This is a genomic window from Pseudomonas sp. HC1(2025) (assembly GCF_058742075.1).
Genome location: NZ_CP196017.1, coordinates 1,724,637 through 1,838,664, shown reverse-complemented (window position 1 = coordinate 1,838,664; position 114,028 = coordinate 1,724,637). Strand labels below are relative to the sequence as shown.

Genomic DNA, 114,028 nt, shown 5'->3' with positions numbered 1-114,028 from the left:
CCTTTTCGAACCAGCTCAACGGCAGCACCACGCCCAGCTCCCCGGCCAGCGCGGCGAAGCGCTTGAGCACCGCGCTATGGCGGTACTCCTCAGCCAAGGCCAGGTGTTTGTGTTGCTGTTCGATGCAGAAATACGGCGTGGCAAACAGTTCTTGCAGCAGAATGACCTGGGCGCCCTGGCTGGCCGCTTCACGCACCAGCCGTTCGGCTTGATCAAGGTTGTGCGGCAAATCCCAGGTGCAGGGCATCTGGGTGGTGGCGATGGTCAGCAAGGTCATGGCATCAGCCCTCCACCGGCCAGGCCGGCTGCTGCTGGGTGATGCAATGCACGCCGCCGCCGCCATGGGCCAGGTGGTTGATACGCACCGGTACCACCACGCGATCCGGGAATGCCTGGGCCAGTACCTCGGCAGCCACCTGGTCGGCCGCAATGCCATAGGCCGGCATGATGATCGCGCCGTTGGCGATGTAAAAGTTGGTGTAGGACGCGCAAAACACCTCGGCGTCGGCATCTACCGCCTCGCTGGCCTCAAAGAGTTCGATCAACTCGAACCGGCGGCCCTTGGCATCGGTGGCCAACTCCAGGGCGCGGCGGTTTGCCCGTGCCACCTCGGCGTACACCGAACCCTGGTCGTGGGTGGCGTCCACCAGCAACACGCCGGGGCGGGCAAAGGCGCACACACCATCGACATGGCCGTCGGTCATATCCCCGGTGACGTAATCCGGATCGCCCGGCAGCCAGATGGTTTTTGTCACCCCCAGCCAGCGCGCAAAGAACGCCTCCATCTCGGCCTTGCCCATGCCCGGGTTGCGATTGGGGTTGAGCAACACCGACTCGGTGGTAATCAACGTGCCCTCACCGTCCACATGAATCGCCCCGCCTTCATTGCTCAACGGTGTGCCAAAGCATGGCAGGCCCAAGTGGTTGAGGGTGCGCCGGGCCAGGCTTTCGTCCAGGTCGTGGGCCGACTTGCCGCCCCACGCGTTAAAACGCCAGCTCACACCGGCCAGGCCCAATTGCGGGTGGCCAATAAAGCTGGGGCCGGAGTCGCGGCACCAACTGTCGTTGACCGCCAGCGCGATCAGTTCGATGTTGGGGCCGCACAGGGCTTTGGCCGTGTCGAGTGCACAAGGGTCAACCACCAGCTTCACCGGCTCGAACCGCGCGATGGCATTGGCGACCCGCGCAAAATCCGCCTGCACTTGGGCCAGGGTCACGCGCCATCCCGCCTCCCAGAGTGCCTGGTTATGGGGCCAGACCATCCAGGTCGCGGCATGCCTGGCCCATTCCGCCGGCATCCTCCAGCCGCTGTGTGGCATCTCGTTCTGCAGCATGACAACCCCCTTCTGAGTTAAGCCTTTGTGTTCACCGAAAACGACGTACACGCTATGGGGATCCATGCTACGTTTGGCCAAACCGCCAAACAAACGATGGATTTTGCAGGCAAATGATTAGAGAAACTTATCAGCATGCTTAAACACTGGCCGCCCCTGGGGGCACTGCGCGGCTTCGAAGCGGCGGCGCGGCTGGGCAGTTTTCACAAGGCTGCCAACGAACTGCACCTGACCCAATCGGCCATCAGCCAACAGATCCGCAGCCTCGAAGCGTACCTGGAACAGCCGCTGTTCTTTCGCAACGGGCGCAGCGTCGCCCTGACTGATGCCGGCCATGATTTCCTCAGCACCACCCAGGCCCTGTTGCAACAGTTGTCAGTGGGCGTACGCCGGCTGGGGCAGTACCGCAAGGCCAATCAACTGGTGCTCAACACCACGCCCGCCTTTGCCCGCCACTGGCTGTTGCCGCGCCTGGCCGACTTCCGCCGACACCACCCGGACGTGGATTTGTGGCTGTTCAGCACCGACGAAGTACCCGACATGGCCACCCAGACCATCGACCTCGCCGTGCGCGACGACATCAGCGCCCAGGCCGAGTGCAGCTTCAAAGTGCTGCACACCGACCGCCTGTATCCCGCCGCGCACCCCAGCGTACTGGCCCTGCCCCACGAGCAACGCACGACCCTGCATGGCGAGCGGGAAATGGACTGGAGCCATTGGGCGGTGGAAGCCGGGATCGACGTGGGCCAGCAGGACCAGGGCCTGAACTTCTCCGACCCCGGCCTGCTGCTGGACGCAGCCTGCGGTGGCCTGGGCATCGCACTGGTCAGCCAGTTACTGAGCCAGCACGCGCGGGACAACGGCCTGCTGCAACCTTTGGTCGACGCGACCATTCGCGGCCCCAACTGGGCCTTGCTGACCCACCGCGACAGCGAAAACGACCCACTGGCGCGCAGCTTCAGCCAGTGGTTGCTGGACAACCTGGCGCAAGGTGCCCCCACATGAGTCAAGGACTGGAAGACATCCTGGCCGAGCGGCTGGCCGTGATTTTTTGCGGGATCAATCCGGGCCTGCTGGCGGCCGCCCAGGGCCATCATTTTGCCGGACGCAGCAACCGCTTCTGGCGCACCTTGCACCTGGCCGGGTTTACCCCACATCAAGTTCGGCCCGAGGATGATCGGACAATCTTGCAGTACCACTGCGGGCTGACGACCGTCGTGGAACGGCCAACGGCGCGGGCCGATCAACTGTCCCAGGATGAATTCAAGGCGGCGGCCGAGGGCTTTGAAAACAAAATCCGCCAGTATGCACCGCGCTATGTGGCGTTCCTGGGCAAGGCGGGTTATTGCGCGCTATCGGGGCAGCGCGAGGTCGCGTGGGGGCTGCAACCGCGGACGTTGGGGGATGCTGCGGTGTGGGTGCTGCCCAATCCCAGCGGGCGGAATCTGGCGTTTACGTTGGAGCAGTTGGTGGCAGCGTATGGGCGGCTCTGTTTGGCAGCATTCCCCGAGACGGGCAAGTAGCGTCAGGGACCAAATCGCGAGCAAAAAAAAGCCTGCATCGCTGCAGGCTTTTCTCTATCTGGCTCCACGACCTGGACTCGAACCAGGGACCCAATGATTAACAGTCATTTGCTCTACCAACTGAGCTATCGCGGAATGCGGCGTATCTTACTGATTGAAAAGGATAAGTCAAATATTTAATGCATTTGTACGTACGCGATTCCAGCGAATCTGGCAAATTTGGGGAGATTCAACTTTCAGCAGCCTCACTCACAACCTACAAAAAAGCAGGAACCCTCCGACTGGATCATCAAAGCGCTTGAGCTGAATATTTCGCCGGTGTCGCCGAAACTCTTTACCATCCCAGCCAACATTAACCCACCAAGACCTACCCATTCGACAAGGAGTCGGACTACGTGAAAAAACTGCATGACCATCCCTTTTTCAAACCGCGCCCCCCCACCACTCCCCTGACACCGGAAACACCCAAGCTATCTTCAGGCACGCTGCTCTCACTGGCAGCCGTGGTGATCTCGATTGCCGCCGCGTCGATTTCCTTCTGGCAACTGGACCTGATGCGTGAGCACAACCGACTGTCCGTACGGCCCTACCTGATGATCACTCCGCATTTAACGGCACAAAAAAGCGGCCTGTACCTGTCCAATGAAGGGATTGGGCCGGGCATCATCACTGCGTTCAGCATTCGCGTTGGCGATGAACACTTCGATGGGCTGGGGGACAGTCGCTGGCCCGCTGTGCTGGAGAAAGCGCGCTTGAATCCTGAATGTTTCGCCAAAGGCTGGCCCACCAAAGGCTCAGCCGTAAGGCCGGGAAACGACATCGTGATTCTGGAGCCGACTAAAAGCACCCAGTTCGGCCCCTTGTGCCTGCTGCAAATGAGCCTGTTCCTACAAAGGAATGACGTATTTGTGCAGATGGACTACGAGTCACTCTACAAGGAGCCCTTCACCTTTTCTGCGCCCTTGAAAATGAATGAAGCCATGGATATGGGCGCGTTGAGCAAAATATTTCAGTAGCAACCCAACGCGCGCCCATCACGGCAACTGCTCAATAACCCCGTTACTCTTCAGTTGCCCCAACTGCTCACCAGACAACCCCAACCGCCCCGCCAACACCTCATCCGTATGCTGCCCCAGCATCGGCGCTGGTCGCACGTACTCCACTGGCGTGCCAGACATCTTGATCGGGCTGCCAACCATGGCGAAGTCGGGGTTTTGCGGATGGGGGATCTTCACCATCAAGCCACGGGCAATCACCTGCGGCTCTTCCAGGGATTGCGCGATGTTGTTGATCGCACCCACCGGCACTTTCGAGGCATGGATGCAACTGACCCACTCATCTGCCGTGCGGCCAAGGAAGTGCGCCGACAGCAGCTCGACGATTTCGGCCCGATGGGCGACACGGTCGGCATTGCGCCGAAAACGCGGGTCGTCCGGCAGGTGTGGCAGACCGATGCTGTGGCATAAGGCGATAAATTGGCTGTCGTTGCCACAGGCGATGATGAAGTCGCGGTCGGCGGCGCGAAACACCTGGTACGGCACGATATTGGCGTGGGCATTGCCAAAGCGCTGGGGCACTTTGCCGGAGGCCAGGTAGTTCATGCTCTGGTTGGCCAGGGTTGCCACTTGCACATCCAGCAGGGCCATATCGATGTGCTGGCCGACGCCGGTGCGTTCGCGGCTGAGCAGCGCGGCCTGGATCGCCACGGTGGAATACAGCCCGGTCATCAGGTCAGAAAATGCCACGCCGACTTTTTGCGGGCCGCCGCCCGGCAAGTCGTCGCGCTCACCGGTAATACTCATCAGGCCGCCAATGCCCTGGATGATGAAGTCGTAGCCGGGCTCTTGCGCACGCGGGCCGGTCTGGCCGAAGCCGGTGATGGAGCAATACACCAGGCGCGGGTTGATCTGGGCCAGTGTCGCGTAGTCCAGGCCGTAGCGCGCCAGGGAGCCGGCCTTGTAGTTTTCGATCAGCACATCGGAGCTGGCCGCCAGCGCCCGTACCAGTTCCTGGCCTTCGGTACTGGCCAGGTCGATGGCCACCGACAGCTTGCCGCGGTTGGTGGACTGGTAATACGACGCCTGCCCGGACGACTCGCCGGTGTCGGTCTTCATCCATGGTGGCCCCCAGCCCCGAGTGTCATCGCCGCTCTGCGGGCGCTCGATCTTGATCACTTCCGCGCCGAAGTCCGCCAACACCTGGCCACACCATGGGCCGGCCAACACCCGGCTCAAATCCAGTACACGCAAACCTGTTAATGCACCCATTGTTTTTATTCCTGAAAGTCTGTGTCAGCCGATTGCCGGCTCTGGATGGCGCAAGGAAATCCCCAGCAACGCACGGCGTCTCAGCCAGGGGCTGGGGCGGTAGCGTGGGTCGTGGGTGATCTCGCACAGGCGCTGCAAAATCGTCAAAATCCTGCGGGGCCCGAGGGCGTCGCCCCAAGCCAGCGGGCCATGGGGGTAACCGAGGCCCAGGTGTACCGCCTGATCGATATCCTCGACGCTGGCGATGCGCTGCTGCGCAATGTCGCAGGCCAGGTTGACCACCATCGCCAAGGTACGCTGAGCCACAAAGCCAACACTGTCGCCAATCACCGTCACTCCCACGCCATCCCTGGCGAGCAAGGCGTGGGCAGCGTCACGCATCGGCGCGGCAGTCAGCGGGTTTTGCATCAGGGTGCGATGGCGCGACAGGTCGGGCAGAAGGTCAATGCACAAGGTGCGCGCCGGATCGGTGTGGAACCACTCGCAGGTGGCGGTCGCGTCGCGGCCGTAAGGTGCCAGCAGGCACAACGCAGCGGGCGACGGCTGCGCGCCCGTCTCCAATTGCGCGCCGAGGTTGATCAGCAAGGTGCTGAGGCGTTCGTGGTCTTCGGGGTTTTCCGTGGCGATCCACACCGCTGGCAGCGTGGTAACAGTCGGCACCGGCTGCGGCTGTGGGCCGTCGATCCTCTGGCCATTTTCGTAGCGGTAGAAACCCTGGCCGGTCTTGCGCCCCAGGCGCCCACCCACCAGCATCTGCCGGGTCAGGGCCGAGGGTTTGTAGCGCGGCTCCTGGTAGAACTGGTTGTAGATTGATTCCATGACAGGGTGGGAAACGTCCAGGCCGGTGAGATCCAGCAGCTCCAGCGGCCCCATGCGAAAACCCGCACCGTCGCGCAGGATGCGGTCGATATCGCCCCCCTCGGCAATGCCTTCGTCCAGCATCTTCAAGGCTTCGGTGCCGTAGGCACGGCCGGCGTGGTTGACGATAAAACCTGGAGTGTCCTTGGCCCGCACACCACGATGGCCGGTGCGCGCGACAAATCCCAGCAAGGCCTCGCCGACGGCTGGCGCGGTGGCCAGGCCGTCGATGACTTCCACCACGCGCATCAGCGGCACCGGGTTGAAAAAGTGCAGGCCGGCGACTCGCCCAGGATGCTGGCAACCCGCGGCAATCGCCGTGACCGACAGCGATGAGGTGTTGCTGGCGAGGATGCACCCCGGCGTCACGATGGCCTCCAACTGGTGCAGCAGGCCACGCTTGGCATCGAGGTTTTCGACAATGGCCTCAACCACCAGGTCGCAATCGTGCAAGGCGTCAAGGCTGGTGGCCACGTGCAGGTTGTGCAACGCGTTGTCCATGGCCGCCTGGGTGAGCTTGCCCTTGCCGACCAGCTTGGCGAAGGTCGCGTCGAGGCTGTCGCGAGCCGCCTGCGCCGCGCCATCGCGGGCGTCGAACAAGCGCACGCGCACGCCGGCCTGGGCGGCAATCTGCGCGATGCCGGCGCCCATGACGCCAGTGCCCACCAGGCCCATGATGTTGATCGAATCGGCCATGGTTATTCCCCGAGGTAGTTGGGTGTGCGTTTCTCGAAGAACGCCGCGGCGCCCTCCTTCTGATCCGCGGAATCGAACAGCAATTGGAACGCCTTGCGCTCCAGTACCAGGGCGCTTTCCAGCGGCAGGTCGGCGCCCGCAAGCATCACTTCCTTGATCTGCTCCACTGCCAGCGGCGGCAGCGCGGCGATCTGCGCCGCCAGCTCCAGGGCTCGTGGCAAGGTCTGGTCGTCGGCCACCACCTCACTGAGCATGCCCATGGCCAGGGCTTCGGGGGCCTTGACCATGCAGCCAGTCAGGGCAATACGCATGGCCTGGAATTTTCCCACCGCACGCACCAGGCGTTGTGTGCCGCCGGCACCCGGCATCAGGCCGAGCTTGACCTCAGGTTGGGCAAAACGCGCCGATTCGCCGGCCACGATCATGTCGCAATGCATCGCCAACTCGCAGCCACCGCCCAGGGCAAAGCCGTTGACCGCAGCGATCACCGGTTTCGGGCAACGGCTGATCGCTTCCCACAGGTACTCGGTGTGTCGGCGATACATCTCGATAGGACTGGCGCTGGCGAACTCCTTGATGTCGGCGCCCGCCACAAAAAACTGCTCGCCACCGGTCAGCACAATGACGCGCACATCCCGGCGCCGGGCCAAGGCACGAAAGTGCCCGGCCAGTTCCTCACGCACCTGGGCGTTAAGGGCATTTTTGACGTCGGGGCGATGGATGCGCACCACGGCAACGCCATTGTCCTGGACGTCGAGGTAGACCACGGGTTGATCAGGATTAGCCACATGTACTCCTGCTGCAATGTTCTTGTTAGTGCGATCAACGTTAGTTTCGCTATGCGAAATAACATTCCGTATTTAGCCATGATCATAGGTATCGACCCGGCGGGTGTAAATGCAAAAACCGCAACGCCCAATGAAATCTCGGTTAACTCATTGTTTATTGAAGGTTAATTAGGAACGCACGGAGAAAACCAATCAGTTGCTTAGTTTCGCACTGCGGAATACAATTTTGTTTTGTTGATTTTATAAAAAAAGAGGGACTACCATGCGCCGCACACCAGAGGCACCTGCAGGCAGCAACGGGTTCGAACATCTGCGGGTGGATCCGATGAATAGCGAGGAGGAGGAAGACAAGGACCGCCAGTTCATCACGGCCCTGGCCCGTGGCCTGGAACTGCTGCGCTGCTTTACCCCCAGCGAAAGCGTGTTGGGTAACCAGGAACTGGCGCGCAAGACCGGCCTGCCCAAGCCGACGATTACCCGCATGACGCACACCCTGACCCGCTTGGGTTACCTCAAGCACCTGCCGCAGTCGGGCCGGTACCAGTTGGATGTGGGGGTGATGGCGTTTGGTTACGCGATGCTTTCCAACCTGTCGGTGCGGGCCGTGGCCCACCCGCTGATGGAAACCATGGCCAAGTACGCCCAGGCCGCCGTCGCAATGGCCACCCGGGACCGCCTGGACATGGTGTACCTGGACGTGGTCCAGGGCGAAGCGAACATGACCATGCGCCGCCAGGTCGGTACGCGCCTGCCGCTGCACTTGAGTTCGGCGGGCCGCGCTTGCCTGGCGGCGATGCCGGAAAACGAGCGTGAGTTCATGCTCGACCATATCCGCCAGCGCCATCTGGAGGATTGGCCGACGATTCGCAAAGGGCTGGAGCGCGCGTTCAGGGACTACACCGACTTCGGCTATTGCATGTCGATCGGGGAATGGCACCGCGATGTCAACGCCATCGCCGTGCCCATGCTGCACGCACAACATGGGCTGTTGACGTTCAACTGTGGCGGGCCGAGTTTCCACCTTTCCCGGGAAAAACTCGAAGACGACATCGGGCCGCGTCTCAAGCACATGGTCAACAACATCGAGGCCGCCGCCCGCTAGACAGATCGGTGCACGGCCTCGGCAGATCAAACAACAGGCCCGCCGAACGGGCCGCCGAGGAATGCACATGATCCGAGACCCGCAAACGCTGCATCTGCTGCTGGACTCCATTCGCCAGTTCGTCAATGAAGCGCTGATCCCACGGGAAAACGAAATCGCCGAGACCGATGAGATCCCGGCGGACATCGTCCAGCAATTCCAGGACATGGGCCTGTTCGGCCTGACCCTGCCCGAAGCCTATGGTGGCCTGGGCGTGACCATGGAAGAAGAAGTCTGCATCGCCTTCGAGCTGGGGCGCACCTCGCCGGCATTCCGTTCCTACTTCGGCACCAATAATGGCATCGGCTCCATCGGCATTCTGCTGGACGGCACCGAGGCGCAGAAACAGCACTACCTGCCCAAGCTGGCCAGTGGCGAGTTGCTCAGTTCGTTCTGCCTGACCGAACCGGACGCAGGCTCCGACGCCGCCTCGCTGAAGACCACCGCCGTGCGCGATGGCGAGCATTACCTGATCAATGGCACCAAGCGCTTTATCACCAATGCGCCCCATGCCGGGATTTTCACGGTGATGGCCCGCACCAACCCGGATATCAAGGGCTCGGGCGGGATCAGCGCGTTTATCGTCGAGCGCGATACGCCGGGTGTGTCCCTGGGCAAGCGCGACCACAAGATGGGCCAGAAAGGCGCCCATACCAGCGACGTGATTTTCGACAATGTGCGGGTCCCCGTCGGGCAACTGATCGGCGGCGTCGAAGGCGTAGGGTTCAAGACCGCGATGAAGGTGCTCGACAAGGGCCGCCTGCATATCGCAGCGGTCAGCGTCGGCGCCGCCGAGCGCATGCTCGACGATGCCCTGCACTACGCCATCGACCGCAAGCAATTCGGCCAGCCGATTGCCGAGTTCCAGTTGATCCAGGCGATGCTCGCCGACAGCAAGGCTGAAATCTATGCGGCCCGCTGCATGGTGCTGGACGCGGCGCGCAAGCGTGACGACGGCCTGAACATCGGCACCGAAGCCTCCTGCGCGAAGATGTTCGCCACCGAAATGTGCGGCCGGGTGGCAGACCGCTGTGTGCAGATCCATGGTGGCGCAGGTTATGTGAGCGAGTATGCGATCGAACGGTTCTATCGCGATGTACGGCTGTTCCGGCTGTATGAGGGTACGACCCAGATCCAGCAGTTGGTGATTGCACGCAACATGATTCGCGAGGCCCAGCACTAACCCCGCCTCTACGGTGGGAGCCGGCAAGCCGGCTCCTACAAGCCCCCATAAACCGTGCCCTACAACTACAACAAGGTATCGCTATGGAAGTCGCCGCATCGGCGGGTGCGTTGTCGCCCGCAAAAAACAACCTGTGGATCATTGTTTTCATTTTCTGCTTCCTCGGCCTCTTGATCGATGGCGCAGATTTGATGCTGCTGTCCTACAGTCTCAGCAGCCTGAAAGCCGAGTTCGGCCTGACCAGTGTCGAGGCCGGCAGCCTGGGCAGTTTCACCCTGGCCGGGATGGCGGTCGGCGGGATTTACGGCGGCTGGGCCTGTGACCGCTTTGGCCGGGTCAAGACCGTGGTGTGGAGCATCGTGCTGTTCTCGGTGGGCACCGCGATCCTTGGCCTGACCCACAGCTACTGGCAGTTTGCGGCCACCCGTTTCTTCGCCTCCCTCGGCCTGGGCGCGCTGTATGTCGCCTGCAACACCCTGATGGCCGAATACGTGCCGACCCGCTACCGCACCACCGTGCTTGGCACCTTGCAGGCCGGCTGGTCGGTGGGCTATATCGTCGCGACCTTGTTGGCCGGCTGGATCCTGCCGGACCACGGCTGGCGCTGGCTGTTCTACGTGGCGATCATCCCGGTGATCCTCGCCGTGCTGATGCAACGCCTGGTGCCGGAGCCCCAGGCCTGGCTCAACGCCCAGGCCGAACGCGCGCGGGAAAAAGCCGAAGGCACCCAGCGCGTCTCGGCGAAAAAGCCCGATGGCATGTTCAAGCTGATTTTCAGTGATCCCAAGGCCAGCCGCATGTTCCTGCTCTGGGCGCTGACCGCAGGCTTCCTGCAGTTTGGCTACTACGGGGTCAACAACTGGATGCCGTCCTACCTCGAAGGCGAGTTGGGGATGAACTTCAAGTCGATGACCAGCTACATGGTCGGCACCTACGCGGCAATGATTTTCGGCAAGATCCTCGCCGGCCTCGCGGCCGATCGCCTGGGGCGGCGCGTGGTGTTTGCCTTCGGCGCATTGGGGACGGCGGTGTTCCTGCCGGTGATCGTGCTGTACCAGAGCCCGGAGAATATCCTTTGGCTGCTGATTGTCTTCGGCTTCCTGTATGGCATTCCCTACGGCGTGAACGCGACCTACATGACCGAGAGTTTCGAGGCGAAATTCCGCGGCTCAGCCGTGGGCGGCGCCTACAACATCGGGAGGATCGGCGCGGCGGTCGCGCCGGCAGCCATTGGCTTCCTGGCGTCCCACGGCTCGATTGGCGTGGGCTTTTTGGTGATGGGCGCGGCGTACTTCATCTGCGGGGTGATCCCGGCGCTGTTCATCCGCGACAAGCAGTTTGACCCGCAAAAACAATAACCCCGCTGTCGGTGCCGGCTTGCCGGCGATAGCGGCGCGTCAGGCCAATACGCTATCGCCGGCAAGCCGGTTTCTCCAATGGGCACTCGCACCAATCCCCCTGGAAAACCTAGCCGTTTTGCCAGTTACTTAAACGTTTTGTTCAAACTATCGTGTACCCCACCAATTTTTGATGGCAGGGCCGGAAATGGAATTCATCGAACAGATCCGCCAGGGCTACGCCGCCTTTCGCGGCTACCAGACCTGGTACCGCGTGACCGGCAATCTCGACAGCGGCAAGACCCCACTGGTCGTCCTCCACGGCGGCCCCGGTGGCACCCATGACTACCTGGACGCCTTCAAGGACGTGGCCGCCAGTGGGCATGCGGTGATTCACTACGACCAACTGGGCAATGGCCACTCCACCCACCTGCCCCACCAGCCCGCCGGTTTCTGGACGGTTGAGCTGTTTCTCGAAGAGCTGGACAACCTGCTCGACCATCTGCGCATCAGCGACCATTACGCAATCCTTGGGCATGCCTGGGGCGGCAGGCTCGGCAGTGAACACGCGCTTCGCCAACCCCGGGGCCTGCGCGCCTTGATCGCCGCCAACCTGGCGGCCGGCTTCGATGACCAACCCTTGTGCCGGATCAACCCGTGGCCCGAAGAAGTGGCACGTACCTTCGCCCAGATGGCGGCCGATCCTACGGTTTACAACGCCCTGCACGGCCCGATCAGCATTGGCCGGCTGACGCAGATCCAAGTGCCAACCCTGATAATTTCCGGGCGGCATGACCAGGCCACACCGCTGGAATTCAAGGCGTTCCTCGATGAAATCGCCGATGTACGCGCAGCGCTGTTTGAAGACTCCAGCCATATGCCCCATGTGGAGGAGCGCCAGCCGTGCATGGGCACGGTGGTGAAGTTTTTGGATGAGGTGTGCTCACCAACGGTCTTCTAAACACCACCAATCAAATGTAGGAGCGATCCGACAAGCCCGCTCCCACATTCAGTTTTTTGCGGTGTTTTGGCTACACCTCGCTGGTTTCAGCCCGCCCCGCCACCGTCGCTTTCTGCAGTGATGCATCCACCAGCGGGATCTCCTTGCCCTCGGCATCAAACAATTTGCCCTTGCTGAAATAATCCCCGTCGCGCAGCGCCGCCACATCCTGGAAGCACAGGCTGCGCTCGGTGCCGGCGACGAACACCGACTGCTGGTCCGAGTTGCCGGCAGTGAAGTGGTTGAACGCCAGGTTCAGCAGGATCGCCATGATCGCCGAGGAACTGATCCCCGAGTGGAAGATGGTCGCGAACCAGCTGGGGAACTGATCGTAGAAGCTCGGCGCGGCGATGGGGATCATGCCGAAACCGATGGAGGTGGCGACGATGATCAGGTTCATGTTGTTACGGTAATCAACCTTGGACAGCGTGCGTATCCCACTGGCCGCCACGGTGCCAAACAACACGATCCCGGCGCCGCCCAGCACCGAGGTCGGTACTGCGGCAATCACCCGGCCCATGAAGGGCAGCAGGCCAAGGATCACCAGGAACAGGCCGCCCGTGGCCACCACATAACGACTCTTGACCCCGGTCACCGCCACCAGGCCGACGTTCTGGGCGAAGGCGCTTTGGGTGAACGAACCGAAGATCGGCGCGAACATGCTCGACAGCATGTCGGCACGCAGGCCATTGCCCAGGCGCTTGGAGTCAACCTTGGTGTCGATGATCTCGCCCACCGCCAGAATGTCCGCCGAGGTTTCCACCAGGGTCACCATGACCACGATGCACATGGACAGGATCGCCGCCACATGGAAGGTCGGCATGCCGAAATGGAACGGCGTAGGGAAGCCGATCATCGGGCCCTGGGTCACGGTAGAGAAGTCCGCCATGCCCAAAAACACCGCGATCAATGTGCCAAACACCATCGCCAGCAGGATCGACAAGCGCGAGATGGTGGCGCTGCCCACTTTGCTCAGCAACAGCACCAGCACCAGGGTGATGGCCGCCAGGCCGATGTTCGGCATGCTGCCAAAATCAGCGGCACGGCTGTTACCGCCCATGGCCCAGCGGGCGGCGACCGGCATCAGCGTCAGGCCGATGGTGGTAATCACGATCCCGGTCACCAGCGGCGGGAAGAACTTGGTAATTCGCGAGAATATCGGGGTAATCAGCAGCCCGATCAGCGACGCGGCCATCACCGCCCCCAGGATCGCCGGCACACCGCCTGCGCCATCGCTGCCGACAATCGCCACCATGGTCGCCACACCGGCAAACGACACCCCTTGCACCAAAGGCAACTGACAGCCAAAAAACGGCAGGCCCAGGGTTTGCAACAGCGTGGCCAGGCCACCGGCAAACAACGACGCGGCGATCAACAGGCCAATATCGGCGGGGGATAGCCCGGCCGCCTGGCCGACAATCAACGGCACGGCCACGATACCGCCGTACATGGTCAGTACATGCTGCAGGCCGTAAGCCATGTTGGCAGCGACGCCAAGATTCTCATCTTCTGGCCGTTGCGGTGACGCCTTCGGGATAGTCATGGTGAGGGGATCTCTGTTTTTGTTGTGCGCTCACTGTATGCAATAGAAAGATTGGATGTCCATAGAGCTGTATACAATCATTTCCACAAGATACCCGGCATCGACGTTACAAAAATCCATTCAGCCGCCCTGCCCCAAGGCTTGAAGCCGTGCCCACAAGGATCTGAAAAAAATGCTCAACCGCACGCTGCGCATCCACTCTGCGGCCATTTGCTACTTCGATATGGTCCGCCGCTGCCATTCGATCCGCGAAGCTGCGCGCCGGCTGAACGTGGCGTCGTCGGCGGTGAACCGGCAGATTCTCAAACTTGAAGACGAAGTCGGCGCGGCCCTGTTCGAACGCTTGCCCGGTGGGTTGCGCCTGACCGCTGCGGGGGAAATCCTGACCCGCCATGTCACCCTGGTGTTGCAGGATGTGGAACGGGTGCGCGGCGAACTGGAAGGCCTGAACCAGGTGCAGACCGGGCATGTGGAAATCGCCACGGTGGAAGGCGCGACAGTGGAGTTGCTGCCAGCCGTGCTCAAGCGCATGCGCCAGCGCTACCCGGCGGTGACCATCGGGGTGACCGTGCAGGGTTCACAATCGATTCCGGCGGCGGTGATCAACGGCCAGGCAGACCTGGGGCTGGCCTTTGCCCTGCCACGCAGTGCGGAAACCACACAGTTGTGTGTCGGGCATTTCCGCCTGGGTGCGTTGGTGGCACCGGGACATCCACTGGCCTCACACGCCAGCGTCAGCTACACCCTGTGCGCTGAACACGGGGTGATCCAGGCCAACAGCGAGCTGTCGATCCATCACCTGATTGCCCCGCTGCACAAACGTTCGCCGGCTGCGCACAAGCCGTTGCTGCAAAGCAACTCCATGGAACTGGCGCGGCAGTTGGCGCGCCAGCAATTGGGGGTGGCGTTCCAGACGCGGATCGGGATCGAGGCCGATTTGGCCAGGGGTGAGTTGCTACACATCCCCTTGAGCGACCAGGGCGGGATGTTCAGCGACCTGGGGCTGTATGCGCGCAAAGGTCGGGATTTGCCTACGGCGGTGGAGTCGATGGCCCACCTGATCAGCGAGGAAATCGCTTTGCGCGAACGCGAAGAATCACCCTGTACACCGCGTATTTCCTGACCTTCAGGCCAGCTTCAGTGCTGCCGATTCGGCAGCAGCCCAGTCGATATTCTGTTCTTTGAGCAGCACGGCGGTTGTGTCGATACTGCGCCCGGCGGCCCCTGCACGGCTGCCATGAGCCAAACGCCAAAGGAACTAAAACAATGAAAAAGGCACTGCACGGCGCAACCGTATTACTCACGCTCCTCGGCGGCGGGGAGGCTGTCGCGGTGGAATGGATGAACAACAGCGTAGGATTTCGCTACGGGCAACAGTTCACCAATCCGAACAACCCTGACGATTTCAGCAAGCGCATCTACAGCTTCACCCACGCCAGCGGCTACCAGTACGGCAGCAACTTCCTACATCTCGATGTATTCCTGTCCGACAGCCGCGATCCGCGCAAGGGCACCGATCACGGTGGCAGCGAGGTGTATGCGGTCTACCGGCACCAGTTGTATGCATCACGGGTATTCGACATGCCGCAGGGCACCGGGCTGATCAAGGATTACGCGCTGACCCTGGGGTTCGACGCCAACCGCAACAACAACCTGGCGTCGGCGAAAAAACGCGCCCTGGTGATCGGGCCGACCCTGAAGTTCAATACCGTCGGGGTGCTGGACCTGAGCCTGATGTACTACAAGGAAAACAACCATTCCGGCATCCCAGGCGCGAAAGATCCGAACCACACCTTCGACGACACCTACATGCTCAACCTGACCTGGATGCGCCCGTTCGAGCTCGGCAACCATGGCGCGAAGTTCCAGGGGTTCATCAACCATGTCGGCGACAAGGGCCACGACTACAACAGTCGCGACACCGCCGCAGAAACGCTGATGCGCACGGCACTGATGGTCGCCGTCCGGCCGGGCAAAAGCGTCAAGCCCAACCTATACCTGGGCGTGGGCTACGAATACTGGCATAACAAGTTTGGCGTGGACGGCGGCCGTGGCAGCCGCACCTCAACGCCAACCCTGAATATGGAAGTGACGTTTTAAGCTGCCGCCAACTGCGACTCGTCCGACTTGGGCCGCGCCAGCCAGTAACCCAACACCGCCAGCGGCGCGGTCGCCAGCATCACGATCACCGTGACCAGCAATGGCTGCTCCAGCAACGACGACACCAGCAGGCTGGCGACAAAGCACAAGCCCAGTTGCAGGGTGTTTTGCAGTGCCGCAGCCTTGCCGGAGTTTTCCGAAAACGGCATCAGCGCATTCGCCACTACAATCGGGTAGCTGGCGCCGTTGACCAGGGCCATCAAGCAGAACGGAATCAGCAAGGTGGTCAGCGTCGGCACCGTCAAGGTCGCTACCAAATACAGCGCCACCATGCTCACGCAATACGCCACCAGCAACCAGGGCAACAAGAGTTTGCCCTGGAACCGTTGCAAGGCGCTGCGGCAACTGTAGCCACCCACCAGAAACGCCAGGGTCGGCAGCACATAGCTCAGGCCGATGTCATTGGGGCTGTAGCCCATGCCACCGAGAATAAACGGCGAGGCCGTGAGCCAGGCGAAGAAGCTGGCGGAGCACGCGGCGAAGATCAGCACATTGCCGATGAACACCCGCGACTTGAACAGTTGCCCGTAGCTCAGCCGGGCTTTTTCGCCGTCGGCGGCCAGGCGTTTGGGCATGGATTTGAGAAACAGGGTCGGTAATAGCAGCAACAGCGAGATACCCAGCAACACGGCGAAGATCGCCTGCCAGCCCCAGTGATTCAATACCACCGCGCCCAACAGCGGCGCCAGCGCCGGTGACAGGGACATCAGCGGCATGATGCTGGCAAACACCCGGTGCGCCTTGTCAGCCGGGTACCGGTCAATCACCAGCGCCTGCCAACTGACTGCGGCGCTGCACACCCCAATCGACTGTACAAAACGCAAGGCCAGCAGTTGCGGCGCGGTCTCGACCCAGAACATCCCCAGGCAGCCGAGCACGAACAGACTCAGGCCGGCCAACAGGATCGGCTTGCGCCCCAGGCGATCAGACAGCGGGCCCCAGAGCAGTTGCCCCACGGCAAAACCGGCGAGGAAGATGCTCAAACTGGCCCCCACCGCACCGGGGGAAATCTGCAAGTGTTCGCCCATGGCGCCGAACGCGGGCAAGTACATATCCATGGCCAGATAGCCGAGCATGCTCAGCCCCGCTAGGTACCAGGTGAAACCAAAAGAGTTTTTCATTGAAGCCTTGTTAGTCCTGCCATCAAACAATTTGCTGACTGGCGCCTATTATGAGGCTGACAGTTGCGCTGTGAAGCGATAATAATTGAACACTCTTATCAATATTTTTGAAGGCAATGCCCATGTGGTCCGAATACTCCCTGGACGTGGTGGATGCCGTGGCCCGTCACGGCAGCTTTAGCGCCGCCGCCCAGGAACTGCACCGCGTACCCTCGGCCATCAGCTACACCGTACGGCAAATCGAAGAGTGGTTGGCGGTGCCGTTGTTTATCCGTCGCCACCGGGATGTGGAACTGACCCCCGCCGGCCGCCTGTTTATCGACGAGGCCCGTGGCGTGATGAAAACCATGCTGGGCACCCGCCGACTGTGCCAGCAAGTGGCCAATGGCTGGAGCGGCCAGCTGAAAGTGGCGGTGGATTCCATCGTCAAACAGCAACGCTGCCGGCAACTGGTGCTGGATTTCTATCGCCAGTTCCCGGAAGTGGAACTGCTGCTGGAGTACGAGGTGTACAACGGTGTGTGGGATGCCCTGGCAGACGAGCGCACCGATATTGTGATCGGCGCCACCAGCGCGGTGCCGGTGGCCAGCCACTTCACGTTTCGCGACATGGGCTTGTTGAACTGGCTGTGCGTGGTCAGCGCCCGGCATCCGCTGGCACAGGTCGAGGGTTTGCTCAGCGACGATCAATTGCGGCCCTTTGCGTCGCTGTGCATGACCGACACCTCACGCAACCTGCCCAAGCGCGACACCTGGACCCTGGATAACCAGCGACGCCTGGTGGTCCCCAACTGGGCCTCGGCCATGGATTGCCTGCAGGACGGGCTGTGCGTGGGCATGGTCCCGGCGCACCTGGTGCAGCCATTGATCGACAGCGGCGAACTGGCCGCCCTGGAACTGTCCCGGCCCTTCCCGGCCAGCCCGTCCTGCGTGGCCTGGGCCCAGGACAAACTGTCACCGGCCATGGCCTGGCTCCTGGACTACCTGGGGGATAGCCAGACCATGAACCAGGAGTGGCTCAACGGGCCCGTTTCACAGTAACCGAGCGATGCCCCGCACAATCATGGGCGGCTTGGGGTGAAGAGCTTGGCCACGCAGGCGCACCGATAGCCCGTCGCTGGCGGCCATGGTGCCCAGGGTGCGGCCGTGGAAGGCATGGGCATCGTGATGCTGCCCGACGCGCTGGTTGGCGCCGACCTGCAGGCCGGCCGGCTGGTGGCGCTACTGCCAGGCTATCAGTCACCCTCGCGCTCGATGCACCTCTTATATGCACAGGACCGCTATCGCCTGCCCAAGCTGCGGGCCTTCGTCGACTTTGCGATCGAACAATGGGCGCGCTAGAAACTCACTCCCAGGGCCTGTAGCTCACGACGGGTCTGCGCGGGTGATACGTGATGAATACCGTGCCAGCCCAGGGCGCTGGCGGCATGGGCGTTTTCGGCCACATCGTCGATAAACACCAGCTCCTCGGGCTGGATATCCGGCAGATGGGCGCACACCTGGTCGAGGCTGGCACGGTAGATCGCCGGGTCAGGCTTGATCAGCTTCACCTCGCCGGACACCACGATATTGCGAAAGTGTTTCAGGAAGGGATAGTTGGCGCGGGCGTAGGGGAAGGTTTCTGCGGACCAGTTGGTCAGGCCGAACAGCGGCACTTTGGCCTCATGCAAGTCTTCGAGAATCGCCACGCCGTCGGCGAGCGGGCCGCGCAGCATTTCATGCCAGCGGTCGTAGTAGGCCCGGATCAGCGCCTCATGTTGCGGGTGTTTGGCAATCAGGCTGTGGGTGCCTTCAGCCAGGGTGCGTCCAGCGTCCTGTTCGGTATTCCAGGCCTGGGTGCAGATGTTCTCGAGGAACCATTGGCGCTCCTCGTCACCGGTAATCAGTTTGCGGTACAGATGCTGCGGGCTCCAATCGAACAGGACACCGCCAAAGTCAAAAACTACTGCACGAATCGTCATGAAGATCCTCCGTTAGCCGAGTGTGATAACGGACGCAGTCTGGCACACCGAGGTCAAGAAGGGGCAAGCAAGGAAAGGTAGGACGGTTCCTAAATGTGAGCTTTTGTAGGAGCCGGCTTGCCGGCGAAAAACCCGAGAACGCCACGGGGCGCCAGGCACCCCGCGTAATCGTTGACGATTTTCGCCGGCAAGCCGGCTCCTACAAGGGGTTAAGCCTGGACCAGACCTTCGATCTTCACGGTCGGATTGACGTCAGCGTCGTAATCCACGCCATCAATCTCAAAACCGAACAGGCGCAGGAACTCTGCCTTGTAGCCGGCAAAATCGCTGATCTCGTTGACGTTGTCATCGGTCACCTGGTTCCACAGCGCCGCCACGGCGTCCTGGACTTTCGGTTCCAGCTCAGCCAGGTCGGCACGCAGGCGGCCATCGGCGTCAAGCTTCGGCTCGCTGCCGTACAGGCTGTCCTTGAACAGGCCGTAGACCTGCTCGATGCAACCTTCGTGGGTGCCCTGCTCTTTCATCACCTTGAACAGCAGCGACAGGTACAGCGGCATGATCGGGATCGCCGAACTGGCCTGAGTAACCACGGCCTTGAGCACCGAGACACGGGCATCGCCCTTGAGTGCGGCGAGGTTGTCGCGCAGGGTCAGGACTTTCTTGTCGAGGTCTTTCTTGGCCTCGCCGATGGAGCCATTCCAATAGATATCCTGGGTGAGCTTTTCGCCCAGGTAGGTGAACGCGGTGGTCTTGGCGCCTTCGGCCAGCACGTCGGCGTCACGCAGGGCGTCGATCCACAGCTGCCAGTCTTCGCCGCCCATCACTTTGACGGTGCCGTCGATTTCTTCCTGGGTCGCCGGCTCCAGCGTGGTGTCGACCACAACGCCCTTGTCGGTGTTGATCCCACGCAGGGTCACGGCCTTGCCGATCGGCTTGAGGGTGGAGTTGTGCACCACGCCCTGCGGGTCGGTACGGCGTGGCGCGGCCAGGCTGTAAACCACCAGGTCGATCTTGCCCAGGTCTTTCTTGATGGTTTCGATGGTCAGGCGCTTGATCTCGTCAGAGAACGCATCGCCATTGATGCTCTTGGCGTACAGGCCTTTTTGTGCAGCAAACTTGTGGAAAGCGGCGCTGTTGTACCAGCCGGCAGAGCTGAGCTTGCCTTCCTCGCCTTCTTTTTCGAAAAACACACCAAGGGTGTCGGCGCCACAACCAAAAGCGGCACTGATACGCGCAGCCAGGCCGTAACCGGTGGACGCACCGAGCACCAGGACTTTCTTCGGGCCGCCTTCGATGGCACCGTGCTGGGTCACGTAGTCGATCTGCTCTTTGACGTTCGCTTCGCAGCCAACAGGGTGAGCGGTCACACAGATAAAGCCACGAACCCGCGGTTTGATGATCATAAAATTTCTGCCTCTTCCAAGGTGCCGATGGCCAATGGTGGCCATTACGGCGTCAATCGTACTGGTCTATGACGTCCGAAAAACCGAAGCGTCACGATAGTCGCAATTCTTCTGTTCGCAAAATCCAATCCACACTGGCCAAAGGCACTATATTTTTCCGACAAGGGCGTGAATTCAGCAAATTCTGCGGCATGATGAGGCAGAGCGGAGTTTGCGTCCTGCCTGTAGGGCAGGGAAAATGCCCGTCCTGTGCGACCGTATTCGGCGCTCGTCATCCTCATGCCACTGGCTGTTCAGCGCCCGGTGGCTGCGCTTTCAGGGAATAAGAATGCCTCAACGCCAAGTCATCAATGCCTCCGTCAGCCCCAAGGGCAGTCTCGAAACGCTGTCGCAACGTGAAGTCCAGCAACTGAGCGAAGCCGGTTCCGGCAGCATCTATACGCTGTTTCGCCAGTGCGCCCTGGCAATTCTCAACACCGGCGCCCATATCGACAATGCCAAGACCATCCTCGACGCCTACAAGGACTTTGAAGTACGCATCCATCAACAGGATCGCGGCGTGCGCCTAGAACTGTTGAACGCGCCCGCCGACGCGTTCGTGGATGGCGAAATGATCGCCAGCACCCGGGAAATGCTGTTCAGCGCCCTGCGCGACATTGTCTACACCGAAAACGAGCTCGATAGCCAACGCATCGACCTGAGCACCTCCCAGGGCATCACCGACTACGTGTTCCACCTGTTGCGCAACGCGCGTACGCTGCGCCCCGGTGTCGAGCCGAAGATCGTGGTGTGCTGGGGCGGGCACTCGATCAATACCGAAGAATACAAATACACCAAGAAAGTCGGGCACGAACTGGGCCTGCGCAGCCTCGATGTGTGCACCGGTTGCGGCCCTGGCGTGATGAAAGGCCCGATGAAGGGCGCGACTATTTCCCACGCCAAGCAACGCATCACCGGCGGGCGCTACCTGGGCCTCACTGAGCCTGGCATCATCGCCGCCGAAGCGCCGAACCCGATCGTCAACGAACTGGTGATCCTGCCGGATATCGAAAAACGCCTGGAGGCCTTTGTGCGTGTCGGCCACGGCATCATTATCTTCCCGGGCGGCGCCGGTACGGCCGAAGAATTCCTGTACCTGCTGGGCATCCTCATGCACCCGGACAACCGTGACGTGCCCTTCCCGGTCATCCTCACCGGGCCAAAACAGGCAGCGCCGTACCTGCAACAGTTGCATGCGTTTGTCGGCGCGACCCTGGGTGAGGCGGCCCAGGCCCACTACCAGATCATCATTGATGACCCCGCCGAAGTCGCCCGGCAGATGACCGCGGGCCTCAAGTCCGTCAAACAGTTCCGCCGCGAGCGCAACGATGCCTTCCACTTCAACTGGCTGCTGAAGATCGACGAAGGCTTCCAGCGCCCGTTCGACCCGACCCACGCCAACATGGCCAGCCTGCAACTGAGCCATGCCCTGCCGCCCCATGAACTGGCGGCCAACCTGCGTCGGGCGTTCTCGGGGATTGTGGCGGGTAACGTCAAGGACAAGGGCATCCGCCTGATCGAACAGAACGGCCCGTACGAGATCCACGGCGACCCGAGCATCATGAAGCCGCTGGATGAACTGTTGAAGGCGTTTGTGGAGCAACACCGGATGAAACTGCCCGGTGGCGCGGCGTATGTGCCGTGCTATCGCGTGGTGCAGTAAGGCACATCGCCAGATCATAGGTTGGATTGCTTTAGGGCTGTCTGATGGGTGTCGAAGGTATGAAGGCGGACTAGGGTTTTACCTATTCAGACCAGCGACACCTACCATAGCGTCCAGGACCTCAAGGGCCTGATCCGCAAACCCGCCACGGCCGTCAGCATTGAACAGGTGAGCCAGGCAGTCGCCGCGCAGGGAGCAAAAGCGCGATGATTGGCCAAGATACCTTGGCGTTGCTGCAACGGACCTGCTTTGGTAAAACCTGTGTTCCACCGCCCTTATTAGAGACTGCCCAACGTGCGCACGCTTCTGCTCGCTGCCCTGCTCCTGACCCCCACCCTCGCCCTGGCAGAAACCATCGCCTGGCCGGACCTTCCAGAGACCTGTTTCGTCAGCGGCCGTTCTGCCACCAACGACGATGTCGACAATGGCTGTGCGGCGTTTCTGATCAATGTGAAAGGCAAGGCGGCAGGTACTCCCATCAAGCTGGATATCCCCCAATACGCCATGCACGTCGAAGCGGGTACAGGCAAGGAAACGCCGGTGATCATCATCCAGGCGGAAGAGAACGGTGAGATCAAGGCGGTTGGGTACAAGGAGCTAGGTACCGAACAATTGGGGGCGGCACTGCTCAAGGAAGTGCGGCTGCTGGGAACGAAAAAGCCGGGCTAAAGCCAGCCCAGTTGCGCTCCAATAAAGCTCCACAATCAAAAAACCCGCTGACCGTTACCGGTTCAGCGGGTTTTTAACTGGCGACTCAATCCTGTTTCAGGACCTCGTCAACCGCTTACAGCGCGATGTCAGCCGCCGGCTTGCTCGGCTCGGCCGCAGGCTTGGCAGCCTCGGTCGTCTGTGGGGCAGCCATTTGCGGAATGGCTGGCGGAGGCGTCAGTTGCAGAACCTTGGCAGTGTAGGCCCATTCTTGCGCAACGCGCTCAGGGCTGCCGTTCAGCTTGGTGCCATAGCTCGGCACGATCTGCTTCAGCTTTTCCTGCCAGGCCGGGGTAGCGACCTTGTCCTTGAACACTTTTTCCAGCACGGTCAGCATGATCGGCGCTGCAGTGGACGCACCTGGCGATGCACCCAACAGGCCGGCGATGGTGTTGTCGGCGGAGCTGACCACTTCGGTACCGAGTTTCAGGACGCCGCCCTGCTCTTCGTCACGCTTGATGATCTGCACACGCTGACCGGCTTGCCACAGGCGCCAGTCTTCTTTCTTGGCGTTCGGGAAGTACTCTTGCAGCGCCTTGAAGCGGTCGTCATCGGACTGCATCAGTTGGCCAGCGAGGTACTCGACCAGTGGGTATTCACGAATACCGACTTTGGTCATTGGCCAGATGTTGTGGGTGGTGGTGCTGGTCAGCAGGTCCAGGTACGAGCCTTCTTTGAGGAACTTGGTGGAGAAGGTCGCGAATGGGCCAAACAGGATCACGCGCTTGCCATCCAGCACGCGGGTGTCCAGGTGCGGTACCGACATCGGTGGCGCGCCAACCGAAGCTTTACCGTAGGCCTTGGCCAGGTGCTGCTCGGCAATCGTTGGGTTCTCGGTCACCAGGAACGAGCCACCCACCGGGAAGCCTGCGTATTCCTTGGCTTCAGGAATGCCCGACTTCTGCAACAAGTGCAGGGCACCGCCGCCCGCGCCGATGAATACGAACTTGGCGTCGGTCTCGGTCTTGCTGCCGTCTTTCAGGTTTTTGTAGCTGACACGCCACGAACCGTCGGCGTTCTTGGTGATGTCCTGCACTTCGCTCGACAGTTTCAGGTCGAACTTGGGCGTGGTCTGCAAGTGAGCGACGAACTGGCGGGTGATCTCGCCGAAGTTCACGTCAGTACCGATTGGTGTCCAGGTCGCGGCGATTTTCTGGTTCGGGTCACGCCCTTCCATCATCAGCGGAACCCACTTCTTGATCTGTACCGGATCTTCGGAGTATTCCATGCCAGCAAACAGCGGGCTCGCCTGCAGCGCTTCGTAACGTTTTTTCAGGAACTTGATGTTGTCATCGCCCCACACAAAGCTCATGTGCGGAGTGGAGTTGATGAACGAACGCGGGTTCTTCAGAACGCCTTGCTGAACCTGCCACGACCAGAACTGGCGGGAGATCTGGAACGCTTCGTTGATCTCGACCGCTTTCGGGATCTCAACGGTGCCGTCCTTGTTTTCCGGGGTGTAGTTCAGCTCAGCCAGGGCCGAGTGACCGGTACCGGCGTTGTTCCAACCATTGGAGCTTTCTTCGGCGACGCCATCCAGGCGCTCGACCATCTCCATCGACCAATCCGGCTGCAGCTCATTGAGCCATACACCCAGGGTCGCACTCATGATGCCGCCGCCGATCAGCAGCACATCGACTTTCTTTGCCTCTTCCGCCTGGACGGAAGTAATCCCCATCGACAAAGCCAGACCCAGCAGGGCAGTGTTCACTTTTTTAAACATCGTAGCACCTATGATAAAACGCCTTCCGCCCTACCGCCCTCGACCTTCCGGCAACCGTGGTGCGCCAAACATCAGGCAACGTCTGGCGGGTTCCCGTACTCGCAAGTACTGCAGGGTGGGCACACAAGGCCGACGTATCGACCTCACTTTTATGTCCCTTCTGCGCTGACTTCTTATCATTATTGGCTTCAGCTACCTCGGCGACAGCTACCCTGCCGGTACGCATTCGGGAGTGCGTACCAGAGAGAGAATAGACCAAGATGGCGCGCAGAATATCATGCTCCGGCGGGATCGGGCGTCTGTTCTGGACTTGACGGTCGGGTTGGCAACAGGCTCAGCGCCACCTCGACAGACTGGCGAAGACGCTCAGGTGTAACGCCATCCCTCGCCTGGATGGAAATACCGTGCAAAAAGGTCGCATAAAAGTCCCCCAGTGCCTGCACGTCGGCACCCGCGCCAAGCTCGCCGCTTTCCTGCCCGCGCTGCAACCTGTCGATAATCGACTGGGTACGTTGCAGACGGTGCTCGCGCAGCCATTGCTGAACCTCAGCGCCGTCCGGGCTGGTGCTGCTTGCGGCACTCACCACCAGGCAGCCGCCGGGCCGACCCGATTGCGTGTAAGTGCTGATGGCATTGTCCAGCATGCCCCTGATCGCGCTTTTCAGGTCTGCCTGCGCCAGCGCATAGTCGGCAAAACCACCCTCGCCGCTTTCATATAACGCCACCGCCTCACGGAACAGCGCCTGCTTGCTGCCAAAAGCGGCGTAAATCCTCGCCGAGGCAATGCCCAGCGCCTCAACCAGCGCCGACATGCTGGTGCCCTCGTACCCTTGCTCCCAGAACAACAACATGGCGCGCTGCAATGCCGCTTCCCTATCAAATTCGCGCGGACGTCCGGCCATTAATTGCTTACCTGTGGGTGTGATTTCATCACTTTAACCCATATCGAGTTGACGGTAATGAATGGACGGGCCTATTCTTTGTCAATCGACAAACAATAGGAACACATGATGCGTACGCTTAAAGGACCCAGTTTGCACCTGGCACAATTCAGTGCCGCCGAGCCGCCTTTCAACAACCTGGAGAACATCGCTCAGTGGGCCAAGGCGCAAGGCTTCAAGGCGCTGCAGATTCCGGCCTGGGACAGCCGACTCTTCAATATCGAACTGGCCGCGCAAAGCCAGGCGTACTGCGATGACATCAAGGGCATGCTCGGCGACCACGGCCTGCAGGTCAGTGAATTGACCAGCCATATTTTTGGCCAACTGGTGGCGGTGCATCCTGCCTACGACGCGTTGTGGGACGCATCCATTCCAGCGCCGCTGCGGGGCAAACCCCAGGCCCGTACCGAATGGGCGATCGAACGCATGAAATGGACCATCACGGCCTCGCAACGGCTTGGCCTTGAAGACCTGGGCACGTTTTCCGGCTCCCTCGCCTGGCCCTATCTGTTCCCCTTCCCGCAACGCCCGGAAGGTCTTATCGATGCCGCATTCGATGAGCTGGCCCGACGCTGGCGACCGCTGCTGGACCTTGCCGACGAGCAAGGCGTCAACCTCTGCTACGAAATCCACCCCAGCGAGGACCTCCACGACGGCACCAGTTTCGAGCGTTTCTACGAACGGGTTGACCAGCATCCGCGCTGTCGGATCCTGTTCGACCCCAGCCACTTCGTGCTGCAACAACTGGACTACTTGAGCTACCTCGACATTTACCAGTCGTTCATCCGCATGTTTCATGTCAAGGACGCCGAGTTCAACGCCACCGGCCGCCAAGGTATCTACGGTGGCTACAGCGACTGGGCCAACCGTGCCGGGCGTTTTCGCTCACTGGGTGATGGCCAGGTGGATTTCAAAGGCATTTTCTCCAAACTCGCCCAATACGACTATCCGGGCTGGGCCACGCTGGAATGGGAGTGCTGCTTGAAAAACCAGGAGGACGGAGCCAGCGAAGGCGTCGAGTTCATCAATCGACATATCATTAAAGTCACCGACCGGGCCTTTGACGACTTCGCCGGTGCGCCGGTCGATCAGCGGCAGATCCAGGCCATGCTCGGCCTTCAGCACGAGGCACGACCATGAACGCTCTCACCGCCCTATCCCTCGATACCAGTGACGATTTCACACACCACTACGTGCGAATCGACGGCAAGAAAATCCACTGCGTCATGGCCGGCGCCGGGCAACCGGTGTTGCTGGTCCCGGGCTGGCCACAAACCTGGTACGCCTTCCGGCATATCATGCAAGCCCTGGCAATTCAGGGCTTCCAGGCCATTGCCGTCGACCCGCCAGGCCTGGGCAACTCAGACCGTCCTGCACTGGGCTTCGACACCGGCAATATTGCCGACGTGCTCCATCGGACGATGCTGGAGCTCGGCATCCCGCGCTATCACCTGGTCGGGCACGATGTCGGCATGTGGATCGGCTATGCGTTGGCAAGTGACCAGCCACACGCCGTGCGCACACTGACCGTAACCGAAGCCGTCATACCCGGCCTGGCCCCGCCGCCGCCGATTTTTGTGGCGCCGGAACAAAACATCTTCCTGTGGCACTTCCTCTTCAACCAGATCCAGGACCTGCCCGAAGCCCTCATCACCGGACGGGAGGAAACGTACCTCAACTTCATGTTCGACCGCTGGTCATTTCACCGCGACTCCGTTGCGTCCGACGTCTACATTCGCGCCTATTCGACACCCGGTGGCTTGCGCGCAGGGTTCGACTATTACCGCGCGATTCCCGAAACCATCCGGCAAAACACCGAGCGCGCTACCCGCATGCTGGAAATGCCGGTACTGGCCATCGGCGCCGAACATGCCACTAACGACGCCCCCCTGGTGACGCTCCAGGGGCACGCAACCGACCTGCGCGGGGCGATCATCGCCGATTGCGGGCATTTTGTGATGGAGGAGGCACCGCAGGCATTCGTGGAACATCTGCTTGGTTTTCTGCAGGCGCATCCTGAAAGCTAAAGGCTCAGGCCAGAGGAGTGACGGAACAACCTCGGGCGTGCTGGAATCAGGAAAGTCGATGGGAATCATCAAGTTTTTATGGTTTTCAGCCCTGCCCAATTGTCGATAATCGCGCCTACTCAAAAGGGAAGCGCGTATCCAGATGACACAGGCAAAAAGCTATACAGCCACGGCAAAGTGGCTGCACTGGAGCATGGCGCTCATCTGGATTGCCGCCTGGCTGGTGGGAATCGTGGCCGTTCACTGGCGCGATGAATTAAACCCGCAGCATCAACTCACTTTTTTACACAAGGCGATGGCTAGCACCCTGCTGTTGCTTATCGTCCTACGTATCGCCTGGCGCCTGACCCATGCAGCGCCGGCGATGCCCGACACCATGACACCGATGGTCAAGCGTGCTGCGCTCATTGGCCACCTGTTGCTGTATATCGTGGCGCTAGTCGGACTGCCGATATCCGGCTGGTACTGGAGTTCGGTGGCGGACAAACCCATCCTGGTTGCCGGCTTATTCCTGCTACCGCCGCTGGTGGAGGCGGATAAGAGTCTCTATGACCTGGCAAAGGCAATTCATACCTACAGCGCGTGGTTATGCGGTGCTCTTGTGGGAGGGCATGTGATGGTGGCGCTGAAGCATCACTTTGTTGATAAGGACAAGGTACTGGCGGGGATGCTGCCGGGGCGCGTCGACTGATGTGGGAACGCCCCGGATACCTGGCCTCAACGAGGCCACTCCGTTCCTGATAAACTGATCGCCCTTCGCCTTCCCCGTCCAGATACTTCAATGCCCCTACAAATTGCATCAATGCCACTTTCCCGCCGGTTTTCGGTTGCGCCGATGATGGATTGGACCGACCGCCACTGCCGCTTTTTCCTACGCCTCCTCTCCAAGCACGCCCTGCTCTACACCGAAATGGTCACCACCGGCGCCATCCTCCGCGGTGACCACGAACGCTTCCTGCGTCACAACGAGGCCGAGCACCCACTGGCGTTGCAACTGGGCGGCAGTGTTCCAGCCGATTTGGCTGCCTGTGCCCGCATGGCCGAGGATGCAGGCTACGACGAAGTGAACCTGAACGTCGGCTGCCCCAGCGACCGGGTGCAGAACAATATGATCGGCGCGTGCCTGATGGGGCACCCCGCTCTGGTGGCGGACTGTGTAAAGGCGATGCGTGATGCGGTGTCGATTCCGGTGACGGTCAAGCACCGTATCGGGATTAATGGCCGGGATAGTTATGCCCAGTTGTGTGATTTCGTCGGGCAGGTGAAAGACGCGGGTTGCTCCAGTTTTACCGTGCATGCGCGGATTGCGATTCTGGAGGGGTTGTCGCCCAAGGAGAATCGGGACATTCCGCCGTTGCGTTATGACGTAGCGGCGCAATTGAAGCGGGATTTTGCCGAGTTGGAGATTATTCTCAATGGCGGGATCAAGACGCTGGAGCAATGCGAACAGCATTTGCAGGTGTTTGATGGGGTAATGCTGGGGCGTGAGGCTTATCACAATCCGTATTTGCTGGCAGAAGTGGATCAGCGGCTGTTTGACAGTACGGCGCCGGTGATCAGTCGGGCCGAGGCGTTGGCGAAGTTGCGGCCTTATATCGCCGAACACCTGGCCACTGGTGGGGCGATGCATCACATTACGCGGCATGTGTTGGGGTTGGGCACCGGTTTTTCGGGGGCTCGCAGGTTTCGGCAGTTGTTGTCGGTGGATATTCATAAGGCCAGCGATCCGTTGGCTTTGTTGGATCAGGCTGGGGCGTTGCTGGAGGGCCACTGACGGAGCCGGTCAGTCGGCTTATTGGACGACTGGGTCCAGCGCTATCGCGGGCCAGCCCCACATTTTGATCGCGGTGCAGGCGGAACCTGATGGCGATTCTGCCCTCCTATCTAGCAGCACGGCCGGTCATTCAAACGGCTGTTTTCAGGTTGTTGCCCTCGCAAACGATCGAACGCATTTGCGCCCTTGAGCGGCTAGCAACCCTCGGGTAATGTCATCAGACCCATAGGACAGAGCACGCCCATGACTTCCAAGCTGGAACAACTCAAGCAATTCACCACTGTAGTTGCCGACACCGGCGATTTTGAAGCTATCGCTCGCGTCAAGCCACAGGATGCCACCACCAACCCTTCCCTTTTGCTCAAGGCTGCGTCAATTCCAGGCTACGCCAAGTTGCTGGATGCCTGCGTGCAGGATTGCAACGGTGATGTGGGCCTGGCCAGTGACCGCTTTGCGGTGGCTGTGGGCCAGGAGATCCTGAAAGTGGTGCCAGGACGCATTTCCACCGAGGTGGATGCGCGCCTGTCGTTCGACACTGACGCGGTACTCAAGCGTGCGCATCGTCTGATCGACCTGTACGAAAAGGCAGGTATTGGCCGCGACCGCGTGCTGATCAAGATCGCGTCCACCTGGGAAGGCATTCGTGCCGCCGAGCAACTGGAAAAGGAAGGCATCCAGACCAACCTGACCCTGTTGTTCTCCTTCGCCCAGGCCGTGGCCTGCGCGGAAGCCGGGGTGTTCCTGATTTCACCGTTTGTCGGTCGTATCTACGACTGGTACAAAAAGGCCAACGGCAACGACTACATCGGCGCCGATGATCCAGGCGTGCAGTCGGTCACCCGCATCTACAACTACTACAAGGCCAATGGCTACAAGACTGTGGTGATGGGCGCGAGCTTCCGCAACCTGAGCCAGATCGAGGAGTTGGCCGGTTGCGACCGCCTGACCATCAGCCCGGACTTGCTGGAGAAGTTGGCGGCCGACAATGGCAAGCTCGAGCGCAAGTTGGCGCCAGGCCACGCCGGCGAACCTCGCGTGCATATGACCGAGGCGCAGTTCCGTTGGGAGTCCAACGAAGATGCGATGGCCACTGAGAAGCTGGCTGAGGGGATTCGTCAGTTTGCCCGGGATCAGGAGAAGCTGGAGGCGTTGTTGAGCGCCAAGCTGTAAAAAGCGAGCGCGGCAAAAAGGGCGGCATCTTTGAGATGCCGCCCTTTTTTGTACCCGCTCAATATGGGTGGTTGGGCTGGCGCTATCGCAGGCAAGCCAGCTCCTACATTTTGACCTTGCTCAACAGTGAGATCAGTGACGCTCCAGGGCGTTGACCAGGTCGTGAAATGCCTCGCGGTTGGATTCGTTCAGGCCCATCAGGATCTTGTGCGCTTCCAGCACCTTGAGCCGCACCACTTCCTCGGACTGGTCCTGGGAAGGCAAGTCGGTCAGGCATTCCGGACAGGGGATCGGGCGATCGACGATGTTGAACACCTGGTCGAAACCCATCGACTGCAACAGCCGGGTGATGTCTTCGTGTGTGGTGACGACGGTCGGCAGCAGTCCAACCTTCTGCCGCGACAGAATGGACAACTTGGCCAACAGCCCAAGGGTGGTGCTATCGATGCTGCGGGTTTCGGTCAGATCGATCACGATCGCCGAGAAATTCAAGGCTGTGAAAATCCGCTCAATCGTTGCATCCAGCGCCGAACACAAGGTCAGGCGCACTTCACCGACAAACTTCAGGACGAAGGTCCCGTCTTGCTCGGCGAATTGGATTCTTCCGGTACTCATCAAAGATTCCTGCTCAACACCAATAGGGCGATATCATCCGGCATCTCCCCTAGCGTGGCCAATCCAAAAACCTGCCGCAGGCCATCCAGGCTGCCGCCCGCCGACCTTACCCGTTGAGGCAAGGCGGCTTCTTTCTCTTTGAGTGTAGGCTCTGGAAGAAGGTCCAGGATGCCATCGGACATCAGCGTCAGGCTGAAGGCCGGTGGCAGTTCCAGGATGTGATCTTCATAGGTGGCTTCGTTGAACAAACCCACCGGCAGACCACGCCCTTCCAGATAACGCACACTGTCTGGAGTGTATAAAACCGGCAATGGCAGGTGACCGCCAATGCTGTAGGTCAAAAGACCCGTTTCTTCATCAATCACGCCGCCCACCATCGTCACGTGCTTGCCCAGCTTGCAGCTGATCAGACCCCGGTTGATGTGGCCCAGCACTTGCGAGGGAGTGAACTCCGGCAAAGTGCCGTTGCGCTTGGATTCGAACAACAGCCGTGTGGTCATGAACTTCAACAACACAGTTACGAATGCAGAAGATGCGCCGTGCCCGGAGACATCGGCCAGGTAGAACGCGACACGGCGCTCATCAACGCGAAAATAGTCGACAAAATCACCCGACAAATACAATGAAGGGATGATCTGGTGAGCAAATTGGAACTCGTCGATGCTCCACGGGCTGACCGGCAGCATGTTCATCTGCACCTGGCGACCGGCGTTCTGGTCTTCCTGGAGCAGGTTGAGGCTGGCTTCGAGTTCACGGTTGGCGGTTTCGAGCTTTTCGCGGTAGCGCTGGTTTTCCAGCAGCAGGCGGGCACGGTCCAGTGCACGGCGCACCGAGTGTTCCAGGACGGCCAGGTCTTCCAGGGGCTTGATCAGGTAATCGGCGGCGCCCAGGCGCAAGGCTTCCACGGCGTCGTTCATCACTCCGGCACCCGACACGACAATGACCGGCGTCTGCGGGGCAAGCTCGGTCACCTGGCGGATCAGCTCAAGGCCGCCCATCTGGGGCATGCGCAGGTCGCAGATCACCAGGTCGGGCTGGTCGCGCTCGAACACCTGGAGACCCTGAAGACCATTGCCGGCCTGCAGGACGCTGAAGCCACTGTCTTCCAAATAGGCCGCGAGGCTCGCGCGCACTACTTCGTCGTCATCGATTATCAGCAGCGTGGCACTGGTTTTTTGCATGTGGGCAAACGGCGCCAGAATTAGGTTGGCGTAGGCAGTCAGGCAATGGCCCGGCTCGCACTACTGGATTCGCTTTCTAGCCTCTCTGTCCTACAAAACATGAGCTGTTGGCCCACGCACAAAGGTAAAGCAGAGGTGCCCTTCTAAGGCGCAGACGGTACTCCCATCCGCCAGGGGTTTCAAGCTCATGCCGATGGTCGCTGGGCGTCTTTACATCGCAAATCACCGGGAGTTATAAGAACAGGCAAAACCACAACGCAATGGAAGGATGAAAGCTATGAGCGCAAATGAACGTGACTACGCAGAAAAGCGCGATTTCATCCGCATGCGGGTGGATGCGGACGTGTCGCTGATCCATGCCGGGCAAGAGATTGCCGGGGTCTGCCTGGACCTCTCCAGCTCTGGCATGCAGGTCCAGGCGCAGCATCCATTCAACGTTGGCGACCAACTGAAGGTGCGTATCGACTCAGAACACGCCGCGCTCAAGGGCCTTGAGGCAGACACCGAGGTGGTCTGGGCCAGGAAAGAAGGCGACGACCAACACCTGGGCCTGAAAATCCTCACGATGTACTGAAATCAATGCACACAAAAAAGGCGGCCTTAAGGGCCGCCTTTTTCATTCAAGGTTTAACCTTAAAAGTCATCCACTACATTGCCGTCCTTGACCTTGAACTCGCGGTTCTGCAGGTAGGCATTGCGAATAAAGGTGTATTTGTCGCCGTTGATCAGCTTTTCAGCCGACAGCAGGCTGGCGCGGGTATCGATGATATCCAGGCCCATGGCGCTGTTGCGCGTAGGAATGTCGTTCATGTAGCGGTACGGTTCGGTGTAGCTGTCGACATACTTGGACGGTGCATCACGCAGGGTGCTCGGGCCCAGCAGCGGCAGCATCACGTACGGACCGCTGCCCACGCCCCAGTAACCGAGGCTCTGGCCGAAGTCTTCATCGCTGCGCTGCAGCCCCATTTTGGTGCCGACATCAACCAAGCCCAGCACGCCAAACGTGGTGTTGACCAGCAAGCGCGCGGTATCGACACCGGCCTGATGCGGCTTGAGTTGCAGCACGTTGTTGGCCAGGTTGCCCACATCGCCGATATTGCGGAAGAAGTTGTGGATACCGTCTTCGACAAATTGCGGGGTGATGAACTGGTAGCCCTGGGCCAATGGCTTCAGTGCATAGGTATCAACGGTGTCGTTGAACGTGAAGATCGGGCGGTTGATGCTCTCCCACGGATCTTCTTCTGCGGCCTGGGCGGCGAAAGGCACCAGCAGGACACTGGCACATACCGATAGTTGAGCAAGACACTGGCTCCAGCGCATAGCTTGAACTCCTTGAATGATCTGTCATGGGCGCTATGCCCTGAATAAGGCGGCAGTATATGACGGAAGTGTAGGATTAGGCAGCTTGACGGAATTGTCATTCAGAAAATGTACAAATTCCCTACAATCTCATCAGGTGTCATCTGCCTGTCACGGACCTCCGATAGCGTCACAGCTATTTTCAGGGACGTCGAAATGCCCCACCCCCAGATCGTTGCAGACAACGCCCCTTCCCTGACCGCCGTGTTGTTTGGGCTCAGTGGTTGCCTGGTGGACTTCGGTTCCACGGCCCACGCCAACACCATCCCCGCAGCCGAAACCCTGGCCACCCCTGGTGCCCTGAATATCCTGCAATGGCTCAACACCCAAGGCACCCCCTGCGCCTGGCTGGATGAGTTGCCTTGCGCCGTCACCACCCCGCTGGCCGCAGCCCTGCCCGGCTGGGTGCATGGCTGCCGCCCTGCGACCGCCCCCTGGCCTGCGCCCCATGCCTGCTGGCAAGCGTTGATGGAGTTGAACATCGCACACCTGGATGGCTGCGTGCTGGTCAGTGGCGAGCCGCGGCTGCTGCAATCAGGGCTCAACGCTGGGCTCTGGACAATTGGCCTGGCGTCCTGCGGCTCCCTCTGCGGGCTCTCCCCTGGCCAATGGCAAGCGCTGGACGAACAGGCACGCGAACACAAGCGCGCCAAGGCCACCGTCGCGCTATATGGGCTTGGCGTGCACTCGGTGATTGATCACCTGGGTGAACTGGGCACCTGCCTGGCGGACATCGGCCTGCGCCGGCTCAAAGGCGAGAAGCCCTGATCAAGATCATGCACAGTCGCCGCCAGTGGATTAATCTACAGGTCGTCCCGTAGACCTTTCTCGGCGTGCCGTGGTCTATGCCAGTGCCTATTGATAAAAGGAAGAACGCCATGCCTGCCCGCGAAAAACTGCAAGAACAGGTTTCCATCCTGCGCGAGCAATTGAACCAGGACCCGCCTCTGTCGCTGGAAAAACGCGAAGCGCTGGAAGCGTTGATTGCCAAGTTTGAAGTGCAACTGGAACTAGAACCTGCCACTCAGAACCCCAGCCTTGCCGACGGTGTCAACCTGGCTGTAGAACGCTTCGAGCTGGAGCATCCGGGCATAGCCGGGACATTGCGCAATATTGTGGTGACCCTGGGCAATATCGGGATCTAATCCGCATCCAGGCCAAACCCAGAACCAAAAAATGTGGGAGCGGGCTTGCTCGCGATAACGGAGTGCCAGTCACCGAAGATATTGACTGAAACACCGCTATCGCGAGCAAGCCCGCTCCCACATTTGTGTGGTGTAAAGCTTACTGGCGAGCCAGGCGCAGGTTCTGGAACTGCACAGCCTCGGTACTGCGATAGGGGTTGATATCCAACCCACCGCGACGCACATACCGCGCATACACCGTCAACTTCTGCGGCTTGAGCAACCGCTGCAGGTCGAGAAAGATCCGCTCCACGCACTGCTCATGAAAGTCCGAGTGCTGGCGGAAGCTCACCAGGTATGCCAACAGGCTCGCATGGTCCAGCGCCGCGCCACGGTATTCCACCGCCACGCTGCCCCAGTCCGGCTGGCTGGTCACCGGGCAGTTGGATTTGAGCAGGTGGCTGTGCACGCTCTCCTCCACCACACGGGAATCATCGCAACGCAGCAATTCCGGACGCGGATGCTCGTAGTTGCTGACACTGATATCCAGGTCATCGATGCACACCCCCGGCAGGCGCACCACGCCTTCATCTTCCACCTCGGCCAGGCTGCGGATGCGCACACCCACGGGTTTGCCGGCCGCCGCGCTCAAGTCGGCACGCAAGGTCGCCTCAAGGTTGGACACATCGGCAAACGGCGTCTGGTTCAACGAGTTGAGGTAGAGCTTGAAGGACTTTGACTCGATGATGTTCGGCGAGTCAGCCGGGATGCTGAACTCACCGATAGCCACCACCGGCTTGCCAGACGGCAGCAGCCAGGACAGTTCAAAACAGTTCCAGAAATCCACGCCCTTGTAAGGCAGCGTCTGGGCGGTGAGGCCCAGCTCGGCCCATTTGGCGGCGCGAGGGATAGGGAACAGCAATGAAGGGGTGTAAGTGGAGATGTATTCACTGGACTTGCCCAGCGGCGAATGTTCGGCTGCGGGATGCATGGCGGAAACCTGGCTAAATAAACCCCGCCAGTCTACCAGCCTTTGCTCCCGGCCTTAACCCGCGCGTCAGGGGGCAACAGTCAGCTTGCCGACCATCCCCGCCTGGTAATGCCCGGGGAGGTTGCAAGCGAACTCCAGGGCCCCAGCCTTGCTGAAGGTCCAGGTCAATTGCGCGGTCTTGCCTGGCTCCACCAGCACGCTGTTGGGATCGTCATGCTTCATGCCACCCATATCACCATGGCCCATCGCCGCGTGATCCATCTGGCCCATGCCGGTGGAGGTCAACATGCCACTGGCTTGCATCTTGAGCATTTCTTTCTGGTGATCGGCATGCATGCTTGCGTCACCCAGGTTGAACTCATGCAGCAACTGTCCCTTGTTGACCAGCACAAAGCGCACCGTCTCACCGGCCTTTACATCAAGTGAGGTGGGTGCAAAGGAAATATCCTGCAGCACCACTTCCACCGTACGAGTGGCCTTGGTCGCCGGCGCCGCCTCGCCAAAGGCAAACGTGTGAGCGCCATCGGCCAGCGCCGGGACGCTCAACATCATCAAGCAACCTGCCAGCCACCCAGATTTACGCAAAAACATGTTTATCCTCCAAAGGTATAAGACCAGCCTGTGGGACACTCTAATAATGCACCGCTGCCAGTTACCTGACTGCTAGATTACAACTTTGTCAGGTTGCGCCAGCCCACCGGCGCACACGGTATAAAGCCCGCTGCTACCCCGCCATGAGTTGCCTATGAAACTGCTGATCGTCGAAGACCAACCCAAAACCGGCCAATACCTGCGCCAGGGCCTGGCCGAAGCCGGGTTCAATACCGAACTGGTGGCCGACGGCACCACCGGCCAGCACTTGGCGCTGACAGGTGACTACGACTTGCTGATTCTCGATGTGATGCTGCCGGGCCGCAGCGGCTGGCAGATCCTGCAGGCGGTGCGCAGTGCCGGCCTGGAAATCCCGGTGCTGTTCCTGACGGCACGGGATGCGGTGGAAGATCGGGTCCACGGCCTGGAGTTGGGCGCTGACGACTATCTGGTCAAGCCATTCGCGTTCTCCGAACTGCTGGCCCGGGTGCGCAGCCTGTTGCGCCGCGGCAGCAGCACACCCCAGGAAACCAACCTGCACCTGGCCGACCTGCGCCTGGACCTGATCCGGCGCCGCGTGGAGCGCAGCGGCCAGCGTATCGACCTCACCGCCAAGGAGTTCGCCCTGCTGGAAATGCTCCTGCGCCGCCAGGGCGAAGTGTTGCCCAAGTCGCTGATCGCCTCCCAGGTCTGGGACATGAATTTCGACAGCGACACCAATATCATCGAAGTGGCCATCCGCCGCCTGCGCTTGAAGATCGATGACGGCTTCCCCAACAAGCTGATCCACACCGTGCGCGGCATGGGCTATGTGCTGGAAGAGCGGTTCAGTTGATGAAACGCCTCTCCCTGGCCAGCCGCCTGGCCCTGCTGTTTGCCGGCTGCACCGCCGTGGTCTCGCTGCTGGCAGGCGTATTGTTCAGCCAGGCCAGCGAAAAGCACTTCATCGAACTCGACCAGCAATTGCTCGACAGCAAGCTGCTGGCCCTGCGCAGTGCCCTGCAAGGCGCCGACACCCCGGCGCTGTTCGCCCAACGCGTGGCGGCACTGACAGACGAACTGAGCCATCAACCGGACCTGGCCGTGCGCGTCAACGCCGCCGACGGCCAGCGCTGGTTTGACAGCGCGCCGCGCATCCCCGTCGACCTGCCCACCGCGCCCGGCCTGCACAGCCTGCAAAGCGCCGGCACCAGCTACCGGGTGTACAACGCTGCGTTGAACCCCGCCCAGCCCGGTTCTGCGCAGTTGGTCCTGATGCTCGACATCACCCATCACCAGCACTTCCTGCAACGCATGCAACACCTGATCTGGCTGACAGTCGGCCTGTCCGCCCTGGCGACCGCGCTCCTTGGCGCCTGGGCCGCGCGCAGCGGGCTGCGGCCCCTGCGGCGAATGACCGAAGTGGCCAGCAATATCCGCGCTCACTCCCTGACCCAGCGCCTGCCCCAGGAACAGATGCCCGCCGAACTGGCGGAACTGGCCCAGGCCTTCAATGCGATGTTTGGCCGCCTCGATGATGCGTTCCAGCGGCTATCGGCGTTCTCTGCCGATATCGCCCACGAACTGCGCACACCGTTATCCAACCTGCTGACCCAGACCCAGGTGATCCTCACCCAACCCCGGCCGCTGGAAGACTACCGCGAAGCGCTGCACAGCAATCTGGAAGAGCTGCAATGGATGGCCCAACTGGTCAACGACATGCTGTACCTGGCCAAGGCCGACCACGGTTTGCTCAACCCCAAACGCGAACCCCTGGCCCTGGCCGACGAGGTGGATGCGTTGCTGGAGTTCTTCGCGCCGTTGGCCGAGGACGCCCAGGTCAACCTGCTGCGCGACGGCAGCGCCAGTGCCGCCGGTGACCGCAGCATGCTGCGCCGGGCGTTTTCCAATCTGTTGGACAACGCCGTGCGCTTTACCCCGCCGGGTGGCGAAGTACGAGTGAGGATCAGCGAAAACGCCCAGGGCGTGACACTGAGTGTGGAAAACACCGGGACCGGGATTCCCCAAGGGCTGCTGCCCAAGCTGTTTGACCGGTTCTACCGCGCAGATCCGGCACGGCACGAAGGCAGCAGTGAGCATGCGGGGCTGGGGTTGGCGATTACCCAGTCGATTGTGCGGGCGCATGGGGGGAGGATTTTCTGTGAATCACAACCGGGGTGGACGCGGTTTGTGATTGAGTTGCCACAGGGGGGTTGAAGCAAGCTGGGCGGGCCTCATCGCGGGCAAGCCCGCTCCCACATGTTGATTTGCGAGCACCGTCAAATGTGGGAGCTGGCTTGCCTGCGATAGCGATCTCAAGACCTACGAATATCTCAGGGCATGCGCCGGCTCGATCTTCGCCGCCCGATACGCCGGGTAGATCGTCGCCAAAAAGCTCAACACAAACCCCGCGCTGCAAATCAGCAGCACATCGCCACCTTGCAGCTCCGATGGCAGGTTGCTGACGAAATACACGTCCGAACTGAAGATATGCTGCCCGGTCACACGCTCCATCCAGCCCACCAGCTCACTGACGTTGAGCGCGGCTATCACCCCCAGCACGCCGCCAATCAGAGTGCCGACGATACCGATCACCGTGCCCTGGACCATGAAGATCGCCATGATCTGCCGTGGCGTGGCACCGATAGTGCGCAGGATCGCGATGTCCGCGCCCTTGTCGTTCACCACCATGATCAGCGTGGCGATGATATTGAAGGCCGCGACGGCGACGATCATCAGCAGCAACAGGCCGATCATGGTCTTTTCCATCTTCATCGCGCTGAACAGGCTGCCCTGGGTATGGGTCCAGTCATCAGCCTTGTAGGCCGCACCCAGCCCACTGGCGATGTCTGCCGAAACCTTGGGCGCCGCATACAGGTCCTTGACCGCCAGGCGCACGCTTTGCACCTGGTTGGGCTGCCAACGCAGCATCTGCGCGGCATCGGCGACGTGGATCAGGGCCATCGAGCCGTCCAGCTCGGCACCGACCTTGAACACACCGACCACATTCAAACGCTGCATACGCGGGGTAATGCCGCCGGGAGCCGTGCTGATTTCCGGGACGATCAATGTCAGCTTGTCACCCACATTCAGGCGGAAACGGCGTGCGGTGATTTCCCCGATCACCACGCCGAACTCACCCGGTTGCAGGTCTGCCAGGTTCCCCCGGACGATATGCTGGGTGACGATGGAGACCTTGCCTTCCTGCGCCGGGTCGATCCCGCTGATCTGGATCGGCTGCATCGAACCCTTGTAGGACAGCATGCCCTCCATCTCGGTGAACGGCACGGCGGCGGTCACTTCGGGGTTTTTCAGGGCGGCGGCGGCCACGGGCTGCCAGTCGCTGATCGGGTTTACGCCGACGATGGTGGCGTGCGGCACCATGCCCAGAATGCGTGAACTCATTTCCCGCTGGAAACCGTTCATCACCGACAACACCACGATCATCGCCAGCACGCCCAGGGCGAGGCCGATCATCGAGGTCATCGAAATAAACGAGACAAAACGGTTGCGGCGCTTGGCGCGGGTATAGCGCGCGCCGATAAAAATCGATAACGGTCTGAACATTCGCTTGCACCGCCTGAAAAAAAAGAAAACCCAGGCACAGGCGCCCGGGCTTGAAACAGGTCAGATGGCGACCAAATGACCTTCCTGCAGGTGCAACACGCGGTCCATCTGCCGGGCCATGCTCATGTCATGGGTCACCACCAGGAACGCGGTGCGCATCTGGGTGCTCAGCTCCAGCATCAAGTCCTTGATGCCCTGGGCGGTGTGGGAGTCGAGGTTGCCGGTCGGCTCGTCGAGCATCACCAGGCCTGGGTTGTTCACCAGGGCGCGGGCAATCGCCACACGCTGGCGCTCGCCACCGGACAACTCTGAAGGCTTGTGCTCCAGGCGATGGCCAAGGCCGACGCGCTCCAGTAACGCCGTGGCACGCTGGCGCGCCTGCGGGATCGCGGTCTTGCCGATCAAGAGCGGCATGCACACGTTTTCCAGGGCGGTGAACTCTGGCAGCAAATGGTGGAACTGGTACACAAAGCCCAGGGAGCGGTTGCGCAACTGGCCACGGGCCTTCTCGTTCAACGCCGAGAGCTCTTCACCGGCCAGCCACACGCTGCCGTGGGACGGCGTATCAAGGCCGCCCAACAGATTGAGCAAGGTACTTTTGCCGGAGCCGGAACTGCCGACGATCGCCACGCGCTCGCCGGGATGCAGTTCCAGTTGCAGGTTGGACAGCACCACTACCGATTCCGGGCCTTCCTCGTAGGATTTGCCCAGGTTGCGGCAGCTCAGGATTGCTTTTTCACTCATGCCCGATTCACTCATAGCGTAAAGCCTGCGCCGGCTGGGTACGTGCCGCGCGCCAGGCTGGATATAGGGTGGCAAGGAAACTCAGGACCAACGCGGCGCCGCCGACCATCAGCACATCCTGGCTCTGCACCTGGGATGGCAAATAGTCGATGAAGTAGACGTCGGCGTTGAGAAACTTGTGGCCGATCAGGGTTTCGACGCCGGCGATGGCGGCGCTGACGTTCAGCGCGGCAAAAATCCCCACCGCCGTACCGATCAAGGTGCCGACCACGCCAATCACCGTGCCCTGGACCATGAAAATCGCCATGATCTGCCCCGGCGTGGCGCCAAGGGTACGCAGGATGGCGATATCGCCCTTCTTGTCGTTCACCACCATCACCAGGGTGGAGATGATGTTGAACGCGGCCACGGCGACAATCAGCAGCAACAACAGGCCGATCATGGCTTTTTCCATGCGGATCGCCTGGTACAGGTTGCCGTGGGTACGGGTCCAGTCGCGGGCGTAGTACTGGCTTTCACCCAGGTGCTGGGCAATTTCCCAAGCGCCGCGCGGCGCTTCGAACAAGTCGTTGAATTTCAGGCGCAGGCCCTGCACCTGGTCCGGCTTCCAGCGATGCAGGCGGGCCAGGTCGGTGAGGTTGGTCAGGCCGAGGAAGCCATCGATCTCGCCGGCGCCGACATGAAAAATGCCGACCACGGTAAAGCGCTTCATGCGCGGGAACATCCCGGCCGGGGTCACCGTGACCTCGGGGGCGACAAACGTCAGCTTGTCGCCGATAGCCACGCCCAGCTTGGCTGCCGCCCGGTCGCCAATCACGATGCCGAAGCTGCCAGGCGTAAGGGCATCGAGTTGGCCCTGCTGCATGAACTGGTCAATGATCGAGACCTTGCGCTCCTGCGCCGGGTCGATGGCATTGAGCAGGACTTTCTGCACCTTGCCGTCGTTGGTCAGCAGGCCCTGCATCTGGGTAAATGGCGCGACGGCCAGCACCTTGGGGTTCTGCTTGACCTTGTCGGCCAGGCCTTGCCAGTCACCCAGGGGCTCGCCGGACTCGATGGTCGCGTGGGGCACCATGCCCAGCACGCGGGTGCGCATCTCATGATCGAAGCCATTCATCACCGATAGCACCACGATCATCACGACAACGCCCAGGGCGAGTCCGATCATGGAGGTCAGGGAAATGAACGACACAAAATGATTGCGACGCTTTGCACGGGTATAACGCGTGCCGATAAATACGAAGAGAGGTCTGAACATGTCGGGGCTTGTTCGGAGGAAAAGAAGACGTCCCGGTGGCGGGGTCTGGTAAGCAGCTTTACACTCAGACCATTACCGTTACCTGGGGTTCGCCATGACGACATTAGATGAAGAAGATCGCCGCGAATACTACCGTATCGACGACATGATCGCACTCCAAATCAAAAGCCTGTCGGCCCCGCAAGCGGCGAGCAAGGAAGTGTTGCTGGATGATTCCCCGCTGTTCAACCTGCTCAGTGAACTGCACCTGAGCGAATTCGAGTCCCAGCACCTGCTGCGCCAGCTCGGCGAGCGCGACCGCACCCTCGCCGCCTTCCTCAAGGTGCAGAACAAACGCATGGACCTGCTCAGCCAAGTCATGGCGCAAAGCCTGCTGGGCGAAATCGGTGCGCCGCAGCCGGTGATCATTTCCGAAGGCGGTATCGACTTCCAGCACCCCACGGTGCTCGCGCCGGGCAGCCACCTGGCAGTCAAGCTGGTACTGATGCCCCAGGCGCTGGGCCTGTTGTTACGGGCCAAGGTCACCCACTGCGATCCAAAGGGCGATGGTTTTGACGTAGGCACCGAATTCGAATCCATGACCGACGCCCAGCGCCAGTTGCTGGCGCGCTATATATTGCAAAAACAGGCCCAGGAACGGCGCCTGGCCCGGGAACAAAGCGACGGCCAAGACACCTGATTTGATATTTATCCAGCCATACACCTGGCGAAAAGGAGCAACTGTGACCCTGATTTATGGCCACCGCGGCGCTAAAGGCGAAGCACCGGAAAACACCCTGACCAGCTTCCAGCAATGCCTCAAGCACGGCGTGCGCCGTTGCGAGCTGGACTTGCACCTGTCCATGGACGGCGAGCTGATGGTAATCCACGACCCAACCCTCAAGCGTACCGCCGACCGGCGCGGCAAGGTGGTGGAATATGCCGCCGCCGACCTGGTGAAGATGGACGCGCGCAACGGCGGCCCGGGCTGGGTCAGCCCCTGCCCGATCCCGCGCCTGGAAGAGCTGTTCGAGAAGTGCGACTTCGATCACTGGCAACTGGAAGTCAAGAGCGCCTCGCGCACCCGCGCCGCGACCACTGTGCTGGCGATCCGCGAAATGGCCCAGCGTTTTGGTCTGCTGGACAAGGTCACCGTGACCTCAAGCTCGCGGGAAGTGTTGAAGGCTGCCCTGGAGTTGACGCCGGACCTGTCCCGTGGACTGGTGGCCGAATACGCCTGGCTCGACCCGCTGAAGGTCGCGCAGAACTATGGCTGTGAGATTTTGGCGTTGAACTGGACGTTGTGTACCCCTGAACGCCTGGCCAAGGCCCAGCGCCAGGGGTTGCACGTGTCCGTGTGGACGGTCAACGAACCCGCGCTGATGCGCAGGCTCGCCGACTTCGGCGTAGATAGCCTGATTACAGACTTTCCCGGTTTGGCCACTGCCACTCTCGGGAATTACTGAAATCGGTCTCCCCGGCCGGCTCAGGCCACCGGCCGGAGCCGCTCAAAAAAGCCGGTTGAGGCCGTCGTAGGCCGCTACCCGATAGGCTTCGGCCATGGTCGGGTAGTTGAACGTGGTGTTGACGAAATACTTCAGGGTATTTTGCTCGCCCGGCTGGTTCATGATCGCCTGGCCGATGTGCACGATCTCCGAGGCCTGGTAGCCGAAGCAATGCACGCCGAGCACTTCCAACGTCTCGCGGTGGAACAGGATCTTCAGCATGCCTTGCGGCTCGCCGGCGATCTGCGCACGCGCCATGCTCTTGAAAAATGCCTTGCCCACTTCATAAGGCACCTTGGCCTTGGTCAGTTCGTGCTCGTTCTTGCCGATGGAGCTGATCTCGGGAATGGTGTAGATCCCGGTCGGCACGTCGTTGACGTAACGCCAGCTGCCGTTGTCGACAATGCTGCCAGCGGCAGAACGGCCCTGGTCGTGGGCGGCACTGGCCAGGCTCGGCCAGCCGATCACATCGCCGGCACCATAGATATTGGTGACGCAGGTGCGGTAGTTCTCATCCACCTCGATCTGGCCACGGCTGTTGACCTTGACCCCGATGTTTTCCATGCCCAGCTTGTCGGTGTTGCCGGTACGGCCGTTGCACCAGAGCAAGGCGTCGGCCTTGATCTTCTTGCCGGACTTGAGGTGCAGGATCACCCCGTTGTCCAGGCCTTCAACGCGATCGTATTCCTCGTTGTGGCGCACGGTGATGTTGTTGTTGCTGAAGTGGTAGCTCAACGCCTGGGAAATTTCCGAGTCGAGGAAACTCAGCAACTGGTCACGGTTGTCCACCAACTCCACCAGTACACCCAGGCCACTGAAGATCGAGGCGTATTCACAGCCGATCACGCCGGCGCCGTAGATGATCAGTTTGCGTGGGGTGTGGCCCAGGCTGAGGATGGTGTCGCTATCGTAGATACGCGGGTGGTGGAAATCGATATCGGCCGGGCGATACGGGCGCGAGCCAGTGGCGATGATGATGTGCTTGGCCACCAGTTTTTCGACCACGCCATTGGCGCAGACCACTTCGACGGTTTGCTCGTCGGCGAAGCTGCCGGTGCCGAAGAACAGGTCGACACGGTTACGGGCGTAGTAGCCGGTACGCGAGGCGACTTGCTTGGAAATGACTTTCTCGGCGCTTTTCAGCACATCCGGGAACGAGAACCAGCGCGGCTCACCAATGGCCCGGAACATCGGGTTGGTGTTGAACTGCATGATCTGGCGCACCGAGTGACGCAAGGCCTTGGACGGGATGGTGCCCAGGTGGGTGCAGTTACCGCCGACCTGACGACGGCTATCGACCATCGCCACCTTGCGTCCTGCTTTGGCGGCATTCATCGCCGCACCTTCTCCAGCTGGGCCAGAACCCAGTACCACCACGTCGTAGTTGTAGACAGCCATGCGTACTCCTCAGAACAGGCCAGGGCGCACGGTTGGGCGCCTGGCTAAATCATGCCGCGGCCAGCGGTCATGAAGGATCAAATAGGCTCAGGTGTGTGAGCCGGGGCACAGTCTATATAAGGCTCAACGCCGCGCACATTAACCCTTGGTCGCGTCGTAGGCCAGTTTTGCCTTTACTACACAGTATTGATTACGGCTTGACCGCCGTCAGTTGTTCGAACGCTTTGTTGCTGCGTGTGACGAAAGCATCCCCCTCTCGCATCACAAAAAACGCCGCGATCTGGTGTTTTTCTGCATAGTCCCAGCCTTCTTCAGGCCCCAGCACCAGCAGCAACGTCGACAAGCCATCGGCCATCAACGCCGAAGCCTCCAGCACCGTGACCGACGCCAGGTGATGGGTGATCGGCGCACCGGTTCGCGCATCGAGGGTGTGGGAATAGCGGCGACCATCCTGCTGGAAATAATTGCGATAGTCACCTGAAGTAGACACGCCAAAGCCGTCCACTGCGATAACGCGCTCAGCGACCTGCTGGTCATCGCGGGGCTCCTCCAGGGCCACACGCCAGGGCGTACCGTCAGGTTTGCGCCCGGCGGCCTTGAGCTCGCCGGTCACTTCGACCAGGTACCGCTCAATGCCCAACTGATCAAGCCGCTCGGCAATCCGGTCCACCGTATAGCCGGCGGCGATGCTGTTGAAGTCCACCTGTACCGCCGCATCCTTGCACAACTGGCCAGCGTCGATACGCAGGTGTTGATGGCCGACCCGCTGGCGCGCCAGGGCCAGCGCCATGGGCTCCGGGACTTTTACCTGGCGCGCCTGGGGGCCAAAACCCCACAGGTTCAGCAGCGGCTCGACCGTCAGGTCAAAAGCGCCGCCACTGGCCTGGGACAGTTGCTCGCCTGTGCGCACCAACCGCAGGATCGATTCGGGCATCGCCTGACAGCGGTTGGCCGGCAAGTCGTTGAAACGCTCGATATCGGAATCGCTACGATAGGTCGACATCTGCCGGTCGACCTCGGCAAGGATGCGCTCGACTTGCGGTTGTACAGCACTGGCCGCCGGCGTACCGGGGGTGCGGACGTACTTGATCGAATAAGTGCTGCCCATGGTCGGGCCGCCAAAAGCCTCCAGGGGCTCACCTTTACCGCAGCCCGCCAGGATCGCCAGTGCAGCGCCCACCACTACGTATCGCAAACCGCCCATAAGCCACACAACCTTCTCGCTGCTGAAAACCAAAATGATGCCGCACTCAAGCATATTTCCCGGGCGGGCCATTATGCGGCATGTCGTCGCCTGCTCAGGACCACTTGCGGCAAATAGCCAGCGTGCTAACGGTTTTTGTTGCTCGGCAACACGGATACACATATGGTTACAAAACTCTTTGGCGCCACCGCGCGCCCAGATTCTGCAGCACGGACGAACAACAACCAGGGATTTCCAACAAGATAGCCAGTTGAGTAAATGACATGTCCAGCACCACGGGCAAAGGCAAGGCGATCTTTCGCGTTGTCAGCGGTAACTTCCTCGAAATGTTCGACTTCATGGTCTACGGCTTCTACGCCACGGCCATCGCCAAGACCTTCTTCCCTGCCGACAGCGCCTTTGCCTCCCTGATGTTGTCCCTGGCGACCTTCGGTGCCGGGTTCCTGATGCGCCCGCTGGGGGCGATTTTTCTCGGTGCCTACATCGACCGCCATGGCCGTAAAAAAGGCCTGGTGATCACCCTGGCCATGATGGCCGCCGGTACGGTGTTGATCGCCTGCGTGCCCGGCTACGCCACGCTCGGGGTGGCCGCGCCGCTGATCGTGCTGCTTGGCCGGTTGCTGCAAGGCTTCTCCGCGGGTGTCGAGCTGGGCGGGGTTTCGGTGTACCTGGCAGAAATCGCCACGCCGGGGCGCAAGGGCTTCTTCGTCAGTTGGCAGTCCGCCAGCCAGCAAGCCGCCGTGGTCTTCGCCGGCCTGCTGGGCGTAGGCCTGAACCACTGGCTAAGCCCCGAGGAAATGGGCGAATGGGGCTGGCGCGTGCCGTTCCTGATCGGCTGCCTGATCGTGCCGGTGATCTTCGTGATTCGCCGCTCCCTGGAAGAAACGCCTGAGTTCCAGGCGCGCAAACACCGCCCTACCCTGCAGGAAATCATCCGTTCCATTGGTCAGAACTTTGGCATCGTCGTGGCAGGCATGGCGCTGGTGGTGATGACCACCGTGTCGTTCTACCTGATCACTGCCTACACACCGACCTTTGGCAAAGCCGAGTTGCACCTCTCGGACCTGGATGCGCTATTGGTCACCGTGTGCGTGGGCATTTCCAACTTTATCTGGTTGCCGGTGATGGGCGCCGTGTCCGACAAGATCGGCCGCAAACCCTTACTGCTCGGTGCGACGATTCTGGCGATCCTCACGGCATACCCTGCGTTGTCGTGGCTGGTGGTCAATCCGAGTTTCAGCCACCTGCTGATCGTGCTGTTATGGCTGTCCTTCCTATATGGCTCGTATAACGGCGCCATGGTCGTTGCACTGACCGAAATCATGCCGGTGGAAGTCCGCACCACAGGTTTTTCCCTGGCCTACAGCCTGGCGACCGCAACCTTTGGCGGCTTTACCCCGGCCGCCTGCACTTACCTGATCCATGTGCTGGATAACAAGGCAGCGCCGGGGATCTGGCTCAGTGGGGCGGCGGTGCTGGGGTTGATTGCGACCCTAGTGCTGTTCAAGGGGAATCGGCATGAACTGCGCACTGCACAGGCTTCGGTAGTCGGTGGGGCCTGATAGATCGCTATCGCGGGCAAGCCCTAATGCCAGTCAGTTAAGCGCAGATCCCCTGTGGGAGCGGGCTTGCTCGCGAAAGCAGTGGGTCAGTCAACATCCATGTTTGCTGGGCCGACGTCTTCGCGGCGATGCGGCGATCCGACAAGCCCGCCCCCACATTTGAATGTATTCGCAAATCAAACTGTGGGAGCGGGCTTGCCCGCGATGAGGCCTTCAAATCCATCACAATCCCCCAGACACAAAAAAGCCCCGAACCAGTCGGGGCTTTTTCATCTACCGCTAATGCTTAGCGCGGAAACGCCGGCGGGTTGACCCCAGCCATGTCTTCCATCACGCGCACCACCTGGCAGCTGTAACCGAATTCGTTGTCGTACCAGACGTACAGTACAACGCGGTTATCCTGGGTGATGGTCGCTTCAGCATCGACCACACCGGCGTGGCGCGAGCCAACGAAGTCGGTGGACACCACTTCCTGGGAATTGACGAAGTCGATTTGCTTATGCAGATCGGAGTGCAGCGCCATGTAGCGCAGGTACTCGTTCATCTCTTCACGGGTGGCGGCTTTCTCAAGGTTGAGGTTGAGAATGGCCATCGACACGTTCGGCGTAGGTACACGGATCGCGTTACCGGTCAGCTTGCCGGCCAGCTCAGGCAGGGCCTTGGCAGCAGCGGTGGCAGCACCGGTCTCGGTGATCACCATGTTCAGCGCGGCGCTACGGCCACGGCGATCGCCCTTGTGGAAGTTGTCGATCAGGTTCTGGTCGTTGGTGTACGAGTGAACGGTTTCGACGTGACCGTTGATGATGCCGAACTTGTCATTCACAGCCTTGAGCACCGGCACGATGGCGTTGGTGGTGCAGGAAGCGGCAGACACGATCTTGTCGTCAGCGGTGATTTCGTTGTGGTTGATGCCGTGAACGATGTTCTTCAGCTTGCCCTTGCCAGGCGCAGTCAGCACAACGCGGTCGATACCTGGGCACGCCAAGTGCTGGCCCAGGCCGTCGGCATCACGCCAGACGCCGGTGTTGTCCACCAGCAAGGCGTTCTGGATGCCGTACTGGGTGTAATCCACCTCGGTCGGGTTCTTCGCGTAGATCACCTGGATCAGGTTACCGTTGGCGGTGATGGTGTTGTTTTCTTCGTCGATGGTGATGGTGCCATTGAACGAACCGTGTACCGAGTCGCGGCGCAAGAGGCTGGCGCGCTTGGTCAGGTCATTCTCGGCGCCTTTGCGCACGACAATGGCCCGCAGGCGCAGGCCGTCGCCACCGCCGGTTTTTTCGATCAGGATGCGTGCCAGCAGGCGGCCGATACGACCGAAGCCGTACAGCACCACGTCGGTACCTTTGCGGGACGCGGCATTTTGCTGGCCAACCACGTCGGCCAGCTCTTCACGCACGAACTGCTCGGCGCTGCGGCCATTGCCTTGAGCGCGGAATTTAAACGCCAACTTGCCCAGGTCTACCGAGGCCGCGCCGAGCTTGAGCTCGCTCATGGCTTTAAGCAGAGGGAATGTTTCGTGGACGGAGAGTTCGCTATCGTCGGCAGAACGATGGCGAGCAAAGCGATGAGCCTTGAGAATCGCGATGACTGATTGGTTGATCAGGCTGCGGCCATAGATCGAGCTCACCACATTGTTATTGCGGTACAGCTGACCGATAAGCGGGATCATCGCTTCTGCGAGTGCTTCACGGTCGATCCATTCACCAAGACACTGGTCGGGCTTCTGAGTCACGGGAACCTTCCACATGTAGGGGCTGAAAAAAGGGGCTACATTATGCCGCCCGACCGCCCCCTGAGCAATGCGCGTCACGCAACAAAAGCCCTTGCAAATAATTTTCACCGCGCTACAGGCCAGTAAATACGCGGCTTCCAGCGAACCCCTCGGAGAGAGCCACAGGCAACTTGTCCGTAACCCTCCGAAACATATGTGCATTTCGGCACTACATATTGAGTCAAAACCGCGCATTGTTTGTCTTAGCCACTACATTTCCTACAAACCGTAATAGGCACAGTCAGCAACTGACAGGCGGCACTCCAGGCCGTTACAATTACCGACTTTGTCGCAACGCTGGAGCTCAACCTTCCGTGCCCGTCCTGCGTCTACCGCTACTCCCTGCCCAGGCAGGTAAACAGCATTGGGGCAATCTGCCCGGTGCCGCCCTGAGCCTGGCCATAGCCGAGGCTGCCAGTGCAGCCAAGCGCTTTACCCTGCTCCTGACCGCCGACAGCCAAAGTGCCGAGCGGCTGGAGCAGGAGCTGAGCTTCTTCGCCCCCGATTTGCCGGTGCTGCACTTCCCGGACTGGGAAACCCTGCCCTACGACTTGTTCTCGCCGCACCAGGACATCATCTCCCAGCGCATCGCCAGCCTGTACCGCTTGCCGGAACTGGCCCACGGTGTACTGGTGGTGCCGATCACCACGGCGCTGCACCGCCTGGCGCCGACCAAGTTCCTGCTGGGCAGCAGCCTGGTGCTGGATATCGGCCAGAAGCTCGACGTGGAGCAAATGCGCACGCGCCTGGAAGCCAGTGGCTACCGCTGCGTCGATACGGTGTACGAACATGGCGAGTTCGCCGTGCGCGGGGCACTGATCGACTTGTTTCCGATGGGCAGCAAACTGCCCTACCGCATCGACCTGTTCGATGACGAAATCGAGACCCTGCGCACCTTCGACCCGGAAAACCAGCGTTCCATCGACAAAGTACAGTCGATCAAACTGCTGCCGGCCAGGGAGTTCCCCCTGCAAAAAGACGCGGTCACGCGCTTCAAGGCGCGCTTTCGCGAGCGCTTTGACGTGGACTTCCGTCGTTGCCCGATCTTCCAGGACCTGAGCAGCGGGATTACGCCCGCCGGTATCGAGTACTACCTGCCGCTGTTCTTCGACGAAACCTCGACCCTGTTCGATTATCTGCCCCAGGACACCCAGGTGTTCTCGCTGCCGGGTATCGAGCAGGCGGCGGAAAACTTCTGGAACGACGTGCGCAACCGTTATGAAGAACGCCGCGTCGACCCCTCCCGGCCTTTATTGCCGCCTGCCGAGCTGTTCCTGCCGGTAGAGGACTGCTTCGCCCGCCTGAAAAACTGGCCGCGCGTGGTCGCCAGCCAGCAGGATGTGGAAGCCGGCGTCGGTCGCGAGCGTTTCCCGGCCCAGACCCTGCCCAACCTGGCCATCGAGGCCAAGGCCAGCCAGCCGCTGCAAGCGTTGTCCGACTTTCTCGGTGACTTCCCCGGTCGTGTGCTGTTTACCGCCGAATCCGCCGGGCGCCGTGAAGTGCTGCTGGAGTTGCTGGAACGCCTGAAGCTGCGACCAAAAACTGTCGACAGCTGGCCAGATTTTGTCGCCGGCAAGGATCGCCTGGCGATCACCATTGCGCCGCTGAACGAAGGCCTGCAACTGGATGATCCGGCCCTGGCGCTGATTGCCGAGAGCCCGCTGTTCGGCCAACGCGTGATGCAGCGCCGGCGCCGGGAAAAACGCGCCGACGCCAACAACGACGCGGTGATCAAGAACCTCACCGAACTGCGCGAAGGCGCGCCGGTGGTGCACATCGACCACGGCGTGGGGCGCTACCTGGGCCTGCAGACCCTGGAGATCGACAACCAGGCCGCCGAATTCCTCACCATGGAATACGCCGAGGGCGCCAAGCTCTATGTGCCGGTGGCCAACCTGCACCTGATCGCGCGCTACACCGGCAGCGACGACGCCCTCGCACCGTTGCACCGCCTGGGCTCCGAGACCTGGCAGAAGGCCAAGCGCAAGGCCGCCGAGCAGGTGCGCGACGTGGCCGCCGAACTGCTGGACATCTATGCCCGCCGTGCGGCCCGCGAAGGTTATGCGTTCGCCGACCCGAAGGCCGACTACGCCACGTTCAGCGCCGGCTTCGCCTTCGAAGAAACCCCGGACCAGCAAACCACCATCGATGCGGTGCGCGCCGACATGCTTGCGCCCAAGCCCATGGACCGCCTGGTCTGCGGCGACGTGGGCTTTGGCAAGACCGAAGTGGCGATGCGCGCCGCGTTCATCGCGGTGCATGGCGGCCGCCAGGTGGCAATCCTGGTGCCGACCACCCTACTCGCTCAGCAGCACTACAACAGCTTTCGCGACCGCTTCGCCGATTGGCCGGTGACCGTGGAGGTGATGAGCCGCTTCAAGTCGACCAAGGAAGTCAACGCCGCCGTCGCCGACCTGGCCGAAGGCAAGATCGATATCGTGATTGGCACGCACAAGCTGCTGTCGGACGATGTGAAGATCAAGAACCTGGGCCTGGTGATCATCGACGAAGAGCACCGCTTTGGCGTACGCCAGAAGGAGCAACTCAAGGCCCTGCGCAGCGAGGTCGATATCCTGACCCTGACCGCCACGCCAATCCCGCGCACGTTGAACATGGCGGTGTCGGGCATGCGCGACCTGTCGATCATCGCCACGCCGCCGGCGCGACGCCTGTCGGTGCGCACCTTCGTCATGGAGCAGAACAACAGCACGATCAAGGAAGCCCTGCTGCGCGAGTTGCTGCGCGGCGGCCAGGTCTACTACCTGCACAACGATGTGAAAACCATCGAGAAATGCGCCGCCGACCTCGCCGAACTGGTGCCGGAAGCACGGATCGGCATCGGCCACGGGCAGATGCGCGAGCGCGAACTCGAACAGGTGATGAGCGACTTCTACCACAAGCGCTTCAACGTGCTGATCGCCTCGACCATCATCGAGACCGGCATCGACGTGCCGAGCGCCAACACCATCATCATCGAGCGCGCCGACAAGTTCGGCCTGGCGCAACTGCACCAGTTGCGTGGCCGGGTCGGCCGCAGTCACCACCAGGCCTACGCCTACCTGCTGACGCCACCGCGCCAGCAAATCACTGGCGACGCCGAAAAGCGCCTGGAAGCCATCGCCAACACCCAGGACCTGGGCGCAGGCTTTGTGCTTGCCACCAACGACCTGGAAATCCGTGGCGCCGGCGAACTGCTGGGCGACGGCCAGAGCGGGCAGATCCAGGCCGTGGGCTTTACCCTCTATATGGAGATGCTCGAGCGGGCGGTAAAGGCCATCCGCAAAGGCGAGCAACCGAACCTCGATCAACCCCTGGGCGGCGGCCCGGAAATCAACCTGCGCCTGCCGGCGTTGATTCCCGAGGACTACCTGCCGGATGTGCATGCACGGCTGATCCTGTACAAGCGCATCGCCTCGGCCACCGACGAAGAAGGCCTCAAGGACCTGCAAGTGGAGATGATCGACCGCTTCGGCCTGTTGCCGGAACCGACCAAGAACCTGGTACGCCTGACCCTGCTCAAACTGCAGGCCGAGCAACTGGGGATCAAGAAGGTCGACGCCGGGCCGCAGGGCGGGCGTATCGAGTTCGAAGCGCAGACGCCGGTAGACCCGCTGGTACTGATCAAGTTGATCCAGGGCCAGCCCAACCGCTACAAATTCGAAGGCGCCACGCTGTTCAAGTTCATGGTGCCGATGGAACGTGCAGAAGAGCGCTTTAATACATTGGAGGCGCTGTTTGAGCGCCTCATCCCGAAATCTGCTTGAAGGACGCCCCATGCGCCTGCTTCGTATCCTGAGCCTGTTGTTGGTGGTAGTTGCACCTTCGGCGTTTGCCGACAGCCTCTACCAGGTGGAAATGATCCTGATCCGCCAAAATGCGGAGCCGGTGATCAACAGCCGGCCAGCCCCGGAAGACTGGGCCGCCGGGGCGCCACGCCAAGGGATCGAGAAAATCAGCCCGCCGCGCCTGAACAACATCGTCGAGAAACTAAAGGCCAATGGCGACTACACCGTACTGCTGCACAAGGCCTGGGAACAGAACCTGGGCGAGCAGCCGGTGAAGGTGAAAATCACCGACGGCCAGGAACAGTTCGGCCAGTACCCCATCCAGGGCACCCTGGACCTGCAACTGGGGCGCTTTACCCGTATTGACGCAAGCCTGTGGCTCAATCAGTTCGACAACAACGGCAGCGTGATTGCCAGCGAACACCTGAGCCAGCCAGACGTGCGCACCAAGAACAACCAACTCAACTACCTGGACGGCGGCCACCTGGCCTTGCTGATCAAGATCACCTCCCTCACCGCCAAGCCACCGAGCGCACCGCCGCCCGGCCTCGCGGACTGATCCAGCGCCATGCCCCTGACGCCCTCGCTGACCAAGCCCCTGGCCCCCTCCTGGGCCAACCGCTTCAAGGAACAAAGCCTGGAGCGCGGCCGGCGCTACGCCCTGGAAAACCGCGTGCGGATTGTCGAGTCGGGCGACAGCACCATCATCGCCAGTTGCGAAGGCTCGGGCGGCAATGTGTATCGCCAGACCATCTCTCTGCGCGAGTCGGCCAAAGGCACCTTGATCCTGGTGGACAGCCGCTGCACCTGCCCCGTGCACACCAATTGCAAACACATCGCGGCAGTGCTGCTGCAGGTCCAGGAAACCCTGGCCTACCCGGCAGCGGCCAAGGATGCCGAACTGCTGGAGAAGCTGCAGGCCGTGCTGGATAACCGCGTGGTCCTGCCGCAAGTGGTGCTTGAGGACGTGCAGCCGATTCCACGGCTGTGGCTGGCCAGCATCGAGTTCAGCGCCTTTGAGCCGCGCAACGGCAAGATGCAGCGCTATATCCAGCACCGGGCGGCGCTGTCGTTCAATTACCTGGGCAATTACGTCAGCGGCCAGAAAAACGCCGATATCATCGTGCGCCAGGAAACCCAGAGCCTGCGGATCAAGCGTCACCCCGAGGTGGAACAAGGCTTTCGCGAACACCTGCGCCTGCTCGGCTTCAAGATCGCCACCCGCCAGAGCAAGGCCCTGCCGGAAAGCGCCGGCGAGTTGTTTGAGATGGTCAATGACAGCGCCTGGCTGAACTTCACCCTCAACGCCTCGCCGAGCCTGCGCGCTGAAGGCTGGGAATTGCAGATCGATGAGGATTTCGGCTTTGACCTGAGCCCGGTCGATGACTGGTACGCCAGCGTCGATGAAGTGCCGGAGCGCGACTGGTTCGACCTGGAGCTGGGGATCATCGTCAATGGCGAACGGCTGAGCCTGTTGCCGATCCTGTTGAACCTGATGCGCTCCCACACCGAAATCCTCAACCCGGAAAAACTCGCGCGCCGTCGCGACGACGAACTGATCCTGGTGAACATCCCCGGCCTACCCAACGGTGGCCACGGCCCACTGCAAGTCGCCCTGCCCTATGGCCGGCTCAAACCGGTGCTGGCGACCCTCGGCGAGTTCTACCTGCAAGAGCCCGGCACAACTACCTTGCGCCTGGCCAAGGCCGACGCCACTCGGCTCAACCCGCTGGAAGACCTGCCCCTGCAATGGGAAGGCGGCGAGCAGATCCGCAGCTTTGCCCAGCGCCTGCGCGACATCAAGGACTTCACCTGCATCGCCCCCGAAGGCCTGAACGCCACGTTACGCCCCTATCAGCTCGAAGGCCTGAGCTGGATGCAGTCCCTGCGCCAACTGGAAGTGGGCGGGATTCTCGCGGACGACATGGGCCTGGGCAAAACCCTGCAGACCCTGGCACATATTCTCAGCGAAAAAATCGCCGGGCGCCTGGACCGGCCGTGCATGGTGGTGATGCCCACCAGCCTGATCCCCAACTGGCTCGACGAGGCCGCGCACTTCACCCCGCAGCTCAAGGTATTGGCGCTGTACGGTGCCGGGCGCAAGAAACACTTCGCCCAGTTACAGGATTACGACCTGCTGCTGACCACCTACGCCCTGTTGCCCAAAGACATCGAGCAACTGGCCGCGCAGCCGCTGCATGTGCTGATCCTCGACGAAGCCCAATACATCAAGAACCCCACCAGCAAGGCCGCCCAGGCCGCCCGCGAGCTGAATGCACGCCAGCGCCTGTGCCTGAGCGGCACGCCCCTGGAAAACCACCTGGGCGAACTGTGGTCGCTATTCCACTTCCTGCTGCCGGGTTGGTTGGGCGATGTAAAAAGCTTCAACCGTGATTACCGCGTGCCCATCGAAAAACGCGGCAGCGAAGTGCGATTGCAACACCTCAACGGTCGGATCAAGCCGTTCCTGCTACGCCGCACCAAAGAACAGGTGGCCACTGAATTGCCGCCCAAGACTGAGATCATCCACTGGGTCGATCTCAACGAAGCCCAGCGCGATGTGTACGAAACCATGCGCCTGGCCATGGACAAGAAGGTGCGCGAGGAGATCACCCGCAAGGGCGTGGCTCGTAGCCAGATCATCATTCTGGAAGCGCTGCTCAAGCTGCGCCAGGTCTGCTGCGACCTGCGCCTGGTGAACGACGCCACCCCGCCCGCGCGCGGCAGCAGCTCGGGCAAGCTCGACAGCCTGATGGAGATGCTCGACGAACTGTTTGCCGAAGGGCGCAGGATTTTGCTGTTCTCGCAGTTCACCTCAATGCTCAGCCTGATTGAGATCGAACTAAAAAAACGCGGGGTCGCCTATGCCTTGCTGACCGGCCAGACCCGCGACCGGCGCACGCCGGTGAAGGACTTCCAGAGTGGCAGGCTGCAGATCTTCCTGATCAGCCTCAAGGCTGGCGGCGTGGGGCTTAACCTGACCGAAGCCGATACCGTGATCCACTACGACCCCTGGTGGAACCCAGCCACGGAAAACCAGGCGACTGACCGTGCGTATCGCATCGGCCAGGAGAAGCCGGTATTCGTCTACAAGATGATTGCCCGGGGCACCGTGGAAGAGAAGATCCAGGCGTTGCAGCAAGAAAAGTCAGACCTGGCGGCGGGTGTGCTGGATGGTCGTACCACGGGCGACTGGAAGTTGGGCAACGAAGATATCGAGGCGCTGTTCGCGCCATTGCCCCAAAAGCTAGAGAAGCGTTGATAGTTAGATAGCTATCGCGGGCAAGCCCGCTCCCACAGGGAGGGCTCACTGGGGCAGAGATTTTTGGTACCGCCACAAATCAAATGTGGGAGCGGGCTTGCCTGCGATGGGCGCAGCTCAATCTCATTCGATCAACTGCGCATCCCGAAGCGCGCCGAGCGCCGCCAACCAACGTGGGTCCTGCTTGTAGTCAGTCGACGCAATCGCCTGCCCACGCATACGGGCAATGCGCGCCGACGGCGTGACCTTCATGCGCTGGGCGGCACTCAGGGCCAGCTCGGCGGCCGCACGGTCATTGCACACTAGGCCCATGTCGCAGCCAGCACTCAACGCAGCCTCGATCCGGCTCGCCGCATCCCCCACCACATGGGCACCGGCCATGGACAGGTCATCACTGAAAATCACCCCGTCGAACTGCAACTCGCCGCGCAGGATGTCTTGCAGCCAACGGCGCGAGAAGCCGGCCGGTTGGTTATCGACCTGCGGGTAGATCACGTGGGCCGGCATGACCGCGGCCAATTGCTTGCTCAGGCGCGCAAAGGGCACCAGGTCGTGGGTGCGAATCTGTTCCAGGCTACGTTCATCATTGGGAATGGCGACGTGGGAATCTGCCTCCGCCCAGCCATGCCCCGGGAAGTGCTTGCCGGTGGCGGCCATGCCGGCGCTGTTCATACCCCGGATAAAGGCACCGGCCAGCAGCGCTGCACGTTCGGGATCACCTTCGAACGAACGCGTGCCTACGACGGCGCTGCGCTGGTAGTCGAGGTCCAGCACGGGGGCGAAGCTCAGGTCCAGGCCAACCGCCAGTACTTCCGTGGCCATGACCCAGCCACACTGCTCGGCCAGGTATTCGGCGTTCGGATTGTCCGCCAGCGCACGCATGGCCGGCAGGCGTACAAACCCCTGGCGCAGGCGCTGGACCCGACCGCCTTCCTGGTCGACGGCCAGCAGCAGGTCCGGGCGCACCGCACGAATGGCGGCGCTCAATTCCCGCACCTGGCGCGGATGCTCGATATTGCGCGCAAAAATGATCAGGCCGCCCACTTCAGGCTGGCGCAACAAGTGGCGATCTTCAGCTGTCAGCCAGGTGCCGGCGACGTCCACCATCAAAGAGCCTTGCAGGGCAGCAGTCATAAATTTTCCTTGAATGACGCGCGCACCCCGCCGCTTCGCCAGGTCGAGCCGGGCAAGGCGATGGGGTGCGGGTAACTAGTTGAAATCGGCATGGGCGGCTAGCTTAGCGGATGCAAGCGGTTGCGCCCAGACGCCAGTGGCTAAACCTTGGCCGCCACCGGTACGGACTTGCTGCGCGGGCGCAGTTGGGCGGCCGCCATTGCCGGGTCGGTAACACCGCTTTCAGCGCGCATGCCAGCGGCCAGGAACGGCACCATCAGGCGCATGACCTGCTCGATGGAGGTGTTGACTCCAAAATCGGTCTCGGCGATAGCGCGCAAGGCCTTGATCCCGGACATGCTGAACGCCGCTGCGCCGAGCATGAAGTGCACGCGCCAGAACAATTCGATAGGCGGAATACGTGGCGCCGCCTCGTTGACCAGCAACATATAGCGACGGAAGACCTTGCCGTACATGTCTTCGAGGTAACGGCGCAAGTGGCCCTGGCTCTGGCTGAAGGCCAGGCCCAGCAGGCGCATGAAGATCGACAGGTCATTGCCGCTGCGTGGCTGTACCACCAGGGCTTGTTCGACGAGGATTTCCAGCAGGTCTTCCAGGCTCGGCTTATTGTCGGGCTTGGCTTGGCGCCGCTCCAACTCACGGTCGAGGCTGATGCAGAACGGCCCCAGAAAACGTGAGAAGACGGCCTGGATCAGGGCTTTTTTCGAGCCGAAGTGATAGTTCACTGCCGCCAGGTTGACCCCGGCTTTGCTCGTGATCAGGCGCAATGAGGTTTCAGCAAATCCTTTTTCCGCGAACAACTGCTCGGCAGCATCGAGAATGCGTTCAACGGTTTCCGACTGGGCCATGGCTACTCCGCCTGACAAACACTTGTTTGAAACATACGTTTCACCTTGTGCAATGTCAAGCCTGCAGGTCCGTTTTCCGGCCGGGCAGTCACCCGATTCGCACCTATTTAATCACATCTTCAACGGCCTGTAGGCCGCGCTATCTCCGGGCTTTGCAAGGACCGACGGATGACCGTCCGGCGGAGCCGGCAAAAACGATGATTGCCAAGCACAGTTCACTGTATATAATCCCAGTCACTGTATAAAAAGACAGAGCGATCAACATGCTAAAACTGACGCCACGCCAAGCTGAGATTCTCGCTTTTATCAAGCGCTGCCTCGACGACAACGGCTATCCGCCGACCCGGGCAGAAATCGCCCTGGAGCTGGGGTTTAAATCCCCCAACGCTGCCGAAGAACACCTGAAGGCCCTTGCCCGCAAGGGCGCGATCGAAATGACCCCGGGCGCATCCCGTGGCATTCGTATCCCTGGCTTCGAAGCCAAGGCTGACGAATCGACGCTGCCGATCATCGGCCGAGTCGCTGCCGGTGCGCCGATTCTTGCACAACAGCACGTCGAAGAGTCCTGCAATATCAACCCGACCTTCTTCCATCCTCGCGCCGATTACCTGTTGCGGGTCCATGGCATGAGCATGAAGGACGTGGGTATCTTCGACGGCGACCTGCTGGCCGTACACACCACCCGCGAAGCGCGCAACGGCCAGATCGTCGTGGCCCGCATCGGCGATGAAGTGACGGTCAAGCGCTTCAAGCGCGAAGGCAGCAAAGTCTGGCTGCTGGCAGAAAACCCCGAGTTTTCGCCAATTGAAGTCAACCTGAAGGATCAGGACCTGGTGATCGAAGGCTTGAGTGTCGGCGTTATTCGCCGCTAACGGAGGCATCATGCAGTTCCCACATGCGCAACAACATACACAACTGCCACTGTTTGAGGCCTTTTTGGCCCAGCCGCTTGCACCTATCCTCAGCGAGACGGTGGAGTCCCCATGGACCGCCCCCGCCGAACCGGAGGTATTCAGTGAATTGTCGTTGCGTGGCGCTGCCGGGAACTGCCTGAGCTTGCTGGCGCCAATCCTACGTGACCTGAGCGAGGAACAGGACGCCCGCTGGCTGACCCTGATCGCCCCGCCGTCCAGCCTGACCCAGGCTTGGCTGCGGGATGCAGGCCTGAACCGCGAGCGTATCCTGCTGCTGCAACCGCGCGGCACCCAGAGCGCCCAGCAACTGACCTGCGAAGCGTTGCGCCTGGGGCGTAGTCACACTGTTGTCAGCTGGCTGAACCCGCTGGGTGCTTCGGCCAAGCAGCAGTTGATCAGCGCAGCGCGCACGGGCGACGCACAAAGCTTGAATATTCGATTGGGATAAGCCCGAGACTGACGCACAACGCGTTATCGGGAGTGGTACAGGTCGTCCGATTGCAGCCTGACGTCAGGTCAGTGCCTGCGATGGACGCAAGGCTTCTACAGAATTGAGAAGCCGATTGAACATTTGAATCTTAAAAACGACAAACGGACTCAGTGAAGAACCCGTGGACCGTCGTCTTTCTCTGGCTCACCTTCAGCCAGGCGCCCCGCCATCTGCACACCCACGCTCAACATGGCTTTTGCCACTTCCACATGCTGGCCTTGCAGGAACGCCTTGGCGTCCTCGGAAAAGTCCAAAGTCACCAGAGAACCCTCGTCCTCAGCCCTGCGCAGCTCAATTCGGCCGTCGGGCAATTCAACAATTTCCAGAAAGGACGTTGGCATAAAAATCTGTTCTCCACGAAAGGCCGGCATTATATCAGTCATCAACGCGGCCTCGCTCAGGATCTGAACAGCTTTCTTTACGGCTTGATGAATGGTCTGTAGGCGTTGGCTTGCCAGCGATAGCGCTCTGGCAGTCAACTTGGCATTGCTTGATCAATTGTTATCGCCGGCAAGCCGGCGCCTACATTGTCTTGCCGCTCAGCACTCGTTCAAGCCATCCCGAAAGCGGATCGCCAGCTTCTTCAGCTCCTGGCGCCAGCTCTCCAACTCAGCCCGGCTCAGCGGCTCCGGCCCTTCTTCTTCCAGGCTGACCGCAACGATCAACGGCTGGGTCACATCGCCCTTGGGCTTGTGCGGCACACGCGGCGGCTGGAACAGCGCCGAATGGGCAGCCAACAAGCGAGCCAGCCAACTGTCAGGGCTGCGGGCCATTTCCACCAGCTCGGCCAACTCGGGGATGGCCATAGACTCGAGCACCTCACGGGTCAGGATATCCTCGGCCCGAGGCGCATTCGCCTGGGGCAGGCGGTAGAAACCTGCAATTTCATGACACAACCCCAGCAAAGCCCCATATAGATGGAACAAGGCCGACTCTCGCCCCGCCTGGACCAGCGCAATAGCATTCATCTCCTTCCCTTCCTCGGCACGACCAAGGGCTTCCAGGGACAAACCCGCGAAGTAAATTTTCTGGTTGGTACGGGTATAGAGTTCGTTGGCCATGACGGCAGTCTCCACAACGACATAAACGTGATGCTGGCTGAACAGTGTCACGGATGAGACAAGCCCACTGCAAGCGCAAAACAAAAGGCCGCCTGTGAAGGCGGCCTTTATTTCAATGCAGGAGCGGGATCAAGCACCCTGGCGCTTGTCCTCGACCTTCCACTTGCCACCGTCGTAGAACGCCTTCCAGCCCGTAGGCTTGCCGTCCACTTCAGTCTGCACGTACTGCTCCTTGGTCTTGCGGCTGTAGCGGATCACGGCCGGACGACCGTCGGGATCCTTCTTCGGCGCTTCGCACAGGAAGTGGTACTTGGGATCGATCTCGTCCTTATGCGGCACGATCTCCATCACCAGTGGTGCACGGGTCTCGCGGTTTTTCGGGAACTGGCTGGCGGCCAGGAACAGGCCCGAAGCGCCATCACGCAGGATGTAGGTGTCGTTGACCTTCTCGCACTTGAGCTCGGGCATCTTCACCGGGTCCATCTTCGGCGGCGCCGCGTCACCGCTTTTCAGCAGCTTGCGGGTGTTCTTGCAGGTCGGATTGGTGCAACCGAAGAACTTGCCGAAGCGACCGGTCTTGAGCTGCATCTCGCTGCCGCACTTGTCGCACTCCAAGCTCGGGCCTTCATAGCCCTTGATGCGATAGGTGCCTTCTTCGATCTCGTAGCCGTTGCAATCGGGGTTGTTACCGCAGATGTGCAGCTTGTGCTTCTCGTCCAGCAGGTAGGCATCCATGGCCGTGCTGCAGATCGGGCAACGGTGCTTGCCACGCAAAACCAGCGACTCGGATTCACCCTCGTCGTCGGCGGCGATTTCATCACCCGGCACCAGGTTGACGGTGGCCTTGCAGCGCTCTTTGGGCGGCAGGCTATAGCCCGAGCAACCCAGGAACACACCGGTAGACGCGGTACGGATCTGCATCGGCCGGCCGCAGGTGGTGCACGGAATATCCGTCATCACCGGCTGGTTGGCGCGCATGCCGTTTTCCGGGCTCTCGGCTACTTCGAGTTTTTTCTTGAAGTCACCATAGAACTCGTCGAGGACGTTTTTCCAATCGCGCTCGCCCTGGGCCACGTCATCGAGGTTCTCTTCCATGCCGGCGGTAAAGCCGTAGTCCATCAGGTTGGAGAAACTCTCGGACAAACGCTCGGTAACGATATCGCCCATCTTTTCCGAATAGAAACGACGGTTATGCAGTGCCACGTAGCCGCGGTCCTGGATGGTGGAGATGATCGCCGCGTAGGTCGAAGGACGACCAATACCGCGTTTTTCCATTTCCTTGACCAGGCTGGCTTCCGAATAACGGGGTGGCGGCTTGGTGAAGTGCTGGCTCGGGTCGAGCTTGATCAGCTTCAGCGCATCGCCCTGGGCCATGTCTGGCAGGACGTCGTCATCTCCCGGCTTGGCAATTTGCGGCATCACGCGGGTATAGCCGTCGAACTTGAGGATACGACCCTTGGCGCGCAGCTCGAAGTCCCCGGCACCCACTGTGACGGTCGTGGACAGGTATTGCGCCGGCAGCATCTGGCAAGCCAGGAACTGGCGCCAGATCAACTCGTAGAGGCGCTCAGCGTCGCGCTCCATGCCGCTCAGCTTGCTTGGCTCGGTATTGGCATCGGAGGGACGAATCGCTTCGTGAGCCTCTTGTGCGCCTTCCTTGCTGCTATAGACGTTTGGCTTCTCCGGCAGGTACTTCTTGCCGAATTCGCTTTCAATATAAGTACGCGCCATCGCCACCGCGTCCACCGACAGGTTGGTGGAGTCGGTACGCATGTAAGTGATGTAGCCCGCTTCGTACAGACGCTGGGCCATCATCATCGTCTTCTTCACGCCAAAGCCCAAGCGGTTGCTCGCGGCCTGTTGCAGGGTGGAGGTGATGAACGGCGCCGACGGCTTGCTGCTGGTGGGCTTGTCTTCACGCTTGACGATGCTGTAGCTGGAAGCTTTGAGCTTCTCCAGCGCGGCCATGGCCTGGGCTTCGTTGAGCGGCTTGAAGGCCTCGCCTTTCTCGCGGGCCACTTCAAAGCGCACGTTATTGCCCTTGGCGGTGCCGAGGTCCGCGTGGACTTCCCAGTACTCTTCAGGGTTGAACGCACGAATCTCGCGCTCACGTTCCACCACCAGCTTGACCGCTACCGATTGCACACGGCCAGCGGACAGGCCACGGGCGATCTTCGCCCACAACAGCGGCGAGACCATGTAGCCGACCACGCGATCGAGGAAGCGCCGAGCCTGCTGGGCATTGACGCGGTCGATGTCCAGTTCGCCCGGCTTGGAGAAGGCTTCCTGGATCGCCTTCTTGGTGATTTCGTTGAACACCACGCGTTTATAGCGGCTGTCGTCCCCACCGATGGCTTCGCGCAGGTGCCAGGCAATGGCTTCCCCTTCGCGGTCCAAGTCCGTCGCGAGATAGATGGTGTCAGCATCCTTGGCGAGCCGGCGCAGCTCCTCGATCACCTTTTCCTTGCCCGGAAGGATTTCGTACTTGGCCTTCCAGCCATGGTCCGGGTCCACACCCATGCGCGAGACCAGTTGCTTGCGCGCTTTTTCCTTGGGCGAGAGCACCGGACCTTCGCCCGCAGCCGCCTTGCCGCGCTTGGCAGCAGGCTCCTTGCTGGCGCTAGCCGAACCGCTGGTGGGCAGGTCTCGGATATGGCCGATACTCGACTTCACCACGTACTCGTTACCCAAGTACTTGTTGATGGTCTTGGCCTTAGCCGGGGATTCCACAATGACCAGCGATTTGCCCATGGATCGGAAAATTCCTGAATTCGAGAAGAGAAAGGCGGTTGGCGCCTGACGCGGCAACGCTATATATAGTGGCAACACAGTGAGGTCAAGCACAGCATTCTGCGCAACCTGCCGTTATTGCCCTGAAAAAAGACTGGGTTCGACCTGCACCAAAGCAAAGCGCGGGACCTGCTTGCCGTCAACTTCGACGGTCTCCAGGAACATGCTCAAGGGGCGCACCCAAAAGCCGTAATCGCCATACAGTGCTTGGTAGAACACCACTTCTTCTTCGGTCTCAGAGTGCCGCGCCACATTAAAAACGCGGTACTTGGGACCTTTATAATGCTGGTAGAGCCCTGGTTCGACTTTCATGCTGTGGCCCTCTTACAAAATTTATAAAAAAAAATTAAAAATTCCAAAAAACAAAAGCCGGGGCACTGGGCCCCGGCTTCCGTCAACCCAACGCTTAGACGCGTTCGAAGACGGTAGAAATGCCTTGGCCGAGACCAATGCACATGGTTGCAACCCCAAGGTTGCCGCCATTTTGCTTCATCACGTTAAGCAAGGTGCCGGAGATACGCGCACCGGAGCAACCAAATGGGTGGCCCAGGGCGATTGCACCGCCGTGCAGGTTAACCTTCTCGTTCATCTTGTCGAGTACTTTCAAATCTTTCAGCACTGGCAGGGCCTGTGCGGCGAAAGCTTCGTTGAGCTCGAAGAAGTCGATGTCGGAGATACTCAGACCTGCGCGCTTCAAGGCTTTTTGTGTGGCCGGTACTGGACCATAGCCCATGATCGCCGGGTCCACACCCGCCACAGCCATGGAACGGATCACTGCCAGAGGCTGGATCCCCAGGTCCTGGGCGCGCTGGGCCGACATCACGATCATGCACGAAGCACCATCGGTGATCTGCGACGAAGTACCGGCAGTCACGGTGCCGCCCTTTGGGTTGAATGCCGGCTTCAAGGCCGCCAGGCTTTCCAGGGTGGTGTCCGGACGAATGGTTTCGTCGTAGTCGAACAGTTTCAGGAAACCGTTCTCGTCATAGCCGTTCATCGGGATGATTTCATCCTTGAACTTGCCTTCCACAGTCGCCTTGTGGGCCAACTGGTGGGAGCGCAGGCCGAAGGCGTCCTGGGCTTCACGGGTGATGCCATGCATCTTGCCGAGCATTTCTGCGGTCAGGCCCATCATGCCCGAGGCTTTCGCCGCGTACAGCGACATGTGCGGGTTAGGATCGACGCCGTGCATCATGCTGACGTGGCCCATGTGCTCCACGCCACCGACCACAAACACATCACCGTTGCCGGTCATGATCGCCTGGGCGGCGGTGTGCAGTGCGCTCATGGACGAACCACACAGGCGGCTGACGGTCTGGCCGGCAGCGGTGTGCGGGATCTGGGTCATCAAGGAGGCCATGCGCGCGATGTTCCAGCCCTGCTCCAGGGTCTGGTTGACGCAGCCCCAGATCACGTCCTCGACTTCGTTCGGGTCGACCTTGACGTTGCGTTCCAGCAGCTTGCTGATCAGGTGCGCCGACATGTCTTCGGCACGGGTGTTGCGGTGCATGCCGCCCTTGGAGCGGCCCATCGGAGTACGACCGAAGTCGACAATCACGACGTCTCTTGGATTCAAGCTCATAAATATTCTCGCTCTAGTCGTCTGGGCACTTAACCGAAGAAGCTCTGGCCATTCTTGGCCATCTCGCGCAGCTTCGCGGTCGGGTGGTACAGCGGGCCCAGATCAGCGTACTGATCAGCCAGGGCAACGAACTCGGCCACACCGATCGAGTCGATGTAACGCAGCGCACCACCACGGAATGGAGGGAAGCCAATACCGTACACCAGGCCCATATCGGCTTCGGCAGCGGTTTCGACGATGCCATCTTCCAGGCAACGCACGGTTTCCAGGCACAGGGCGATCATCATCCAGTTGATGATGTCCTCGTCGGACACCTCACGCTGCTCGTAGACGATTGGCGCCAGCACTTCGTGAACCGATGGATCGGCAACTTTCTTCTGCTTGCCTTTCTTGTCGGTCTCGTAGGCATAGAAACCCTTGCCATTCTTCTGGCCCAGGCGCTTGGCTTCGTACAGCGCATCGACAGCCGAGCGACGGTCGTCTTTCATGCGGTCCGGGAAGCCTTCAGCCATGACGTCGCGACCGTGGTGGCCGGTGTCGATACCGACCACGTCCATCAGGTACGCCGGACCCATTGGCCAACCGAATTTTTCCATGACCTTGTCGATACGCACAAAGTCCACGCCAGCACTGACCAGCTTGGCGAAACCACCGAAGTACGGGAACAGCACGCGGTTGACCAAAAAGCCCGGGCAGTCGTTGACCACGATCGGGTTCTTGCCCATTTTCTTGGCGTAGGCAACGGTGGTGGCAACTGCCAGCTCGCTGGACTTCTCGCCACGGATCACTTCTACCAGCGGCATCATGTGCACCGGGTTGAAGAAGTGCATGCCGACGAAGTTTTCCGGACGCTTGAGGGCCTTGGCCAGCAAGGTGATGGAAATGGTCGAGGTGTTGGAAGCCAGGATCGTGTCTTCTTTGACCTGGGCCTCAACTTCAGCCAGGACCGCCTGCTTGACCTTCGGGTTCTCGACAACGGCTTCGACCACCAGGTCGACGTGGCCGAAATCACCATAGGAAAGCGTAGGACGAATGCCGTTAAGCACTTCAGCCATCTTCGCAGCGGTCATGCGACCTTTATCAACGCGGCCTACCAGCAGCTTGGCGGCTTCCGCCAGACCTTGCTCGATACCGTGCTCGTTGATGTCTTTCATCAGGATCGGCGTGCCTTTGGACGCCGACTGATAGGCAATACCGCCACCCATGATCCCGGCACCGAGGACGGCAGCCTGTTTCACGTCTTTGGCAATTTCGTCGTAGGCCTTGGCCTTTTTCTTCAGCTCCTGATCATTCAGGAACAGGCCGATCAGGCTCTGCGCAGCAGAAGTCTTGGCCAGTTTGACGAAGCCGGCGGCTTCGATTTCCAGGGCCTTGTCGCGACCGAAGTTCGCGGCTTTCTGGATGGTCTTGATCGCTTCGACCGGGGCCGGGTAGTTAGGGCCCGCTTGACCGGCGACGAAACCCTTGGCGGTTTCGAACGACATCATTTGTTCGATGGCGTTGAGCTTGAGTTTTTCCAGCTTCGGCTGACGCTTGGCCTTGTAGTCAAATTCGCCGCTGATGGCGCCCTTGATCAGGTTCAGTGCAGCTTCTGCGAGTTTGTCCGGAGCAACCACGGCATCCACGGCGCCGACTTTCAGCGCGTCTTCAGCACGGTTTTCCTTGCCGGCGGCAATCCACTCGATGGCGTTGTCGGCACCGATGATACGCGGCAGGCGTACGGTACCGCCGAAGCCCGGGTAGATGCCCAGCTTGACTTCCGGCAGGCCGATTTTCGCGCTGGAGGCCATGACGCGAAAGTCCGCGGCCAGGCACATTTCCAGACCGCCGCCCAGAGCGATGCCATTGATCGCGGCAACGGTCGGCACGTTGAGGTCTTCGAAATCGCTGAAAATCTTGTTGGCTTCGAGGTTGCCAGCCACAAGCTCGGCATCGGGCAGCTTGAAGTTGTCGACGAATTCGGTGATGTCAGCGCCGACGATGAACACGTCTTTGCCGCTGGAGACGATCACACCCTTGATCGATGCATCAGCCTTGATGGTGTCTACGGCCTGACGCAGTTCGTTCAGGGTTAGACGGTTGAACTTGTTGACGGACTCACCCTTGAGGTCGAATTTCAATTCGACGATGCCACTTTCAAGAGCCTTAACCGTGATGGCTTTACCTTCGTAAATCATCAACTGATCTCCACGATATGGAAGCTGAACAGTACACATCGGACGCTGGCCCCTGGTCGGGCATTGATCACTTCGTCAATGCTCATACCAACGCGCCAGGCACACCCGCCAATGCGATAGTCGGGATTATGTATGAGATGCCTGACAGACAAACACTCAATTCATACGCCCGTTTGATTTGGGTACGCCACCTTCAGCCAATTCCGGGCAATTGTCAATCGCCCGAAAGCGCCGTAAAAACGCGACTTTTCAGTCATTTCATAACCGCCAAGGCTAATCAATGCGCAGGCATTCACCCGATCAATAATGCGAAAGAGCCAGCAACGGCCTGTACAGCGGCGGATATCCGGCTAGGCTAGCCGCATGTGAGAACGCCTGTGCGAATGCGCGGCGTGACGAATTACAGATTTACCGGCCTGCCTGGCCAGTTCCAGCCCGATGATGATGTCGGGCTTTTTATTGCCTACGTTTTATTGCCGGCGATGGCGTGCTCAACGGCCCTATCGCCGGCAAGCCGGTTCCTACGGGTGTGTCAGGCCAAGGCCTTGAGTAACGCACTGATGGCCTGCAAGTCGCTGGACTCGCCCTTCTCACCCCAATACACGGCGATCATTTGCTTGTCCGCCTCCACTTTGTAGACATTGGCCGGCAGCGTTGCAAAATGCGGCAACAACTTCTCGTCCACGCAGGTTTCCTGCCATTGGTTGACCCACACCCCCGGCTCCTGCTGCCAGTAAACCCAGAGTGCGGGTTTGCTGCCGCGCCGTGGCCGACAGTACTGCGCACAGGGGCTGGGCGGCTCTTGCTTGAGCCAGTGCGGCCACTCCTGGGGCGACAATTGCATCGCCAGGCCGATGCGGCGCGCCTCCATGCGCAGGGCCATGCGCCCGCTCTGGTGGCGCGACGGTCGCAACCATGCCAGGGGGCTCAAGACCACTAGAAGGATTGACACCACTATCCAGACCGTCATATGTGTACTCCCGAATTTCTAGATGAGCGGATTTGACCTGACTCAACCCCATCCGCTTGAAAGCAGCCATACTGAACTTATTGCAGTCCCCTGGAGGAACGCCTCATGACTTACGAACATATTCTGGTCGCCGTGGACCTGACCGAAGAGTGCGATCCGGTGATCAAGCGCGCCGTGGCCATTGCCGGCGATACCGTGAAGCTGTCCCTGGTGCATATCGTCGAACCCATGGCCATGGCCTTTGGCGGCGACGTGCCGATGGATCTTTCGCAACTGCAACAGCAGCAGTTCGACCAGGCCAAGGAACGCCTGGACCGACTGATTGACAAGTATCCCGCGCTGAAAAAAGACCAAAGCCACCTGACCTATGGCCAGCCGCGCCAGGAAATCCACCACCTGGCCAAGGAACAGAGCTGCGACCTGATCGTGGTCGGCAGCCATGGTCGTCACGGCTTGGCGTTGCTGCTGGGCTCCACTGCCAACGATGTACTGCACGGCGCGCCTTGCGACGTACTGGCAGTGAAGCTGGTAAAAAGCTCGTAAGAACACTGCAAATCAAATGTAGGAGCTGGCTTGCCTGCGATAGCAGTCTGTCAGTTGATACATCTGGTGGCTGGCATACCGCTATCGCAGGCAAGCCAGCTCCTACCTATTGAAGTGCATTTCATATAAAAAAACCGGTGCTCGTAAGAGCGCCGGTTTTTTTATTGCCGCTAAATCAATCAGGCATCCAGCTCGGCCCAACGCTCAACCAATACTTCCAGTTCCTGGTTCAGCTTCTCAAGGGACTCGATGACCTTGGCCGTTTCTGCCGCAGGACGCAGGTAGAAACCCGCGTCAGCCATGTCGGCCTCCACGCCAGCGATCTGCTTTTCCTTGGCCTCGATCTCACCCGGCAGGGCTTCGAGCTCACGCTGCAGCTTGTAGCTGAGCTTCTTCTTGGCGGCCGGAGCGGCTTCTTGAACCGGCGCAGCCGCCGCCGGTGCAACCACCGCAGAGTTCAAGTCGGCCTTGCCGGACTTGCTCTCGGTCACACCCAGCAGGCGCGGCGAGCCGCCCTGGCGCAGCCAGTCCTGGTAACCACCGACGTATTCGCGCACCTTGCCTTCACCCTCGAAGACCAGGGTGCTGGTGACCACATTGTCGAGGAATGCCCGGTCGTGGCTGACCATCAGCACGGTGCCGTTGAACGTCAGCAGGACCTCTTCCAGCAACTCCAGCGTTTCCACGTCGAGGTCGTTGGTCGGTTCGTCGAGCACCAGCAGGTTGGCCGGCTTGCTGAACAGCTTGGCCAGCAGCAGGCGCGCACGCTCACCACCGGACAACGCCTTGACCGGCGTACGCGCACGTTGCGGGCTGAACAGGAAGTCCCCCAGGTAGCTCAGCACGTGGCGGCTCTGGCCGTCGATGTCGATAAAGTCGCGGCCTTCAGCGACGTTGTCGATCACGGTCTTTTCCAGGTCCAACTGGTGGCGCAGTTGGTCGAAGTAGGCCACGTCGATGCGCGTGCCCTCTTCCACGGTACCGCTGGTCGGTTGCAGGCCACTGAGCATCAGCTTGAGCAAGGTGGTCTTGCCGGTACCGTTGGCGCCCAGCAGGCCGATGCGGTCGCCGCGCTGCAGGACCATGGAGAAGTCCTTGATCAGGAACGGGCCATCCGGGTGATGGAAGCTGACGTTCTCCAGGACCATGACCTGCTTGCCCGACTTGTCGGCGGTATCGAGCTGGATATTGGCCTTGCCAGTGCGTTCGCGACGCTCGCTACGCTCCACACGCAAGGCTTTCAGGGCCCGTACGCGGCCTTCGTTACGGGTGCGACGGGCCTTGATGCCCTGGCGGATCCAGACTTCTTCCTGGGCCAGTTTCTTGTCGAACAGCGCGTTGGCGGTTTCTTCGGCGGACAGCGCGGCCTCTTTGTGCACGAGGAAGCTGGCGTAGTCGCCGTTCCAGTCGATCAGGCCGCCGCGATCCAGTTCGAGGATGCGCGTGGCGAGGTTCTGCAGGAAGGAACGGTCGTGCGTGATGAACAACACGGCGCCCTGGAAGTCCTTGAGGGCTTCTTCAAGCCAGGCAATCGCGCCGATATCCAGGTGGTTGGTCGGTTCGTCGAGCAGCAGCAGGTCCGGCTCGGAAACCAGGGCCTGGGCCAGCAGGACGCGGCGACGCCAGCCGCCGGACAATTCGGCGAGGGTCTTGTCGGCCGGCAGTTGCAGGCGGCTCAGGGTGCTGTCGACCAATTGCTGCAAGCGCCAGCCATCACGGGCTTCGAGGTCTTGCTGGACGTGCATCAGTTTGTCCAGGTCGGCATCGGTGACGCAGTTCTGCGCCAGGTGATGGTATTGGGCAAGCAATGCGCCCACGCCGTCGAGGCCTTCGGCAACCACGTCGAACACGGTCCGTTCGTCGGCCACCGGCAATTCTTGCGGCAATTCGCCGATCTTCAGGCCCGGGGCGCGCCACACGGAGCCGTCATCGGGCTTCTGGTCGCCTTTTACCAGCTTCATCATGCTGGACTTGCCGGTGCCGTTGCGGCCGATGATGCACACCCGCTCACCACGGGCGATCTGCCAGGACACCTTGTCCAACAACGGCATAGCGCCGAAAGCAAGGGACACATCGCTGAATTTGAGCAGGGTCATACGCTTCTCCAAAAACTGGGCGCGCATTCTACCTGAGTTGGGGGGTGAAGCGGCCGGCATTTTCGTGCCCGACACGTTCTGTAGGACATTTCTTGAGAACTTCAGCGAAGCGGCCTGCAAAGCTTTCACCGGCTGCGGGCAAAAGGCTAAGCTAGGGGCAATCAGTGTCGGCGGCGCCGGCACTAGTCCTGATTTCTTTGCACGGACGTCTCATGCGCAGTCGCCTTTTCAGCTTTTTATCTTGCCTGCTTCTTTCCTCCACCGCCGTCCAGACCGCCCAGGCAGTGGACCTGACCACCCAACGCCAATATTACGACCAAGCCAAGCGCGCCCTGGCCAAAGGCGATACCGGTCCCTACATGCAATACAGCCAGGCCCTGGCCGATTATCCGCTGACGCCGTACCTGGCCTACGACGAACTGACCGCTCGCCTGAAGTCCGCGAACAACCAGGAAATCGAACAGTTCCTGGCCAAGCATGGCGACCTGCCCCAGGCCAACTGGATGAAGCTGCGCTGGTTGCGCTGGCTGGCCGAGCGTGGTGATTGGCAGACCTTTGAAAAGTACTACGACGCCAAGCTCAATTTCACCGAACTGGACTGCCTGCATGGCCAGTACCAGTTGAGCCACAACCTCAAGGCCGAAGGCTACAAGACTGCCGAAGCCCTGTGGATGACTGGCAAATCCCAACCGGCCGCCTGTGATGCCACGTTTGGCCAGTGGGCCGCCGCTGGGCAGTTGACCGAACAGAAAATCTGGGACCGCGCGAAGCTGGCCGCCGAGGCCCGCAACTATCCCCTGGCCAACAGCCTGGTGAAAACCCTGCCCACCCTGGGTGCCCAGGGCCGCCTGATGGTGGATGTGGCGCAAAAGCCCACCATGCTCAGCGACCCATCGCGCTTCCTGCCCGCCACTGAAGCCATGTCCGACGCCGTCGGCCTGGGCCTGCGCCGCCTGGCGCGCCAGGACCCGGAACAAGCCATGGCCCTGCTGGATGGGTATGCCAGCAGCATGCACTTCTCGCGCGACGAAAAAGTCTCTATCGCCCGGGAAATCGGCCTGACCCTGGCGCGCCGCTACGACCCGCGCGCCCTGGACGTGATGACCAAATACGACCCGGAGCTGCGTGACAATACCGTCTCCGAATGGCGCCTGCGCCTGCTGCTGCGCCTGGCCCGCTGGGAAGATGCCTATCAGTTGACCCGCAAGCTGCCCCAGGACCTGGCCACCACCAACCGCTGGCGCTATTGGCAGGCCCGTGCCCTGGAGCTGGCCGAGCCGAAGAACCCGCAAGCGCTGGTCCTGTACAAAGGCCTGGCAAAGGAGCGGGATTTTTATGGCTTCCTTGCCGCAGACCGCTCCCAGGCTCCGTATCAACTGAATAACCAGCCGCTGGTGATGAGCCAGGCCCTGGTCAACAAGGTGCGCAATACCCCGGGTGTACGCCGCGCCCTGGAGTTTTATGCCCGCGGCCAGATCGTCGACGGCCGCCGCGAGTGGTATCACGTCAGCCGTCACTTCAACCGTGACGAAATGGTCGCCCAGGCCAAGCTCGCCTATGACATGAAGTGGTACTTCCCGGCGATCCGCACTATCAGCCAAGCCAAGTACTGGGACGACCTGGACATCCGCTTCCCCATGGCCCACCGCGACACCCTGGTGCGTGAAGCCAAGGTCCGTGGCCTGCATTCGAGCTGGGTGTTTGCTATCACCCGCCAGGAAAGCGCGTTTATGGATGACGCCCGTTCCGGCGTGGGCGCCAGCGGCCTGATGCAATTGATGCCCGCCACCGCCAAGGAAACCGCACGCAAGTTCAGCATCCCGCTGGCGTCACCGCAGCAGGTGCTGGACCCGGACAAAAATATCCAGCTCGGCGCCGCCTACCTGAGCCAGGTCCACAGCCAGTTCAACGGCAACCGCGTGCTCGCCTCCGCCGCCTACAACGCCGGCCCTGGGCGCGTACGCCAATGGCTGCGTGGCGCGGACCACCTGAGTTTCGACGTGTGGGTGGAAAGCATCCCGTTCGACGAAACCCGCCAGTACGTGCAAAACGTGCTGTCTTATTCGGTGATCTACGGGCAAAAGCTCAATTCACCACAACCGCTGGTGGACTGGCACGAACGTTATTTCGATGACCTGTAGGAGCCGACCTGGCGATGGCGATCTCACGGACGCCATCGCCAGCCCCCCCCCTACACGGGTTCTTCGCTAAATTGCAGGGCCGCCAGCCGCGCATACAGCGGGTTGCTGGCAATCAGCTGCTGATGTGTGCCCACAGCCACCAATTTCCCCTGATCCATCACCGCAATCCGGTCGGCGTTTTTCACCGTGGCCAGGCGGTGGGCGATCACCAGGGTGGTACGCCCCTGCATCAATTGCGGTAATGCCTGCTGGATCAGGTGTTCACTCTGCGCGTCCAGGGCACTGGTGGCCTCGTCCAGCAACAGGATGGGCGCATCCACCAGCAAGGCCCGGGCAATCGCCAGGCGTTGGCGCTGGCCGCCAGAAAGGCCCATGCCGCCATCCCCCAGGTGGGTCTGGTAACCGTCAGGCATTTGCAGAATGAAATCGTGGGCGTGGGCAATGCGCGCCGCCTCTTCAACCTGGGCAAAACTGGCCTTTGGGTTGCCGTAGCGAATGTTGTCTTCGACGCTGCCAAAAAACAGCGCCGGGCTTTGGGACACCAAGGCAAAACAGCGGCGCAGGTCCAAAGGATCGAGGCTGGTCAGCGGTTGGCCTTCGAGCAGCACCTGCCCCTGTTGCGGGTCGTAGAAGCGCAGCAGCAAGTCGAACAGAGTGGACTTGCCCGCCCCGGACGGCCCGACCAGGGCCAGGGTTTCTCCGGCCTTGATACTCAGACTCAGGCCCTCGATGGCAAAACGATCGGGACGCGACGGGTAGGAAAAGTACAGATCCTGTAGCTCCAGGCGGCCACTGACCCGCTGCGGCAACGTGATCACGCCCGTGGCAGGCGCGTGGATGTCATTGTTCGACTGCAACAGCTCGGCAATCCGCTCCGCTGCCCCGGCGGCCCGTTGCAACTCGCCGATCACCTCACTCAAGGTGCCAAAGGCGCTGCCGACGATCAGGCTGTAGAACACAAAGGCCGCCAGCTCACCGCCGGAGATACGCCCGGCGATCACATCCATGCCGCCCACCCACAGCATCACGCCGACAGCGCCCAGCACCAGCACAATCACCAGGGTGATCAGCCAGGCCCGCTGCACGATGCGTTTGCGCGCCGTGGTGAACGCCTCCTCCACCGTCACCGCGAAGCGCTGCTCATCCTGCACCTGATGGTTGTAGGCCTGCACGGTCTTGATCTGGCCCAGGGTCTCGGACACGTAGCTGCCGACGTCGGCAATCCGGTCCTGGCTCTGGCGCGACAGGCTGCGTACGCGGCGGCCAAAGACCAGGATCGGCGCCAGCACCAGCGGCAATGCCACCACCACAATGCTGGTGAGCTTGGGGTTGGTGATAAACAACAACACAATCCCGCCGATCACCATCAACGCATTGCGCAGGAACAGCGACAGGGATGAGCCGATCACCGATTGCAGCAAGGTGGTGTCGGCGGTCAGGCGCGACTGGATTTCCGAGCTGCGATTGTTCTCGTAGAACCCCGGATGCAGGTAGATCAGGTGATTGAACACCTGCCGGCGAATGTCCGCCACCACCCGCTCGCCGATCCACGACACCAGGTAGAAGCGTGCAAACGTGCCCACCGCCAGGCCCAGCACGAGGATCATGAACAGACCGATGGACTGGTTGAGCAGGTGCGGCGACTGGGTCATGAAGCCCTGGTCCACCAACAGGCGGATGCCCTGGCCCATGGACAACGTAATGCCTGCGGTGACAATCAGCGCCAGCAAGGCGCCGACGGCCTGCCAGCGATAGGGGGCGATAAAGCGCATGGCCAGGCGAATGGCGCGGCGTTGACGGGCTGAAAGCATGGAGAGCATCACCTGAGGAAGACAACCTCAAGCCTACACCGCAATCGGATTGAACTTGGGTAAATCACAATGAGTCAGGTTAATTATGCCCGGCAAGACTAGGCCCTAGAGGCTATCGGTCTAAAGTGCGGCTGGAAATCCAAAGTGATTTCTGCTGGACTGGGCATTCGATCCGTCGACGGGCCATGGAGTTGTAACAGCTCGGTCACGCGGGGGAATTAGAGTAGGTACACAACCTGATGAGGAGACAGGCCATGTCCTTGCAAAACAGCAGCACTGACAAAGTTGAAGTAATCCGCCAGCCACAACAATTGCCTTGCTCGTACATCGATGCCCAGGGCCGCGAAGTGCAGATTACCGAAGAGATGATCCAGGGCGCGTGCGCCGAACTGGAGCAGAAACTGGTCAAGCCTGCCCAGCAAGGCTGATACGCCCCAGCTCTTTCAGACCCGGCCCCGGTGGCCGGGTTTTTTATGCCTGCGCTGTGTACATCAGCAAAGGTTTGCGCCCAGGGCGTTGACGAGGCTGTGCAACGCCGCCGACTCCCCGCTGATCCGCACCTTCAAGCCGTCAATCTCGCGGCGATCCGGGTAGTGCTTGCGCAGCAGGTCGAAGGCCTTGCGCTGCTGCTCCACAGTGCCCACCAGGCTGCGGCGAAAATCCGCATCGTCACGGCGCGGGTCGTAGACGCTGCGGCACAACGTCGCCAGGGCCCAGGCCGGGTCGGTGCTGGCATGCAGGTTGACCTCGGCCAGCCAAGGCTCGGGCAGCAAGTCACTCAGTTGGATGCTCGCCGGCTGGCCAAGGTGCGCGCACAGCGCCTGGTAGATCTGCGCCGTGCCGCGCTGCTTGCCGTCCAGGCTGTAGCCGGCGATATGCGGGGTCGCCAGCACGCACAACTCGGCCAGCTCGACATCCACCTCAGGCTCGCCTTCCCACACATCCAGCACCGCCTGCAGGTCTTCGCGCTCCAGCAACACCTCGCGCAGCGCCGTGTTATCCACCACCGGGCCACGGCTGGCGTTGATCAGCCAGGTACCGGGCTTGAGTTGCTCCAGGCGCTGGCGATCCAGCAGGTGCCAGGTCGAGCCACTACCGGACTTTTTCAGCGGGGTATGCAGGCTGATCACATCACATTGCTCGATGATCTGCTCAAGGCTGACGTAATCACCGTCTTCGACAATCTGGCGGGGCGGATCGCAGACCAGCACCTTCCAGCCCAGGCCCCTGAGCACCTTGACCAGGCGCCCGCCCACTTCACCGGCACCGACGACGCCATAGGTGCGCTGGTTCAGGTCCGCACCCTCGATTTCAGCCAGGGTCAGCAGGCTGCCCAGCACATAGTCCACCACCCCACGGGCGTTGCAGCCCGGCGCGCTGGACCATTGGATACCGGCCTTTTGAAAGTAGTCGAGGTCCAGGTGATCGGTGCCGATGGTGCACGTGCCGACAAACCGTACCGGCGTGCCTTCGAGCAGCGCCCGGTTGACGTTGGTCACCGAACGCACCAGCAGCACATCGGCCTGTTCAATGGCGGCGCGGTCGATGGCGCGGCCCGGCACCCGGCGGATCTCGCCAAAACCTTCAAAGAACGCATCGAGCAGCGGGATATTTTCGTCGGCAACAATCAACATGGCAGGCTCCTTTGGCGGACCCGCAGTGTACAGGCACCAGCCTGTGGCGCGTTTACAAATCCGCTACACAGGTATTTTCCTGACCTACCCGTCAAGGCGTAGAATGCGCCGTCCTGCGCTCCCCCTTATCGGACATCTGCACGTGAACACTGCCACTCTGCCCCTCTCCCGCCCTGCCCGCGTTCGCCGGGAAGTCCACAGCCTGCTGGCGCTGGCCCTGCCGATCATGATCGGGCAACTGGCAACCACTGCCATGGGGTTTGTCGATGCAGTGATGGCCGGGCGCGTGAGTGCGCGAGACCTGGCGGCGGTGGCCCTGGGCAATTCCATCTGGATCCCGGTGTATCTGTTGATGACCGGCACCTTGCTGGCCACCACCCCCAAAGTCGCCCAGCGCTTTGGCGCCGGCAGCCATACCGAGATCGGCCCGCTGGTGCGCCAGGCGTTGTGGCTGGCGCTGGTGGTGGGGTGCACCGCGGCATTGCTGTTGATCAGCGCCGAGCCGATCCTGCATGCGATGAACGTCGACCCCGAGCTGATCGCCCCCTGCATGGGCTACCTGCACGGCATCGCGGCGGGCATGCCGGCGGTGGCGCTGTATTACGTACTGCGTTGTTTCAGTGACGGCCTGGGCCGCACGCGCCCGAGCATGATCCTCGGCCTGGGCGGGCTGGCGTTGAATATCCCGCTGAACTACGTGTTCATCTATGGCCATTTCGGCGTGCCGGCCATGGGCGGCGTGGGCTGCGGCTGGGCCACCGGGATCGTGATGTGGGCAATGATGCTGGGCTTCGCCGCCTGGACGCGCTGGGCCCCGGTCTATCAAGCCAGCGAGCTGTTCAAGCGCTTCGACTGGCCGAAATGGTCGGTGATCAAGCGCATCCTGGGCATCGGCCTGCCGATTGGCATCGCCGTGTTTGCCGAGTCGAGCATCTTTGCGGTGATCGCCCTGCTGATCGGCAGCCTGGGCGCAACTGTGGTGGCCGGGCACCAGATCGCCCTGAACTTCAGCTCCCTGGTGTTCATGATTCCCTACTCCCTGAGCATGGCCGTGACCGTGCGGGTCGGCCAGGCCCTGGGCCGTGGCGAACCCCGTGAAGCGCGCTTCGCCGCAGGCGTGGGGATGGGCACCGCACTGGCTTATGCCTGCCTGTCGTGCAGCCTGATGCTGTTGTTTCGCGAGCAGATCGCCACGATCTACACCGCCGACCCGCAGGTGGTCCAGGTGGCGGCGATGCTGATTGTGTTTGCGGCGCTGTTCCAGTTCTCCGATGCGATCCAGGTGACCGCCGCCGGCGCCCTGCGTGGCTACCAGGACACCCGCGTGACCATGATCCTGACCCTGTTCGCCTATTGGGGCGTGGGCCTGCCGGTGGGTTACTTGTTGGGCCTGACCGACTGGCTGGGCCAGGCCAACGGCCCGAGCGGCTTGTGGCAGGGGCTGATCGTCGGCCTCAGCTGCGCGGCGGCGATGCTGGTAGTGCGCCTGGCACGCAGTGCGCGCAAGCGCATCCGCACGGCGGTTTAAGCGAGCTTCTTGCGGATCCAGTACAGGTAAGTACCGGCCTCTTCGCGCTGTTCTACCAGTTCATGGTCCAGGAACACGCAGAACTTGGGGATATCGCGACGGGTCGAGGGATCGGTCGCGATGACCTTGAGCAGGCCGCCCGGTGCCAGGTCGCGGATGTGCTGGTGCAGCATCATCACCGGTTCCGGGCAGTTGAGGCCGGTGGCGTCGAGGGTGCCGTCGACGGGTACATCCGAAAACTGACTCATACTTCACTCCGAAAACAGATCCGCCCCTGTGTGGGAGCGGGCTGCCCGCGATGACGTGGGCACATTCAACATTGATTTCGATTGTTATAACGCTATCGCGGGCAAGCCCGCCCCCACATTTTGGAGCGGTGCCCGCCACAGGATCAACGGGCCTTGGGTTTCTTTACGTCCAGGCGGCGCAGGTGGCAGGTCACTTCCTCGCGGTCGTGGTACAGCTGCTTGCAACCGATTTCCACGCGAATGCCTCGCGCCTTGAAGCCTTCTTCGATGCGCTCCAGCAGGCGCTTCACTTCGGCATAACGCTGTTTCATCGGCAACTTGAGGTTGACCACCGCTTCGCGGCAATGCCCCTCGCCAATCCAGGTTTCCAGCAGGGCTGCGTTGCGCGCCGGCTTCTCGACGATATCGCAGACCATCCAGTCCACCGGCTGCTTGGGGGTGAAGGTAAACCCATCCGCCATCAGGTGTTGCACCAGGCCGGTGTCCATCAGGCTTTCGGCCATGGGGCCGTTATCGATCGCCGTCACCAGCATGCCACGGTTGACCAACTGCCAGGTCCAGCCGCCCGGCGCTGCGCCAAGGTCCACGCCGGTCATGTCGCCGTGCAGGCGCTCGTCCCACTGGTCCCGGGGGATAAAGTGGTGCCAGGCCTCTTCCAGCTTGAGGGTCGAGCGGCTTGGCGCGTCACGGGGGAATTTCAGGCGCGGGATGCCCATCGGCCACATCGCCGAGTTATTTGACTCGGCCAGACCCATGAACACTTCGCGGCCGCTCTTGAAGGTCAGCAGCAGGCGCGGCTTGCTCGGGTCTTCGACCAGTTTGCCGGCGGCCAGCAGGGCCTTGCGCAGGTGCACTTCGAATTTCTTGCAGAAGTTCGACAGTTCCTTGCCGTCGTTGGTATCGACCATTTCCAGCCACAGGCTGCCGCACACCGGGAAATCGCGCAGGTGCGCGAGGATCACGCTGATGCGGTCGGTCTCTGGCAAGTCGATGAACACCCCACGCGCCCACTGCCTTGGGAAGATCAGCTCGGCAAACCGCTGGCCGCGCATCAGGCGCTGGGCGCCGTCTTCTTCGGTGCAGACAAATTCGGCGCAGGCGCTGCCGGTCTTGGCCTTGGCATAGCCGGAAACGTTCAGGCGCGCGGCGTGTTCCGCGATCTCGGAACAGACTTCGCCTTCAAAACCCGGGCGGCAGTGCATAAAAAGGGTGTTCATTGAATCTCCTGGCAACTGGCTTGCTCTATCGCAATGCCTGTCATGAAAACGCGCGCATGATAGCTGAGTTCGGAACCTTGGACTTGTCCATAGAGTCCAGTTATTAGCCTGCTACTGAAAACAGGGCTAAGTTGAAAGCTCTGTTCGTCCCGTCAGGTCCGTAGCCGTGCGGACCATAAGGAGTCATGTAATGTCATCCGTTGATAGCCTGAGAACCCTTAAGACCCTGCAAATCGACAGTAAGACCTACCACTACTTCAGCTTGCCCGAAGCCGCCAAGAGCCTGGGTGACCTGGACAAGTTGCCGATGTCCCTCAAGGTGCTGCTGGAAAACCTGCTGCGCTGGGAGGACGAAAAAACCGTCACCGGCGCCGATCTCAAGGCGCTGGCCGCCTGGCTCAAGGAGCGTCGCTCCGACCGCGAGATCCAGTACCGCCCGGCCCGGGTACTGATGCAGGACTTTACCGGCGTACCCGCCGTGGTCGACCTGGCCGCCATGCGCGCCGCCGTGGCCAAGGCCGGTGGCGATCCGCAGCGCATCAACCCGTTGTCGCCGGTGGACCTGGTGATTGACCACTCGGTGATGGTCGACAAGTTCGGCAACGCCGATGCCTTCGAGCAAAACGTCGATATCGAAATGCAGCGCAACGGTGAACGCTATGCGTTCCTGCGCTGGGGCCAGAGCGCCTTTGATAATTTCAGCGTGGTACCACCGGGGACCGGCATCTGTCACCAGGTCAACCTGGAATACCTGGGCCGCACGGTGTGGACCAAGGACGAGGACGGCCGCACCTACGCCTTCCCGGACACCCTGGTGGGCACCGATTCCCACACCACCATGATCAACGGCCTCGGCGTCCTGGGCTGGGGCGTGGGCGGGATCGAGGCGGAAGCGGCGATGCTCGGCCAGCCGGTGTCGATGCTCATCCCGGAAGTGATAGGCTTCAAGCTCACCGGCAAATTGAAAGAAGGCATCACCGCCACCGACCTGGTGCTGACGGTCACGCAAATGCTGCGTAAAAAAGGTGTGGTGGGCAAATTCGTCGAGTTCTATGGCGACGGCCTCGCCGACCTGCCCCTGGCCGACCGTGCGACCATCGCCAACATGGCCCCGGAATACGGCGCCACCTGCGGCTTTTTCCCCGTCGATGAGGTGACCCTGGACTACTTGCGCCTGTCGGGCCGGCCTGCGGCCACCGTCAAGCTGGTCGAGGCGTACACCAAGGCCCAGGGCCTGTGGCGCAATGCCGGTGAAGAACCAGTGTTCACCGACAGCCTGGCCCTCGACATGGGCACCGTCGAAGCCAGCCTGGCCGGGCCCAAACGCCCGCAGGACCGAGTCTCGCTGCCGGATGTGAGCCAGGCGTTCACGGACTTCCTCGACTTGCAGTTCAAACCTGCCAGCAAGGAAGAAGGTCGCCTGGAAAGTGAAGGCGGCGGCGGTGTCGCGGTGGGTAACGCCGACCTGGTGGGTGAAGCCGACTACGACTTTGAAGGCCAGACCTATCGCCTGAAAAACGGCGCGGTGGTGATCGCCGCGATCACCTCCTGCACCAACACCTCCAACCCCAGCGTGATGATGGCTGCAGGCCTGGTCGCGAAAAAAGCCGTGGAAAAGGGCCTGAGCCGCAAGCCCTGGGTAAAAAGCTCGCTGGCGCCTGGCTCCAAGGTGGTCACCGACTACTACAACGCCGCCGGCCTGACCCCCTACCTGGACCAATTGGGCTTCGACCTGGTGGGTTATGGCTGTACCACCTGCATCGGCAACTCCGGGCCATTGCCCGAGCCTATCGAGAAAGCCATCCAGAAAGCCGACCTGACCGTGGCGTCGGTGCTGTCCGGCAACCGTAACTTCGAGGGCCGCGTGCATCCGCTGGTGAAAACCAACTGGCTGGCCTCGCCGCCGCTGGTGGTGGCCTATGCCCTGGCCGGGACCGTGCGCATTGATATCAGCAGCGAGCCCCTGGGCACCGGCAAGGATGGTGCGCCGGTCTACCTGCGCGATATCTGGCCCAGCAGCCAGGAGATCGCCGACGCGGTGGCCCAGGTCAGCACCAGCATGTTCCACAAGGAATACGCCGAGGTGTTTGCCGGTGACGCACAGTGGCAAGCCATTGAAGTGCCGCAGGCCGCGACCTATGTGTGGCAAAAAGACTCCACCTATATCCAGCACCCGCCGTTCTTCGATGACATCGCCGGGCCGCTGCCGGTGATCAAGGATGTGCAGGGCGCCAATATCCTGGCCCTGCTTGGCGACTCGGTAACCACCGACCACATCTCCCCGGCCGGCAATATCAAGGCCGACAGCCCGGCCGGCCGTTACCTGCGCGAACAGGGCGTGGAACCGCGGGACTTCAACTCCTACGGCTCGCGCCGTGGCAACCATGAAGTGATGATGCGCGGTACCTTCGCCAACATCCGTATCCGCAACGAAATGCTTGGCGGCGAAGAAGGGGGCAACACCCTCTACATTCCCACCGGCGAGAAGATGCCGATCTACGATGCGGCCATGAAGTACCAGGCGTCCGGCACGCCACTGGTGGTGATCGCCGGCCAGGAATACGGCACTGGCTCCAGCCGCGACTGGGCCGCCAAGGGCACCAACCTGCTGGGGGTCAAGGCGGTGATTGCCGAGAGCTTCGAGCGCATCCACCGCTCCAACCTGGTGGGCATGGGCGTGCTGCCGCTGCAGTTCAAGCTGGACCAGAACCGCAAGGCGCTGCAACTGACCGGTAAGGAGAAGATCGACATTCTCGGCCTGACCGATGCCCAGATCGAGCCACGGATGAACCTGACGCTGGTGATTACCCGCGAGGATGGCCGCAGCGAGAAGGTCGAGGTGCTGTGCCGGATCGACACCCTCAATGAAGTTGAATACTTCAAGGCGGGTGGGATTCTGCACTATGTACTGCGTCAACTGATCGCTTCGTAAACCGCGCAGCACACCTCTCGCTGAGGGGTGTGCTGTTTGTTCAGCACAGGTTTATTGGTCTTTAAATCCCAGTTGTTTGAACAACGTGGCCATATTGTAGTAATCCGTGCACTCGATGATTTTACTATTGGCGGTTTTAATCACGCACACCCCGCGAACCAAAATCTCTTTATGGGTTGCAGCCCGATCAAACAACGTCCCTTTGTGCGTGCCTGTCATATGCCATTGAATAGTGCCGCCGCCCTCTCCCAGGCTGATCACTTCCTCGAACACCTTGAAGTCCGGCAAGGCTTGCCTGATCAAGTCGAAAAACCCGCCTAACTCGGGTTTTCCCTTCATTTTCATTTCAGCCGCGACATCCTCGTAAATGCAATCATCTGCAAAGATCGCGAGAAATCGCAGTTTGGAGGAAGTGGACCATGCGTCGGCCCATTCTTTAATCAGTTGATGATCATTCATTGTAAAAGCCTCTGAAAGTCGGGAACACGCCTCTTGCGCTGCATACTCCGCCTGACAGATACACCTTCAACTCCTGCTGAGCAGATACTCCCTCTGTTCGTAAGCGTGAAAAAAGCTTAGTTGCCGCCGCGCCATCCAACCAATGTCCAGATGGCGGTTTTTTCATTTAAGTGATCAATGGCGCTCCGTATAATCGGCCGCTGATTCCTGGGCGCCGATTAATGCTGAGCGCCCGCTTGACCGTCACAAGGACTTCTCATGTTTGCTGCTTTACCCTGGCTGTACCTGGCGCTTCTTTCGATTGGCTATGCGCTGGCCCTGACCTATGGACAACTGGGGTTGGTGGCGCTGGTATCGGTCGGTTTACTGGGGGGCGCCGGGTATGCCGTGCGCCAACAACACATCCCCTGGGCCCGCTACCTCGGCCATGGCCTGTTCATCGTATTGGCCCTGGGCCTGGCGATGCACTGGCTGCCCGGTTTCTACAACGGTCGCGGCATCGACCCACAGCGCTTCACGGCCGATGCCGTGCCCTTCTCGATGTACCTGAACCAGGACAAGCCGCTGATCGGCTTCTGGCTGCTGCTCGCCTGCCCGTGGATCGTCGCTCGCCGCCCGTTGCGCCTGTCGATCTACGCCACGGCCCTGGCCTTGACCCTGACCACCATCGCCGCCCTTGGCGGTGCGGTACTGCTGGGCATCATCAGTTGGGCCCCCAAATGGCCGGACCAGGCCTGGCTCTGGGTGTTGAACAACCTGTTGCTGGTGACCCTGGTTGAGGAGGCACTGTTTCGCGGCTACATCCAGGGCGGCCTGAGCCGGCGCTTCAAACAACTGCCCTACGGCGAAAACCTCGCCTTGCTACTGGCTTCGCTGCTGTTTGGCCTGGTGCATGTGGGCGCAGGTTGGCAGTGGGTGCTGCTGGCCAGTATCGCCGGCGCGGGGTATGGCCTGGCCTACCGCTTCGGCGGCCTGGGCGCAGCGATTGCCACGCACTTTGGCTTGAACCTCCTGCATTTCGGCTTGTTTACCTACCCGATGCTGGCGGGCTGAGCAGTCCCTCTGCACTGAACACAAAAGCCGCCTTCGGGCGGCTTTTGTGTGTTCGGCGCTCGATAAAACCTAGCCGGACGGTCAGTGGTCGCCCCTCCCCCCGTTCGGCAGAATGCCTAGGAGCTTTCGTACTCACCCAACCAGCAGCGTTTCAATTGCCGGGGTTGCGATGAGGCAACCCACGCCTGTGTGTCAGGCATCCAATAAGAACCCACGCCCATGCCTCTCAAGACCCTGTCCATCTTCGGCACTCGCCCGGAGGCCATTAAAATGGCACCGCTGGCGATCCAACTGGCAAGCGATGCCCATTTCGACTCGAGAGTCTGCGTCACCGCGCAGCACCGCGAGATGCTGGATCAAGTTCTCGAGCTGTTTGAACTGGTGCCGGACTATGACCTGAACATCATGAAAGCCGGGCAAAACCTGACAGATGTGACCACGGCCATCATCCAGGGGCTCCAGGCAGTGCTGGATGACTTCAAGCCGGATGTGATCCTGGTCCATGGCGACACCGCTACCACCTTCGCTGCCAGCCTGGCGGCCTATTACCGGCAGATTCCGATTGCCCACATCGAGGCCGGGCTGCGCACCAACGACCTGTATTCACCCTGGCCGGAGGAAGGCAATCGACGCCTGACCGGCAGCCTGGCGACGCTGCACTTTGCCCCCACGCAAACCTCCCGGCAAAACCTGCTCAAGGAAGGCGTGGCCCCGGACAGGATCCATGTCACGGGCAATACCGTGATTGATGCGCTGCTCAGCGTGGTAGAGAGGCTGATGCCGATGCGCGCCCGGCTTGATCGACAGTTTTCGTTCCTGCCCAAGGGGCAACGCATGGTGCTGGTAACCGGGCATCGCCGGGAAAACTTTGGCGAGGGCCTGGAGCGTATCTGCCAGGCCCTGGCAGACAGCGCCCGGTGCTTTCCAGAGGTGGCCTTTGTTTACCCGATGCACCTGAACCCCAATGTGCAGAAGCCGGTAAAACGCCTGTTGGCCGGGATCGACAATGTGTACCTGATCGCCCCGCAGGATTACCTGCCCTTCGTGTACCTGATGACCCGCGCCTACCTGATTCTCACCGACTCAGGCGGCATCCAGGAGGAAGCGCCCGCCCTGGGCAAGCCGGTACTGGTGATGCGCGATACCACCGAGCGCCCCGAGGCTGTGGCGGCAGGCACCGTCAGGCTGGTCGGCACCGAGGTCAGTTGCATCACCCACCACCTTAACCAGTTGCTGGAGAACGAGGCCGCCTATCGGCAAATGAGCATCGCCCATAACCCTTATGGCGACGGGAATGCTTGCGTGCGTATCCGGGCTGCGTTGCTGGACCTGCCGCAAAAAAGCGAGGCCGCTGCATGAATGTCGAGAAGATTTGCGTCATGGGCCTGGGCTACAGTGGCCTGCCCACCGCGGCCATTTTTGCCTCGCGCAAAAAGCAGGTGATCGGCGTGGATATCAACCAGCGCACCGTGGACATCATCAATCGCGGAGCCGTGCATATTGTCGAGCCCGAGCTGGAGCTGCTGGTCCACGGGGTGATCACCCAAGGCTACCTACGGGCAACCACTACGGTGGAGCCTGCCGAGGCGTTCCTGATCGCCGTTCCCACGCCGTTCACGGGCAACCATGAACCTGACCTGAGCTACATCCGGGCCGCTATCGAAGCCCTGGCTCCGGTGCTGAAAAAACACGACCTGGTCGTCCTCGAATCCACCTCACCAGTGGGCACCACCGAGCGCATGGCCCAGTGGCTCGCCCGGGCACGACCCGACCTGACCTTCCCGACGACCCACGGCCAAGCCAGTGATATCCGCGTTGCCCACTGCCCGGAGCGTGTGTTGCCGGGCCATGTACTGCGCGAGCTGGTGAGCAATGACCGGATCATCGGCGGCCTGACGCCGGCGTGCTCGGCGGCCGCCACCCAGTTGTACCGGACATTCGTCAAAGGCCAATGCATCGAGACCGACGCACGCACGGCAGAGATGTGCAAGCTCACGGAAAACAGCTTTCGCGACGTCAATATCGCCTTTGCCAATGAGCTTTCAATGATCTGCGCACAGTTGAAGATCAACCCCTGGGAGCTGATTCGCCTGGCCAACCATCACCCGCGGGTGAACATCCTCCAGCCAGGGCCGGGTGTGGGCGGGCACTGCATTGCCGTCGACCCGTGGTTCATCGTCAGCAAGAGCCCGGATCTGGCGCGTTTGATCCGCACGGCGCGGGAGGTCAATGAGCATAAGCCGCAGTGGGTGATCCAGCAGGTCAAGCTGGCGCTGGCATCCCTGCTGCTCAAGCGTACCGACCTGCAGGCCGGCAGCGTGCGCATTGCCTGCTATGGCCTGGCATTCAAGGCCGATATCGATGATTTGCGTGAAAGCCCGGCCTTGAGTATCGCCCGGCAACTGGGCCAGGAACTGGGGGTCAAGCTGCTGCTGGTGGAGCCCAACATCGAGGCGCTGCCCGCCGACATGGCCATGCACTCGCTGACCGACACCGCCGACGCCCTCGAGCGCGCACAGATTCATGTGTTGCTGGTCAGGCACCGCGAGTTCGCCTCGATGCCCGCCCTGCGCGATGGCCTTCTGGTGATTGATGCTGCCGGCGTGCTGGCAGCCTGAGAGGTACCGATAATGAATGCGATGGAACGCGCCGCACACAAGCAAGTGCGCCACGACCTGGAGGAGCAACGCGCTACCAGCGAACAGCTGCAGGCTGCCCTCAGCCAAGCCCGTGAGCAGATCGCCACGCTCAACGACAACCTGCACAGTGCCAATGCCAAGCGCCACCTGGCAGAACAGCGGCTGATCAAGACGCGCGCCAGCCTGACCTATCAATTGGGTTATCAATTGAAGGCCGGCACCCGCTCGCTGGGTGCATTGCTGCGCCTGCCAGCGATCTTGTTCAGGCTGTACCGCCAGGCCCGCAGGAGCCGTCCGATCACCCAGCAAGCAAGCGCTGAGCACCCACGGCAGCCGCTGCCAGCCACGGCACCGGTTACAGCGACACCCCGGCCCCGTCCGCTGACAGAGGCCGACTACATCCACGACCACCTGTTGCCAGGCGCCCAGGGCAATGCCCAGCCACTGAGAGTGGCCTGCGTGATGGACCCGTTTACCTACGATGCCTACCGCCACGAATGCCAGTTGCTGCAACTGACCCCGGCCCACTACCTGACAGAACTTGAAGCGTTCCAACCCGAGCTTCTGTTTATCGAGTCGGCTTGGCGCGGCAAGGATGACCTGTGGCACAACAAAGTGGGGCACAACTGCGAGGAACTGCGGGGCACCTTGCAGTGGTGCAAGGAGCACGGCGTGCCCACGGTGTTCTGGAACAAGGAAGACCCCGTGCACTACGAAACCTTCCTCAACACGGCCAAGCAATTGGACTTTGTATTCACCACCGATATCGACTGCATTCAGCGCTATAAAGGCGCATTGGGACACGAGCGTGTCTACCTGCTGCCCTTTGCCTGCCAGCCCGTGGTGCACAACCCGATTGAGCTGTATGAACGCAAGGACGGGTTCTGCTTTGCCGGTGCCTACTACGTCCGTTATCCCGAACGGACCCGTGACCTGGTCAATCTCATCAGCGAACTGCCACGCTTGCGCCCCTTGGAGATCTTTGATCGCAACTTCTGCAAACAAGACGCCAACTATCAGTTCCCCGCCGAATATCAATCCTACATCGTCGGCACGTTGAGCCCTGCACACATGGACCTGGCCTACAAAGGCTATCGCTACGGGGTCAACCTCAACTCGATCAAGCAATCCCAGTCCATGTTCGCGCGGCGCGTCTTCGAGCTGCTGGGCTCCAACACCCTGACTGTCAGCAATTTTTCCCGCGGCCTGCGCGTATTGCTGGGTGATCTGGTAATTACCACCGACAACAGTGCGCACATGCTCAACCGGCTCAAGGCGCTGGCGGATAACCCGCAACATAGCGCCAGACTGCGCCTGGCCGGCTTGCGCAAAGTGATGCAGGAACATACCTACGCCCATCGCTTGCGCTATGTCATGGCCAAAGTCAGCGGCACGCCCCAAGACGATCCCTTGCCCAAGATTTGCATCATCGCCAATGCGCTCAACAATGCCGAGCTGCTGGCACTGACCCGGCACCTGCAGCGCCAGCGCTACAGCAATATCATCATGAAGGTCGTGGTGAACACGGGCGTAACCGCAACAGACCCGCGATTACACCTGATCAGCCGCACGCAATTGAACGCCGTTACCGTGGCTGAACTGGCCAACGGCGCCGCCTGGGTTGGCGCGATGGTCGCGCAGGACTACTACGGCCCCCACTACCTGCTCGACCTGGCCCTGGCCACGCGCTACAGCCAGGCCAACGTGATCGGCAAGGCGGCGCACTACGTAGCCGATGAGCATGGCATCCACCTGCACAATGCCGGGCAGGACTACCGCTGCGCCAGCGCCATCGCCGCCCGTTGCGCGCTGATCAAGCCCTCATTGCTGGCCAGCCAAACGGTTGGCGACTGGCTCCACGCCCTGCCCTCCCTTGAGTACCGCAACCCGAAGGCCCTGGCGAGCGACGTCTTCAACTACTGCAAAAACGCGGCGGGCACCCACCCGCAGCAGGTCAGCGCCATGGTGGATGATCTTGCGGTGGATAGCGGTGTGAGCCTCGCCACCCTGCAACGGCACGCCGAAACCATTCCCCCGCTGCAAGCGAGCGCCAGTACGCCGTACATCAGTGGTGCAGCCCTGGCGAAACTGTTTGCCCCTATCGCCAGCAAGTTCCTGCAAACCAAGGTCGATGCCGATACCTGGCATATCTCCTCATCCCTGGCGGACGGTAGGCACGAGTACCATTACGCCAGGCAGGAACTGCCCGTGGCCCAACTGGCAACCGACGCGCCTCTGCAACTGTTCCTCGACGCCACCCCAGGCTTGAACATTCAGTTGGTCGTCCTGTTCCTGGATGCACAGAAACAACGCATCAGCCATCTGCTGCAAACGGCCAATCGCAACCAGAGCTGCGAGGTCCCTCCCGAAACCGCCTACGTGCGCCTGGGAATCCGTGCTTACGCAAGCGGCAGTTCCACGATTAAGGAACTGGTCCTCGGCCATCGTGATATCCAGCCATCCACACTGCTCGCCAAGGCCGGGCACCTACTGCTGACCAACCACTACCCGGCCTATGACGATCTGTACCGCAACGGCTTTTTGCACACCCGTGTGAGCGCCTATCAAGCACAAGGCTTGCCGGTGGATGTGTTTCGCCTGCGCGCAAATGAGCCGGTCAGCTATCAAGAATTTGAAAACGTCGATGTCATCACTGGCTCCCAGGCAGCCCTGGCCAACATGCTTGGGTCAAGGTGTTATCAATCGGTGCTGGTGCATTTTCTGGACCCGCAGATGTGGGAAGTCCTGCGCCTGCACGCCATCCCCACCATCGTCTGGGTGCACGGTTCCGAAATCCAGCCATGGTGGCGTCGGGCGCACAACTATGGCAGCGATGCGCAACGGCAACTGGGCAAGCTCGAAAGCGAGCGGCGCATGGGCTTCTGGCGCAAGCTGCTAAACCCCATGCCGGCCAATTTGCAGTTGGTGTTCGTATCGCATCACTTTGCCGAAGAGGTCATGGAAGACCTGGGCTTTCGCCTGCCAAAAAACCAGTACCGGATCATTCACAACCCGATCAATACCCAGTTGTTTTCCTATCAGGAAAAACCGCCGGAACAGCGCAAGAAAATCCTCTCGATCCGCCCTTATGCATCGCGCACCTATGCCAATGACCTGAGCGTCAAGGCCATCCAGTTGCTGGCGCAAAAGCCCTGGTTCAGTGAACTGCAGTTTCGCCTGATCGGGGATGGGCCGTTATTCGAGGAGACATTGGCGCCCCTGCGCCAATACCCCAACGTACAGATTGAAAGGGGCTACTTGAAACAGTCCGAAATCGCCGAACTGCACAAACACTATGGGGTATTCCTGTGCCCCAGCCGCATGGATACCCAAGGTGTCTCTCGTGATGAAGCAATGGCCTCGGGCCTGGTACCGATCACCAATCGAGTCGGGGCAATACCGGAGTTTGTCGATGACAACAGTGGTTTTCTAGCGGCCCCGGAAAGTTTCATCGAGCTGAGCGAAGCCATTGAAACCCTGTTCCTGCACCCCTGCACTTTCCAGGAAAAATCCCTGAGCGCCAGACAACGCGTGGTCATGCAAAGCGACACGCTGCAGATTTCAAAAGCTGAACTCAACCTCATACGAGACACAAATGACCATCGAGAAAGAGTCGACACTCCAGATAATCCTGCTATCGACACTCGGCTGGTGCATGTCATTGGCTCGTAAATTCATACGAGTCACTCCGACAGCAACTTTCACCGCCCATACCGCACATTTTTGTGCGCAAGGCCTATTGATCGTAACGTTTCTGTTACCGCTGAAAATCCTCATCCTGCTGGGCTCCGAGGCAATTCCCGAATATTTGCCGCAGGCATTCAAGTCGTTCAGCAAACCCTGGCTGATTATTGGCCTCAGTTTATTGACCGCTGTGTTTTATGGCCTCTATTTGCTGTCGGAAGTTATCGCGTCACGTTATTCAAGAACGGGCGCCTACCAACTAATGAACCACAACCAGAAGTCCAACAGTCTGGGTAACCAGCGACCTCTGGCAGTACTGGCGTTCTCCAGGTTCACTCGGGGCTTGTCTGCGGCCAGTTTTGTGACCATTGCCCTGAGCCTATTGCTTTACATCTACCCGGCGCTGCTGACCATTGCCCTGGCCTATATTGCGGGGGTCACGACACTGATCATCGTTTTATACAACCGTAAACACCGCATACGTTCAATTGTGCAGCGCCATCATCATGCGTTGCTCAATGCACTTTCGTCCCTGGGGTTCCTGGGGACGTTTGCCTTCATGGTCATGGACTTTCTGTACATGACACCTGCCCCCATCTCTATCGCGCTCATTTCATTGATTCTGGTCCGGCAAAGCCTTGCCCGGCTCAAGTCGATGATTGAGGACGCTATCTACCTGAAAAACCATCAACAGAAAATCAATGCGCTGTTCTTCGCCTATTGATTGCCAACGTGCCGAACAGGAGTGGGTTCCCGTGACTCGTATTGCCATGCTCGTATGGAACGAATTTCGCAACGACGCCCGCGTGTTGAAACAGGCCCAGACACTTCAGTCGGCGGGCTATCAAGTCACGGTGTTTGCCCTGCATACCCCAGGTATAACCTGCCAAAAAGAAACCCTCGCGGATGGCACTCAGGTGATACGAGTCGCGCGGCGTCCGTTATGGCGGTGGCGCAGCGCCAAGGCGCAACAATCGAGGGGCGCGTCGGCGACTGGCAAGCCAATGTCAGTGCTGCGCGTACTTGCGCGGGTATGGACACATATCGGCCTGGTGACCCGTATCGCCTGGCATCGCGCAACGGTGATCCACGCCCATGACGTCAATACCCTGCCCAGCGCCTGGCTCGCCGCCCGGCTCAGCGGGGCCAAGCTGGTGTATGACGCCCACGAAATCAGCACCAGCCGCGAAGGTTACGGGCGCTATCGCCAGTGGGTGGCGCGGGTCGAGCGCACGCTGATGCCCAGGACTGACGGCAACATCACCACCACCGAGACGCGGGCGAAGTTCTTTGCCCGCGCTTACGCCATTGCCCGCCCGCTGGTGCTGCAGAATCGGCCACGGTTGAGCAGCAGCCCGCCAACACAACGGATCCGCCATGAACTGGGGCTGGTGCAGCCCTGGCCGATCATCGTCTATCAGGGCGGATTGCAGCAGGGACGCGGGCTGGAGCGCCTGCTGCGGGTAGCGGCAAGCGTACGGGATGCCTATTTCGTGTTGATTGGGGGCGGAAATCTGTGCGGGCCGCTGCTGGCATTGCGCGATGAACTGGGCCTGGCCGAGCGCGTGCATTTTATCCCCGTGGTGCCCCTGGCGGATCTGCCCAGCTACACCGCATCAGCCGATATTGGCGTGCAACCCATCGAACACACCTGCCTGAACCACTTCACCACCGACTCCAACAAGCTGTTCGAGTACGTGATCGCCGGGCTGCCGGTAATAGCCACGGACTTCCCGGAGATTCGCCGGATTGTCAAAGCCCATGACATCGGGTTGCTGGTGCCGGCCGGTGACGACCTGCAATTGCGCGCGGCTCTCAGGCATTTGCTGGATGACCCGGTGCTACGCCGCAGGTATGCCGGCAACACACGAATTGCCGCCAGGTACCTGAACTGGGAACAGCAGGAGCCAGAGCTGGTGACGCTGTACTACCGGTTGACGGGCATGGGCCAGGTGCATCCATGACGATGCGTATCCTGTTGTTGAGCTATTACTACCCACCTGACCTGGCAGCATTTCGGGTCGAAGCGATGGTCGAGGCCCTGCTCGCACGCCCTGGCGGCGAGGTGCAGATCGACTTGCTCACCACTTGTCCCAACCGCTATGCCGCCTCTTACGTGGCAGGCAGCGATGGCCCACAACGACCGGGGCTTTGTATTACGCGCATAGCCCTGCCCAGGGCCCCCAACAACTTCCGCGATCAGGCAAGGGGGTTTGCGGCCTATGCCCATGGCGTACGCAAAGCGATAAAAGGCAAGGAGTACGACTTGATCCTTGCCTCCTCCTCGCGGCTGATGACCGCCGCGCTGGCGGCCTCTATTGCCCGGGCACGCAAGACCCCGCTCTATCTGGATATCCGCGATATTTTCGTCGATGTGCTGCCCGAGCTTTTCCCTGGCCTGCGCGGCAACATCCTCGCCCGGCTGTTTGCCGTGGTCGAGCGACTGACGATCAACCAGGCCTCGCGGATCAACCTGGTGTCACCGGGGTTTCTCGGTTACTTCGTCGCGCGCTATCCGCACAAGAGGTTTGCCACCTTTACCAATGGCATTGACGATCTGTTTTTCCAGTCAGCGCTCTCCCAAGGCATACCCTGCGCACCTGCCGGCCGATTGAAAATCGTGTATGCCGGCAACATCGGCGCCGGCCAGGGCCTGGAGAAAATCATCCCGCAACTGGCGCAACGGTTGGCCGACCGTGCCAGCTTTTATGTGATTGGCCATGGCGGCACACTGCACAAGTTGCGCGATGAGCTGCAACGCCTGCACATCACCAATGTCGAGCTGATTGCCCCCATGCCCCGCGCCCAGCTCATCAATCACTATCGCCAGGCCGATGTGCTGTTTTTGCACCTGAACACGTTCAAGGCATTCCTCAAAGTCATACCCTCAAAATTGTTCGAGTACGCCGCCACCGGCAAGCCGATCCTGGCGGGCCTGGATGGTTACTCAAAACACTTCGCCACCACCCATATCGCCAACACCGCAGTGTTTGCCCCCGCAGACCTGGAGTCCGCCATCGCCGCCCTGGCTCGACTCAGGCTCGAACCCACCGACCGTTCGGCATTCATTCGCGATTACGCGCGCACGACCATCCAGCAACACATGGCGATCGACATCCTGAGCACCCGTTAAGCGCCCGCCGATTATTGCAAAAATAAGTTAAATAAAAGCCCGTCGGGGCCGACAACCTGTCAAAGCCTTGCGGATTGATCAATCATGCGTAATAACCAACCCGTTACCCAGCGCGAACGTACCTTCCCCGCTCAACAACGGTTGATCTCCACGACCGATGCCAAAGGCGTGATCACTTACTGCAACGACGCGTTCGTCGAAATCAGTGGGTTTTCCCGGGATGAACTGATGCGCGCCCCGCACAACCTGGTACGTCACCCGGATGTGCCGGCCGCGGTGTTCGCGCATATGTGGGCGACGCTCAAACAAGGCTTGCCATGGATGGGCATCGTCAAGAACCGCTGCAAGGCCGGCGATCACTACTGGGTCAACGCCTATGTGACCCCGGTGTTCGACGGCGAACAGGTGATCGGCTACGAGTCGGTACGGGTCAAGCCGACCGCCGAGCAGATCCGCCGTGCCGAAGCGCTGTACCAGCGGATCAATCAGGGCAAGTCGGCCATCCCGCGCAGTGACAAATGGCTGCCGGTGTTGCAGGACTGGCTGCCGTTTATCCTGGTCAGCCAGTTGAGCTTCCTGATCGGCATCTGGTTCAACTCCCACTGGGGTTTTGCCCTGGCCGCCGCACTGTCGGTGCCGCTGGGCCTGCTCGGCCTGAGCTGGCAGCAGCGCGGTCTCAAGCGCCTGTTGCGCCTGGCCGAACAGACCACCTCCGACCCGCTGATCGCGCAGATGTACACCGACAGCCGTGGCGCGCAAGCACGCCTGGAGATGTCGATCCTCAGCCAGGAAGCCCGCCTGAAGACCTGCCTGACCCGCTTGCAGGACACCGCCGAACACCTCAACGACCAGGCGCGTCAGTCCAACACCCTGGCCCACAACAGCTCGACCGGCCTGGAACGCCAGCGCGTGGAGACCGAGCAGGTAGCCACCGCCGTCAACCAGATGGCCGCCACCACCCAGGAAGTCGCCAGCCATGTACAACGTACGGCTGACGCCACCCAGGAGGCCAATCGCCTGACTGGGCGCGGGCGTGATATCGCGGGCGAAACCCGCGAAGCCATCCAGCGCCTGTCAGTGGTGGTTGGGGAAACCGGCGTGACCGTGACCCAACTGGCCAAGGACAGCGACGAGATCGGCGGCGTGGTGGATGTGATCAAGGGCATTGCCGACCAGACCAACCTGCTGGCCCTGAACGCCGCCATCGAAGCGGCGCGCGCCGGTGAAATGGGCCGCGGGTTTGCGGTGGTGGCCGATGAAGTGCGGCAACTGGCGCAACGTACCAGCGAATCCACCGGGCAGATCCATGCCCTGATCGCCAAGTTGCAACAGACCGCCAGCACCGCCGTGCAGACCATGGATGCCGGGCATCGCCAGGCCGAAGAAGGCGTGGCGCGGGTGATGGAAGCGGACGCGGCGCTGGTGGGGATCAGCGAGGCGGTGGCGCACATTACCGACATGACCACCCAGATCGCCGCCGCGACCGAGGAGCAAAGCTCGGTCGCCGAAGAGATCAGCCGCAATATCAGCACCATTGCGCTGCTGGCGGACCAGACTTCGGAGCAGGCGTTGAATTCGGCGCAGTTGAGTGAAGAGCTGACCCATACGGCCAATACGCAATATTCGCTGGTGGAGCGGTTTAACCGCTAGATCGCTATCGCAGGCAAGCCAGCTCCCACATTTTGATCTGTGAATACATTCAAAATGTGGGAGCTGGCTTGCCTGCGATGAGGCCCTAACGGGTGCCGAGAAAACCAGCCACCTTCCCCGCCGCAGCTTCCAGATGCTGCTCATGGGTAAACCCCGAAGCCTTCAACGGCTTCAAATCGTGATCCCCCGCCACCAGCCACATCACCTCGATGCTCGGCGACAATACATACCCCTCCACCGCCGCCCGATTGCCCAGCGCATCGCGTTCGCCCTGCACAATCAAGGTCGGGGTCTTCAGCCCTGCCAGATGCTCGACCCGTGGCTTCTCTGGCTTGCCCACCGCATAGAACGGATACCCCAGGCACACCAGCGCATCTGCCGCCAATTCATCGGCCACCAAGCTGGCCATTCGCCCGCCCATGGACTTGCCGCCAATCGCCAAAGGCCCAGCGACATGACGTCGCACCTGGGCATATACCTCGCGCCAGCATTCCAGCAGTTTTGGCGCCGGGTTCGGCGGGCGTTTGCCGCCATCCACACGGCGCTGGGCCATGTAGGGAAACTCGAAGCGCAACACGTTCACGCCATGCCCGGCAAGGCGTACAGCCATGTCGTCCATAAAGCCCGAGTCCATCGGCGCGCCGGCACCGTGAGCCAGGATCAGCGTCGGTGATTGGCCCGCGTCAACGCTCGTGGCCGCATTCCACAACCACCCATGTTCACGCACACACTGCGCCCATTGATCCCCGTCAATACTGGCCTTGTGCTCTTTGCCCATGCTTGCCTCGCTTTTTAGTCTGCCTATAACTCCAGCCCAAGTGCCGCATCTGCTTGGGTTGAACCGTGGATGGGGAACCATGAACACTACTTTAAGTACCGCCTATAACTACAAGGTGGTCCGCCAATTCGCCATTATGACGGTGGTGTGGGGCATCGTCGGCATGGGGCTCGGGGTTTTTCTCGCCGCCCAGTTGGTATGGCCCGAACTCAACTTCAATCTGCCTTGGACCAGTTTCGGTCGATTGCGCCCACTGCACACCAACGCGGTGATTTTCGCGTTTGGGGGCTGCGCGCTGTTTGCCAGCTCCTTCTACGCGGTGCAACGCACCTGCCAGACCCAGCTGTTCGCGCCGAAAGTCGCCGCGTTCTGCTTCTGGGGCTGGCAGTTGGTGATCCTGCTGGCAGCAATCAGCTTGCCACTGGGCTACACCAGTTCCAAGGAATACGCCGAGCTGGAATGGCCGATCGACATCCTGATCACCATCGTCTGGGTCGCCTACGCCATCGTGTTCTTCGGCACCGTGGCCAAGCGCAACACCAAGCACATCTATGTCGGTAACTGGTTCTTCGGTGCGTTCATCATCACCGTGGCGATCCTGCATATCGTCAACAACCTGGAAATCCCGGTCAGCCTGACCAAGTCCTACTCGCTGTACGGCGGTGCGACGGATGCCATGGTGCAGTGGTGGTATGGCCACAACGCCGTAGGTTTCTTCCTCACTGCGGGCTTTTTGGGGATGATGTACTACTTCGTGCCCAAGCAGGCCGAGCGTCCGGTTTACTCCTATCGCTTGTCCATCGTGCACTTCTGGGCACTGATCACCCTGTACATCTGGGCCGGCCCTCACCACCTGCACTACACCGCGCTGCCGGACTGGGCACAGTCCCTGGGCATGGTGATGTCACTGGTTCTGCTGGCGCCAAGCTGGGGCGGCATGATCAACGGCATGATGACCCTCTCGGGCGCCTGGCATAAGCTGCGCAGCGACCCGATCCTGCGCTTCCTCGTTGTATCGCTGGCGTTCTACGGCATGTCGACCTTCGAAGGGCCGATGATGGCCATCAAGACGGTCAACGCCCTGTCCCACTACACCGACTGGACCATCGGCCACGTACACGCCGGCGCCCTCGGTTGGGTAGCGATGATCTCCATCGGCGCGCTGTACCACATGATCCCGAAAATCTTCGGTCGCGAGCAGATGTACAGCCTCGGCCTGATCAACGCGCACTTCTGGCTGGCCACCATCGGCACCGTGCTCTACATCGCTTCGATGTGGGTCAACGGCATTGCCCAGGGCCTGATGTGGCGTGCGGTCAACGAAGACGGCACCCTGACCTACTCCTTCGTCGAAACCCTGGTGGCCAGCCACCCAGGCTTCATCGTGCGGTTGGTGGGCGGTGCGATCTTCCTCAGCGGCATGTTCCTGATGGCTTACAACACTTGGCGCACCGTGCGTTCGGCACAACCTGCCGAAGTGGCCGCTGCGGCGCAGATGGCCTGAGGAGTCGATGATGAAACACGAAACGATTGAAAAGAACGTCGGCCTATTGATGCTGCTGATGGTGCTTGCCGTGAGTATCGGCGGCCTGACGCAGATCGTCCCGCTGTTCTTCCAGGACGTCACCAACAAGCCGGTCGAAGGCATGAAGCCCTACACCGCGCTGCAACTGGAAGGCCGTGACATCTACATCCGCGAAGGCTGCGTACAGTGTCACTCGCAGATGATCCGGCCGTTCCGCGCCGAGACCGAACGCTACGGCCACTACTCGGTCGCCGGCGAAAGCGTGTGGGATCACCCGTTCCTGTGGGGTTCCAAGCGTACCGGTCCGGACCTGGCCCGCGTTGGCGCGCGCTACTCCGACGACTGGCACCGCGCGCACTTGTACAACCCGCGCAACGTTGTGCCTGAGTCGAAGATGCCGGCCTACCCTTGGCTGGTCACCGCCCAGGTCGACAGCAGCCACACCGAAACCAAGCTCAAGGTCATGCGCACCCTCGGCGTGCCGTACACCGACGCAGACATCACCGCGGCCGTGGACAGCCTCAAGGGCAAGACCGAAATGGACGCCCTGGTCTCCTACCTGCAAGTGCTCGGCACTGCAATCAAGAGTAAGAGGTGAACCATGGGTTTTGAACTGGATACCGGAATGATCCGCGGCCTCGGCACCCTGGTGGTGGCAATTGCCTTCATCGGCCTGTCGCTGTGGGTGTTCAACTCCAAGCGCAACCCGGAGTTCGCCGAGGCCTGCCTGCTGCCATTTGCCGATGAGCCTAAGCCTGACGCCATCGACACCCCATCCGACGCTCAAGAAGAGCCTGTAACAAGGAGCATTCGGCCATGACTACCTTTTGGAGTACATGGATCTGTGTACTGACCCTCGGCAGCCTGATCGGCTTGACCTGGCTGCTGTTCGGCACCCGCAAGGGCGAGACCAAGGGCAGCGTCGACCAGACCATGGGCCACGCCTTCGACGGGATTGAGGAGTACGACAACCCCCTGCCCCAGTGGTGGTTCATGTTGTTCGCCGGCACCCTGGTGTTTGCCGTCGGCTACCTGATCCTCTATCCGGGCCTGGGCAACTGGAAAGGCGTGTTGCCGGGCTATGAAGACGGCTGGACCCAGACCAAGGAATGGGACAAGGAAATGGCCAAGGCCGACGCCAAGTTCGGGCCGATCTTCGCCAAATTCGCAGCCATGCCCGTGGAAGAAGTAGCCAAGGACCCGCAAGCGTTGAAAATGGGCGGCCGCCTGTTTGCCTCCAACTGCGCGGTGTGCCACGGCTCCGATGCCAAGGGCGCCTACGGCTTCCCGAACCTGGCGGACGACAACTGGCGCTGGGGCGGTTCGGCAGACGCGATCAAGCTGACCATCATGAACGGGCGCCACGCCGCCATGCCGGCCTGGGGTGAAGTGCTAGGCGAGGACGGGGTGAAAAACGTCGCGGCCTATGTACGCCACGACCTGGCCAAGTTGCCGCTGCCGGCTGACAGCAAGGTCGACCTGGCTGCTGGCAAGCAAGCGTTCGACACCACCTGCGTGGCCTGCCACGGCCCAGAAGGCCACGGCGTTGAAGCCATGGGCGCGCCAAACCTGACGCAGCCTGCCGGTTTCATCTACGGCACCAGCCTTGCGCAGTTGCAGCAGACCATCCGTCACGGCCGCCAGGGCCAGATGCCGGCGCAGGAAGCCCTGCAAGGCAACGACAAGGTCCACCTGCTGGCGGCCTACGTCTACAGCCTGTCGCAGAAAGAGCAGAAGTAAGCTTCAAGCTACACGCTGCAAGAGAAGAGTTCTCAACTCGGCTCTTGCAGCCCTCCCTCTCCCCGCTCCAAACCTGCCCCTTGCAGCTTGCTACTAACCACTGCGCCCTGCGCCAGATTGTCACACCCTTCTAAAGCACACCTTTCCCCTCTCGCCATTCGGGTCTACGCTTGTTTCCACAGTGGGCCGGCGTTGATCGGTCGCAGCTAGACTTGCACTCGATGAGTCAGACACTCCAGCAGGGTGACAGGCGCAAAGGCTGGCAGTTACCGGCTGTCGTGCCATTGACCATTCGTCACTTAGCCAGCTTGTTTGTACATACCTCGCTACAAGTACCTGCGCCCCCTCAAAATTCCTGTCCAACCCGTCAGCTTTTCATTTTTGATTTTGTCCTTACGCCAAACATGGAAAGGGCGCAGAATCTGGTTTGTAAAGCATTGACGCAGGTCAGCGTTACGTTGCAATGGCACCTCGCTTTCTCCATACTTGCGACCGATTTTTATCCTAATAAAACACCTAAACCGTGGAACCTTAGAATGAGCACAGCAATCAGTCCGACTGCTTATAACTATAAGGTAGTCCGCCAGTTCGCCATCATGACGGTGGTCTGGGGGATCCTTGGCATGGGGCTCGGTGTCTTCATCGCCTCGCAACTGGTCTGGCCGGAGTTGAACTTCGACCTGCCATGGACGACGTTTGGACGCCTACGCCCACTGCACACCAACCTGGTGATCTTCGCCTTCGGCGGATGTGCACTGTTTGCCACTTCCTACTATGTCGTGCAGCGAACCTGCCAGACGCGACTGATTTCCGATGGTCTCGCCGCCTTCACCTTCTGGGGATGGCAAGCGGTGATTGTCGGCGCCATCATCACCCTGCCAATGGGCTTCACCACCACCAAGGAATACGCGGAATTGGAATGGCCCCTTGCCATCCTTCTGGCGATCGTCTGGGTGACCTACGGCATTGTGTTCTTTGGCACCATCGTCAAGCGCAAGACCAAGCACATCTATGTCGGCAACTGGTTCTACGGCGCATTCATCGTCGTGACGGCGATGCTGCACATCGTCAACCACGCGTCCCTGCCGGTGAGTTTCTTCAAGTCCTACTCGGCCTACGCCGGTGCGACCGATGCGATGATCCAGTGGTGGTACGGCCACAACGCCGTAGGGTTCTTCCTGACCACCGGCTTTTTGGGGATGATGTACTACTTCGTGCCGAAACAGGCCGAGCGTCCGATCTACTCCTATCGCCTGTCCATCGTGCACTTCTGGGCGCTGATCACCCTGTATATCTGGGCCGGTCCGCACCACCTGCACTACACCGCACTGCCAGATTGGGCACAGTCCCTGGGCATGGCCATGTCGATCATCCTGCTGGCTCCGAGCTGGGGCGGCATGATCAACGGCATGATGACCCTGTCGGGCGCCTGGCATAAGCTGCGCACTGACCCGATCCTGCGCTTTTTGGTGGTATCGCTGGCGTTCTACGGCATGTCGACCTTCGAAGGGCCGATGATGGCCATCAAGACGGTCAACTCGCTGTCCCACTACACCGACTGGACCATCGGCCACGTCCACGCCGGCGCCCTCGGCTGGGTAGCGATGATCTCCATCGGCGCGCTGTATCACATGATTCCCAAGCTCTATGGCCGGGCGCAGATGCACAGCACCAGCCTGATCAATACCCACTTCTGGCTGGCCACCATCGGCACCGTGCTCTACATCGCCTCGATGTGGGTCAACGGCATCACCCAGGGCCTGATGTGGCGTGCGATCAACGACGACGGCACCCTCACCTACTCCTTCGTCGAAGCGCTGCAAGCCAGCCATCCTGGTTTCATCGTCCGTGCCCTCGGTGGTGCGTTCTTTGCCAGCGGCATGCTGTTCATGGCCTACAACGTGTGGCGCACCGTGCGTGCCTCCAACCCTGTAGAGGCTGAAGCCGCCACCAAGATCGCCGTCGTGGGAGCTCACTGATGAAGCATGAAGTAGTCGAGAAGAATATCGGCCTGCTGGCCTTCTTCATGGTCATCGCCGTGAGTATCGGCGGCCTGACCCAGATCGTTCCGCTGTTTTTCCAGGACGTCACCAACAAGCCGGTCGAAGGCATGAAGCCACGTACCGCCCTTGAACTGGAAGGTCGCGATGTGTACATCGCCAACGGCTGTGTCGGCTGCCACTCGCAGATGATCCGCCCGTTCCGTGCTGAAACCGAACGCTATGGCCACTACTCGGTCGCCGGCGAAAGCGTGTGGGACCACCCGTTCCTGTGGGGCTCCAAGCGTACCGGTCCGGACCTGGCCCGCGTGGGTGGTCGTTACTCCGATGACTGGCAGCGTGCGCACTTGTACAACCCGCGCAACGTGGTGCCCGAGTCGAAAATGCCGGCGTACCCGTTCCTCGTGGAAAACAAGCTCGACGGCAAAGACACGGCCAAGAAAATGGAAGTCTTGCGCACCCTCGGCGTGCCTTACACCGACGAAGACATCGCCGGTGCCCAGGCAGCCGTCAAGGGCAAGACCGAAATGGACGCGCTGGTGGCCTACCTGCAAGGCCTGGGCACCATCATCAAAAGCAAACGGTGATCTGAATGGATATCGGGATGATTCGAGGCCTGGGCACCGTTGTCGTGATGGTGGCCTTTATAGGCCTGGCGTTGTGGGTGTTCAGCCCCAAGCGCAAGTCAGAGTTTGAAGACGCGACCTTGCTGCCTTTTGCGGATGATCCCGAAGCCATCAAGCACGTCGAGCAAGCTTCTAGGAGTAACAAAGAATGACTACGTTCTGGAGTCTGTACGTCACAGTCCTCAGTCTGGGTACCATTTTTGCCCTGACCTGGCTGCTGCTGTCGACCCGCAAGGGCCAGCGCGCCGAACAAACGGACGAGACGGTTGGCCACTCGTTCGATGGCATCGAGGAATACGACAACCCACTGCCAAAGTGGTGGTTCATGTTGTTCGTCGGCACCATCGTGTTTGCCCTGGGCTACCTGGTGCTGTACCCGGGCCTGGGCAACTGGAAAGGCCTGCTGCCGGGCTATGCCTACCTCGATAACGACAAGCAAACCCCATTCGCCAACGGCCAGAGCGGCTGGACTGGCGTGCACGAGTGGGAAAAGGAAATGGCGCGCTCGGACGCCAAGTTCGGGCCGATCTTCGCCAAATTCGCGGCCATGCCTATTGAAGAAGTGGCCAAGGACCCGCAAGCCCTGAAGATGGGGGGCCGCCTGTTCGCCTCCAACTGCTCGGTCTGCCACGGTTCCGACGCCAAGGGTGCCTACGGCTTTCCCAACCTGACCGACGCCGACTGGCGCTGGGGCGGCGAGCCGGAAACCATCAAGGCCACCATCATGGCCGGCCGCCATGCAGTGATGCCGGGCTGGGCTGAAGTCATCGGCGAACAAGGCGTGGCTGACGTGGCCGGCTTCGTGCTGACCAACCTCGATGGCCGCAAGCTGCCGGAAGGCGCCAAGGCCGACGTGGCCAACGGCGAGAAACTCTTCGCCGCCAACTGCGTGGCCTGCCACGGACCGGCCGGCAAGGGTACGCCAGCAATGGGCGCACCCGACCTGACCCACCCGGGCGCGTTCATCTACGGCTCCAGCTTCGCCCAACTGCAGCAGACCATCCGTTACGGCCGCCAGGGTCAGATGCCTGCGCAAGAGCAACTGCAAGGTAACGACAAGGTGCACTTGCTGGCAGCGTATGTTTACAGCCTGTCGCACAAAGAGCAGCAAGAGCAGAAGTAAGCTGCAAGCCCCAATAAAAAGCCCCGTACAGCGCATGCTGGCGGGGCTTTTTTGGTTCTGGTGAAGCCTATCGACCGTTTGTAGCTTCAAGCTTGTGGCTTGCAACTGCATAGTAGTAACGTAACTACATTCACCCATCCCGCTGGGAGGCGCCCCATGACTATCACGACAATCTCCAGCCGCGAATTCAACCAGGACACAAGCGGTGCCAAAAAAGCCGCGCGCCAAGGACCGGTTTTTATTACCGATCGAGGCAAGCCTGCCCATGTACTGCTAAGTATTGAGGACTACCAAAAATTGACAGGTATCAACGCCGATATCGTTGACCTGTTGGTGATGCCCGAAGCGGCGGATATCGAGTTTGAAACCGAGCGTGCCGTGATTACACACCGACCCGTGGACCTCTCCTGATGTATCTGCTCGATACCAACGTCATTTCCGAGTTACGCAAACCCCAAGCCGACAAAAATGTGGTGGCCTGGGCCAGAACCATCGCCGCACCGCGCATGTATATTTCGGCGATTACCTTGAAGGAACTGGAGACGGGGGTGCTGCGAATGGAGCGCCGTGACCCCGCGCAGGGCAAGGTCTTGCGCACCTGGCTCAAACGCCACGTCATGCCGGCCTTCGATGCCAGAATCCTGCCAATTGACGCTGCCGTGGCATTGCGCTGCGCCAGCTTGCATGTGCCCGATTGTGCCAACGAAAGTGATGCGCTTATCGCCGCAACCGCTCTGGTTCATGGCCTGACCGTGGTCACCCGCAATGTCACCGACTTCCAAAGCAGCGGTGTGACACTGATCAACCCATGGGACGAATGACCTTCGAGCCCTGAAAAACCGTCCATACTCATCCTGTCAATTGATTCAAGTCACGTACACCATCAATTGATTTCCCCCAACGCGACCAAAGGTCGCACCCGTTCATCGGTACTACAGGCGTATCATTACGCCACTGCAAGACCCCTATTTTGACCCCGGCTGGCACGTACTGGCCGAGGCAAATCTCCACTGCCGTGGGATGCAATGATGAGCAACCAGATTCCGGTACATGACGTTACCCCGCCTGCCAAAAAAACCAGCGACACCGTCGATCTCTACGCCTCGCGGGAGAAAATCTACACCCGTGCGTTCACCGGGATGTTCCGCAATCTGCGGATGCTCGGCGGTGCCGGGTTGTTCCTGCTGTACTTCGGTACGGTGTGGCTGAACTGGGGCGGGCACCAGGCCGTCTGGTGGAACCTGCCAGAGCGTAAATTCTTCATTTTCGGTGCGACATTCTGGCCCCAGGATTTCATCCTGCTGTCGGGCATCCTGATCATTTCGGCCTTTGGCCTGTTCTTTATCACCGTGTACGCCGGGCGGATCTGGTGCGGCTACACCTGCCCGCAAAGCGTGTGGACCTGGATCTACATGTGGTGCGAAAAGGTCACCGAAGGCGACCGCAACCAGCGGATCAAACTGGACAAGGCGCCGATGAGCGCCAACAAGTTCCTGCGTAAACTCAGCAAGCACAGCCTGTGGCTGATCATCGGCTTTGTTACCGGCATGACCTTTGTCGGCTACTTCTCGCCGATCCGCGAACTGGTCTTCGATTTCTTCACAGGCCAAGCCGATGGCTGGTCGTACTTCTGGGTCGGCTTCTTCACCCTCGCCACCTACGGCAACGCCGGTTGGCTGCGTGAGCAAGTGTGCATCTACATGTGTCCGTATGCGCGCTTCCAGAGCGTGATGTTCGACAAGGACACCCTGATCGTCTCCTATGACCCGCGTCGTGGTGAAGTGCGTGGCCCACGCAAGAAAGGCATCGACTACAAGGCCCAGGGCCTGGGGGATTGCATCGACTGCACCATGTGCGTGCAGGTCTGCCCCACCGGGATCGACATCCGTGACGGCCTGCAGATCGAGTGCATTGGCTGCGCGGCCTGCATCGACGCCTGCGACACCATCATGGACAAGATGGACTACCCTCGCGGGTTGATCAGCTACACCACCGAACATAACCTGTCGGGGCAAAAGACCCACAAGTTGCGCCCGCGCCTGATCGGCTATGCGCTGGTGCTGCTGGCGATGATCAGCCTGCTAGCCACGGCGTTTTTCATGCGCTCGCTGGTGGGTTTCGACGTCAGCAAGGACCGCGTGCTCTACCGCGAAAACGCCGAAGGGCGGATCGAGAACGTCTACAGCCTGAAAATCATGAACAAGGACCAGCACGACCACACCTACGTGCTGGACGCCAGCGGCCTGCCGGACCTCAAGCTGCAAGGCAAGCGCGAGATCAAGGTCGCCGCCGGGGAAATCTTCACTATGCCGGTGGAGCTGTCGAGCGCGCCGGAACAATTGCCATCGAGCACCAACGAGGTGAAATTCATCCTCAAGGATGCTGACGATGACAGCGTCCACGTTGAAGCCAAGAGCCGGTTCATCGGCCCACAAATTCGTTAAAAGAGAGCAGAACAATGCCCGTAGCAACTGCCGCAAGCCCCTGGTACAAGCACCTCTGGCCCTGGATCATCATTGCCATCCTGGCCTGCTCGGTGACGCTGACCTTGTCCATGGTGACCATCGCGGTGAACAACCCGGACAACCTGGTCAACGACAACTACTACGAGGCCGGCAAAGGCATCAACCGCTCCCTGGACCGCGAACTGCTGGCCCAGACCCTGCAAATGCGCGCCACCCTGCACCTGGATGAACTGACCGGTGAAGTGGAACTGTTCCTCACCGGCAACAGCGGGCCGACTACTCTGGAGCTGAACCTGATTTCTCCGACCCAGCCGGAGAAAGACCGCAAGGTCGTGCTCACCCGCAGCCAGAGCCAGCCGGGGCGGTACATCGGCCAGGTGACCGACAAGGTCGAGGGGCGGCGCTTCGTCGAACTGCTGGGGGTCGAAGGCGACAGGACCTGGCGCATGTTTGAAGAGGAAGAAGTCAGCCATGGCACCGACTTGAAGTTAGGTGACGAGCCGTTGCAGGGTGCTGAAGACCTGAAGAACTGACAGCCGCGCTTCGCGCATCGCCGGCAAGCCGGCTCCTACAGGGAGTGTGCGATAACCTTGTAGGAGCGGGCTTGCCCGCGATGAGGCCCTCCCCGCCCACACAGATCCAAAACCATGACCACCCCAACCCCCTGCTACCACTGCGCCCTCCCCGTCCCGCCCGGCAGCCGCTTCACTGCGGTGATCCTTGGCGAGTCCCGCGAGCTCTGCTGCCCGGGTTGCCAGGCGGTGGCCGAGGCGATTGTCGCAGGCGGGCTGGAAAGCTATTACCAACACCGCAGCGAGGCCTCGGCCAACCCCGAAGCGCTGCCCGTGCAGTTGGTCGACGAACTGGCGCTGTACGACCGCGCCGATGTGCAAAAACCCTTCGTGCGCCACGACGGCGACCTGGCCGAAGCCACCCTGTTGATGGAAGGCATCAGTTGCGCCGCCTGCGGCTGGCTGATCGAAAAACACCTGCGCAGCCTGCCCGCCGTGGCCGAGGCGCGACTGAACCTGTCCAACCATCGCCTGCATGTGCGCTGGGCCGATGGGCAGTTGCCGTTGAGCCAGGTGCTCAGCGAGCTGCGCCAGATCGGCTACGCCGCCCACCCCTATCAAGCCGACCGCGCCGCCGAACAACTGGCCAGCGAAAACCGCCTGGCCCTGCGCCAACTCGGCGTCGCCGGCCTGCTGTGGTTCCAGGCGATGATGGCAACCATGGCCACCTGGCCGGAATTCAATATCGACCTGAGCCCCGAGCTGCACGTGATCCTGCGCTGGGTCGCGCTGTTTTTGACCACCCCCATCGTGTTCTACAGCTGCGCGCCGTTTTTCAAGGGCGCCATGCGCGACCTGCGCACTCGCCACCTGACCATGGATGTCTCGGTGTCACTGGCCATCGGCGGCGCTTACCTCGCGGGGATCTGGACCGCGATAACGGGGGTGGGCGAGCTGTATTTCGATGCCGTGGGCATGTTCGCCCTGTTCCTGCTGGCCGGCCGCTACCTGGAGCGCCGTGCCCGCGAGCGCACGGCCGCCGCCACCGCCCAGTTGGTCAACCTGCTACCGGCCTCGTGCCTGCGCCTCAAAGGCGATGGCCAGAGCGAACGCATCCTGCTCACCGAACTGGCCCTGGGCGACCGGGTGCTGGTGCATCCGGGCGCGATCCTGCCGGCCGACGGGGTGATCCTGGAGGGCCAATCGAGCATCGACGAGTCCCTGCTCACCGGCGAATACCTGCCACAACCGCGACAGGCCGGCGATAGCGTCACCGCTGGCACCCTCAACGTCGAAGGCGCGTTGACCGTGCAAGTGCGCGCCCTGGGCCACGACACCCGCTTGTCGGCCATCGTGCGCCTGCTGGAGCGGGCCCAGGCCGAAAAACCGCGCCTGGCAGAAATCGCCGACCGCGCCGCGCAATGGTTCCTGCTCTGCTCACTGATCGCCGCCGCTGTGATCGGCCTGCTGTGGTGGGAGCTGGATTCGTCGCGAGCATTCTGGATTGTCCTGGCGATGCTGGTGGCGACTTGCCCGTGCGCCCTGTCCCTGGCAACCCCCACGGCCTTGACCGCCGCCACCGGCACCCTGCATAAACTCGGCCTGCTGCTGACCCGTGGCCATGTGCTGGAAGGCTTGAACCAGATCGACACAGTGATTTTCGACAAGACCGGCACCCTCACCGAAGGCCGCCTGGCCCTGCGCGCCATCCGGCCGCTGGGCAGCATGAGCAGCGATCTCGCCCTGGCCCTGGCCGCCGCCCTCGAAAACCGCTCCGAACACCCGATTGCCCGGGCCTTTGGCCGCGCGCCGCTGGCAGCTGATGAGGTGCTCAGCACCCCTGGCCTGGGGCTCGAAGGGCGGGTCGGCGAACGCCTGCTGCGCATTGGCCAACCCGCTTTCGTCTGTGAGTTAAGCGGCTGTGGGATTCCCGATTCGCCGCAAGATGCCGGCCAATGGCTGCTGCTGGGCGATACCGGCGGGGCCCTGGCCTGGTTTGTCCTGGATGATCGCCTGCGCAGCGATGCTCCTGCGCTGTTGGCCGCGTGCAAGGCGCGGGGCTGGCGTACCTTGTTGCTGTCGGGTGACAGCTCGCCGATGGTCGCCAGTGTCGCCGCCGAACTGGGGATTGATGAAGCCCGTGGCGGCCTCCGCCCGGATGACAAGCTGCAGGTGCTGCAACAACTGCACAAGGAAGGCCGCAAGGTGCTGATGCTCGGGGACGGCGTGAATGACGTGCCAGTACTGGCCGCCGCAGATATCAGCGTGGCCATGGGCTCGGCCACTGACCTGGCGAAAACCAGCGCCGATGCGGTGCTGTTGTCCAACCGCCTGGACGCCCTGGTGCAAGCCTTCAGCCTGGCCCGGCGCACGCGCCGGGTAATCATTGAAAACCTGCTGTGGGCCGGGCTGTACAATGGCCTGATGTTGCCGTTCGCCGCCCTCGGTTGGATCACGCCGATCTGGGCTGCGATCGGCATGTCCCTCAGTTCGTTGACCGTGGTGCTCAACGCCCTGCGCCTGACACGCCTGCCGCGCGCCAGTGCCGCGAGCACCACCCCACAGCCCCGCCCGCTGCCGGCTTGAGCCGCGCGGGCATGGAGTAGCGATGCCAGCTCTTTACGTAATGATTCCAGCGGCGCTGCTGATCGTCGCCATCGCCATCTACATCTTCTTCTGGGCGGTGGACAGCGGCCAGTATGACGACCTCGACGGGCCGGCCCACAGCGTGTTGTTCGACGACCAGGACCCCAAGCACCTGGCCGCTGTCGACGAAGCCAGCAGCCATGCGCAACCACCGACCAAGCCTGACGAGCCGGCGCCGCCCCATGCTTGACCTCGCGCCGCTGCTGGTTTCTGCGCTGATCCTCGGCCTGCTGGGCGGCGGCCATTGCCTGGGCATGTGCGGCGGCCTGATGGGCGCGCTGACCCTGGCCATCCCCCCGGAGCAACGCAGCCGGCGCTTTCGCCTGCTGCTGGCGTACAACCTGGGACGCATCCTCAGCTATGCCTGCGCCGGCGTATTGATTGGCCTGGCCGGCTGGGCCGTAGCCAACAGCCCGGCGGCGATGTTCATGCGCATCCTCGCGGGCCTGCTGTTGATCACCATGGGCCTGTACCTGGCCGGCTGGTGGAGCGGCCTGACCCGTATCGAAAGCCTCGGCCGCGGCCTGTGGCGCCATATCCAGCCGTTTGCCAGCCGTTTGCTGCCGGTGTCCAGCCTGCCCCGCGCCTTGCTGCTGGGCGCGCTGTGGGGTTGGTTGCCGTGCGGCCTGGTCTACAGCACCTTGTTGTGGGCGGCCAGCCAGGGCAATGCGATGGATAGCGGGTTGCTAATGCTGGCCTTCGGCCTTGGCACCTGGCCGGTCTTGCTCGCCACCGGTCTGGCGGCGGAGCGTGTCACCGCGCTGTTGCGCAAGCGCAGTGTGCGCGTGGCGGGCGGCCTGCTGGTGATGGTGTTCGGGATCTGGACCCTACCCGGCCCCCATCAGCACTGGCTGATGGGCCACTAAAAGGCCATGTGGCATAGCGCCGCTCCCCTTTGATACAAATCAAGATGACCGCCCGGCCATGCCCCTAGACTCGGCCCACTAGCCAATCCGGGGAACGCCCGCATGCTCGACGCCATTCGTTGGGATACTGATCTGATTCATCGCTACGACCTCGCGGGGCCGCGCTACACCTCCTACCCCACCGCCGTACAATTCACCAGCCAGGTCGGCACTTTCGACCTGCTGCACGCCCTGCGCGACAGCCGCAAGGCGGTGCGCCCGCTGTCGCTGTATGTGCACGTGCCGTTCTGCGCGAACATTTGCTACTACTGCGCCTGCAACAAAGTCATCACCAAGGACCGCGGTCGCGCCCAGGCCTACCTGCAACGCCTGGAACAAGAGATTCAACTGGTCGCCTGCCATCTGGACCCCAACCAACGGGTGCAGCAGCTGCATTTTGGCGGCGGCACACCGACCTTTCTCAGCCACGACGAATTGCGCCAACTGATGGCGCAACTGCGCCAGCACTTCAACCTGCTGGATGACGACTCCGGCGACTACGGCATCGAGATCGACCCCCGGGAAGCCGACTGGGCCACCATGGGCCTGCTGCGTGAACTGGGCTTCAACCGCGTGAGCATCGGCGTGCAGGACCTGGACCCCGAAGTGCAGCGGGCGGTCAATCGCCTGCAAAGCCTGGAAGAAACCCGCGCGGTGATCGATGCGGCGCGCACCCTGCAGTTTCGTTCGATCAATATCGACCTGATCTACGGCCTGCCCAAGCAGACCCCGGAGCATTTCGCCCGCACGGTGGCCGAGGTCATCAGCCTGCAACCCGACCGCCTGTCGGTGTTCAACTATGCCCACCTGCCGGAACGCTTCCTGCCCCAGCGGCGGATCAACGGCGAAGACCTGCCGGCCCCCGCCGTCAAATTGCAGATGCTGCAGGAAACCATCGAACAGTTGACGGCGGCTGGCTACAACTACATCGGCATGGACCACTTCGCCCTGCCCGATGACGAATTGGCCATTGCCCAGGAAGAGTCCACCCTGCAGCGCAACTTCCAGGGCTACACCACCCACGGTCACTGCGATTTGATCGGGCTCGGCGTTTCGGCCATCAGTCAGATTGGTGACCTGTACTGCCAGAACAGCAGCGACCTGAATCACTACCAGAACGCCCTGGCGGGGGCGCAACTGGCCACCAGTCGCGGCCTGCTCTGCACGGCGGACGATCGCTTGCGCCGGGCGGTGATTCAACAGTTGATCTGTCACTTCAGCCTGGACTTCGAAAGCATCGAGCAGGCCTTCACCGTGGATTTTCGCGGCTATTTCGCCGAGCTTTGGCCACAACTCCAAGCCATGGCCAGTGACGGCCTGATCGAACTCGACGCCGAAGGCATTCGGGTACTGCCGGCCGGACGCCTGCTGGTGCGCTCGGTGTGCATGGTGTTCGATGCCTATCTGGAGCAACAGAATAGGCAGCGATTTTCGCGGGTGATCTAAGCCGGGTTACTTGGCCATCAACGAGGCGGCCTTCACCGCGTCTTCGGCGCTCAGGTTCTTCATCGCTTCGCTCAACGACGCATAGGCGCCGGTCAGCGAGGCTTGCAAGCCGCCCAACGCCGATTGCACGCCGCTCAGTTTCGCCAGGACCTGCTCCGGGCTGAGGCGCTTGTCGGACATGATCGCCGACATCTCTGCCATCTTTTCCGCGATCTGCTGCTTCAACTGGCGAATCATTTTCAGCAGTTTCTGCACGTTCTCGTCCAGCCCGCTTTCTTCGATATCGTCGTTGGCGGTCTTCTCGGCGCTGGCAGCCTTCAGCGACGCACCGGAAAAGGTCACGCTCACGCCTTCGGCAGGCTGGGTTTCACCCAGCGCCGTTGATTCGGTACCGGCGCCCACGGTGCTGGTTTTTTTCGGTTCAAGCAGCGTCGGCACAGTGGTGCGGGACGGGAGATTGCCGTCGATGGAAAGCATATCGTGAGCCTCCAAGCTCTTGGTCGTTAGCAGTTCATCGGCCGCGGGGTAAAATTCTTTATACCCCTGCCGGTTTTTTGTACAGGCTGGCCTGATAGTCCCTCAGTGCGGTACCCTTACGTCTTATGTGTGTTTTCCCACAAGGATTTAAGAAATGTCCGAGCCAGTTAAACTGCGCGCTCATAGCCAGGCTCACTGCAAGGATTGCAGCCTGGCGCCCCTCTGCTTGCCACTTTCGCTGAATCTGGAAGACATGGATGCGCTGGACGAAATCGTTAAACGTGGTCGCCCCCTAAAGAAAGGCGAGTTTTTGTTTCGCCAGGGTGACAAGTTCGATTCCGTCTATGCAGTACGCTCGGGCGCCTTGAAGACGTTCAGCCTGAGCGACAGCGGCGAAGAGCAGATCACCGGCTTCCACCTGCCCAGCGAGCTGGTGGGCCTGTCGGGCATGGACACCGAGATTCACCCGGTGTCGGCTCAGGCCCTGGAAACCACGTCGGTGTGCGAGATCCCGTTCGAACGCCTGGACGAACTGGCCCTGCAATTGCCGCAGTTGCGCCGCCAGTTGATGCGCGTGATGAGCCGGGAAATCCGTGACGACCAGCAAATGATGCTGCTGTTGTCGAAAAAAACCGCCGACGAACGGATTGCCACCTTCCTGGTCAACCTGTCGGCGCGTTTCCGCGCCCGGGGTTTCTCGGCCAATCAGTTCCGCCTGAGCATGTCGCGCAACGAAATCGGCAATTACCTGGGCCTGGCGGTGGAAACCGTATCCCGGGTATTCACGCGCTTCCAGCAGAACGAACTGATTGCCGCCGAGGGCAAGGAAGTACACATCCTCGACCCGATCCAGCTCTGCGCACTGGCCGGCGGCTCCCTCGACGGCTGACCGCCGGACCAGGGGCGCGACACTTGCGGCCAAGCCAACCGGCGAGGCCGCAGGTATACTGCGAAGTCTTTGCGCCCAGGACTCCCGACGATGGCTTTCGACTCCTTCGACATCAAATCCCTGATTCGCCCCGTCATCGACTTCCCCAAGCCTGGGGTGATCTTTCGTGATATCACGCCGCTGTTCCAGTCGCCCAAGGCCATGCGCCTGGTGGCCGATACCTTTATCCATCGCTACGTCGAAGCCGAGTTCAGCCATATCGGCGCGATGGATGCCCGCGGCTTTCTGATCGGATCGGTGATTGCCTATCAACTGAACAAGCCTCTGATCCTGTTCCGCAAACAGGGCAAGCTGCCAGCAGACGTACTGTCCGAGGGCTATCAGACCGAATATGGCGAAGCGTTCCTCGAAGTACACGCCGACAGCCTGTGCGAAGGGGATTCGGTATTGATGTTCGATGACCTGATCGCCACGGGTGGCACCTTGATTGCTGCGGCTAATCTGGCGCGGCGCATGGGAGCACGGATTTTCGAGGCCGCGGCGATTATTGATCTGCCGGAGCTGGGGGGCTCGCAGCGTTTGGAGGATATGGGGATTGCGACCTTCTGTTTGACGCAGTTTGGCTTGACTGAGCGGTAATTTGCGCTGGTCTTGCGGACCTCATCGCGGGCAAGCCCGCTCCCACCTTTGAATGGGTTCACAAATCAAAATGTGGGAGCGGGCTTGCCCGCGATGAGGCCAGTAATAACACCCTCAATCACAACCCCATCTGCTTACTGATGATTTCATTCATCACCTCCCGCGTCCCGCCACCAATCGACAAAATCCGGTTATCCCGGTACAGCCGCTCCACCAGGCTGCCGCGCATATAACCCAGGCCTCCCAGGATCTGCACCGCGTCATACGTCACCCGGTCGGCGGTGTCGGTGGCCAGGTTCTTGGCCATGGAAATCTCCTTGATCACACTCTTGCCCGCCGCCATCTTCGCGGCCTGGCGGTAGGTGAACTCGCGGGAAACCTCGACCGCCGTGGCCATCTCCGCCAGGCGGTGCTTGAGCACCTGGAACTTGCCAATCGGCTTGCCAAAGGCTTCGCGCTGCGCAGCCCACTTCAGGCTCTCTTCCAGGGCCATCTGCGCCGTCATGTTGGCCATCAATGCCAATGCCAGGCGTTCGCTCTGGAAATTGCCCATGATGCAGGCAAACCCCATGTTTTCGCTGCCGATCAGGTTGCCTGCGGGCACCTGGCAATTGTCGAAGAACAACTCGGCAGTGTCCGACGCCCACCAACCCATTTTCTTCAGCGGTTGGCCGACGGTGAAGCCAGGCGTGCCCTTTTCGATCAGCAACAGGCTGATGCCGGCAAAGCCCGGCCCGCCGGTACGTACGGCGACGGTGTAGTAGTCGGCGCGCACGCCACTGGTAATAAAGGTTTTGCTGCCACTGACCCGATAGCAATCGCCATCGCGCACGGCACGGGTTTGCAGGCTGGCCACGTCGGAGCCACCACCGGGCTCGGTGACGGCCAGGGCCATGATCTTCTCGCCAGACAAGACCTGCGGGGCCACGCGCTCGCGGATTTCGGGGCGGGCCCATTTGACGATGGGCGGCAGGCCGATATCCAACGAGCCCAGCCCCGCCACCACGCCGCCGGAGCCACAGCGCATCAGCTCTTCGCTGGCGGCCACCTTGGCGAACAGGTCGCCTTCATGGCTGCCGCCGAGAGCTTCGGGGTAACCGATCCCGAGAATCCCCGCCGCACCGGCCTTGAGGTACAGCTCGCGAGGGAAGTGTTCGGCCTCCTCCCACTGCTCGATGCCCGGCACAATCTCGCGCTCGACAAAACGGCGCACGCTGTCGCGGACCAATTGGTGACTGGGGTCGAAATATTCCTGGTAGGCAGACATCGGCAAGCTCCATGCAGAG

At 60.9% G+C, this 114,028-nt stretch carries 101 protein-coding genes, 1 tRNA gene and 2 pseudogenes (1 of these 104 running past the window's edge); 63 read left to right on the top strand and 41 right to left on the bottom strand.

Going from position 1 to position 114,028, the window contains the following annotated elements:
* Together aguB and ACSSVH_RS08135 are read right to left on the bottom strand one after the other, a co-directional pair.
* Positions 1-277, bottom strand: the 5' portion of a protein-coding gene (gene aguB / locus ACSSVH_RS08140) for an N-carbamoylputrescine amidase (protein WP_432755283.1). The gene continues 632 nt to the left of window position 1, outside the view; only the first 277 of its 909 coding nucleotides appear in the window; its start codon is at positions 275-277; its stop codon lies beyond the left edge, outside the window.
* A 4-nt stretch (positions 278-281) separates the two neighbouring features.
* On the bottom strand, positions 282-1,334 hold the full coding sequence (locus tag ACSSVH_RS08135; protein ID WP_492634328.1) for an agmatine deiminase family protein: 1,053 nt from the start codon (positions 1,332-1,334) through the stop codon (positions 282-284).
* Between the two features lie 135 nt (positions 1,335-1,469).
* Here ACSSVH_RS08135 and ACSSVH_RS08130 point away from each other — a divergent pair, with 135 nt between their 5' ends.
* Together ACSSVH_RS08130 and mug are read left to right on the top strand one after the other, a co-directional pair.
* Positions 1,470-2,339 carry a LysR substrate-binding domain-containing protein gene (locus tag ACSSVH_RS08130; RefSeq protein ID WP_169953357.1) on the top strand — a complete coding sequence of 290 codons (870 nt, stop codon included), beginning with the start codon at positions 1,470-1,472 and terminating at the stop codon, positions 2,337-2,339.
* Positions 2,336-2,857 carry a G/U mismatch-specific DNA glycosylase gene (gene mug / locus ACSSVH_RS08125; RefSeq protein ID WP_492634327.1) on the top strand — a complete coding sequence of 174 codons (522 nt, stop codon included), beginning with the start codon at positions 2,336-2,338 and terminating at the stop codon, positions 2,855-2,857. Before ACSSVH_RS08130 ends, mug begins: the two co-directional genes overlap by 4 nt.
* 59 nt (positions 2,858-2,916) lie before the next feature.
* Here the strand turns inward: mug and ACSSVH_RS08120 are convergent.
* A tRNA-Asn gene (locus ACSSVH_RS08120) sits at positions 2,917-2,992 on the bottom strand.
* Positions 2,993-3,252: 260 nt separating this feature from the next.
* On the opposite strand from ACSSVH_RS08120, the gene ACSSVH_RS08115 reads away from it, so the two are divergent.
* Positions 3,253-3,873 (top strand): hypothetical protein, encoded by a 621-nt coding sequence (locus ACSSVH_RS08115; protein ID WP_492634326.1) that lies wholly within the window; start codon positions 3,253-3,255, stop codon positions 3,871-3,873.
* Positions 3,874-3,891: 18 nt separating this feature from the next.
* Here ACSSVH_RS08115 and ACSSVH_RS08110 read toward each other — a convergent pair whose 3' ends face one another.
* From ACSSVH_RS08110 to ACSSVH_RS08100, 3 genes are read right to left on the bottom strand one after another with little or no spacing between them, the layout of a single operon-like run.
* Positions 3,892-5,124: a CaiB/BaiF CoA transferase family protein gene (locus tag ACSSVH_RS08110; protein ID WP_492634325.1), complete on the bottom strand. Its 1,233-nt coding sequence runs from the start codon at positions 5,122-5,124 to the stop codon at positions 3,892-3,894.
* A gap of 24 nt (positions 5,125-5,148) precedes the next feature.
* A complete protein-coding gene (locus tag ACSSVH_RS08105) occupies positions 5,149-6,678 on the bottom strand; it encodes a 3-hydroxyacyl-CoA dehydrogenase (protein WP_492634324.1) in 1,530 nt (509 codons plus the stop codon).
* Between the two features lie 2 nt (positions 6,679-6,680).
* Complete coding sequence (locus ACSSVH_RS08100) at positions 6,681-7,466, bottom strand: enoyl-CoA hydratase-related protein (protein WP_169953344.1); 786 nt, start codon at positions 7,464-7,466, stop codon at positions 6,681-6,683.
* 262 nt (positions 7,467-7,728) lie between these two features.
* On the opposite strand from ACSSVH_RS08100, the gene ACSSVH_RS08095 reads away from it, so the two are divergent.
* From ACSSVH_RS08095 to ACSSVH_RS08080, 4 genes are all read left to right on the top strand, one after another.
* Positions 7,729-8,568, top strand: coding sequence for an IclR family transcriptional regulator (locus tag ACSSVH_RS08095; RefSeq protein WP_169953341.1), 840 nt, complete (start codon positions 7,729-7,731; stop codon positions 8,566-8,568).
* A 67-nt stretch (positions 8,569-8,635) separates the two neighbouring features.
* Complete coding sequence (locus ACSSVH_RS08090; protein WP_492634323.1) at positions 8,636-9,790, top strand: acyl-CoA dehydrogenase family protein; 1,155 nt, start codon at positions 8,636-8,638, stop codon at positions 9,788-9,790.
* Positions 9,791-9,873: 83 nt separating this feature from the next.
* On the top strand, positions 9,874-11,148 hold the full coding sequence (locus ACSSVH_RS08085) for an MFS transporter (protein ID WP_170043403.1): 1,275 nt from the start codon (positions 9,874-9,876) through the stop codon (positions 11,146-11,148).
* A gap of 187 nt (positions 11,149-11,335) precedes the next feature.
* The gene (locus ACSSVH_RS08080) at positions 11,336-12,088 is read left to right on the top strand and encodes an alpha/beta fold hydrolase (RefSeq protein ID WP_169953333.1); all 753 of its coding nucleotides are present in this window, start codon (positions 11,336-11,338) and stop codon (positions 12,086-12,088) included.
* 70 nt (positions 12,089-12,158) lie between these two features.
* Here the strand turns inward: ACSSVH_RS08080 and ACSSVH_RS08075 are convergent, their stop codons facing one another.
* Positions 12,159-13,670, bottom strand: a complete 1,512-nt coding sequence (locus ACSSVH_RS08075; RefSeq protein ID WP_169953331.1) for a nucleobase:cation symporter-2 family protein — start codon at positions 13,668-13,670, stop codon at positions 12,159-12,161.
* Positions 13,671-13,842: 172 nt separating this feature from the next.
* Here ACSSVH_RS08075 and ACSSVH_RS08070 point away from each other — a divergent pair, with 172 nt between their 5' ends.
* Both ACSSVH_RS08070 and ACSSVH_RS08065 read left to right on the top strand, forming a co-directional pair.
* Positions 13,843-14,793, top strand: coding sequence for a LysR family transcriptional regulator (locus ACSSVH_RS08070; RefSeq protein WP_076961310.1), 951 nt, complete (start codon positions 13,843-13,845; stop codon positions 14,791-14,793).
* A 143-nt stretch (positions 14,794-14,936) separates the two neighbouring features.
* Positions 14,937-15,770 (top strand): nucleoside-binding protein, encoded by an 834-nt coding sequence (locus ACSSVH_RS08065; RefSeq protein WP_170043402.1) that lies wholly within the window; start codon positions 14,937-14,939, stop codon positions 15,768-15,770.
* Here the strand turns inward: ACSSVH_RS08065 and punC are convergent.
* Positions 15,767-16,951 (bottom strand): purine nucleoside transporter PunC, encoded by a 1,185-nt coding sequence (gene punC, locus ACSSVH_RS08060; RefSeq protein WP_170043401.1) that lies wholly within the window; start codon positions 16,949-16,951, stop codon positions 15,767-15,769. The genes ACSSVH_RS08065 and punC overlap by 4 nt on opposite strands.
* A gap of 122 nt (positions 16,952-17,073) precedes the next feature.
* Here punC and punR point away from each other — a divergent pair, with 122 nt between their 5' ends.
* Positions 17,074-17,991, top strand: a complete 918-nt coding sequence (gene punR, locus ACSSVH_RS08055) for a DNA-binding transcriptional activator PunR (protein ID WP_169953328.1) — start codon at positions 17,074-17,076, stop codon at positions 17,989-17,991.
* Positions 17,992-18,090: 99 nt separating this feature from the next.
* Positions 18,091-18,291, top strand: a pseudogene (locus tag ACSSVH_RS08050) (LysR substrate-binding domain-containing protein); the annotation flags it as partial.
* Here the strand turns inward: ACSSVH_RS08050 and ACSSVH_RS08045 are convergent.
* Entirely contained in the window at positions 18,288-18,911 is a 624-nt protein-coding gene (locus ACSSVH_RS08045) for an HAD family hydrolase (RefSeq protein ID WP_492634322.1), read from the bottom strand. The pseudogene ACSSVH_RS08050 and the gene ACSSVH_RS08045 overlap by 4 nt on opposite strands.
* 209 nt (positions 18,912-19,120) lie before the next feature.
* Complete coding sequence (gene fabV, locus ACSSVH_RS08040) at positions 19,121-20,314, bottom strand: enoyl-ACP reductase FabV (protein WP_169954153.1); 1,194 nt, start codon at positions 20,312-20,314, stop codon at positions 19,121-19,123.
* A gap of 328 nt (positions 20,315-20,642) precedes the next feature.
* Between fabV and ppnN the strand changes: the two genes are divergently transcribed.
* The 3 genes and pseudogenes from ppnN to ACSSVH_RS08025 all read left to right on the top strand — a co-directional run bounded on the left by ppnN (position 20,643) and on the right by ACSSVH_RS08025 (position 22,685).
* Positions 20,643-22,016 carry a nucleotide 5'-monophosphate nucleosidase PpnN gene (ppnN, locus tag ACSSVH_RS08035; RefSeq protein ID WP_169954154.1) on the top strand — a complete coding sequence of 458 codons (1,374 nt, stop codon included), beginning with the start codon at positions 20,643-20,645 and terminating at the stop codon, positions 22,014-22,016.
* Between the two features lie 108 nt (positions 22,017-22,124).
* Positions 22,125-22,226, top strand: a pseudogene (locus ACSSVH_RS08030) (AbrB/MazE/SpoVT family DNA-binding domain-containing protein); the annotation flags it as partial.
* An 84-nt stretch (positions 22,227-22,310) separates the two neighbouring features.
* Positions 22,311-22,685: a hypothetical protein gene (locus ACSSVH_RS08025; RefSeq protein WP_170057766.1), complete on the top strand. Its 375-nt coding sequence runs from the start codon at positions 22,311-22,313 to the stop codon at positions 22,683-22,685.
* Between the two features lie 115 nt (positions 22,686-22,800).
* Here ACSSVH_RS08025 and mqo read toward each other — a convergent pair whose 3' ends face one another.
* Together mqo and ACSSVH_RS08015 are read right to left on the bottom strand one after the other, a co-directional pair.
* Positions 22,801-24,447, bottom strand: a complete 1,647-nt coding sequence (gene mqo / locus ACSSVH_RS08020) for a malate dehydrogenase (quinone) (RefSeq protein ID WP_492634321.1) — start codon at positions 24,445-24,447, stop codon at positions 22,801-22,803.
* A 275-nt stretch (positions 24,448-24,722) separates the two neighbouring features.
* Positions 24,723-25,349 carry a TetR/AcrR family transcriptional regulator gene (locus ACSSVH_RS08015; protein WP_492634320.1) on the bottom strand — a complete coding sequence of 209 codons (627 nt, stop codon included), beginning with the start codon at positions 25,347-25,349 and terminating at the stop codon, positions 24,723-24,725.
* A 108-nt stretch (positions 25,350-25,457) separates the two neighbouring features.
* Between ACSSVH_RS08015 and ACSSVH_RS08010 the strand changes: the two genes are divergently transcribed.
* The 5 genes from ACSSVH_RS08010 to tal all read left to right on the top strand — a co-directional run bounded on the left by ACSSVH_RS08010 (position 25,458) and on the right by tal (position 30,359).
* On the top strand, positions 25,458-26,528 hold the full coding sequence (locus ACSSVH_RS08010; protein ID WP_492634319.1) for a sugar phosphate isomerase/epimerase family protein: 1,071 nt from the start codon (positions 25,458-25,460) through the stop codon (positions 26,526-26,528).
* Entirely contained in the window at positions 26,525-27,415 is an 891-nt protein-coding gene (locus ACSSVH_RS08005; RefSeq protein ID WP_492634318.1) for an alpha/beta fold hydrolase, read from the top strand. Before ACSSVH_RS08010 ends, ACSSVH_RS08005 begins: the two co-directional genes overlap by 4 nt.
* Before the next feature lie 142 nt (positions 27,416-27,557).
* Complete coding sequence (locus ACSSVH_RS08000) at positions 27,558-28,106, top strand: cytochrome b (protein WP_170057761.1); 549 nt, start codon at positions 27,558-27,560, stop codon at positions 28,104-28,106.
* A 90-nt stretch (positions 28,107-28,196) separates the two neighbouring features.
* A complete protein-coding gene (gene dusA, locus ACSSVH_RS07995; protein ID WP_492634317.1) occupies positions 28,197-29,189 on the top strand; it encodes a tRNA dihydrouridine(20/20a) synthase DusA in 993 nt (330 codons plus the stop codon).
* Positions 29,190-29,432: 243 nt separating this feature from the next.
* Complete coding sequence (gene tal / locus ACSSVH_RS07990) at positions 29,433-30,359, top strand: transaldolase (RefSeq protein ID WP_169954162.1); 927 nt, start codon at positions 29,433-29,435, stop codon at positions 30,357-30,359.
* 132 nt (positions 30,360-30,491) lie between these two features.
* Here tal and rssC read toward each other — a convergent pair whose 3' ends face one another.
* Together rssC and rssB are read right to left on the bottom strand one after the other, a co-directional pair.
* On the bottom strand, positions 30,492-30,974 hold the full coding sequence (gene rssC, locus ACSSVH_RS07985) for an anti-sigma factor antagonist RssC (protein ID WP_029293846.1): 483 nt from the start codon (positions 30,972-30,974) through the stop codon (positions 30,492-30,494).
* Positions 30,974-32,155 (bottom strand): two-component system response regulator RssB, encoded by a 1,182-nt coding sequence (gene rssB / locus ACSSVH_RS07980; protein ID WP_032863287.1) that lies wholly within the window; start codon positions 32,153-32,155, stop codon positions 30,974-30,976. Before rssB ends, rssC begins: the two co-directional genes overlap by 1 nt.
* A 277-nt stretch (positions 32,156-32,432) precedes the next feature.
* Here rssB and ACSSVH_RS07975 point away from each other — a divergent pair, with 277 nt between their 5' ends.
* Positions 32,433-32,729 carry a PilZ domain-containing protein gene (locus ACSSVH_RS07975; protein WP_169954163.1) on the top strand — a complete coding sequence of 99 codons (297 nt, stop codon included), beginning with the start codon at positions 32,433-32,435 and terminating at the stop codon, positions 32,727-32,729.
* Positions 32,730-32,788: 59 nt separating this feature from the next.
* On the opposite strand, the gene ACSSVH_RS07970 is transcribed toward ACSSVH_RS07975, so the two are convergent.
* Positions 32,789-33,475, bottom strand: a complete 687-nt coding sequence (locus ACSSVH_RS07970; protein ID WP_492634316.1) for an MlaA family lipoprotein — start codon at positions 33,473-33,475, stop codon at positions 32,789-32,791.
* 195 nt (positions 33,476-33,670) lie between these two features.
* Between ACSSVH_RS07970 and pcrP the strand changes: the two genes are divergently transcribed.
* Positions 33,671-34,282 carry an HAD superfamily inactivated hydrolase PcrP gene (gene pcrP / locus ACSSVH_RS07965; protein ID WP_169954165.1) on the top strand — a complete coding sequence of 204 codons (612 nt, stop codon included), beginning with the start codon at positions 33,671-33,673 and terminating at the stop codon, positions 34,280-34,282.
* A 110-nt stretch (positions 34,283-34,392) separates the two neighbouring features.
* Positions 34,393-34,659, top strand: coding sequence for a DUF4404 family protein (locus tag ACSSVH_RS07960; protein WP_076961288.1), 267 nt, complete (start codon positions 34,393-34,395; stop codon positions 34,657-34,659).
* Between the two features lie 139 nt (positions 34,660-34,798).
* On the opposite strand, the gene queF is transcribed toward ACSSVH_RS07960, so the two are convergent.
* Positions 34,799-35,629: an NADPH-dependent 7-cyano-7-deazaguanine reductase QueF gene (gene queF / locus ACSSVH_RS07955; protein ID WP_169954166.1), complete on the bottom strand. Its 831-nt coding sequence runs from the start codon at positions 35,627-35,629 to the stop codon at positions 34,799-34,801.
* Positions 35,630-35,695: 66 nt separating this feature from the next.
* A complete protein-coding gene (gene copI / locus ACSSVH_RS07950; RefSeq protein WP_172313154.1) occupies positions 35,696-36,220 on the bottom strand; it encodes a copper-resistant cuproprotein CopI in 525 nt (174 codons plus the stop codon).
* A 154-nt stretch (positions 36,221-36,374) separates the two neighbouring features.
* Here copI and ACSSVH_RS07945 point away from each other — a divergent pair, with 154 nt between their 5' ends.
* Complete coding sequence (locus ACSSVH_RS07945) at positions 36,375-37,055, top strand: heavy metal response regulator transcription factor (RefSeq protein WP_169954168.1); 681 nt, start codon at positions 36,375-36,377, stop codon at positions 37,053-37,055.
* Positions 37,055-38,416, top strand: a complete 1,362-nt coding sequence (locus ACSSVH_RS07940) for a heavy metal sensor histidine kinase (RefSeq protein ID WP_492634315.1) — start codon at positions 37,055-37,057, stop codon at positions 38,414-38,416. The genes ACSSVH_RS07945 and ACSSVH_RS07940 overlap by 1 nt, the downstream gene beginning before the upstream one ends.
* Before the next feature lie 105 nt (positions 38,417-38,521).
* Here ACSSVH_RS07940 and ACSSVH_RS07935 read toward each other — a convergent pair whose 3' ends face one another.
* From ACSSVH_RS07935 to ACSSVH_RS07925, 3 genes are read right to left on the bottom strand one after another with little or no spacing between them, the layout of a single operon-like run.
* Positions 38,522-39,766, bottom strand: coding sequence for a lipoprotein-releasing ABC transporter permease subunit (locus ACSSVH_RS07935; protein WP_170057757.1), 1,245 nt, complete (start codon positions 39,764-39,766; stop codon positions 38,522-38,524).
* A 60-nt stretch (positions 39,767-39,826) separates the two neighbouring features.
* The gene (gene lolD, locus ACSSVH_RS07930; RefSeq protein ID WP_169954171.1) at positions 39,827-40,510 is read right to left on the bottom strand and encodes a lipoprotein-releasing ABC transporter ATP-binding protein LolD; all 684 of its coding nucleotides are present in this window, start codon (positions 40,508-40,510) and stop codon (positions 39,827-39,829) included.
* A gap of 7 nt (positions 40,511-40,517) precedes the next feature.
* Positions 40,518-41,768, bottom strand: coding sequence for a lipoprotein-releasing ABC transporter permease subunit (locus ACSSVH_RS07925; RefSeq protein WP_169954172.1), 1,251 nt, complete (start codon positions 41,766-41,768; stop codon positions 40,518-40,520).
* A 94-nt stretch (positions 41,769-41,862) separates the two neighbouring features.
* On the opposite strand from ACSSVH_RS07925, the gene ACSSVH_RS07920 reads away from it, so the two are divergent.
* Both ACSSVH_RS07920 and ACSSVH_RS07915 read left to right on the top strand, forming a co-directional pair.
* The gene (locus tag ACSSVH_RS07920) at positions 41,863-42,447 is read left to right on the top strand and encodes a PilZ domain-containing protein (protein WP_170043346.1); all 585 of its coding nucleotides are present in this window, start codon (positions 41,863-41,865) and stop codon (positions 42,445-42,447) included.
* A 43-nt stretch (positions 42,448-42,490) separates the two neighbouring features.
* Positions 42,491-43,213 carry a glycerophosphodiester phosphodiesterase family protein gene (locus tag ACSSVH_RS07915; protein ID WP_169954174.1) on the top strand — a complete coding sequence of 241 codons (723 nt, stop codon included), beginning with the start codon at positions 42,491-42,493 and terminating at the stop codon, positions 43,211-43,213.
* A gap of 42 nt (positions 43,214-43,255) precedes the next feature.
* On the opposite strand, the gene sthA is transcribed toward ACSSVH_RS07915, so the two are convergent.
* Positions 43,256-44,650 (bottom strand): Si-specific NAD(P)(+) transhydrogenase, encoded by a 1,395-nt coding sequence (sthA, locus tag ACSSVH_RS07910; protein ID WP_024074093.1) that lies wholly within the window; start codon positions 44,648-44,650, stop codon positions 43,256-43,258.
* 190 nt (positions 44,651-44,840) lie between these two features.
* Positions 44,841-45,854: an FAD:protein FMN transferase gene (locus ACSSVH_RS07905; RefSeq protein WP_492634314.1), complete on the bottom strand. Its 1,014-nt coding sequence runs from the start codon at positions 45,852-45,854 to the stop codon at positions 44,841-44,843.
* 263 nt (positions 45,855-46,117) lie between these two features.
* Here ACSSVH_RS07905 and ACSSVH_RS07900 point away from each other — a divergent pair, with 263 nt between their 5' ends.
* Positions 46,118-47,416, top strand: a complete 1,299-nt coding sequence (locus tag ACSSVH_RS07900; protein ID WP_169954176.1) for an MFS transporter — start codon at positions 46,118-46,120, stop codon at positions 47,414-47,416.
* 286 nt (positions 47,417-47,702) lie between these two features.
* Here ACSSVH_RS07900 and ACSSVH_RS07895 read toward each other — a convergent pair whose 3' ends face one another.
* A complete protein-coding gene (locus ACSSVH_RS07895) occupies positions 47,703-49,166 on the bottom strand; it encodes a glyceraldehyde-3-phosphate dehydrogenase (protein WP_076961276.1) in 1,464 nt (487 codons plus the stop codon).
* Between the two features lie 338 nt (positions 49,167-49,504).
* On the opposite strand from ACSSVH_RS07895, the gene mfd reads away from it, so the two are divergent.
* Genes mfd through ACSSVH_RS07880 form a run of 3 tightly spaced genes read left to right on the top strand, consistent with a single transcriptional unit; the run spans position 49,505 to position 56,237 of the window.
* Complete coding sequence (gene mfd, locus ACSSVH_RS07890; protein WP_172313159.1) at positions 49,505-52,954, top strand: transcription-repair coupling factor; 3,450 nt, start codon at positions 49,505-49,507, stop codon at positions 52,952-52,954.
* Positions 52,955-52,964: 10 nt separating this feature from the next.
* Entirely contained in the window at positions 52,965-53,534 is a 570-nt protein-coding gene (locus ACSSVH_RS07885; RefSeq protein ID WP_170043341.1) for a CsiV family protein, read from the top strand.
* A 9-nt stretch (positions 53,535-53,543) separates the two neighbouring features.
* A complete protein-coding gene (locus tag ACSSVH_RS07880) occupies positions 53,544-56,237 on the top strand; it encodes an SNF2-related protein (protein WP_492634313.1) in 2,694 nt (897 codons plus the stop codon).
* A gap of 123 nt (positions 56,238-56,360) precedes the next feature.
* Here the strand turns inward: ACSSVH_RS07880 and nagZ are convergent, their stop codons facing one another.
* Both nagZ and ACSSVH_RS07870 read right to left on the bottom strand, forming a co-directional pair.
* Positions 56,361-57,371, bottom strand: coding sequence for a beta-N-acetylhexosaminidase (gene nagZ, locus ACSSVH_RS07875; RefSeq protein WP_170043339.1), 1,011 nt, complete (start codon positions 57,369-57,371; stop codon positions 56,361-56,363).
* Positions 57,372-57,511: 140 nt separating this feature from the next.
* A complete protein-coding gene (locus ACSSVH_RS07870) occupies positions 57,512-58,219 on the bottom strand; it encodes a TetR/AcrR family transcriptional regulator (protein ID WP_169954182.1) in 708 nt (235 codons plus the stop codon).
* 263 nt (positions 58,220-58,482) lie between these two features.
* Here ACSSVH_RS07870 and lexA point away from each other — a divergent pair, with 263 nt between their 5' ends.
* Together lexA and sulA are read left to right on the top strand one after the other, a co-directional pair.
* Positions 58,483-59,091: a transcriptional repressor LexA gene (gene lexA, locus ACSSVH_RS07865; protein WP_029300096.1), complete on the top strand. Its 609-nt coding sequence runs from the start codon at positions 58,483-58,485 to the stop codon at positions 59,089-59,091.
* A 10-nt stretch (positions 59,092-59,101) separates the two neighbouring features.
* Positions 59,102-59,581 carry an SOS-induced cell division inhibitor SulA gene (gene sulA / locus ACSSVH_RS07860; protein ID WP_169954183.1) on the top strand — a complete coding sequence of 160 codons (480 nt, stop codon included), beginning with the start codon at positions 59,102-59,104 and terminating at the stop codon, positions 59,579-59,581.
* Positions 59,582-59,730: 149 nt separating this feature from the next.
* Here sulA and ACSSVH_RS07855 read toward each other — a convergent pair whose 3' ends face one another.
* The 7 genes from ACSSVH_RS07855 to ACSSVH_RS07825 all read right to left on the bottom strand — a co-directional run bounded on the left by ACSSVH_RS07855 (position 59,731) and on the right by ACSSVH_RS07825 (position 68,203).
* A complete protein-coding gene (locus ACSSVH_RS07855) occupies positions 59,731-59,964 on the bottom strand; it encodes a hypothetical protein (RefSeq protein WP_026136850.1) in 234 nt (77 codons plus the stop codon).
* Positions 59,965-60,162: 198 nt separating this feature from the next.
* Positions 60,163-60,684 carry a DUF6586 family protein gene (locus ACSSVH_RS07850; RefSeq protein ID WP_076961269.1) on the bottom strand — a complete coding sequence of 174 codons (522 nt, stop codon included), beginning with the start codon at positions 60,682-60,684 and terminating at the stop codon, positions 60,163-60,165.
* A 129-nt stretch (positions 60,685-60,813) separates the two neighbouring features.
* Complete coding sequence (gene topA / locus ACSSVH_RS07845) at positions 60,814-63,435, bottom strand: type I DNA topoisomerase (protein ID WP_169954184.1); 2,622 nt, start codon at positions 63,433-63,435, stop codon at positions 60,814-60,816.
* A gap of 114 nt (positions 63,436-63,549) precedes the next feature.
* Positions 63,550-63,786, bottom strand: a complete 237-nt coding sequence (locus ACSSVH_RS07840; protein WP_029300088.1) for a DUF1653 domain-containing protein — start codon at positions 63,784-63,786, stop codon at positions 63,550-63,552.
* 94 nt (positions 63,787-63,880) lie between these two features.
* On the bottom strand, positions 63,881-65,056 hold the full coding sequence (gene fadA / locus ACSSVH_RS07835) for an acetyl-CoA C-acyltransferase FadA (RefSeq protein WP_005786153.1): 1,176 nt from the start codon (positions 65,054-65,056) through the stop codon (positions 63,881-63,883).
* A gap of 29 nt (positions 65,057-65,085) precedes the next feature.
* Entirely contained in the window at positions 65,086-67,233 is a 2,148-nt protein-coding gene (fadB, locus tag ACSSVH_RS07830) for a fatty acid oxidation complex subunit alpha FadB (RefSeq protein WP_029300084.1), read from the bottom strand.
* Between the two features lie 532 nt (positions 67,234-67,765).
* Complete coding sequence (locus tag ACSSVH_RS07825; RefSeq protein WP_169954186.1) at positions 67,766-68,203, bottom strand: hypothetical protein; 438 nt, start codon at positions 68,201-68,203, stop codon at positions 67,766-67,768.
* Between the two features lie 105 nt (positions 68,204-68,308).
* Here ACSSVH_RS07825 and ACSSVH_RS07820 point away from each other — a divergent pair, with 105 nt between their 5' ends.
* Entirely contained in the window at positions 68,309-68,746 is a 438-nt protein-coding gene (locus ACSSVH_RS07820; RefSeq protein WP_169954187.1) for a universal stress protein, read from the top strand.
* Positions 68,747-68,925: 179 nt separating this feature from the next.
* Here the strand turns inward: ACSSVH_RS07820 and ACSSVH_RS07815 are convergent, their stop codons facing one another.
* The gene (locus ACSSVH_RS07815) at positions 68,926-70,842 is read right to left on the bottom strand and encodes an ATP-binding cassette domain-containing protein (protein ID WP_169954188.1); all 1,917 of its coding nucleotides are present in this window, start codon (positions 70,840-70,842) and stop codon (positions 68,926-68,928) included.
* Between the two features lie 212 nt (positions 70,843-71,054).
* On the opposite strand from ACSSVH_RS07815, the gene ACSSVH_RS07810 reads away from it, so the two are divergent.
* Entirely contained in the window at positions 71,055-72,983 is a 1,929-nt protein-coding gene (locus ACSSVH_RS07810; protein WP_169954291.1) for a transglycosylase SLT domain-containing protein, read from the top strand.
* A 50-nt stretch (positions 72,984-73,033) separates the two neighbouring features.
* On the opposite strand, the gene ACSSVH_RS07805 is transcribed toward ACSSVH_RS07810, so the two are convergent.
* On the bottom strand, positions 73,034-74,803 hold the full coding sequence (locus tag ACSSVH_RS07805; protein ID WP_169954281.1) for an ABC transporter transmembrane domain-containing protein: 1,770 nt from the start codon (positions 74,801-74,803) through the stop codon (positions 73,034-73,036).
* A gap of 245 nt (positions 74,804-75,048) precedes the next feature.
* Here ACSSVH_RS07805 and ACSSVH_RS07800 point away from each other — a divergent pair, with 245 nt between their 5' ends.
* Positions 75,049-75,222 carry a PA1571 family protein gene (locus ACSSVH_RS07800; RefSeq protein ID WP_029300072.1) on the top strand — a complete coding sequence of 58 codons (174 nt, stop codon included), beginning with the start codon at positions 75,049-75,051 and terminating at the stop codon, positions 75,220-75,222.
* A 63-nt stretch (positions 75,223-75,285) separates the two neighbouring features.
* Here ACSSVH_RS07800 and pdxB read toward each other — a convergent pair whose 3' ends face one another.
* On the bottom strand, positions 75,286-76,428 hold the full coding sequence (gene pdxB / locus ACSSVH_RS07795; RefSeq protein WP_170057748.1) for a 4-phosphoerythronate dehydrogenase PdxB: 1,143 nt from the start codon (positions 76,426-76,428) through the stop codon (positions 75,286-75,288).
* Between the two features lie 142 nt (positions 76,429-76,570).
* Here pdxB and ACSSVH_RS07790 point away from each other — a divergent pair, with 142 nt between their 5' ends.
* Complete coding sequence (locus tag ACSSVH_RS07790) at positions 76,571-77,956, top strand: MATE family efflux transporter (RefSeq protein WP_169954292.1); 1,386 nt, start codon at positions 76,571-76,573, stop codon at positions 77,954-77,956.
* Here the strand turns inward: ACSSVH_RS07790 and tusA are convergent.
* Both tusA and rlmM read right to left on the bottom strand, forming a co-directional pair.
* The gene (gene tusA, locus ACSSVH_RS07785) at positions 77,953-78,204 is read right to left on the bottom strand and encodes a sulfurtransferase TusA (protein ID WP_076961259.1); all 252 of its coding nucleotides are present in this window, start codon (positions 78,202-78,204) and stop codon (positions 77,953-77,955) included. The two genes, ACSSVH_RS07790 and tusA, sit on opposite strands and share 4 nt — an antisense overlap.
* A 143-nt stretch (positions 78,205-78,347) precedes the next feature.
* Positions 78,348-79,421 carry a 23S rRNA (cytidine(2498)-2'-O)-methyltransferase RlmM gene (gene rlmM / locus ACSSVH_RS07780; RefSeq protein ID WP_029300064.1) on the bottom strand — a complete coding sequence of 358 codons (1,074 nt, stop codon included), beginning with the start codon at positions 79,419-79,421 and terminating at the stop codon, positions 78,348-78,350.
* A 190-nt stretch (positions 79,422-79,611) separates the two neighbouring features.
* Between rlmM and acnA the strand changes: the two genes are divergently transcribed.
* Positions 79,612-82,353: an aconitate hydratase AcnA gene (acnA, locus tag ACSSVH_RS07775; RefSeq protein ID WP_170043335.1), complete on the top strand. Its 2,742-nt coding sequence runs from the start codon at positions 79,612-79,614 to the stop codon at positions 82,351-82,353.
* Positions 82,354-82,404: 51 nt separating this feature from the next.
* Here acnA and ACSSVH_RS07770 read toward each other — a convergent pair whose 3' ends face one another.
* A complete protein-coding gene (locus tag ACSSVH_RS07770; RefSeq protein ID WP_492634312.1) occupies positions 82,405-82,812 on the bottom strand; it encodes an ester cyclase in 408 nt (135 codons plus the stop codon).
* A 258-nt stretch (positions 82,813-83,070) separates the two neighbouring features.
* Between ACSSVH_RS07770 and ACSSVH_RS07765 the strand changes: the two genes are divergently transcribed.
* From ACSSVH_RS07765 to ACSSVH_RS07730, 8 genes are all read left to right on the top strand, one after another.
* Entirely contained in the window at positions 83,071-83,865 is a 795-nt protein-coding gene (locus ACSSVH_RS07765) for a CPBP family intramembrane glutamic endopeptidase (protein WP_492634311.1), read from the top strand.
* Positions 83,866-84,084: 219 nt separating this feature from the next.
* A complete protein-coding gene (gene wecB / locus ACSSVH_RS07760; RefSeq protein WP_492634310.1) occupies positions 84,085-85,224 on the top strand; it encodes a non-hydrolyzing UDP-N-acetylglucosamine 2-epimerase in 1,140 nt (379 codons plus the stop codon).
* Positions 85,221-86,483 (top strand): UDP-N-acetyl-D-mannosamine dehydrogenase, encoded by a 1,263-nt coding sequence (wecC, locus tag ACSSVH_RS07755; protein ID WP_492634309.1) that lies wholly within the window; start codon positions 85,221-85,223, stop codon positions 86,481-86,483. Before wecB ends, wecC begins: the two co-directional genes overlap by 4 nt.
* A gap of 12 nt (positions 86,484-86,495) precedes the next feature.
* Positions 86,496-90,176 carry a glycosyltransferase family protein gene (locus tag ACSSVH_RS07750; RefSeq protein ID WP_492634308.1) on the top strand — a complete coding sequence of 1,227 codons (3,681 nt, stop codon included), beginning with the start codon at positions 86,496-86,498 and terminating at the stop codon, positions 90,174-90,176.
* Positions 90,100-90,912 carry a hypothetical protein gene (locus ACSSVH_RS07745; RefSeq protein ID WP_432755226.1) on the top strand — a complete coding sequence of 271 codons (813 nt, stop codon included), beginning with the start codon at positions 90,100-90,102 and terminating at the stop codon, positions 90,910-90,912. Before ACSSVH_RS07750 ends, ACSSVH_RS07745 begins: the two co-directional genes overlap by 77 nt.
* A gap of 31 nt (positions 90,913-90,943) precedes the next feature.
* On the top strand, positions 90,944-92,152 hold the full coding sequence (locus tag ACSSVH_RS07740; RefSeq protein ID WP_346266494.1) for a glycosyltransferase family 4 protein: 1,209 nt from the start codon (positions 90,944-90,946) through the stop codon (positions 92,150-92,152).
* Positions 92,149-93,321: a glycosyltransferase family 4 protein gene (locus ACSSVH_RS07735; RefSeq protein ID WP_492634307.1), complete on the top strand. Its 1,173-nt coding sequence runs from the start codon at positions 92,149-92,151 to the stop codon at positions 93,319-93,321. The genes ACSSVH_RS07740 and ACSSVH_RS07735 overlap by 4 nt, the downstream gene beginning before the upstream one ends.
* Positions 93,322-93,405: 84 nt before the next feature.
* Positions 93,406-94,971 (top strand): methyl-accepting chemotaxis protein, encoded by a 1,566-nt coding sequence (locus ACSSVH_RS07730; protein WP_492634306.1) that lies wholly within the window; start codon positions 93,406-93,408, stop codon positions 94,969-94,971.
* An 85-nt stretch (positions 94,972-95,056) separates the two neighbouring features.
* Here the strand turns inward: ACSSVH_RS07730 and ACSSVH_RS07725 are convergent, their stop codons facing one another.
* Positions 95,057-95,749: an alpha/beta family hydrolase gene (locus tag ACSSVH_RS07725; RefSeq protein ID WP_492634305.1), complete on the bottom strand. Its 693-nt coding sequence runs from the start codon at positions 95,747-95,749 to the stop codon at positions 95,057-95,059.
* 79 nt (positions 95,750-95,828) lie between these two features.
* On the opposite strand from ACSSVH_RS07725, the gene ccoN (ACSSVH_RS07720) reads away from it, so the two are divergent.
* From ccoN (ACSSVH_RS07720) to hemN, 16 genes are all read left to right on the top strand, one after another.
* Complete coding sequence (gene ccoN, locus ACSSVH_RS07720) at positions 95,829-97,253, top strand: cytochrome-c oxidase, cbb3-type subunit I (protein ID WP_169954201.1); 1,425 nt, start codon at positions 95,829-95,831, stop codon at positions 97,251-97,253.
* 10 nt (positions 97,254-97,263) lie between these two features.
* A complete protein-coding gene (ccoO, locus tag ACSSVH_RS07715) occupies positions 97,264-97,872 on the top strand; it encodes a cytochrome-c oxidase, cbb3-type subunit II (RefSeq protein WP_029300055.1) in 609 nt (202 codons plus the stop codon).
* 3 nt (positions 97,873-97,875) lie between these two features.
* On the top strand, positions 97,876-98,094 hold the full coding sequence (locus ACSSVH_RS07710; protein ID WP_169954202.1) for a cbb3-type cytochrome oxidase subunit 3: 219 nt from the start codon (positions 97,876-97,878) through the stop codon (positions 98,092-98,094).
* Positions 98,091-99,014, top strand: a complete 924-nt coding sequence (gene ccoP / locus ACSSVH_RS07705) for a cytochrome-c oxidase, cbb3-type subunit III (protein ID WP_169954203.1) — start codon at positions 98,091-98,093, stop codon at positions 99,012-99,014. The genes ACSSVH_RS07710 and ccoP (ACSSVH_RS07705) overlap by 4 nt, the downstream gene beginning before the upstream one ends.
* Positions 99,015-99,550: 536 nt before the next feature.
* Positions 99,551-100,993 (top strand): cytochrome-c oxidase, cbb3-type subunit I, encoded by a 1,443-nt coding sequence (gene ccoN, locus ACSSVH_RS07700; RefSeq protein WP_057439486.1) that lies wholly within the window; start codon positions 99,551-99,553, stop codon positions 100,991-100,993.
* Positions 100,993-101,601 (top strand): cytochrome-c oxidase, cbb3-type subunit II, encoded by a 609-nt coding sequence (ccoO, locus tag ACSSVH_RS07695; protein ID WP_029300047.1) that lies wholly within the window; start codon positions 100,993-100,995, stop codon positions 101,599-101,601. Before ccoN (ACSSVH_RS07700) ends, ccoO (ACSSVH_RS07695) begins: the two co-directional genes overlap by 1 nt.
* Before the next feature lie 5 nt (positions 101,602-101,606).
* Entirely contained in the window at positions 101,607-101,792 is a 186-nt protein-coding gene (locus ACSSVH_RS07690; protein WP_003175465.1) for a CcoQ/FixQ family Cbb3-type cytochrome c oxidase assembly chaperone, read from the top strand.
* Positions 101,789-102,763 (top strand): cytochrome-c oxidase, cbb3-type subunit III, encoded by a 975-nt coding sequence (gene ccoP, locus ACSSVH_RS07685; protein ID WP_170043329.1) that lies wholly within the window; start codon positions 101,789-101,791, stop codon positions 102,761-102,763. Before ACSSVH_RS07690 ends, ccoP (ACSSVH_RS07685) begins: the two co-directional genes overlap by 4 nt.
* Before the next feature lie 156 nt (positions 102,764-102,919).
* Positions 102,920-103,174, top strand: a complete 255-nt coding sequence (locus ACSSVH_RS07680; protein ID WP_169954205.1) for a type II toxin-antitoxin system Phd/YefM family antitoxin — start codon at positions 102,920-102,922, stop codon at positions 103,172-103,174.
* Positions 103,174-103,584, top strand: coding sequence for a type II toxin-antitoxin system VapC family toxin (locus tag ACSSVH_RS07675; protein WP_170057744.1), 411 nt, complete (start codon positions 103,174-103,176; stop codon positions 103,582-103,584). The genes ACSSVH_RS07680 and ACSSVH_RS07675 overlap by 1 nt, the downstream gene beginning before the upstream one ends.
* A 207-nt stretch (positions 103,585-103,791) precedes the next feature.
* Positions 103,792-105,207: a cytochrome c oxidase accessory protein CcoG gene (gene ccoG, locus ACSSVH_RS07670; RefSeq protein WP_169954207.1), complete on the top strand. Its 1,416-nt coding sequence runs from the start codon at positions 103,792-103,794 to the stop codon at positions 105,205-105,207.
* Between the two features lie 14 nt (positions 105,208-105,221).
* Positions 105,222-105,761 (top strand): FixH family protein, encoded by a 540-nt coding sequence (locus tag ACSSVH_RS07665; protein WP_492634304.1) that lies wholly within the window; start codon positions 105,222-105,224, stop codon positions 105,759-105,761.
* A 114-nt stretch (positions 105,762-105,875) separates the two neighbouring features.
* Positions 105,876-108,326 carry a heavy metal translocating P-type ATPase gene (locus ACSSVH_RS07660; protein WP_492634303.1) on the top strand — a complete coding sequence of 817 codons (2,451 nt, stop codon included), beginning with the start codon at positions 105,876-105,878 and terminating at the stop codon, positions 108,324-108,326.
* Positions 108,327-108,348: 22 nt separating this feature from the next.
* Positions 108,349-108,576 carry a cbb3-type cytochrome oxidase assembly protein CcoS gene (gene ccoS / locus ACSSVH_RS07655; RefSeq protein WP_169954209.1) on the top strand — a complete coding sequence of 76 codons (228 nt, stop codon included), beginning with the start codon at positions 108,349-108,351 and terminating at the stop codon, positions 108,574-108,576.
* Complete coding sequence (locus ACSSVH_RS07650) at positions 108,569-109,252, top strand: sulfite exporter TauE/SafE family protein (RefSeq protein ID WP_492634302.1); 684 nt, start codon at positions 108,569-108,571, stop codon at positions 109,250-109,252. Before ccoS ends, ACSSVH_RS07650 begins: the two co-directional genes overlap by 8 nt.
* Positions 109,253-109,354: 102 nt before the next feature.
* Positions 109,355-110,737, top strand: a complete 1,383-nt coding sequence (hemN, locus tag ACSSVH_RS07645; protein WP_169954211.1) for an oxygen-independent coproporphyrinogen III oxidase — start codon at positions 109,355-109,357, stop codon at positions 110,735-110,737.
* 6 nt (positions 110,738-110,743) lie between these two features.
* Here hemN and ACSSVH_RS07640 read toward each other — a convergent pair whose 3' ends face one another.
* Complete coding sequence (locus ACSSVH_RS07640) at positions 110,744-111,214, bottom strand: hypothetical protein (RefSeq protein ID WP_057960322.1); 471 nt, start codon at positions 111,212-111,214, stop codon at positions 110,744-110,746.
* A 154-nt stretch (positions 111,215-111,368) separates the two neighbouring features.
* Between ACSSVH_RS07640 and fnr the strand changes: the two genes are divergently transcribed.
* Together fnr and ACSSVH_RS07630 are read left to right on the top strand one after the other, a co-directional pair.
* Positions 111,369-112,103, top strand: coding sequence for a fumarate/nitrate reduction transcriptional regulator Fnr (gene fnr, locus ACSSVH_RS07635; protein ID WP_032863348.1), 735 nt, complete (start codon positions 111,369-111,371; stop codon positions 112,101-112,103).
* Between the two features lie 90 nt (positions 112,104-112,193).
* The gene (locus ACSSVH_RS07630) at positions 112,194-112,742 is read left to right on the top strand and encodes an adenine phosphoribosyltransferase (protein ID WP_169954212.1); all 549 of its coding nucleotides are present in this window, start codon (positions 112,194-112,196) and stop codon (positions 112,740-112,742) included.
* Positions 112,743-112,860: 118 nt separating this feature from the next.
* Here ACSSVH_RS07630 and ACSSVH_RS07625 read toward each other — a convergent pair whose 3' ends face one another.
* The gene (locus ACSSVH_RS07625; RefSeq protein WP_169954297.1) at positions 112,861-114,009 is read right to left on the bottom strand and encodes an acyl-CoA dehydrogenase family protein; all 1,149 of its coding nucleotides are present in this window, start codon (positions 114,007-114,009) and stop codon (positions 112,861-112,863) included.
* Between the last annotated feature and the right edge of the window lie 19 nt (positions 114,010-114,028).

Excerpts from the sequence above, each read along its gene's own strand:
- rlmM (WP_029300064.1), bottom strand. The coding sequence starts at position 79,421 with ATGAACACCCTTTTTATGCACTGCCGCCCGGGTTTTGAAGGCGAAGTC.
- ACSSVH_RS07960 (WP_076961288.1), top strand. The coding sequence starts at position 34,393 with ATGCCTGCCCGCGAAAAACTGCAAGAACAGGTTTCCATCCTGCGCGAG.
- ACSSVH_RS08095 (WP_169953341.1), top strand. The coding sequence starts at position 7,729 with ATGCGCCGCACACCAGAGGCACCTGCAGGCAGCAACGGGTTCGAACAT.
- ACSSVH_RS07820 (WP_169954187.1), top strand. The coding sequence starts at position 68,309 with ATGACTTACGAACATATTCTGGTCGCCGTGGACCTGACCGAAGAGTGC.
- ccoO (WP_029300055.1), top strand. The coding sequence starts at position 97,264 with ATGAAACACGAAACGATTGAAAAGAACGTCGGCCTATTGATGCTGCTG.
- ACSSVH_RS07840 (WP_029300088.1), bottom strand. The coding sequence starts at position 63,786 with ATGAAAGTCGAACCAGGGCTCTACCAGCATTATAAAGGTCCCAAGTAC.
- wecB (WP_492634310.1), top strand. The coding sequence starts at position 84,085 with ATGCCTCTCAAGACCCTGTCCATCTTCGGCACTCGCCCGGAGGCCATT.
- punC (WP_170043401.1), bottom strand. The coding sequence starts at position 16,951 with ATGAAAAACTCTTTTGGTTTCACCTGGTACCTAGCGGGGCTGAGCATG.
- ACSSVH_RS07725 (WP_492634305.1), bottom strand. The coding sequence starts at position 95,749 with ATGGGCAAAGAGCACAAGGCCAGTATTGACGGGGATCAATGGGCGCAG.
- ACSSVH_RS07710 (WP_169954202.1), top strand. The coding sequence starts at position 97,876 with ATGGGTTTTGAACTGGATACCGGAATGATCCGCGGCCTCGGCACCCTG.
- ACSSVH_RS07650 (WP_492634302.1), top strand. The coding sequence starts at position 108,569 with ATGCTTGACCTCGCGCCGCTGCTGGTTTCTGCGCTGATCCTCGGCCTG.
- ACSSVH_RS07750 (WP_492634308.1), top strand. The coding sequence starts at position 86,496 with ATGAATGCGATGGAACGCGCCGCACACAAGCAAGTGCGCCACGACCTG.
- ACSSVH_RS07680 (WP_169954205.1), top strand. The coding sequence starts at position 102,920 with ATGACTATCACGACAATCTCCAGCCGCGAATTCAACCAGGACACAAGC.
- ACSSVH_RS07815 (WP_169954188.1), bottom strand. The coding sequence starts at position 70,842 with ATGACCCTGCTCAAATTCAGCGATGTGTCCCTTGCTTTCGGCGCTATG.
- ACSSVH_RS07690 (WP_003175465.1), top strand. The coding sequence starts at position 101,607 with ATGGATATCGGGATGATTCGAGGCCTGGGCACCGTTGTCGTGATGGTG.
- ACSSVH_RS08010 (WP_492634319.1), top strand. The coding sequence starts at position 25,458 with ATGCGTACGCTTAAAGGACCCAGTTTGCACCTGGCACAATTCAGTGCC.
- punR (WP_169953328.1), top strand. The coding sequence starts at position 17,074 with ATGTGGTCCGAATACTCCCTGGACGTGGTGGATGCCGTGGCCCGTCAC.
- ACSSVH_RS08105 (WP_492634324.1), bottom strand. The coding sequence starts at position 6,678 with ATGGCCGATTCGATCAACATCATGGGCCTGGTGGGCACTGGCGTCATG.
- sthA (WP_024074093.1), bottom strand. The coding sequence starts at position 44,650 with ATGGCTGTCTACAACTACGACGTGGTGGTACTGGGTTCTGGCCCAGCT.
- ACSSVH_RS07625 (WP_169954297.1), bottom strand. The coding sequence starts at position 114,009 with ATGTCTGCCTACCAGGAATATTTCGACCCCAGTCACCAATTGGTCCGC.
- mqo (WP_492634321.1), bottom strand. The coding sequence starts at position 24,447 with ATGTTTAAAAAAGTGAACACTGCCCTGCTGGGTCTGGCTTTGTCGATG.
- ccoO (WP_029300047.1), top strand. The coding sequence starts at position 100,993 with ATGAAGCATGAAGTAGTCGAGAAGAATATCGGCCTGCTGGCCTTCTTC.
- ACSSVH_RS08085 (WP_170043403.1), top strand. The coding sequence starts at position 9,874 with ATGGAAGTCGCCGCATCGGCGGGTGCGTTGTCGCCCGCAAAAAACAAC.
- ACSSVH_RS07630 (WP_169954212.1), top strand. The coding sequence starts at position 112,194 with ATGGCTTTCGACTCCTTCGACATCAAATCCCTGATTCGCCCCGTCATC.
- ACSSVH_RS07920 (WP_170043346.1), top strand. The coding sequence starts at position 41,863 with ATGACGACATTAGATGAAGAAGATCGCCGCGAATACTACCGTATCGAC.
- ACSSVH_RS07870 (WP_169954182.1), bottom strand. The coding sequence starts at position 58,219 with ATGGCCCAGTCGGAAACCGTTGAACGCATTCTCGATGCTGCCGAGCAG.
- ACSSVH_RS08005 (WP_492634318.1), top strand. The coding sequence starts at position 26,525 with ATGAACGCTCTCACCGCCCTATCCCTCGATACCAGTGACGATTTCACA.
- tal (WP_169954162.1), top strand. The coding sequence starts at position 29,433 with ATGACTTCCAAGCTGGAACAACTCAAGCAATTCACCACTGTAGTTGCC.
- rssB (WP_032863287.1), bottom strand. The coding sequence starts at position 32,155 with ATGCAAAAAACCAGTGCCACGCTGCTGATAATCGATGACGACGAAGTA.
- ACSSVH_RS07735 (WP_492634307.1), top strand. The coding sequence starts at position 92,149 with ATGACGATGCGTATCCTGTTGTTGAGCTATTACTACCCACCTGACCTG.
- ACSSVH_RS08090 (WP_492634323.1), top strand. The coding sequence starts at position 8,636 with ATGATCCGAGACCCGCAAACGCTGCATCTGCTGCTGGACTCCATTCGC.
- ACSSVH_RS07885 (WP_170043341.1), top strand. The coding sequence starts at position 52,965 with ATGCGCCTGCTTCGTATCCTGAGCCTGTTGTTGGTGGTAGTTGCACCT.
- lolD (WP_169954171.1), bottom strand. The coding sequence starts at position 40,510 with ATGAGTGAAAAAGCAATCCTGAGCTGCCGCAACCTGGGCAAATCCTAC.
- ACSSVH_RS07900 (WP_169954176.1), top strand. The coding sequence starts at position 46,118 with ATGTCCAGCACCACGGGCAAAGGCAAGGCGATCTTTCGCGTTGTCAGC.
- hemN (WP_169954211.1), top strand. The coding sequence starts at position 109,355 with ATGCTCGACGCCATTCGTTGGGATACTGATCTGATTCATCGCTACGAC.
- ACSSVH_RS07935 (WP_170057757.1), bottom strand. The coding sequence starts at position 39,766 with ATGTTCAGACCGTTATCGATTTTTATCGGCGCGCGCTATACCCGCGCC.
- lexA (WP_029300096.1), top strand. The coding sequence starts at position 58,483 with ATGCTAAAACTGACGCCACGCCAAGCTGAGATTCTCGCTTTTATCAAG.
- mug (WP_492634327.1), top strand. The coding sequence starts at position 2,336 with ATGAGTCAAGGACTGGAAGACATCCTGGCCGAGCGGCTGGCCGTGATT.
- ACSSVH_RS08075 (WP_169953331.1), bottom strand. The coding sequence starts at position 13,670 with ATGACTATCCCGAAGGCGTCACCGCAACGGCCAGAAGATGAGAATCTT.
- ACSSVH_RS07925 (WP_169954172.1), bottom strand. The coding sequence starts at position 41,768 with ATGTTCAGACCTCTCTTCGTATTTATCGGCACGCGTTATACCCGTGCA.
- ACSSVH_RS07825 (WP_169954186.1), bottom strand. The coding sequence starts at position 68,203 with ATGACGGTCTGGATAGTGGTGTCAATCCTTCTAGTGGTCTTGAGCCCC.
- ACSSVH_RS08080 (WP_169953333.1), top strand. The coding sequence starts at position 11,336 with ATGGAATTCATCGAACAGATCCGCCAGGGCTACGCCGCCTTTCGCGGC.
- ACSSVH_RS08135 (WP_492634328.1), bottom strand. The coding sequence starts at position 1,334 with ATGCTGCAGAACGAGATGCCACACAGCGGCTGGAGGATGCCGGCGGAA.
- queF (WP_169954166.1), bottom strand. The coding sequence starts at position 35,629 with ATGCATCCCGCAGCCGAACATTCGCCGCTGGGCAAGTCCAGTGAATAC.
- fadB (WP_029300084.1), bottom strand. The coding sequence starts at position 67,233 with ATGATTTACGAAGGTAAAGCCATCACGGTTAAGGCTCTTGAAAGTGGC.
- ACSSVH_RS07665 (WP_492634304.1), top strand. The coding sequence starts at position 105,222 with ATGCCCGTAGCAACTGCCGCAAGCCCCTGGTACAAGCACCTCTGGCCC.
- ACSSVH_RS07745 (WP_432755226.1), top strand. The coding sequence starts at position 90,100 with ATGACCATCGAGAAAGAGTCGACACTCCAGATAATCCTGCTATCGACA.
- ACSSVH_RS07855 (WP_026136850.1), bottom strand. The coding sequence starts at position 59,964 with ATGCCAACGTCCTTTCTGGAAATTGTTGAATTGCCCGACGGCCGAATT.
- fnr (WP_032863348.1), top strand. The coding sequence starts at position 111,369 with ATGTCCGAGCCAGTTAAACTGCGCGCTCATAGCCAGGCTCACTGCAAG.
- ppnN (WP_169954154.1), top strand. The coding sequence starts at position 20,643 with ATGCCTCAACGCCAAGTCATCAATGCCTCCGTCAGCCCCAAGGGCAGT.
- rssC (WP_029293846.1), bottom strand. The coding sequence starts at position 30,974 with ATGAGTACCGGAAGAATCCAATTCGCCGAGCAAGACGGGACCTTCGTC.
- ACSSVH_RS07880 (WP_492634313.1), top strand. The coding sequence starts at position 53,544 with ATGCCCCTGACGCCCTCGCTGACCAAGCCCCTGGCCCCCTCCTGGGCC.
- ccoP (WP_169954203.1), top strand. The coding sequence starts at position 98,091 with ATGACTACCTTTTGGAGTACATGGATCTGTGTACTGACCCTCGGCAGC.
- fadA (WP_005786153.1), bottom strand. The coding sequence starts at position 65,056 with ATGAGCTTGAATCCAAGAGACGTCGTGATTGTCGACTTCGGTCGTACT.
- pdxB (WP_170057748.1), bottom strand. The coding sequence starts at position 76,428 with ATGTTGATTGTTGCCGACGAAAATATCCCGCTGCTCGATGCGTTCTTT.
- ACSSVH_RS08000 (WP_170057761.1), top strand. The coding sequence starts at position 27,558 with ATGACACAGGCAAAAAGCTATACAGCCACGGCAAAGTGGCTGCACTGG.
- ACSSVH_RS08015 (WP_492634320.1), bottom strand. The coding sequence starts at position 25,349 with ATGGCCGGACGTCCGCGCGAATTTGATAGGGAAGCGGCATTGCAGCGC.
- ccoS (WP_169954209.1), top strand. The coding sequence starts at position 108,349 with ATGCCAGCTCTTTACGTAATGATTCCAGCGGCGCTGCTGATCGTCGCC.
- ACSSVH_RS07810 (WP_169954291.1), top strand. The coding sequence starts at position 71,055 with ATGCGCAGTCGCCTTTTCAGCTTTTTATCTTGCCTGCTTCTTTCCTCC.
- ccoP (WP_170043329.1), top strand. The coding sequence starts at position 101,789 with ATGACTACGTTCTGGAGTCTGTACGTCACAGTCCTCAGTCTGGGTACC.
- fabV (WP_169954153.1), bottom strand. The coding sequence starts at position 20,314 with ATGATCATCAAACCGCGGGTTCGTGGCTTTATCTGTGTGACCGCTCAC.
- tusA (WP_076961259.1), bottom strand. The coding sequence starts at position 78,204 with ATGAGTCAGTTTTCGGATGTACCCGTCGACGGCACCCTCGACGCCACC.
- acnA (WP_170043335.1), top strand. The coding sequence starts at position 79,612 with ATGTCATCCGTTGATAGCCTGAGAACCCTTAAGACCCTGCAAATCGAC.
- ACSSVH_RS07945 (WP_169954168.1), top strand. The coding sequence starts at position 36,375 with ATGAAACTGCTGATCGTCGAAGACCAACCCAAAACCGGCCAATACCTG.
- ACSSVH_RS07800 (WP_029300072.1), top strand. The coding sequence starts at position 75,049 with ATGTCCTTGCAAAACAGCAGCACTGACAAAGTTGAAGTAATCCGCCAG.
- ACSSVH_RS07675 (WP_170057744.1), top strand. The coding sequence starts at position 103,174 with ATGTATCTGCTCGATACCAACGTCATTTCCGAGTTACGCAAACCCCAA.
- ACSSVH_RS07660 (WP_492634303.1), top strand. The coding sequence starts at position 105,876 with ATGACCACCCCAACCCCCTGCTACCACTGCGCCCTCCCCGTCCCGCCC.
- nagZ (WP_170043339.1), bottom strand. The coding sequence starts at position 57,371 with ATGACTGCTGCCCTGCAAGGCTCTTTGATGGTGGACGTCGCCGGCACC.
- ACSSVH_RS07850 (WP_076961269.1), bottom strand. The coding sequence starts at position 60,684 with ATGGCCAACGAACTCTATACCCGTACCAACCAGAAAATTTACTTCGCG.
- ACSSVH_RS07765 (WP_492634311.1), top strand. The coding sequence starts at position 83,071 with ATGTTTGCTGCTTTACCCTGGCTGTACCTGGCGCTTCTTTCGATTGGC.
- ccoG (WP_169954207.1), top strand. The coding sequence starts at position 103,792 with ATGAGCAACCAGATTCCGGTACATGACGTTACCCCGCCTGCCAAAAAA.
- ccoN (WP_057439486.1), top strand. The coding sequence starts at position 99,551 with ATGAGCACAGCAATCAGTCCGACTGCTTATAACTATAAGGTAGTCCGC.
- ACSSVH_RS08065 (WP_170043402.1), top strand. The coding sequence starts at position 14,937 with ATGAAAAAGGCACTGCACGGCGCAACCGTATTACTCACGCTCCTCGGC.
- ccoN (WP_169954201.1), top strand. The coding sequence starts at position 95,829 with ATGAACACTACTTTAAGTACCGCCTATAACTACAAGGTGGTCCGCCAA.
- wecC (WP_492634309.1), top strand. The coding sequence starts at position 85,221 with ATGAATGTCGAGAAGATTTGCGTCATGGGCCTGGGCTACAGTGGCCTG.
- ACSSVH_RS07905 (WP_492634314.1), bottom strand. The coding sequence starts at position 45,854 with ATGGGCGGTTTGCGATACGTAGTGGTGGGCGCTGCACTGGCGATCCTG.
- ACSSVH_RS08045 (WP_492634322.1), bottom strand. The coding sequence starts at position 18,911 with ATGACGATTCGTGCAGTAGTTTTTGACTTTGGCGGTGTCCTGTTCGAT.
- sulA (WP_169954183.1), top strand. The coding sequence starts at position 59,102 with ATGCAGTTCCCACATGCGCAACAACATACACAACTGCCACTGTTTGAG.
- ACSSVH_RS07895 (WP_076961276.1), bottom strand. The coding sequence starts at position 49,166 with ATGTGGAAGGTTCCCGTGACTCAGAAGCCCGACCAGTGTCTTGGTGAA.
- dusA (WP_492634317.1), top strand. The coding sequence starts at position 28,197 with ATGCCCCTACAAATTGCATCAATGCCACTTTCCCGCCGGTTTTCGGTT.
- copI (WP_172313154.1), bottom strand. The coding sequence starts at position 36,220 with ATGTTTTTGCGTAAATCTGGGTGGCTGGCAGGTTGCTTGATGATGTTG.
- topA (WP_169954184.1), bottom strand. The coding sequence starts at position 63,435 with ATGGGCAAATCGCTGGTCATTGTGGAATCCCCGGCTAAGGCCAAGACC.
- ACSSVH_RS07805 (WP_169954281.1), bottom strand. The coding sequence starts at position 74,803 with ATGCTCTCCATGCTTTCAGCCCGTCAACGCCGCGCCATTCGCCTGGCC.
- ACSSVH_RS07730 (WP_492634306.1), top strand. The coding sequence starts at position 93,406 with ATGCGTAATAACCAACCCGTTACCCAGCGCGAACGTACCTTCCCCGCT.
- ACSSVH_RS07970 (WP_492634316.1), bottom strand. The coding sequence starts at position 33,475 with ATGCGCTGGAGCCAGTGTCTTGCTCAACTATCGGTATGTGCCAGTGTC.
- ACSSVH_RS08070 (WP_076961310.1), top strand. The coding sequence starts at position 13,843 with ATGCTCAACCGCACGCTGCGCATCCACTCTGCGGCCATTTGCTACTTC.
- ACSSVH_RS08130 (WP_169953357.1), top strand. The coding sequence starts at position 1,470 with ATGCTTAAACACTGGCCGCCCCTGGGGGCACTGCGCGGCTTCGAAGCG.
- ACSSVH_RS07940 (WP_492634315.1), top strand. The coding sequence starts at position 37,055 with ATGAAACGCCTCTCCCTGGCCAGCCGCCTGGCCCTGCTGTTTGCCGGC.
- ACSSVH_RS08110 (WP_492634325.1), bottom strand. The coding sequence starts at position 5,124 with ATGGGTGCATTAACAGGTTTGCGTGTACTGGATTTGAGCCGGGTGTTG.
- ACSSVH_RS07640 (WP_057960322.1), bottom strand. The coding sequence starts at position 111,214 with ATGCTTTCCATCGACGGCAATCTCCCGTCCCGCACCACTGTGCCGACG.
- ACSSVH_RS07975 (WP_169954163.1), top strand. The coding sequence starts at position 32,433 with ATGAGCGCAAATGAACGTGACTACGCAGAAAAGCGCGATTTCATCCGC.
- ACSSVH_RS07770 (WP_492634312.1), bottom strand. The coding sequence starts at position 82,812 with ATGAATGATCATCAACTGATTAAAGAATGGGCCGACGCATGGTCCACT.
- pcrP (WP_169954165.1), top strand. The coding sequence starts at position 33,671 with ATGCCCCACCCCCAGATCGTTGCAGACAACGCCCCTTCCCTGACCGCC.